This window comes from Amycolatopsis sp. cmx-8-4 (assembly GCF_046548675.1).
Lineage (GTDB): Bacteria > Actinomycetota > Actinomycetes > Mycobacteriales > Pseudonocardiaceae > Amycolatopsis.
Genome location: NZ_JAEBDZ010000014.1, coordinates 1 through 110,574 on the forward strand (window position 1 = coordinate 1; position 110,574 = coordinate 110,574).

The window sequence follows — 110,574 nt, forward strand, 5'->3', positions numbered from 1 at the left end:
CATACTGGTGAAGGCCTCGTCGGGTCGTGTTGAGTGTGGTAACCCAATCCAACCTGACGAGGCTCTTCATGTTGTGGAGACATCAACTTCGGCGAGTTACGGACACAACTTCTGGCAACCTGCTTAGCGCGGCGGGTACTGCTGCTGCATCGGCGGGTAGGCGGGCACCGGCGCGGCGGGCCGGGGAAAGCGCTGGCTGCCGATCAGGACGAAGATCGCGCCGCAGATCGCGATCCCGGCGCCGGCGACGGTCAGCGCCAGGTCGCCGGTGATCTCGGCCTGCGTCTCCGGCAGCGACCCGACGCTGTAGTCGCACCGCTGCTCGCTGTTCTGCGCCGAGCAGGTCCAGTCCGACGAACCCGAAGTGGGGTCGTCGGCCAGGTTCAACGCCGCGACCGCGCCGGTCACCAGCAACGCCATCCCGGCCACGAACAACAGCGCCCCGAACACCGCCGAGAGAATCCGCACGAGCCCCGCACCTTCCGTTCCCTGATCGATCGCGGTGATCGTAAGCACCTCCGCTCGGGCGAGGAGGCGACTTCGGGGAATCGGCCCGGATCGTGATCGGTGCTACCCGGTCGCGCGGCCCCGCGTGACGACCCCCGCGGCGAGGACGACCGTGCCGAGGACGACGTGGAACAGGTGGTCGCCCGTCATCAGGTGCAGCGGCCCGACGTGCCACATGCGGTCGGCCGCGCGGTCGCCGAGCACGAGACCGAGCGCGCCGAACACCAGGTACCCGCAGCCGAAGGCGAGGCAGAACACCTTGGCCCCGCCGCGGAATCCGGCGTAGAGGGCGACCAGTCCGGTGACGAAGTGCAGGAGCGTGTGCCAGCGGCTCGGCGTATCCGCCGAAAAGACCACGATCGGGCTGGTCGCGACGAAGAGGACACCGAGGATCCGGCAGGCCCACCGGGCGACGTTCGCGGTGCGGCGGGTCGCGGGCCGGACGATCACGACACGGCCGGCGGGACGGAAGCGAGCTCCCGGCGCCGGAACCCCTGCACGGCGGCGATGATCCCGGCGATCGCGGCGCCCCACAGGCCCACGGCCATGACCGCGGTGCCGGCCGCGAGCCCGGGGTTGCCCACGCCGAAGTTGCGCAGCACCAGTGCGAAGCCGACCCCGGCGATCCACAACGAGATCAGCGTGGCCAGCAGCGGGCTCCACCACCACTTCGCGGTCAGTACGACGAGGGCGCCGAAGACGGCGATGATGATGATCCCGGGCGGGAACGCCGGGAACCTTCCCGGATCGGCGATCCATTGGATCACCAGGCCGATGACGCCGACACCGAGCCCCGCCAGGGCGATCCGGGCGGCGGTGGTGCGGCCGAGCACGTCGAGTCCAGTCATGCGGACAACTCTGTCGGCGCCCGGCGCTCCTGCCATCCGCGCTGACGCGTAACCGCGCCGTACGTTGCCCGACGTAGGCCCGTCATCCTCGGGGCGGCAGAGCGTTAATTATTGTTCCGGGCGCGGGTTCCGGAGGCACACTGCGGGCGTGGCCACAGTGGACGAGATCGCCCCGAGCCGGGCGCGCGCGACCGGGCTGAGCCTGACCTCGTGGGTGCTGTTCGCGAGCTCCGGCCCGGTCGCCAAAGCCGTGATGGCGACGGGCTGGTCGCCGGCCGCGGTGACGGCGGTGCGGATCGGGCTGGCCGCGCTCCTGCTCGTGCCGGTGGTCGGCGTGCTGCGGCCGCGGGCGCTGCGGTTCCGCCGCGGCGACCTGTGGCTGCTGCTCGGGTACGGCGTGCTCTGCGTCGCCGGGGTGCAGCTGTTCTTCTTCGTGGCCGTGGCCCGGGTTCCGGTCGGCGTGGCGATGGTGCTGGTCAACCTGGCGCCCGCGCTGGTCGCGTTGTGGGTGCGGGTGGTGCGGCGCACCCGGCTGCCCGGGCCGGTGTGGCTGGGCATCGGGCTGGCCGTGGCCGGGCTGGCGCTGGTCGCCCAGGTCTGGCAAGGCGCCCGGCTGGATCTGCTGGGTGTCGCGGCTGGTCTCGGCGCGGCGATCTGCTCGGCCGGGTACTTCCTGCTCGGCGAGCACGGCGCGAGCCGGCATGACCCGTTCGGGCTGACGGCGGCCGGGCTGGCGATCGGCGCGGTCGTGGTGGTCGCGGTCAGCCCGCCGTGGACGCTGCCCGCGGGTCTGCTCGCCGCCCCGGCGGACCTGGGCGGCCTGCGGGTGCCGGTATGGCTCGCGCTGGTGGCGCTGGCCGTGGCCGGCACCGTGCTGCCCTACCTGGCCGGCCTGCAGTCGCTGCGCGCGCTGCCCTCGGCCGTCGCGAGCGTGCTGGCGCTGGTGGAACCGCTGGTCGCCGCCGCGCTGGCGTGGCTGCTGCTCGGTCAGGCGCTCGGCCCCGCCCAGCTGGCCGGAGCGGTCATCCTGCTCGCCGGCGCGGTGCTGGTCCAGGTGACCGGCCCGAAACCGCTGCCGGCGGCCGCCGACGTCGTCCGGACCTGAGCCGGGCCGCGGCTCAGCGCACGTGCTTGCCCAGGAACGCGGCGATCTCGCGAGTGGCTTCGGCCGCCTCGGGCGTGCCCGCCATGATCGGGTAGACGTGGGGCAGTCCCTCGCCGACCGTCAGCGTGACGTCGACGCCCGCGGCCGCCGCCGCTTCCGCCAGCCGCTCGGAGTCGCTCAGCAGCACCTCGGCCGTGCCCGCCTGCACCAGCAACGGCGGCCACCCCGTGAAGTCGCCGAACAACGGCGAGGCCAGGGGTGCGCGTGGGTCGGCCTCGCCGAGGTAGCCCGCGGCGATCCCGCGGATCATCCCCGGCGTGAAGATCGGGTCCTCGTCCGCGCGCTCGGCCATCGAAGCCCCGGACGCCGTCAGGTCGATGGCGGGGGAGAGCACCACCGCGGCCGCGGGCAGGTCCTGGCCGGCGTCGCGCAGGGACAGCAGCAACGTCAGGCTGAGCGCACCGCCGGCCGAATCGCCGGCGAGCGCCACCGAACCGGCGGGCACGCCCTGCGCGCGCACCCAGTGCCACACCGCTCGCGCGTCTTCGACCCCGGCGGGGAACGGGTGCTCCGGCACCAGCCGGTACTCCGGGAAGAGCACGCGCATCCCGGTGGCCCGGCCGAGCCGCGCGGCGAGTTCGCCGTGGCTGCGCAGGGAACCCAGCGAGAACCCGCCACCGTGGAGGAAGAGCAGGATCCGCCCGGCATCGGCGCCCGGCGCCGACAACCAGTGCGCGGGAACGCCGCCGGCGTCCACCGCCGTGACGGTCACGTCGTCCGGGATCGCCTCGGGCGGCCGTCCGGCCGGGGCGAAGCCGGCACGGAGGTCGTCCAAAGCGGGCGGGGCCTGGCCCGCGCGGGCCTGCTTCCGCAGCCGCAGCTCGTCGATCACGGCCTGCATCTCGGGGCTCGGCATGCTGACGTCTCCCGCGGTCTCGATGGTCCCGATCCTGCCACAACGGCCCGCGTCCACACCGCTCGAAGCGCTGAAGCGCCAAGGTGATCCGCTCGCGGACGCCGTCGTCGCCGACCTGGTGCCGACGGGCGCGGTGAACGAGGTGCCGCGGCCGGCCCGGCGCCGCGCGTCACTTCGCGATGCGGGCCTCGATGCCGTCGAGCAGGAAGTCGAGCCCCATCCGGAACGTCTGGTCGGCGTCCAGGTGGGCGGCGTCGCGCACCACCGTGGCCAGGGCCGGGTGCCGGCCGTCGGCGAAGGTGCGGACCAGGTATGGCCCGAGCGCGGCCTGCCAGCGTTTCTCGTCCATCCCGGTGGCTCGTTCGGCCCGTCGGGCGACGATCTCGCGGCGCACCGCGCCGGCCACGTACGCGTTGACCGCGGCGGCCGTCGGCATCACGGCGTCCAGGCCGACGGCGCCCAGCGCGGCCACCACCGTCTCGCCGTTGGCCAGCGCGTTCGGGCCGAGCTGCGGCCGGCCGCCCAGCAGGTCGGCGAACCACTCGTGCTCGTGGACTACCCGGCGGACGGCTTCGGCGTGCGACCGGAGCACCTCCCGCCAGCCGTCGCCGGCCGGCCGGATCTCGGCGTAGACGGCGTCGACCATCAGGTCGAGCAGCTCCTCCTTGCTCGCGATGTAGCCGTACAGCCGCATCGGGCCGACGTCCAGCTTCGCGGCGACCTTGCGCAGCGACACCGCGTCCAGGCCGTCCGCGTCGGCCAGCCCGATCGCCGCGCGCACGATCCGCTCCCGGCTCAACGGGGCGAGCACCGGTCGATCCGGCGGTTCCGGCCGTTCCCACACCAACATGCCGGAGACGATACATCGCATGGTGAGATACGCTGTATCTGTCAATACACTGTATCGAAGGGGGACCCGATGACCATCGCCATCGTCGGAGCCGGTCTTGGTGGCCTGGCTCTCGCCCGGGTGCTGCATGTGCACGGCATCGACGCCGTCGTCTACGAACGCGAGCCGTCACGCGACGCGCGCGGCCAGGGCGGCATGCTCGACATCCACTCCGGTCAGCGGGCGCTGCACGAGGCCGGCCTGATCGACGGGTTCCACGCGATCGCCCGCGGGGAAGGCCAGGACATGCGCCTTCTCCAGCCGGACGGCACCCTGCTGCTCCAGGAGGACACGCCCGACGACGCGCCGCTGCTGCGCCCCGAGGTCGACCGCGCCGACCTGCGCGACCTGTTCCTGGATGCCCTCCCGGAAGGCGTGGTGCGCTGGGGGCACGCGTTCGAGTCCGCCGGCAACGGCGTGCTGCGCTTCACCGACGGCCGCAGTGCGACGTACGACCTGCTGGTCGGCGCGGACGGCGCGCAGTCGCGGGTCCGCGCGCTGCTGACCGACGCCCGCCCGGCGCACATCGGCCAGAACATCGTCGAGGTCGGCATCCCCGACATCGACCGCACGCACCCCGGCCTCGCGGCGATGGTCGGGCGCGGCAACTACTGGGTGTTCGGCGACGGGCTCTCCCTGGCGGCGCAACGCAACGGCGACGGGCGGGTCCGCATCGGCCTCAGCTTCTACAACACCGGCGAGGACTGGATCGCGACCTGCGGGATCCCGTTCGACGACCCGGCCGCCGCCCGGGCGCGGCTGATCGACCTGCTCGCCGGCTGGGACCCGCGGATCACCGCGCTGATCGCGGCCTGCGACGACACGGTCGTGGCGCGCGCGATCACCACGCTCCCGGCCGGCCTGACCTGGCCGCCGGCGCCGGACGTCACGCTGATCGGCGACGCCGCGCACCTGATGCCGCCGGTGGGGGAGGGGGCGAACATGGCGCTGCTCGACGGCGCCCTGCTCGGCCTCGCGCTGGCGGCGCACCCGGACGACTTTCCGGCCGCCGTCGGAGAATACGAACGCGAGATGTACGAGCGCACCAGTGCGGCCGCCCGGATGTCCGCGGGCATGCAGGAGCTGCTGATGTCGCCGGACGCGGCCCAGCGGCTGCTCGCGTTCTTCCAGCCCGGCTGACGGAAACGGCGCCGGTCAGGCGGGCGGCCAGTTGCGCAGGGCGACGTCGGCCACCTGCTGCAGCTCGTCGTGGCCGGCGCCGCCCGCGGCTTGGACGGCGATGCCGTTCGCCACCGTCATGACGTACCGGGCTAGCAGCTCCGGATCGGCGTCCGGGGGCAGGTCGCCGTCGTCGACGGCCCGCCGGAACCGGTCGCGCAGGTGCACGCGGCCCCGGTCGCGCCAGGCGGTGAGGAGGTCGCGGGCCGTCCGCCCGGCCTCGCCGGCGGCCAGTGAGCCCTGGACGCTCAGGCAGCCGGCCGGGTCGCCGGGGTGGGTGCTCGTCGCGACCGAGCCGGCCAGGAACGTCGTGGCCACCTCCCGGGCGGTCGGCTGCCGCAGCGCGCGGGCCACGTACGCGGCCGGGCCCTGCTCGTAGCGTTCGAGGACCTTGCGGAACAGGTCTTCTTTGTTGCCGAAGGCCGCGTACATGCTCGTTTTCGTGATGCCCATGGCGCCGGTCAGGTCGGCCAGGCTCGCGCCTTCGTAGCCCTGCTCCCAGAAGACGGCCATGGCCCGCCCGAGGGCCGCGTCGGCGTCGAACCCCCGCGGTCGTCCGATCGGTGCCTTCATGGTGCCGATCATACCTCTTCGGTACCGGTCGGTTCGGAAGTGCTACGGTCGAGATCTGTACCGATCGGTGCTTAAATCTGTGGAGGTCCGGACATGGGCAAGCTGGCAGGCAAGACGGCGGTCGTCACCGGCGGCGGCACGCGGGGGATCGGCCGGGCCACGGCCGCGCGGCTGGCCGCCGAAGGAGCGCACGTGTTCATCACCGGCCGGCGCGAGACCGAGCTGGCCGAAGCCGTCGAGGTCATCGGCTCGGGGGTCACCGCGGTGCCGGGCGACATCACCGACCCGGCCGACCTGGACCGGCTCTACGACGCGGTCCGCGAGCGCGGTCGGGGCCTGGACGTGCTGTTCGCCAACGCGGCCACCGCCGCGTTCGCGACGCTCGAACAGGTCACCGCGGCGGAGTACGACCGGATCTTCGACGTCAACGTCAAGGGCACGCTGCTCACCGTGCAGAAAGCGCTGCCGCTGCTCAACGACGGCGCCTCGGTGATCCTGAACGCCTCCACGGCCGCCGACAACGGCACCCCGGCCTTCGGGTTGTACGCGGCGTCGAAGGCCGCCGTCCGGTCGTTCGCGCGGACCTGGGCCCACGAGCTGGTGGGCCGGGGCATCCGCGTCAACGCCGTCTCGCCGGGGCCGATCGACACCAACGGAATCACCGAACTGGTCGGCGCGGAGAACGCGGACGACTTCAAGGCGAAGCTGGGCGGCGACATCGCGATCGGCCGGATGGGCCGCCCGGAGGAAGCGGCCGCGGCGGTGGCGTTCCTCGCCTCCGCGGACAGCAGCTTCGTGATCGGCAGCAACCTCTACGTCGACGGCGGCGAGAACCAGATCTGAGCCGCGCTTGACTTCAAGCACTTGAGGTTCTGCAAGCTGGTCCCATGGCAGCACGAGTCGCGGGTGAACAAGTCCGGCTGACGATCCTGGAGGCGTCGCGGCGCAGCGGGCTGAGCGAGCCCACTCTGCGCTATTACGAGCAAATCGGGCTGATCGGCCCGGTGCCGCGGGACCCGAGCAGCGGGCACCGCCGGTACGACGCGGCGGCCATGGACGTCCTCGACTCGCTGGGCTGCCTGCGTTCGGCGGGCCTGCGGGTCGAGGACCTGCGGCGGTACCTGGACCTGCTGGCCCGCGGCGACGCGGCGGCCGCCGAGCAGCGTGAGCTGTTCGACCACCACGCCGATCGGCTGGAAGCCGAGATCGAGCGGCTGACGCTGCGGCTGGAGTACCTGCGCCTGAAGGCGCGGCTGTGGGACGCCCGCGACCGGGGCGACACCGCCGCGGCGCAGGGCCTGATCCCGCGGCTCGTGGGCCTGATCGAACGTTTCTGACCTCACCGCGAAGGACACCCGAATGAACGACGACATCCGGCCGGCCGACACGCTCGTGCTGGTCACCGGCGGCACCGGCCACCTCGGCGGCCACAGCATCACGCGGCTGCTGGCCGCGGGCTACCGCGTCCGCACGACCGTGCGTGATCCCGGCCGCGCGGCCGGCTCCGACGCACTCGCCGCGTCGGAGGTGGTGCAGGCCGATCTCGGTGCCGACGACGGCTGGGCGGCGGCGACCGACGGTGTCGACTACGTGCTGCACGTGGCGTCGCCGTTCCCGCCCGGCGCGCCGGAGGACGACGACGAGGTGATCCGCCCGGCCCGCGACGGCGCCGTGCGGGTCCTCGCCGCCGCCCGGGAGGCCGGCGTCCGGCGGGTGGTGCTGACGTCGTCGTTCGCCGCGGTCGGCTACAGCGCCGAGCCCCGCGAGGAGTACACCGAGGCTGACTGGACCGACCCTGCCGATCCGAACAGCGCCTACGTCCGGTCGAAGGTCATCGCCGAACGCGCGGCCTGGGACCAGGTCCGGTCGGCGGGCGGCCCGGAACTGGCCGTGATCAACCCGACGGGCATCTTCGGCCCGGTCTCCGGCGGGCGCCTGTCGTCGTCGGTCGGGCTGGTGCGGGCGGTGCTGGACGGCGCCATGCCAGTGGTGCCGCCGTTGTCGTTCGGCGTCGTCGACGTCCGCGACGTCGCCGACCTGCACGTCCGGGCGATGATCCACCCTCAGGCCGCAGGTGAGCGCTTCCTCGCCACGGCGGGCGCGTCGATCAGCTTCCTGGACCTGGCCCGCATGGTCGGCGGGCCTGGACTGTCCACTGTGGAGCTGACCGCCGAGCAGGTGCGGGCGGCCGCCGAAACCGACCCCGCCATGCGGGAAGCGGCGGCCCGCCTGGGCCGGGTCCCGGTCATCCGCACCGCGAAGGCCCGGACCGTGCTGGGCTGGCGGCCCCGCCCGGTCGAGGAGACCGTGGCCGACACCGTCCGCAGTCTCAGGGCCGCTCCGGCGTTACGCGGGTAAGCCGAGCAGCCGGGCCGCGGTACCACCGAGAATGGCCGTCTCGACGTCGGCGTCCTGCACGGTTTCGCCGATGTAGGTGACGTTCTCGCGCAGCTCGTCGCCGAGCGAGTAGGGCGAGTCGGAGCCGAGCACCAGCGTCTCGACGGCGCACTGCAGCTTTGCGTTGCGACTGAGGTGTGTTCCGGCCTGCTCGGCGCGCCAGCTTTGCTCTCGATCGGCTTCGCCGCCGACATGAGCCCTGGAAGATCGACACGGGCACGTGCTGATCACCGCCGCATCCTCGGGTCGTGCGACGGGTCGGGGTACATCGGCGGGCAGCCGTTTTCGACGGCTTCCGGGCGTAGTTCGTAGTGCCAGGGTTCGTTGCGGTAGATCTGGCACAGCCCGTAGCCCGCGCCGTGCTCGGACAGCCACCTCCTGGCTTCGGCGGGGCCGATGTCGACCGCGTCTCCCGACACGTGGGCGGACGTCGCCGGTGTGGCGACCCAGCGGGCGGCTTCCTGTTCCGAGCCGTACTTCGCGACCGCCTCCCGGCGCAGCCGTTCCTGGTACTCCGGGGAACGCCAGCCGCCGTTGACGACGAACTCGATGCCGGCTTCCTTCGCGGCTCGGCGCAGGGCGCCGCGCAGCGCGGGATCGAGGTTGGCCACGGCCGGGACGTCGTCGTCGAAGACCGTCACCGGGGCGGGGACCGCGCCGTGCGCCCGGGCTTGTTCGCTGGTGGACATGCCTTCAGCCAAGGCAAGACGGTGTTGCCGGCCCGTACGGCGTTTTCGATAGGCCGGCGATAGACGCCGGCTCGTAGCATCGGGCTCATGCGTGTGCTGATCGTCGAGGACGAGCCCTACATGGCCGTGGCCATCCGCGACGGGCTGCGGCTGGAGGCGATCGCCGCTGACATCGCCGGTGACGGCGACACCGCGCTGGAGCTGCTGGGCGTCAACTCCTACGACATCGCCGTCCTCGACCGCGACATCCCCGGGCCCTCCGGCGACGAGATCGCCGAGAGCATCGTCGCCTCCGGCAGCGGCATGCCGATCCTCATGCTCACCGCCGCGGACCGGATCGACGACAAGGCGTCCGGGTTCGAGCTCGGCGCCGACGACTACCTCACCAAGCCGTTCGACCTGCGCGAGCTCGTCCTGCGGCTGCGGGCGCTCGACCGCCGGCGCGCGCACGCCCGGCCGCCGGTGCGCGAGATCGCGGGCCTGCGGCTGGACCCCTTCCGCCGCGAGGTCTACCGCGACGACCGGTACGTCGCGCTCACCCGGAAGCAGTTCGCCGTGCTCGAGGTGCTCGTCGCGGCCGAAGGCGGGGTCGTCAGCGCCGAAGACCTGCTGGAACGGGCGTGGGACGAGAACGCCGACCCCTTCACCAACGCCGTCCGCATCACCGTCTCGGCCCTGCGCAAACGCCTCGGCGAACCCTGGATCATCGCCACCGTGGCCGGTGTCGGCTACCGCATCGACGCGGGAGGGGACCGTGGCTAGGCAGCCGGGGCTGAGCGTCCGGGTCAAGCTCACCCTCAGCTACGCCGGGGTCATCCTGCTCGCCGGTGCCCTGCTGCTCGCGGTCGTGTGGGTGTTCCTGCTGCGGTACGTCCCCGAGGTGATCGAGCCGCCGCCCGGCATGCTCGGGGCGATGGCCGTGCCCGACCGGGCCGACCTGCTGGCCGCGTTCGCGCCGAAGGCCGCCGTCGCGTTGCTGTTCCTGCTGGTCTTCGGCCTCCTGGGCGGCTGGCTCCTCGCCGGCAGCATGCTCGCGCCATTGACCCGCATCACCAACGCCACCCGCCTGGCCACGAACGGCTCGCTGTCCCACCGGGTCCAGCTGGAAGGCCGGGAAGACGAGTTCCGCGAGCTCGCCGACGCCTTCGACACCATGCTCGCGCGGCTCGAAGCGCACGACGCCGAGCAGCAGCGGTTCGCGGCCAACGCGTCCCACGAGCTGCGCACCCCGCTGGCGATCACGCAGACGCTTCTCGACGTGGCGCGCAAGGACCCGGACCGCGACGCCGGTGAGCTCGTCGAGCGCCTCCACTTCGTCAACACCCGGGCGATCGACCTCACCGAAGCGCTGCTCATGCTCAGCCGCGCCAACCGGCGGTCCTTCAGCCGCGAGCACGTCGACCTGTCGCTCGCCGCGGAAGAGGCCGCGGAAACGCTGCTGCCGCTCGCGGAGAAGCACGGCGTCACCATCGAGACCGCCGGCGACCTGGCCCGCACGACCGGCTCGCACGCGCTCCTGCTGCAGCTGACGACGAACCTGGTGCACAACGCGATCGTCCACAACGTGCCGGACCGGGGCACCGTGTCGGTCACGACCGGGGTCCGCCGCGGAACCGTCGTGCTCACCGTCGAGAACACCGGCGAGCAGCTCACCCCGCAGGTGCTCTCGACGCTGGCCGAACCGTTCCAGCGCGGCACTTCGCGCGTCCGCGGCGAGCACACCGGCGTCGGCCTCGGCCTGGCCATCGTCAAGAGCATCACCCAGGCCCACGATGGCAGCCTCACCCTCACCGCCCGTCCCGGCGGCGGGCTCCGCGTCACGGTGCAGGTCCCCGCCGCGGCACCCGGTGGATGACGGCGTCACCCGGCGATCGTCGTGAGCACGTACCGGGCCAGGGTGTCGCCCGCGTCGGGGGTGCCGGCCGCCGACGCGCGGGCCGACATCGCCGCGATCCGCGCGGGGTCGGTGAGCACCGGGATCAGCGTGGACTCGATCCAGGCCGGACGGAGGCCGGCGTCGTCGACGAGCAACGCCCCGCCGGCCGCGACGACCGGTCCGGCGTTCAGGCCCTGCTCACCGCCGCGCAGCGGCAGCGGGACGAACGCGGCGGGCAGGCCGGCCGCGGCCAGTTCGGCGCACGTCATCGCCCCCGAACGGCACAGCACGAAGTCGGCCGCGGCGTAGGCGTACCGCATCTCGTCGACGTAGGGGAGGACCACGTACGGCGGCTCGCCGGCCGGCACCTCGACCGCGTGGCGCGGCCCGGTGATGTGCAGGACCTGGACGCCGGCCGCCCGCAACGCCGGGGCCGCGCCGGCCGCCGCGGTGTTGAGCGTGCGGGCGCCCTGCGAACCGCCGGTGACCAGCAGCACCGGCCCGTCGGGGCGCAGGCCGAACCGCTGCCGGGCGGCGTCGCGCAGCGCGGGCCGGTCGAGCCCGGCGATCGCCCGCCGCAGCGGGATCCCGATGGCCGTCGCGTGGGCCAGCCGGACGCCCGGCGCGGCGGTGAACACGTGGGTCGTCAGCCGGGCGGCCAGCCGGTTGGCCACGCCGGGCCGGGTGTTCGCCTCGTGGACGACGATCGGCAGGCCCCGCCGGCGGGCGGCGAGGTAGGCCGCCATCGCGACGTAGCCGCCGAAGCCGACGACGACGTCGGCCCGGACGCGGTCGAGCACCGCCCCGGCCGCCCGCACCGAGCCGCGCAGCCGGGCCGGCGTCCGCACCAGATCCCGGTTCAGCTCGCGCGGCAGCGGCGCCGGCGGGATGAGCTCGAGCGGGTAACCGCGGGCCGGGATGAGCGTGGTGTCCAGGCCGCGGACCGTGCCCAGGGCGGTGATCCCGGCCGTGGGCTCCAGGCGGCGCAGTGCGTCGGCGAAGTTCAGCATCGGCTCGATGTGCCCGGCCGAATGACCGCCGGCGACGACGATCCGGCTAGGCGATGGGGAAGTCAAAGTACCGGTCCGGATGAGGTTCGTCCTTCAGCGTGTAGTGCCACCACTCGGACTCGTACGCGGTGAACCCGCAGGACTCCATGACGGACCGGAGGTGACGGCGGTTGGCCGCGTCGGCCGGCGTGACGCCCGGTGCGTCGTGGTGCGAGAGCACGTCCATCAGGTCGTGGCCGCCGCCCATCGCCGCGAGCTCGCCGGTGGCCAGGTGGTAGAGCGTCAGGTCGACGGTGCTGCCCCGGCTGTGGCCCGACTTGGCGGCCACGTAGCCCTTCGCGAACATCTCGGCCCGGCCGATGTTGGGGTGGTGGCGCGCCTTGGCCCGGCCGTCCTCCGGCTGGGCCGCCCAGCGCCGGAAGCAGTCCACGGCGCGTTGCGGGCGGTAACCGTCCCAGAGCAGCAGGCCGAAGCCGAGGGTCCCGGCCTTCTCCTGCGCGCTCTCCAGCGCCGCGCACAACGCCGTGGTGCCGACGATCCGGTTCGCCAGGTAGCCGTCCACGGGCTTGCCGGTGAAGTTGTCCCAGGTGGCGTACTTGGCGTCCCAGCGGATCCCGGGCACGTGCTCGTCCACGAAGACGAAATCGCCGTTCACCGGTCTTTCCCCGTCAGGGCCAGCGACACGACCCGGTCGAGCACCTCGGCGAGCGGCAACCCGGCGGCCGCCATCATCCTCGGGTACCGGCTGTAGGAGGTCAGGCCGGGCAGGGTGTTGACCTCGTTGAGGACCACGGTTCCGTCGTCGGTCAGGAACATGTCCACTCGCGACAGTCCGTTGCAGCCCAGGGCGCGGTAGATGGCCTTCGCCGTCTCCTGGACGAGCGCGCGCGTTTCCGCCGGGATGTCGGCGGGCACGGTGATCGTCGAGTTCTCGGAACCGCTTTCGGGCTCGCTCTCCTGGTGGATGCGGAAGAACCCGTGGGACAGCGAGATCCGGTCCACCTCGCCGACGGTCAGCTCGCCGTCGTTCCCCAGGACCGCGCAGCCGACCTCGCTGCCGGCGACGGCCTCCTCGATCAGCACCTTCGAGTCGTACTGCCGCGCGGTCTCCACCGCGGCCGGCAGGTCGTCCGGGCCGGACACCTTGCCGACGCCGAAGGACGACCCCGACCGGGCCGGCTTCACGAAGACGGGATAGGTGAGCCGGCCGGGGTCGGGCTGCTCGTTCGGCGGGACGACCCGGAAGCCCGGCGTCGCGATGCCGGCGGCCCCGGCGACGACGTAGGCGAGCGACTTGTCCATGCACAGCGCGGAACCGGCGACGTCACAGCCGACGTACGGGATGCCGGACAGTTCCAGCAGGCCCTGCAGCGCGCCGTCTTCGCCGTGCTTCCCGTGCAGCACGGGCAGCACGAGGTCCAGGCCGATCGTCCGGTGGTGGCCGTCTTCCAGGATGAGCAGCCCGCCGACGCTCCGGTCCGGCGACAGCACGGCCGGGCGGCAGTCGCCGTGCTCCCAGTCCGGGCCCGGGCCGTCGCAGAGCCGCCATTCGCCGGCCTTCGTGATCCCGATCCAGAACGGTTCGTACTTCGTGGTGTCGAGGTGCTTCGCGACCTCCTGCGCGGATTTGACGGAGACGAGGTGTTCTTCGGAGATACCCCCGAAGATGATTCCGGTCTTCATATCCAGTGCTGCTTTCTGCTGGCGAAGTTGAGGCAGTTGACCAGGGAGTTTTCGACGGTGTCGCGCAGGGCGTGGTCCGTGTAGTAGGCGGTGTGCGGGCTGATGACGACGTTCGGCAGGTCCCGCAGCCGCGTCAGCACACCGCTTTCGACGGGCTTGTCCCGGTGGTCTTCGTAGAAGATCCCGTCTTCGCCTTCGAGGACGTCCAATGCGGCACCGCCCAGTCCGCCGCGTTCCAGCGCCGCGACGAGGGCCTCGGTGTCGAGCAGCGCACCACGCCCGGTGTTGACGACGTACGCGCCGCGTTTCATCCGCTCGATGCGCTCACGGCCGAGGAGGTGACGGGTGTCGGCGGTGAGCGGGGTGTGCAGGGTGACGATGTCGCTGCGGCGCACCAAGTCGTCGAGCGGAACGTAGTCGGCCGGGGTCTCGTGGCGGGTGTCGTAGGCCAGCACCTGGCTGCCGAAACCCCGCAGCCGGGCCATGACCGCCGCGCCGATGCGTCCCGTGCCGATGATCCCGACGGTCAGGTCGCGTAGTTCCTTCCCGCGGGTTTCGTTCAGCCGGTAGTCGTGGACGTCCGCGCGCCGGATGGTCGATCGGGCGCCCCGCACCGCCATCAACATCAGCATCAGCGTGTAGTCGGCGACGCTGTCGGGGGAGTAGGAGACGGTCTCGACGGTGATGCCGACGCTCTGCGCGTAGGTCCCGTCGAGGTGGTTGCAGCCGATGCTTCTCGTGGAGAGGTACCGCACGCCGGCCCGGCTGAGTGCGAGCAGGGTGTCGTCGGTGATCCGGGCTTTGTGGCCCACGCTGACGCACCGGTTCCCGGACGCCAGGCCGGCAGTGGCTTCGGAGACGGCGTCTTCGGTGACGGTCAGGGTGACGCCGAAACGCGCCGCCAGCTCCCGGAACAGGACGGCCTCGTCCGGCTCGCACCCGTAGACCGTGATCCCCGTGCCCGGAACGGCGGCGAACGACCACGGCGCCCCCGGCCGGGTGCGGCGGCCGGCGGTGCGTGCCGGTTCGCTGTAGGTCATGCGCCCAGTCAACGCACAGCGCTGTTGCCGGCACGTATGCGGGAATCGATACGCCGGCGATATGCCGGGCTCAGGACCCGCTTTCCCGCAGCAGCCGGACCTTCGCCCAGGTCCCGTCGTCGAGCAGCTGCACGCGGACGACATCGCCGAGGCGGTCGCCTACATCGTCACCGGCCCGCGCCGCCGGGCGGTGGCCGGTGACGATGTGCGCCCCGCGGACCAGGTCTAGGCGCCGGCCGCGCCGGCCAGGGTTTCGGCCAGTACCAACGGGTTGAGGTAGTCGCGGTAGGAGACGACCAGGCCGTCCCGGACCCGGATCACCGCGATGATGGTCTGGTGCAGGGGTGCGCCGGTCGGGACGACGGTGCCGTGGACGTCGTACTCGACGATCACCACCTCCGGGTCCTTGGTCTCGTGGATCACCGTGTTGCGGTACTCCTCGAACCTGACGAGGCCGTTGGCCTGGGTCGTCAGGAACTCCCGGATTCGTTCGCGTCCTTCCAGGTGGTCCGGGACGCCGGGCGGGTGGTACGGCCATTCGATGCGGCCGTCCGGGGCGATCAGGCCGACGAAGGTTTCGGTGTCCATGGCGAGGCCCGCGCGCAGGACCTGCTCGACGACTTCGCGTGACGTGGCGGTCATGGGTGCTCCCAGTTCGTTGAACGCTCGTTGATTGAACGACTGTAGAACGAACTGGCCCGCCGGGTCAACGGCCGTAGAATGACCGCGTGACCGAACCGAGCGCCCGTCCGACCCGGGCGGAGCAACGCCGCCAGAGCGAGGAGCGCATCCTCGCCGCGGCCCGCCGGATCTTCGCCGAGCTGGGCTACGACCGGACCACGATCCGGGCCGTCGCGGCGGCCGCCGGGGTCGACGGTGGGCTGGTCATGCACTACTTCGGCAGCAAGGACCTGCTCTTCGCCCGCGCCTCCGAGATCCCCGCGGACGAGCTGCCCGGCGGCACGGCGGACGAGGTGGCCGAAGCGCTGCTCACGTCCCTGGGCCGGCGCCTGACCGACGAGCCGACGGCGTCCCTGGCGGTACTGCGCTCGATGCTCACGAACGCCGACGCCGCCGATCGCTACCGGGCCGCCGGGGAGCCGCAGCTCAACCAGCTCACCGAGGCGATCCCGACGCCGGACGCCGACCTGCGCGCGAGCCTGCTCAGCGCGATCGTCCACGGCGTAATCGCCGAGCGGTACCTGCTGCGCCTCACGCACCTCGCGGACGCGTCACCCGAGCAGATCGTCGACCTGCTGCGGCCGTGCTTCCAGAGCCTGGCCACGCCCCCGCCGGAGAAGCCGCATTCACTCGGACCGTGACAGCGTGAGCCGGAAGCACGCTCCTTCGCCCAGTGCGGTGTCCAGCTCGACGTCGCCGCCGTGGGCCCGGGCGAGGGAACGCGCGATGGCCAGGCCGAGCCCGGCGTCGGCGCCACCCGAGCGGGTCCGGGCCCGGTCGGCGCGGTAGAAGCGGTCGAAGACGCGGCCCGCCTGGGCGGTGCTCAGGCCCGGGCCCCGGTCCGCCACTTCGAGCACCGCCCGGCCGTCGACCGTCCCGACGCCGATGCGGACCGGCGTGCCCGGCGGGGTGTGGGCGGCGGCGTTGCCGACGAGGTTGGTGACGACCTGCCGCAACCGCGCCTCGTCGGCGTGCACCGGTGCGGGGCCGGGTAAGCCCGCGCCGCCCGGCCCGGTGAGCTCGACCGGCCGGGACGGGTCGAGGGCGCGCAGGTCGTGCCGGGCGTCGCCGGCGAGGGTGCGCAGGTCCATCGGCGCCCGGTCGAGCTGTCCTTCGGGCGCTTCGTCGAGCTGGGCGAGCAGCAGCAGGTCCTCGGTGAGGGCGGTGAGCCGGGTGGCGTCGCGGTCGATGCGGCGCATCACCTCGTCGACGTCGGCCCGCTCGGGCAGCGCCCCCATCCGGTAGAGCTCGGTGGAGCCCTTGATGCCGAACAGCGGCGTCCGCAGCTCGTGGCTGACGTCCGAGACGAAGTCGCGCATCCGGGCCTCGGACGCGGACCGGTCGGCGAAGGCCCGTTCGAGCTGGCCGAGCATGGTGTTGAGCGACGCCGCGAGGTGCCCGATCTCCGTCCCGGGCGACGCGAGGACGGGGACGCGCCGGGTGAGGTCGCCCTCGGCGATCGCGGCCGCCGTGTGCTCGATCCGGCGCAGCGGCCGCAGGCCCCGGCCGAGGGCGAACCAGCCGACCGCGGTCAGCAGGACGAGCAGCACGGCCCCGCCGACCAGGCTGCTCGACCGGAGCTGGGCGATCGTGGCGTCGGCCTCGGTGCGCGGCGCGGCCGCGAGCACCGTCCCGGCCCAGCCGACGGTCGGCCGGGCGACGGCGCGCCAGCGTCCCGAGCCGTCGGCGGCTGGCAGGTCCACCGCGGACCCGTCGGCGGGGATCGTGCGCAGCGCGCCGGGGGCGGGCAGCCCGGCGGTGTCGAGCCGGGAGGAGTGGATGCCGCCCGCCACCGAGCCGTCGGCGTTCAGGTAGACCAGGTACGGCGTGCCGAACAGGTCGAGGGCGGGGTCGAGGAGTTCGGGGCGGGCGCTCGTGTTCTGCAGCCCCGGCGGCCCGGCGGCCGGCACCCGGGAGATCAGCTCGGTCAGCGACCGCAGCTGGCCGTCGAGGCGGTCGAGCTGGTAGCGCTCGACGTGGTCGGAGACGACCGCGCCGATCAGCGCGAGCCCGGCCAGCAGCAGGCCCGCGGTGAGCAGCAACAGCCTGGCCCGCAACGAAAGCCGCTTCACCGCCGGGGCTCCCGCAGCACGTAACCCACGCCGTGCACGGTGTGGATCAGCTTGGGCTCCTCGGTGTCGACTTTCCGGCGCAGGTAGGAGATGTAGGTGTCGACGATGCTGGCGTCGCCGCCGAAGTCGTAGCGCCACACCCGGTCGAGGATCTGCGCCTTCGACACCACGCGCCCGGCGTTCTCCATCAGGTAGCGCAGCAGCCGGAACTCGGTGGCGGAGACGCGGACGGGCCGCCCGTCCCGTGTCACCTGGTGCCCTTCGGCGTCGAGCGCGAGCGTGCCCACAGTCAGCACACCGGCCTGCCGGCCGGTGGTCCGGCGGAGGATCGCGCGGATCCGCGCGATCAGCTCCGCCAGGTCGAACGGTTTCGTCACGTAGTCGTCGGCGCCGAGGGACAGGCCGGTGACCTTGTCGGCCTGGCGGTCGCGCGCGGTGAGGAACAGGACGGGGACCGAGGCGTGCCGCTCGCGCAGCCGCCGGACGACCTCGAAGCCGTCCATGTCCGGCAGCATGACGTCGAGCAGCACCAGGTCCGGCGGCTGCGCGGTGGCCGCGGCGACGGCTTCGCCCGCCGTCGCCGCGGAGGTCACCTCGAAGCCGGCGAACCGCAGCGCGGCGGAGAGCAGCTCGCGGACGGTGGCTTCGTCGTCGACCACCAGCAGCCGCCCGGGCGTCATCGCTTCCATGCCCGCGAGGATACGGAGATCGCGCCGGCGAGCAGGCCGCTCGCGAACCCCGCCGCCGCGCCGGCCGCCAAGGCGAGCAGGGGATCGGCCGACAGCCGCGCGTCGAGGACCGGGATCGACAGCCCGAACGCCGTGACGTCGAGGTCGACGGACACCCGGGACAGCAGCGTCACGACCGCCAGCACGACACCCGTCACCACGGCGAACACCCCGGCGCGGCGCAGCGAGCCGCCGGGGCCGGACCGCGTGGCGACGACGACGGCGCAGGCCGTCAGCACCACCACCGGCACCCAGATCCACGCGCCACCGGGCTCGATCCCGTTGAGGGCGCAGGAAAGCACACCGTCGGACGTCAGGGTCCACGGCACGCCGAGCCCGAGCAGGAGAACGCCGGACACCACCTGCGGCAGGACGAGCAGGACGGCCCCGGCCGCCGCCGCGCCACCGAACGCTCCCGCGACGAGTACGCCGCAGGCGATGAACACTCCGAATATCGTTGCGGCCCAACGCAATCCCGGCACGGCGGCCGGGAACCGCGCCACGAGCGCACCGGCCCCGACGGCCACGAGCGCCCAGGCCGCCGCGGCCACCAGCGTCGGCAGGACGGCCGCGGAGAACCCGGCGTCGACCGCGCCGCCGAACCGCGCGATCGCTCCCGTGCCGGGCCCGCAGGCAGACCCGCCGCCCGAGCCACCCGGCAGCCGCAGCGTCAGGTTTCCCTGTGCCAGCAACGAGATCGCGGCCAGTCCCGCCACAACGGCGACGGCCGCCGTCGCGGCGCGGACGGCCAGCCCGTCCCGGCCGTGCCGCAGCACCAGCGTGCCGAGCACCACCGCGCCCGCCAGGGAGACGCCCAGCGGCATGACGTCGACGGCGCCGTGCACGGCGATCGGCAGCGCGCCGGCCGGGGTCGCGACGACGTCCGCCGAGCCGCCGACGGCCAGGGCGACGACCGTCGCCGTCAGCGCCGTGAGGTCGCCGAACCGGCCGGCGCCGAGCAGCAGCAGAGCGGCCAGCGCGACACCGGCCATCACGAGCAGGGCGGCCGCCGCCGCGCCCAGGCCCCGGCGGACGTCGCGCATCAGACGTCCCGGCGCCGGAAGACCGCGAACGCGACGGCCAGCACGGCGGCGACGCCGAGGCACAGCCCGCCCAGGTTCAGCCACGGGTGCGGGAACCCGGGATCGGGCACCGTCTTGAGGACCTCGGCCGCGCCCAGCGTCGGCCAGTAGCGGAAGAGGCCTTGGAGCCACCCGGGGAACGCCCCCGCGATCCCGGGGATCAGGAAGACGATGCCCACGAGCGTGGCGAACGCGCCGGCCGTGGCCCGTGCGAGCACGCCGAGACCGACCGCGAGCAGCGCGATCGCCGTCAGGTAGACGCCGCCGCCCGTCACGGCGGAGAGCACGCCGGGATCGCCGAGGCTCGCGTCCGGCGCGTCCTGCAGGGCGAAAACCGCCTGTCCGACGAAGAAAGCGGCGAACATCAGTGCCTGCCCGGCCACCGCGGCGACGGCCGCGGCCACCACGACCTTGGCCGCCAGCGTCCGGTGCCGGCGCGGCGTCGCGATGAGCGACGTCTGCATCAGCCCGGTCGCGAACTCCGCGGTGACGATCAGGATGCCGAGCACCCCGAGGACCAGCTGGGCGACGACGTACGACATCAGGCTGCGCCCGGCCGGGTCCCACGCCTGCTGGTCCGCGAGCGTCGCGCTCGCGTAGCCCTTCCCGGCGGCGTTCGCGGTGAGGGCGGTGATGCCGAGCCCGACCACGAACAGGCACGCCAGCGTGAACCAGGTGGAGCGCAGGCTTCGGAGCTTGACCCATTCCGCGTGCACGGCGTGGCCGAAGGTCGTCTTCGTGGCGAGCGCGCTCATCCGGTGACTCCCTGGTACTCGACGCTGTCCTTGGTCAGTTCCATGAAGGCGTCCTCCAGCGAGGCGCGCTGCGGGGTGAGCTCGCTGAGCGCGGCGCCGTGGTAGGCGGCGAGCTTGCCGATCTCCGCGCTGGTCAGGCCGGAGACGACGAGCGAGGACTCGAGCCCGTCCCGCACGGTGGCCCCGGCGGCGGTGAGCCGGTGCGCGAAACCCGGATCGGGCGTGCGGACGAGCACGGTTCCCGCGCCGCCCGCGCGCATCAGCTCGCCGACCCCGGTGTCGGCGATGAGCCGGCCGCGGCCGATGACGACCAGGTGGTCGGCGGTCTGCGCCATCTCGCTCATGAGGTGGCTGGACACCAGCACCGCCCGCCCGTCGCGGGCCAGCGATCGCATGAAGTCCCGGATCCAGCGGATCCCCTCGGGGTCGAGGCCGTTGACCGGCTCGTCGAAGATCAGCACCCGCGGGTCGCCGAGCAGGGCCGCGGCGATGCCGAGCCGCTGTCGCATGCCGAGGGAGAACCCGCCGGCCCGCTTGCCGGCGACGTCCGCCAGCCCGGTCCGCGCGAGCACCTCGCCGACCCGGCGGCGGGAGAGACCGTTGCTGACGGCGAGGGCCAGCAGGTGGTCGTGGGCCGTCCGGCCGCCGTGGACGGCACCGGCGTCGAGCAGCGCGCCCACCTCGGTGAGCGGCGCGGGGAGGTCGGCGTAGCGGCGGCCGCCGATGGTGGCCGAGCCCCGGGTCGGCGCCGCCAGGCCCAGGATCATCTTCATGGTCGTGGACTTGCCGGCGCCGTTGGGGCCGAGGAAACCCGTCACCTGCCCGGGTTCGACGGTGAACGAGAGGTCGTCCACCACGGTGTCGGGCCCGTACCGCTTGGTCAGGCCCCGTACGTCGATCGTGGTCATGCGGCGAGCGTGCCCGGCCGGTCCGGTGAGTTCCTGTGTGCTTCTGGGAGAACTCTGTGAATCCGCCGCTCACGGCCCGGCCGGGACGGCCCGGTCACGAGGAATCGCAACTTTCCGCCCGGGTCAGCCCAGCGCGGCCGCCTTGCCCAGCAGCACCGAGCGTTCCCGCTCGTTGGTGCACAGCCGGGCCGCCAGCTCCAGCTCGGCGCGCGCCTCCGGCCGCCGGCCGAGCCGGGTCAGCAGCTCGCCGCGCACGGTCGGGACCAGGTGCGAACCCGGGAGCCGGTCGGTGACGACCAGCTCGTCCACGATGGCCAGACCCTCCGCCGGACCCGACGCCATGGCCACGGCGACGGCCCGGTTGAGCTCGACCACCGGCGAGGGCGCGACCCGGCTCAGCGCTTCGTAGAGCAGCACGATCCGGTCCCAGTCCGTCTCCGCCACCGACGGCGCCGACGCGTGGACGGCGGCGATCGCGGCCTGCAGGCCGTAGGGGCCGAGCCCGCGCGGTGCCGCCTGGGCCAGCGCGGCCAGCCCGCGGCGGATCGCCGAGAAGTCCCACCGCCGCCGGTCCTGGTCCTCGAGCAGGATCGGCGTGCCGTCCGGGGCGGTCCGGGCCGGGAAGCGCGCGGCCGTCAGCTCGAACAACGCGAGCAGGCCGTCCACCTCCGGCTCGTCCGGCTGCAGCGCGGCCAGCGTGCGGGCCAGCCGGATCGCCTCGTACGCGACGCCGGGGCGCACCAGCCGGTCATCCGAGGTGGCCGTCGACCCCTCGGAGAAGATCACGTAGAGGACGCTGAGCACGCCGCCCAGCCGGTGCTTGCGTTCGCCGGCCGGCGGCAGCTCGAACGGCACCCCGGCCGCCGCGATCGTCTTCTTGCCGCGGGTGATGCGGGCCTGCACGGTCGGCACGGACACCAGGAACGCGCGGGCGATCTCCTCGCTGGACAGGCCGCCGACCACACGCAGGGTCAGCGCCACCCGGGCCTCGGGGGAGAGCACCGGGTGGCAGCTGATGAACATCAGCTTCAGGACGTCGTCGTCGATCCGGTCGGGGTCGTCCTCGGAAACCTCGGCCACCTCGTCCTCGGTCGCGAGCAGGGCGTAGCGGTCCCGCAGGGCGGCCCGGCGGCGGATCGTGTCGATGGCCCGCCGCCGGGCCGTGGCCATCAGCCAGCCGACCGGGCTGGCCGGCGCGGCCTGGGGCCAGGACACCAGCGCCTCGGCCACCGCCTCCTGGGCGGCGTCCTCGGCGAGCCCGAAGTCGCCGGTGAACCGGGTCAGCGCGGCCACGATCCGCGCCGACTCGATCCGCCACACGGCCTCGACATCGGCCGGTCCCATCAGTCGCGACCGGTGCTCTCGACCCCGGCCTGACCCGGGACCTCGTCGTCGCCGGCGACCCGGCGGACCTCGATCTTCGACCCGGCCACCGCCGGCATCCGCGTGGCCCACTCGATGGCTTCCTCCTGGGAGGAGACGTCGAGCAGGAAGTAGCCGCCGAACAGTTCCCTGGTCTCCCCGTAGGGCCCGTCGGTGACCACCGGCTTCTCGCCGCCGAAGCCGACCACGACACCCCGGGCCGGGTCGTCGAGTCCTTCGGCCGCGAGCAGCACCCCGGCCTTGAGCAGGTCTTCGATGTACGCCCGGGTCGCGGCCATCTCCCGGTCGATGTCGGCCATCATGGCCGCGTTGGACTCGTCGGTGCCCCGCATGATCAGCATGTACTTCGACATCGTGTGCTCCTCGTTCCGGTCAGGCCGCCTGCCGGCCTCACGCCCCCTGGTCGAACGGGCGACCCGGGAATCGACACGGCCCCGGAGAAATCTTCCCCGGGCACCGTCGATCCCGCCGCGGAGCTCCCGGGTCAGACCGGCTTGACGAAAACATGAACGTGATTCACAGTTATCTTCGCTCCGACTCCGAGGTAACGAGGTGCCCATGAAGGTGTCCCGGATCGTCCTCGCCGCCGCGCTGGCGGTGGCCACGGTGACCGGCGCGGGGGTGGCGAGCGCCGCGCCGGCTCCGGCGTTCCGCCACTACGTCGCGCTGGGCGACTCCTACACCGCCGGGCCGCTGATCCCGTGGCAGTCGGCGAGCTGGTGCTTCCGGTCGAACAACAACTACCCGTCGTGGCTGGCCACCCGGCTCGGCATCTACGCCACGCCGGGCGCGTTCACCGACGTGAGCTGCTCCTCGGCGGACACGACGAACATGACGCGGCAGCAGACCGTGCCCAGCGAGGACGCGCCGATCACCTACGAACACCCGCAGTTCGACGCCCTGACCCCGGACACCGACCTGGTGACCATCGGGATCGGCGGCAACGACGCCAGTGTCTTCGGGTCGATGATCTACACCTGCCCCGGCCTGCGTGCCGCCGACCCGACCGGCTCGCCGTGCCGGGAGCACTTCACCGTCAACGGCGTCGAGACCCTCACCGCGGCGATCGCCGGCACCGAACGGAACCTGGAGAAGGTCGTCAAGGGGGCCCGCGTGCTGTCGCCCGGCGCCAAGATCGTCCTGGTCGGCTACCCGCGGCTGGTCCCGCCGAGCGGGTACTGCCCGGACCAGATCCCCTTCGCCGACGGCGACTACCGCTGGTTCGACGGCGTCGAGCGCACCCTCAACGCCGCCCTGGCCAAGGCCGCGAAGAAGACCGGTGTGACCTACGTCGACACCTACGGCCCGTCGCTGGGCCACGACGCGTGCGCGGGCAGCGCCGCCTGGGTCAACGGCCAGTACACGAACCTGGTCAAAGCCGTCGCCTACCACCCGGTCCTGGCCGGGATGCAGGCCGAGGCCGGCTTGATCTACCAAGCGCTGGACAGCGGGCTCAAGCGGTGACCGGAGTGCTACCGGAAGCGGGGGCTGGTGACGATCTCGTCGACGTAGAGCCGATCGAGGCGCTTGGCCTCGTCCAAAGTGTCCTGATCGCCGTGGGGGTCGATCCGGAACGCCAGCTGCAGCAAGGCGTCCGCCACCCGGACGGCGGCCCGGCAGGCGAGCGCGAGCGGTGGTCCGTCGACGACGTCGGAGCGCGCCAGCAGGATCCGCCGGATGCTCTCGGCCAGCAGGTCGTTGTTCGCGTCGTCGGCGCGCAGCAGCTCGGGGCTGAGGTGGCGGCCCGTCCAGATCGCGACGTATCCCGGGTTCTGCCGGTACCGCTCGACGAACCGGTCGAAGACGATGTCGACCAGGTCCGCCAGCGGCGCGCGGGACGCCGCTTCGACCGCCTCGGCCATGGTCTCGCCGAAGCTGTCCATGTAGTGCTGCGCCAGCGCCGACAACACCGCGGCCTTGTCCTCGAAGAACTGGTAGACCGTGCCGGTCGGCACGCCGGCGCCGTCGGCGATCCGGCGGATGGTCAGCGCCTCGACGCCTTCGCCGGCCAGGATCCGGTCGGCCGCGGCGACGATCGCCCGCACCCGCGCGCGGCTGCGGGCCTGCTGGGGTTCCTTGCGCAGCCCCTTGAGGGCGCGGTCCGGTCCTGGCTCGGTCACCAGCGCACAGTACCGTCCGGAGCGAGGCGGGCGACCGCGCAGCCACCGGGAGGGGACAGCCGTTGACGGACAGGGACTTCCTGGTCGGCCGCGGGATCGCCGACATCACCGGCGAGGCCGCCGGCTGCGAACTGATGGGCTACGGCAAGTCCTGGCAGCGCAGCGCGGGCCTCCACACGCGACTGCGCGCGCGAGCCTTCGTCATCGACGACGGCGTGCGCCGGGTGCTGCTGATCGTCTGCGACCTGCCGTTGATGTTCCCCAGCGTGCACCGCGCGGTGCTGGCCCGCCTGGACGGCCGGTACACCGAGTCCAACGTCATGATCACCGTAACGCACACGCATTGCGGCCCCGGCGGCTACGGGCACCACCACCTCTACAACCTGTCCAACCGCTTCCACCCCCGGACGTTCACCGCGATCGTCGACGGCATCACCGAGGCGGTCGAGCGGGCGCACGCCGACCTCGCGCCCGCCGAGCTGACGCTGGCGCACGGGGAACTGCGCGACGCCAGCACCAACCGGTCGCGGGTGGCGTTCGACCGCAACCCGCGGGCGGACCGGGAGTTCTTCCCCGACGGCGTCGACCCGCAGACGACGGTGCTGCGCGTCGAGCGCGAAGGCCGGGTCGTCGGGGTGATCAACTGGTTCGCCACCCACGGCACCAGCATGACCAACCGGAACCTGCTGATCAGCTCGGACAACAAGGGATACGCGGCGCTGCACTGGGAACGCGAGGTCGAGGGCGGCGACTACCTCGCGCCGGAGCCGCTGGGCTTCGTCGCCGCGTTCGCGCAGACCAACGCCGGGGACATGTCACCCAACGTCGGCGGGCGGCCCGGCAGCGGCCCGACCGGCGACGAGTTCGAGAACACCCGGATCATCGGCCTGCGCCAGTACGCGGCCGCGGCCAAGCTGCTCGACGAACCGGGTGTCCCGGTGCGCGGCGGGGTCGACCACCGGCTGACCCACGTGGACCTGTCCGCGATGGCCGTCTCAGCGGAGTTCTGCGGCGACGGCCGCGCCCACCGGACCCGCGGCCCGATCGGCGGCGCCGCGGCGCTGGCCGGCACCGACGAAGGCAAGGGCTTCACCGGGTTCCGCCAGCAGCGCAACCCCTTCTGGGACGCGCTGTCCGCGGTGCTGTACCGGCTCGCCCCCGGACTGCGGGATGCCCAGGCGCCCAAGGGCATGGCGCTGCCGGGCCGCCTGCTCAACCGGCTGCGCCCGTTCATCGCCACCCGGTTCCCGGTGCAGCTGCTGCGCGTCGGCCCGCTGTACCTGATCGGGATTCCCGGCGAGGTCACGATCGTGGCCGGCCTGCGGTTGCGCCGCACGGTCGCCGAGCTCGTGGGCGCCGAGCTCGAGAACGTGCTGGTCGCCGGCTACAGCAACGGCTACTTCCACTACGTGACCACGCCGGAGGAGTACGAGGCCCAGCGGTACGAGGGCGGCAGCACGCTGTTCGGGCGCTGGCAGCTCGACGCCCTGCGACAGACCGCGGCGAGGCTGGCCGTCGCCCTGCGCGACGGGACGCCGGTGGAGCGGGGCACGGCGGAACCCGACCACTCCGGCCGGATCCGGCCCGCCGAGGACGAGACCGCGGACGGCCCGTCGCCCGGCCGGGTCCTGATCCAGCCCGCGCCGAGCTATCACCCCGGCGAGCGGGCCGCCGTCAGTTTCGTGGCCGCGCACCCGAACAACGACCTCCGCCGCGGCCGCACCTACCTGACCGTCGAGTCCGAAGTGGACGGAGCGTGGCACACGATCGCCGACGACGGCGACTGGTCCACGAAGTTCCACTGGTCGCGCGGCAAGAGCACCGGCCCGGTCGTGCGGATCACCTGGGACATCCCACCCGGCGCGGCAGGCCCGCACCGCATCCGCTACCACGGCGACGCCAAGGACCCGGCCGGCCGCATCGAGCCGTTCACCGCGGTGTCCGACGTCTTCGTGATCGGCTGACGGCGGACGGGAGGCCCGGTAGGGGACCGTTTTCGGCGCCATGGTGACCGTGCTCGGTCCCGGTGTCGGGTTCGTCTCCGCCGTGCAGGACCAGTTCCAGCCGTTCACGGGGCAGGGCCCGGCGACCTGGTTGGTCACCTCGGCCGTCCTGGCGGCCGGCACCAGCCCGCGAGGCGAACCAGCTGGAAAGCACGCCCGGCAATCTGCCCTCCGAGGTGCACGGCACCGGTCTCACCAGCCTGCTCGTCGTCCGCGACGCGGCGAAGAACGACCGCTGACGCCAATCCGGTGCGGGCCTCGCCCCGAACGATCAGCGGTGCTCGCGGTGTTTGAGGCAGATCAGTTGCGGGCATTCGAATTGTGGACGAGGTAATTTCAACCGTCGGGAGGACAGATGCCCAGCGTGACCGTCGGCCACGAGAACTCCGCGCCGATCGACCTGTACTACGAGGACCACGGCGCCGGGAAACCGGTCGTGCTGATCCACGGCTGGCCGCTGAGCGGCCGCTCCTGGGAAGCGCAGGTGCCGGTGCTCGTCGACGCGGGCTACCGCGTCATCACCTACGATCGGCGCGGTTTCGGCCGGTCCTCACAGCCGTGGGGCGGCTACGACTACGACACCTTCGCCGCCGACCTCGAAACCCTGCTCACCCACCTGGACCTGCGTGAGGTCACGCTGGTCGGTTTCTCGATGGGCGGCGGCGAGGTCGTCCGCCACATCGCCACGCACGGTGCCGGCCGGGTCGCCAAGGCCGTGCTCGCGGCGGCCGTCCCGCCGTACCTGTACCAGAGCGACGACAACCCGGACGGCGGTCTCGACGACGCGACGATCGGCCAGTTCGAAGCCGGCGTCCGCGGTGATCGCCTGGCGTTCCTCAAGCAGTTCACGACGAACTTCTTCAGCGCCGACGGCAAGCTCCTGGTGAGCGAGGACCAGCGGGCGTACGCCCAGGAGATCGCGGCGTTCGCGTCGCCGAAGGGCACCCTCGACTGCATCGCGGCGTTCGGCCGGACGGACTTCCGCGCCGACATCGCCAAGATCGGCGTCCCCACCCTGGTGATCCACGGTGACGCGGACGCGATCGTGCCTTTCGAGGTCAGCGGCAAGCGCTCGGCGGAGTCCCTCCAGGACAGCGAACTGGTCGTGATCAAGGGCGGTCCGCACGCGATCAACGCCTCCCACGCCCAGGAGTTCAACGACGCGCTGCTGGCGTTCCTGGCCCGGGGCGCCGCATGACGGCGGCGGCCGGCGCGGTCCACCACATCCGGCTGACCGTCACCGACGTGGCCCGCGCGCGGGAGTTCTACACCCGCGTGCTGGGCTTCTCGGTGGCCGTGGACACGGTGCCGCCCCAGGACGATCCGGACCACTGGCTGATGGTCTACAACCTGCAGGGCGGGATCGTGCTGACCAACGGGCAGCTGCAGCTCGGGCTCCGGCCCTGCGACGACCCGCGCCGCCGGGCCGGCGACCGGTTCGACCCGCGGCGTGTCGGCCTCGACCACGTCAGCTTCTCGGTCGGTGGCCGTGCCGAGCTCGCCGAGATCCGCGACCGCTGCGCCGCCGGAGGGCACGAGCACGGCGAACTCGCCGAGCTGGCGCCGTTCGGCATCGCGGTGCTGTCGATCACCGACCCCGACGGCATCCAGCTCGAACTCACGGCCCCGCTGGAGCAGGACGCTCGCTGAGCTTCACCGGCTCGCCGGGGACGTCGGAGGCGGCCGGTAGCCGCCGGCGACGTCGGCCGCGGTCAGGACCCGGTTCCACACCGTGACGTCGTCGACGCTGCCCGGCCACAGGTCGCTGTGCTGCCCGCCGGAGACGGCGCGGCCGATGGCCAGCGGGCCGGGTGACGCGTCTCCGGCCGCCTGGCTCCAGGTCTTGGCCTGCGCCACGCCGTCGACGTAGAGCACGTAGGTGCCCGCGTCGGCGTCGTGCACGCCGACCAGCCGGTACCAGCGGCCCGGCTGCGGGGCGACGTCCGCCAGCGCCCGGCCCGCGCTGGTCGAGAAGGCCAGCCGGTCGTCGGCCGCGGAGTACTGGAGGTAGAAACCGCTGCTCGGGTCGCCGTCCTGGCTGACCGCGGTGGCCCACGAACCCGTGCGGTCCAGCCGGACCCACGCGCTGACCGAGTAGTTCCCGGTGGTGTCCAGCACCGGCCCGCTCGTCTGCCCATACTGGCTCGAACCGTCGAGCCGCAGCGCGGTGCCGGTCACGCCGGGGACCCACCCGGGCGCGCCGGTCAAGGCGGCGTCGTGGGCGCCCGCGCTGTCGTGGGCGACGGTGCCGCTGCCCTCGTCGAGGCTCCACGCGCCGACCGGGTCGTGCTGCCCGGCCGGGTGGGGGATCTGGAGATTCTGGCGCTGGTGCGTGGTTTCCGTCCGGCCGCCGGGCCCGCGGTAGGACGCGGTCGCGGTCAGCGTCGCCGCACTGCCCGGTTCCGCGTCCGGTGGCGTCGTCAGGGTGAACGTCGACGTCCGGGACTGCCCGGGCGGGATCGCGCCGGCGGGCCGTCCGGTCGGCGTGACCGACCAGCCGTCCGGCACGGCGAGGCTCACCCGCGGCGAGACCAGCGGGCTCGACGTCGTGTTGCGCACCGTGACGCTCAGCGGGGTGCTCCGGTCGACGAGGACGACGCCGTTGGCGTTGGCGGGCCCGACGGCGATCCGGGCGTCCGGGCTCGACGGCGTCCAGGACTGCAGCTCCGTGACGCCGACGAACGCGCCCGGCGGGTTGGTGAACACCAGCCGGACCTTGCTCGTGGTGAGCGTGGGGAAGGTGACGCGGTTGACGCCGTTGCCCACCGGGCTCGCCGGCGCGCGGACCTGGCCAGGGACGTCCTGCCAGGCCGAGCCGGTCCAGTACTGCAGGCTGTAGGCCGCGGCCGGCCTGACCCCGCCGCCGTCGTCGTAACCGCTCCAGCGGATGTCGCCGACCGGCGTGGGCGCACCGAAGTCGACGCCGTAGAAGTCGCTCGGGTTCGGTGAACCGTAGTTGGTCCACCGCGTGTTTTCGGGCACCTCGCTGTAGAAGACCTTGCCGTCGAGCGCGTTCCACGCGTTGTCGCCGGGCCAGGTGTAGGAGGTGATCGGCCGCGGGTAGCCGGTGCGGAGCGGGTTGGCGGCGTCGTTGACGAGGTCGTTCCGCTGGGGCACCAGCGTGCGCCCGACGTCGATGGTGGTGTTGCGCAGCGTCGCGGAGCGCTGCACGAGCTTTCCGTCGACGTAGAGGCGCATCCCGGCGCCCTGGCCGTAGTGCTGGCCGTCGCGGTCCCACAGGACGGTGACGTTGTGCCCGTGGTAGGGCACGTTCTCGGCGGCGAAGTGGTCCCAGGCGGCCGGGGTGAGCGGCTTGACCTCGAGGGTGTCGCCGGACTGCGGGCGCAGGCCGAGCAGCCCGGACAGGACCAGGTCGGTGTAGGTGGAGTGGTTGTAGTCCTCGCTGTGGTTCTGCCCGTCGTAGATCCACGCGTCCCGGTCCGGGTCGTGCGCCTCGGCGACGTAGGGCTTGCCGTTCCTGGTCTGGGTCCGGGCGTAGGTGGCCAGCGCGGCGGCGTAGTCCTCTTTGGACACCGTGCGCTGCGCCGGGTGGTCGTCCAGCAGGTTCGCGAGGCCGGTCAGGGTCTGGGAGGTGGCGAAGGGCCAGCTCGGTCCGTCCCAGCGGCAGCACGAACCGGCGTCCTTCATGAAGAACGGGCTGCGGCGCTCGGCCGTGGTCGGGCCGTAGGCGCTCGCGAACCCCTGGGGGTCGAGCAGCTGGGACCAGGCCGTGGTGTCGGCCGGGCCGGCGGCACCGAACGTCCAGGGGAGGTAACCGATCTGCTCGCGGCTGCCGGACAGCCGGTGGCCCGGGTTGTCGTCGCGGGCCATGGCGTAGTAGAAGCCGCGTTCCGGGTCCCACAGCCACTTCTGCATCGCGGCCTGCACCCGCGTGGCGCGCTGGGCGTATTCGGCGGCGAGCTTGTGGTCACCGACCGAGTCCGCGATGCGGCTGATCGCGACGGCGTCGCCGTACTGGTAGGAGTTGAGCGTCGGCCGGTACCCGGCGCCGCCGTGGTAGGGCTCGGCGGATTCGTAGGAGGAGGCGGAGAACTCCATGGCGTCCCAGACGGGCACCGACCAGTACAGGCCGAGGCCGGCGTCGAACTGCTTGTCCCAGCCGCGGTACTGGCGCACGAGCGCCGGGAGCAGCTGACGCAACGGCGCGAAGTCCCCGGTCACCTGGGCCTGGCCGTAAGCCGAGGTGGCCAGCCAGACGCTGTACTCGTGCGCCCAGTCGGTCGTGTCGGCGTTGACGTCTTCGGTGGCCGGCTTGGGGCCCGCGCCGGGGCCGGTGAGCCAGAACTTGAGGTAGTCCTGGCCGTAGCCCGGATCGCGCAGCCAGCGTCCCTCGGTCAGCTGGTGCCCGGCGGCGGCGTTGATCGCCTGGTAGGGCGCGGCGTACCCGCAGCAGTCGAGGAACTCCGTCGAGATCCAGCCGTCGGTGGGGTTCGTGTACCGCAGGTGCTCCTGGTAGACGCGCCAGCGGTAGTAGTAGACGCTCTGCATGGTGGCGTCGGGCAGGTCCACGAACGGGATGTTCGCCTCGTACCAGGCGGGATCCGAGTAGCCGGCGAGAGCGGCGGCGTGGTCGAGGAAGTGGGTCCCCGCGCCGGGCGCCGGGCGCGCCGAGGTGTCGCCGGCCGCTCCCGCGACGCCGCTGACGCCGCTGAGGGCGAGCTGCGCGGCCAAGCTCAGCGCGGCCACCCAGGTCATCGCCGACCGGGTGCGTTTCCAGGACAGCCGCCCGCGCATCGGACCTCCACGAGAGGGTTTACAACGTTGTAAAAAACAGCTTCGACCACTATCGCCCAAGAGCGCGCAAAAGGGAACACCTCTCACGACGTCTGCTCCCCGGTTACCCGATGTGGTCGATCGACCACATCGACGAGTTCGACGGCCGGCTTGCCCGAACAGGAGGCGCTGCGTGATCGGACGGGCAACCGATCCGGAGGTCGCGGCGCCGGTTCCCGGGAAGTTGGTAGCTTGAAAAGATCTCGGGCCGGTCAGGGTGAGCCGGCGAGCGGTTCGGTACTGAGGATGGTTCCACCACATGAGCAACCCGCTGATCGCGCCGACGCAGGATTCGACGAAGGCGTACTCGGGGATCTCCCTGCTGGAGACGGCGAACGACCTGAAGTCCGCGATCGAGAGCGGGGACTGGGCCTCGGTCGCGATGGGCGCGGTCGGCACCGCCCTCGACGCGCTGTCGATGGCCATGGACCCCTTCGGCGCGATCCTCGCCGCCGGGGTGGGCTGGCTGATCGAGCACGTCGGGCCGCTGAAGGAAGCGCTCAACGGCCTCACCGGCAACGCCGACGAGATCGCCGCCCAGTCGGAGACGTGGAAGAACATCGCGGGCGAGCTGCAGAGCGTCGGCACCGACTTCGGCGACATGGTCAAGGCCGACCTGCAGTCGTGGACGGGTCCGGCGTCCGACGCCTACCGGCAGCAGTCGCAGGACCTCGTCGCCCTGCTGGGGAGCGCGCAGAAGGGCTGCGAAGGCGCTTCCAGCGGCGTGAAGACCGCCGGTGAAGTGGTCGGTGCGGTCCGGTCCCTGGTGCGCGACATCATCGCCGAGCTGGTCGGGCACCTGATCAGCTGGGCGCTGCAGGTCGTGTTCACCCTCGGTATCGGCCTGACCTGGGTCGTGCCGCAGGTGATCGGCGCGGTCGCGAAGACGGCGTCCAAGATCGCCGACCTCGTCACCCGCCTCGTCAAGGCCCTCAAAGCGCTCATCCCGCTGCTGAAGCGGGCCGGCTCGCTGTTCGGCGACGCCGCGAAGGCGCTGAAGAACATCAAGCCCGGCAAGGTGGCCGCGCCGAAGAAGCCCCCGAAGATCGACGGCACGCCGAAGGCGCCGGAGCCCAAGCCCAAGGGCGGCGACAGCACCACGACCTCCGGTGCGAACGGTAATCCGCCGAAGCACGACGGCCCGCCGCCGCCCAAGAACGACAGCACGTCGCCGTCCGGTAACGGGACCAACGGCGACACCCCACCCGGCGGCCACGGCGGTGGCAACGGGAACGGCGGCGGCGGGAAGGGCTCGTCCGGGGGCGGCGGCACCAGCCCGTCGTCGAACAAGCCGAACAACCCGCGCGACACCGCTCCCGACCCCGACAACCGCGTCTGCAAGGACGATCCCGTCGACATCGCGAGCGGCGAGGTGATCCTCGAACAGCTCGACCTCGAGCTCGGTTCGCTGGTGCTGGCGCGCACGCACGTGTCGACCTACCGGGCGGGCCACTGGTTCGGCGTCTCGTGGTCGTCCACTGTGGACCAGCGGCTCGAGGTGGACGACGAGCATGTCTGCTACTTCTCTCCCGCCGGCACGATCCTCGTCTACCCGCGCGGCGACGGCGAGCAACTGCCGCTGGAGGGCGCGCGCTGGCCGCTCACACGCGACGGCGACACGTTCACCCTCACCACCGACGACGCCGTGCTGGAGTTCTCCGGCTCCGGGCGGGTGGTGCCGCTGCGCGCCTTCGAGGGCGAGCAGCGGGTCGAGGTCTTCTACGACGACTTCGGCACCCCGACCCTGCTGCGCCGCGAGGACGGCGTCCGCGTCGCCCTGCGGACCCGGCGTGGCCGGGTGAGCGAGGTCGTCGTCCTGGGCGACGGCCTGCCGGACGTCACGGCGCTGCGCTTCGAGTACTCCCCGCAGGGCCACCTGTCCGCGGTGACCAACTCCTCCGGGCAGGCGCAGCGGTTCGGCTACGACGAGGCCGGGCGCCTCACGTCGTGGCAGGACCGCAACGACGTCCATTACGCCTACACCTACGACGAGCGGGGCCGGTGCGTCCGCACCACCGGCGACGGCGGCTTCCTCGACGGCACGTTCGCCTACGACGACCACCTCACGCGCCACACCGACTCGTTCGGGCACGTCACCGAGTTCCACCTCAACGACGCGCGCCAGGTCGTGCGCGAGGTCGACCCGATCGGCGGCGTGACGCTGTCCGAATGGGACCGCTACGACCGCCTGCTCTCCCGCACCGACCCGCTGGGCCGCACCACCCGCTACGGCTACGACGAGAACGGCACCCTGACCCAGGTGCACCGGCCGGACGGCTCCGTGGTGCTCATCGAGGGTGACGCGGGCGGGCCCGCCGCGATCACCGTCCACAGTGGAGGCACGACCTGGCACCGCCGGTACGAAGACGACGCGCCGGATCCGCGCACCACTCCGATGGGCGTCGCCACGTCCATCTCGCTCGGCGGTGACGAGCCGCCCGCGCCCGAAGGCGTGGAGCCCGACCAGTTCGGCCGGCCGCGGGCGCTGCCGACCGCGACCGGGACGGTCGCGCTCAGCTGGACCGTCGAGGGCCGCTCGGCCGCCCGGGTCGGACCGCGGCAGGAACGCGCGTCCTGGCGCTACGACGGGGAAGGCAACGAGACCGAGCACGTCGACGAGCTGGGCCGCGTCACCCGCCGCGAGTACGGCCCGTTCGACGTGCTGACGGCGCTCATCGACCCGGCGGGCGCGCGCACGGTGTACGGCTACGACACCGAGCTGCGGCTGACGTCGGTGACCAACCCGCAGGGCCGCACCTGGGTCTACCGCTACGACGAGCTGGGGCGGCTGCAGGCGCAGACCGACTTCGCCGGGCGCACCCGCACCTACGCCTACGACGCGGCCGGGCAGCTGGTCCGCTCCACCGACCCGGCGGGGCTGGTGACCACCTACCGCCACGACGTCATCGGCAACCTCGTCGAGGTGCGGGCGCCGGAGCGCACCACCACCTACCGGTACGACCCCGTCGGCCACCTGGCGCACGCCGCGAACGGCGAGTCCACAGTGGAGTTCGAGCGGGACGAGCTGGGCCGCGTCGTGCGCGAGACCGTCGACGGGCGCAGCGTGAGCTTCGAGTACGACGAGTCGGGCTACATCCACCGCCGCACCCCAGGTGACGCCGAGAGCACCTGGTTCTTCGACGACCTCGCCCGGCCGATCGGGCTGCTGGCCGGCCCGCACGCGATCGTCTACCGCCACGACACCGCGTCCCGCGTGATCGGCCGCCACGACGGGGCCGCCCAGCTCGGCCAGACCTTCGGCGGCCACGGCGAGCTCGCCACGCAGGCCGTCGCCGCCGGGAGCGTCCCGGTGCAGCGGCGGGCGTTCGGCTACCAGGCCAACGGGACGCTCGCGACGCTGCACGACGACGTCACCGGCACCACCGCGCTGACCCGCGACGCCGCCGGGCGCGTCGTCGGCGTCACCTCGGCCCAGGGCCGCGAGGAGTACCGCTACGACAACGGCGGCACGTTGCTCCCGCCCTCGGACCTCGCGGTGACCGAGGACGGCTACGGCCGGCGGGTCACCCAGGGCGCGGTGACGTTCACGTGGTCCGGGGACCGCCTCACGGCGGCGGCCACGCCGGACGGCACGGTGTGGCGCTACCACTACGACCCGCTCGGCCGCCGCGTCGGCAAGACCCGCCACGGCGCCGACGGCAGCACCGCCACCACGATCTACACCTGGGACGGCACCACGCTCATCGAGGAGGCCGGGCCCGGCCGGATCGTCACGTGGGACCACCTGCCGGGCACCGTCACCCCGGTCGTGCAGCGTGAGCGCGACGCCCAGGGCGCGCGGGTGCGCACGTTCGTCACCGACGCCGTCGGCACGCCGACCGACCTGCTCGACGAGCGGGGCGGGCTGGTGTGGACCAGCCGCCGCACCGCGCACGGCCGGGAGCTGACGGCCGCGCCGACGCCGCTGCGGTTCCCCGGCCAGTACGCCGACGCCGAAACGGGCTTGCACTACAACGTCTTCCGCTACTACGACCCGGCGACGGCGCGTTACCTGAGCCAGGACCCGCTGGGTCTGGAACCGGGACCGGACCCGTACGCCTACGTGCCCGACCCGTACGCGGAGTTCGACGCGCTGGGCCTGATGAACTGCGGCACCACCTCGCAGTCCGCGGGTGGTGGCAATGGTGCCCCGCAGACTCCGAGGGGCGGGCACGACGCCGGCAACACGGGCGGCAGCTCGTCGAAGCCCACGCCGCCCCCGGTGCCGCCGAGGAGCTCGAAGCCGAAGATCCCGCCGAAGCTCGGGCCGAACGGCAAGCCCGTCGTGCCGCCCAAACCGAAACCGAAGCCGGACACCACGACGCCGTCGGGCAGCAAGCCGCCCCCGCCGCCGGTGCCGCCGAAGAGCTCGAAGCCGAACCTCGAGCCGAAGCCCGACACTCCCGGGCCGTCGAACCCGAAGCCGGACGCGGGCGGCGCGCCGGGCACCACGGGCAACCCGGCGTCGAAGCCGCCGCCGGGCAAGGACGACTTCCACCAGCCGCCGCCGGGCGCGAACGGCAAGCTGCAGGGGGAGTACACGTTCAAGCCGGAGCCGCAGAAGATCAGCGGCAGCAACTACGGCGACGTGACCCCGATGCAGGAGCACGTCTTCCAGGGTGTGATCGACGACAAGATCGCGAAGTGGAAGGCGGACGGCCTGATGGACAAGCCCTTGGACGTCAAGGTCTACTACCCGCCGGGCTCCAACCAGCTCAAGCTCGCCGGCGACGGCCACCACAGCTTCGCCGCGGCGATGGAGAGCGGCCGCCCGATCAACCTCCAGCTGTGGAAGCAGCCCGGCGGCGGCCTGGCCAACCCGCAGACCAGCTGGAACAACACCACCGCGCTGCCGGGGGTGCCGAAACCGGGGCAGTGGCAGAAGTAGCCGTCACCCCACTGGGGGCCGTCGTCCCCGGGCCGCGGGCCGCGTTCGGTGCTTTACTCGGGTCCCGGACGAGGAAGGCGGGGACGCTGATGGCGAGCGCGACAGACCTGGTGGTCGGAGTCGACGGGTCGGAGCCGGCGTTGACGGCGGTCCGCTGGGCGGCGCGGGCCGCCGCGACGCGCTGCCGCGGGCTCCGGCTCGTGCACGCCACGGAAGAGCTGCCGGTGGCCTATCCGCACGCCGGCGGGAACTTCGACGAGCTCTACGAACTCGTCGGCGCGCGGGGGCAGCGGCTGCTCGACGCGGCCCGGGCCGCCGTGGCCGAGGTCGCGCCGGACCTGACCCCCGAAGTCGTGCTCCGCCCGGAACAGCCCGCGGAGGGGCTGATCGCCGAGTCGGCGTCCGCGGCGATGATCGTGCTCGGCACGCCGGGGCTCTCGACGGCCGCGCGGGTGCTGCTCGGCTCGGCGTCGCTGGCGCTGGCCGCGCACGCGGAGTGCCCGGTCGCGCTGATCCGCCCCCATATCGCCGAGGACGAAGCGCCCACCGAAGGCCCGGTGGTCGTCGGCGTCGACGGCACCCCGGCGAGCGAAGACGCGATCGCGGTGGCGTTCGACGAAGCGTCCTGGCGCGGCGCACCGCTGGTCGCGGTCCACGCCTGGCACGACACGTTCCTGGCCGGCGTCTTCGAAGAAGGCCGCCGCACGATGGACGGCGACGCGATCGAGCAGTCGGCGAACGAACTGCTCGACGAGCGGCTGGGGGGCTGGCAGGAGCGGTACCCGGACGTCCGGGTGGAGCGGCTGGTCCAGCGCGGCCGCCCGGCGCAGGCCCTGCTCGACCTGGCCGACCGGGCGCAGCTGCTCGTGGTGGGCAGCCGCGGCCGCAGCGGCCTGGCGGCGCTGGCCCTGGGCTCGACGAGCCAGGCGATGATGTCCTACGCACTCTGCCCGGTGGTGGTAGCCCGCGGCGGCACCCACCCGGCGGCGGAGTAACCGCCCGTACCGTCGAAGCGCACCGCGATCACCTGGGGCGCACAACCACTCGGTCGCATTTCTTGTTCGCGCTGTGCGCTGAGCCGAACACCCGGTAAAGCCGTGTCGCCCGATTCCGCTGGTTCCTTCCCCAACGGGTCATGGGGCAGCGCGTCGCCGGCCGCTTGCGGTTGCGCAGGGTGGTGATCACCGTTCTCGGCCGGGGTGGGTGACCCCTGATTACCGTGACGCGCCGCAAGGTTTCTCCGACGAAAGGGCCTCCGTGTCCCAGGATCTCCTCGAGCGCAAGTGGTCGAACTTCTTCCGGCACTTCGACGCCGACGGCAACGGTTTCATCGAGCACGAAGACTTCGTGCAGCGTGGTGCGCAGGTGGCCGCCGCGTTCGGGTACGCGACCGAGACGGCCGCCGCGCAGGCCGTCACCGCGGGCTTCCAGCGGGTCTGGGAGTCCTTGGTGGGCAACCTCGACGCCGACGGTGACGGCCGGGTGTCGCGTGCGGAGTTCACCGGCGGCATGACGGTGTTCGCCGGCGAGGACCGGTACCAGGACCTGTTCCAGCCGGCGATCGACGCGCTGCTGGCGATGGGCGACGCCGACGGCGACGGGCAGCTGAGCCGGTCGGAGTGGGTGCGCCTGCAGGTCGGCTACGGCACCCCGGAGACCGACGCGGAGTACACGTTCGGCCTGCTCGACACCGACGGCAGCGGCTACCTCTCGCACGACGAGATCTCGGCCGCCACCCGGCAGTACTTCACCGGCACCGACGCCGACGCGCCGGGCAACAGCCTGTACGGCCCGCTCGCCTGACGGCCCGGGTGCCGCCGGCCGTCCACAGTGGCCGGCGGCACCGCGGTGGTGACACATCGGGGGACAGAGGTGCATCGATCGGGTAAGCGGGCGCTGCCTAATGTGGGGCGCTCAGCGAAACCGATTTCGGAGGTCTGTCCCCGTGCCGGAGAAACCCGACACCGCGGTCGCGCTCACCCATCGGGCGATCGGGCTCCGGGCATCGGACCCGGCGCGGGCCCGGGAACTGCTGGGTGTCGCGCTGGCGAAGGACGACGGCTACGAGCCGGCGTGGCGGTGGCTCGCCGAACTGGTGGCGACCGAGGGCGAACGGCGGTTCTGCCTCGAACGGGCCTACGAGATCAAAGCCGATCCCGAGACCGGCCGCTCAAGGCCGTGCGCACCACGCTGCCGAGCACGCCCGCCGACGTCGCCGACCTGGTGGAACCGGCGCAGCAGGCTCCCGCGGGAGACGCCGGCGCGTTCCTGGATGCGCGAAGTCGTCGTCGCGGCGTAGCCGTCCTCGGCGAGACAGGCGACCGCGGCGGCCAGGATGCGCTCACGCGTGTCCCAGGCCCGCTTCTGCACGGGCAGCGGCGCGGGCTGCGAGGTGGCCATGGCCCGAGATTAACGGGCTCAGCGTTGTTCCTGGATGCGGACCAGGTTGCCGGCGGGATCGCGGAAGGCGCTGTCGCGGACGCCGTAGGGCTGCTCGATCGGCTCCTGGACGACCTCGGCCCCCGCGGCCTGCACCTTCTCGAAGGTGGCGTCGAGGTCGGGGGTGGCGAGCATGATCCAGCCGTAGGTGCCCTTGGCCATCATCTCGGTGATGGTGCGGCGCTCGGCGTCGGTGATGCCGGGGTCGGCGCCGGGGGGTGCCAGGAGGAGGGACGTGCCGGGCTGACCGGGCGGGCCGACCGCGATCCAGCGCATCTTGCCCTTCCCGACGTCGCTGCGGACCTCGAAGCCGAGCACGTCGCGGTAGAACGCCAGCGAGGCGTCCGGGTCGTCGTGGGGGAGGACGGTCGTGTGGATGGTGATGTCCATGGCGCTCACGCTAGCCCGCGGTTCCGCGACCCGGACGGCGACGGGCCGCCGGCTCCCGAGGGGGGAACCGGCGGCCCGGTGCTCGGCTCAGCCGATCCGGTAGTGGTAGGGCAGGGTCGTGATGACCTCGCCGGTGCCCTCCTCCGGCAGGCCGGTCGAGCCGGTGGGCAGGGTCGGGACGGTCACCAGGTTGAGGTGGCCGGTGACGTCGGTGCCGCGGGCCCCGGACGGGGTGATGGTCACCTGGACGGTGGCCGTCCGGCCCGGCTGGATGATCACCGGTGTGCCGCCGGTGCCCGCCGGGTCGATCGCCTGGTCGTACGGGTCTCCGGTGGACGAGGTCACGGCGTGGTCGAAGCCCGCGGTCACCAGGGACGAGGTGTAGCTCGCGTGCCCGGCGGGGGCGCCGGCCGGCCCGAACGGGCCGAGCTCCTGCACGTCGGCGAACCAGATGCCCTTGGTGACGTAGCCCTTCTTCTCCCCGATCGTGGCGACCGAGACGGTGCTGCCGGCCTGGGCCTGCTTCAGGTCGCCGAGCACGTCGATCCCGGCGGCCGAGCTCTGCAGCTCCACCTGGGCCGGCCTGGTCGACGAGGTGGCCACCGTCAGCTTGCTCGTGTCCGGCGGCACTTCGTAGACCGGCGCGATCGAGCCCGGCTCGGGCAGGTCGACCTCGGTCTGGCCGCCGACCGGGACCGGCTGCAGCGTCTGCGCGGTGTTGGTGCGGGCGTCGACGCCGATCGCGATCGGCTCGATGCCGGTGTTGTGCACGGTCACCGGCACCGTGACCGCCTGGCCCGCGGCCAGCTTGCCGCCGCTCGGCAGCGCCGGCGCGGACACCGAGACCCGGTCGAAGGCGACCGTGCCGGTGAACGGCTGCTGCAGTTGCTTGCCCGTCACCGGGTTCTGCACCACCAGCACCAGGTGCCAGCGCCCGGGCAGCGGGTTCGCGTCGGTCAGCTGCAGCCCGGTGCCCTGCGACACGGTCGTCGGCGAGGCGAGGGAGATGTTGCTGTTCACGTCGCCGAGCTCGCCGTTCGGGTCGACCAGGACGCCGTCGAGGACCGTACCCGGATCGGACAGGTGCACGGCGACGTCGAGGTCCTTCTTGCCCCGCGGCACGTCGAACTCGTAGCTGAACGTCTGCGCGGGGGAGAACGCGCGGGCGTTGCCGCCGGTGATGGTGCCGCTGAAGGCCCCCGGGCCGTTGCCGGTCGGGATGAGCGAGCGCAGCACCGCCGAGACGGACGTCTGGTGGCCGTCGGAGCTGCCGAAGGTCACCGAGTAGTCCGCGTCGCCGCCCGAGGCCGGGGTCGGCAGGGCGACCTTGACCGGCTTGGTCTGGCCCGGCGCCAGGTTCAGGATCTGGGGCGAGACCTGGCCGTAGGGCACGGCGCGCTGCGCGTCCGCGGCCAGCTGGATGTCACCGGTATACCCGGACGCGCCCGCGACCGAGTACAGCACCGCCGTCCAGGTGCCCGCGACCGGGTGCCGGACGTCCACGTTGGCGTAGTTCGCCGTCGCCGCGCCACCCTGCGGCCGGCTGTTCGCGACGAACGTGCCGTCCGGCGCGAGCAGCGTCAACCGTACGACCGGGGTGACCGGGGCGCCGTTGACCGTCTTGGGGCTGCCCTGCCACGCCATCCTCGTCAGCAGCCGGTCGGTGGCCGGCGGGACGCTGAACTTCACCGTCTTCTGCGCCCACTGCGCGCCGTTGTAGTAGGTGAACATCGGCAGCTTGGCCGCGTCGAACGGCACGGTCTGGGTCTGCGTCGACGCCGTCGCGAACCCGCGCGTGCCGGTGGACACGGTGAGCGGCTTGGTGCCGATGTTCGACACCTTGACCGTCGCGGTCTGCGTGCTGCCGGGCGCGCCGTCCAGGGTCAGCTGGTCGGTCGAGAGCGCGATGTTCGACGACACCCCGGCCGGGGCGCCGGTGGTGCCGGGTGCGGTCGAGGCCGCCTCGACGGCCGCGCGCGCGTCCAGCAGGCCGGCGCCCTGCTCGTCGGCCGGCAAGCCGAGGTCGCGCGTGGTGCCGGTGATCAGCTGCTTGATCAGGGCCGGCGTCGGCGACGCGCCGTGGTGCGTGCCGCGGTAGGCCTGGATGACCAGCGCCGCGACGCCCGCGGTCAGCGGCGCCGACTCGCTGGTGCCACCGAAGGATTCCAGGTCCGCGCCCTGCGGCGGCGACTGGAACGTCTGGCACTCCGCGTAGCCCGGTTCGCAGTCGGCCCAGTTGCCCTCACCGGGTGCGACCAGGTCGATCGTGCGGCCGTTCTGCGTGATGCCGGAGGAGGACAGCGCGGAGATGTTGTCGCTGACCCACTTTCCGTTGGAGAACGGGAAAGCCGCGTACGTGGTCTGCGCGTAGAGCCGGTTGTCCGTGGTCGCGCCGGCGGAGATGACCAGCGGGTCGGTGGCCGGGCTGCCGATGGTGGACGTCGTGCCCGCGTCGCCGCTGGAGGTGGTGACCGTGACGCCGGCGGCGACGGCCTCGTCGTTGAACACCTGGAACAGCTCGCGCGAGCTGGTGTCCGGGTACTGGTTGAGGCCGAGCGACTCGTTGATGACGTCGACGTGGTCGACGGTCACCGCGTAGTCGATGGCCTGCAGCACCGCGGAGTTCGTCGCGGTCGAGCCGAAGACGTTGAGCCCGACCAGGCTCGCGCCCGGCGCGACGCCCTTCACCACGATGTTGCAGCCCGGCGGCAGCGGGTGCGCCTGGTTCACGAACTTCGACAGGTCGTGCACCACGGTGCCCTGCGCGGCGATCGACGACGCGTCACCGAACGCCTCGGCACCCGAGTCCGTGGTCGCCGGGCCGTCCCCGGAGAAGTCCTGGTAGTCCGCGAACACCTTGGACCCGTCGGGCCGGATGAAGTCGGCGTAGTTCGGGTCCATGTTGTCGGCGAGGAAAGCGACCTTCACGCCCGAGCCGTCGGCGAGATCGGCCGCGCTCTTCGAGCCGTCGGTGCTGTAGGCGTGAATCGAGGTGAGCGCTTCCGGCTCCAGCAGCGGCTTCGCGGGGTCGGCCGGGCAGATCGCGCCGGGCGCCGTCGACGTCCGGGGCTGCGCGCTCGGCGCCACTCCGCTCGCCGCCGCCGGCGGTGTGCTCGGCGTGGGCAGCGTGACCTTGCTGTCGGGCAGCACGGACGCCACGGCGGGGTCCTGCGCGAGCGCGGCGGCCTGCGCGGGGCTGACGGTCGCGGAGAAGGCGTTGCCGACCGCGAAGTGCTTGACGTTCGCCGGCGCCGGGCCGGTGAGCTTGCCCAGCACCGCGTTCTGCGCTCTGGTCGCTTGGTCGCGTCTGCTCCCGGACGCCGCTTTCGTCGGTGGCGCTGACGCGATCTGGTCGCCCAGCACCACGATCACCGCCTGCGACGCGGTCCCGGCGCTCGCCGCGGGCGCGGCCGCACCGGCCGGCTGAATGGATCCGGCCAGCACCAAGCCACCGACGGCGGCCAGAATCGCCGGCCGGAGTATGAGCGACGAACGCCGCATATGCAGCTCCCTGGTCGTAGGGGTCAAATCCAGCAGATCCGACTAAATCGGACTCCCTTTTCGAGACTCGATTTCGTCGCCTGGCGACTATTGCGGTTCCCCGTCCCGTCCACAAGCGACAATGGTCGGCGATTCCACGCAATTCCGTGCCGCAACGGGCGTTACATCCGCATTGACCGATGCCACGAGTGGCTGTGGGCGAGTTGGAAAGTTCCTGACACCCCGTCGGCGGGGCGTCCTCCTGATCGGCGTCCGTTTCCCGCTCGCCTGACGGAATTCCCCGCACTCGTCCGGCGCTACCTGAGGGATGTCGCGCTGGGTATCGTCCCTGTGTCGTACAGAGGAACCACCAGTTCCGGAGGTAACCCATGCGCAAGAGTGCGGCCCTGGTTTCGACCGTCATGCTGGCGGCGGGCATCGGTGTGCTGACCGCCGGACCCGCAGCGGCCCTGGGTGGCGAGACCTACGGGTGCCAGGTCTCACCGGGTCCGGTGGGCTCCTACACCGGGAACTGCCACAACAGCGCGAAGTTCCACGGCCCCTACTCGGCCGGGTTCGCCGTCGGCGGCGCGGCCGCCGGCACGACCTACACCTGGCACGTCCCGGCCGGCTACCAGACCGCACCCGGCCTGTGCACCACCACGGCCGGCTGCCGGGTCGACGGACTGACCGGCGACGACGAAGTCACCGTCTCGGTCACCCTGACCCAGAACGGCGCCACCGAAACCCTGTCCGCCACCGCGTTCATCCTGGCGGTCTGCGGCAACGTCTACTGCTGACCGGCCGGCCGCGGCGGTCGCCGTCACCTGCTTCCCGAGCGCGTGGTCGAACCGGTGCCGACCCGGCCGAACAACTGCTGGGCGACGGACTCGCACGCTCCGAGAATGACACCCACCAAGACGACGAGCACGAAAGCACGCATCGAAACTCCCTCGGCTGGGCCATGGATCGATGGTGCGGACGCGCGGCAATAATCGTGGTGGAGAACGGCAATTCGAGCGCTTTCCGGAAACCGCCGAACCGATCAGGGACGCGGATTCTCATCGATTGAGGGTGTTGGTTCGGGCTAGCTGGTCAACGTGCCGATCTGCTGTCCGTCGGGGACCTGTATCGACTGGGTCGTCACCGGTTTCGTGGTCGTAGCCCGGATCCAGCGGACCGGTCCGTCCTTCCACCTGGCCGACTGCGGGTGCGGGATCCGGCCGGCGGCCGAGGGTTTCGCGGTGCCGCCACGGACGTCGATCGTGAACGCTTGGCCGTGGCCCTGGTCAACGCATGAATTCGTGAAGCGACATTGATCACCCCCGGCTCCGGCCGCCCGCGCCGGTCGCGCATGATGGCCGGAGATGGTTGAAGACTTTCGCCTGCGCTCGGTCGCCGCGGCGGCGTACGGGCCGGCGGTCCTGTTCGGGCTGTCCGAGGGAGCCGTGCTGCCGGTCGTCGTGCTGAGCGCGATCGACCGCGGGGCGAGCACGTCGACGGCCGCGCTGATCGCCGCGTTGCTCGGCGTCGGGTCGCTGGTCGCGAACATCCCGGCCGGGATGCTGGCGACCCGGATCGGTGAGCGCCGGTCGATGCTCCTGGCGGCGGCCGTCATGGTCGCGGGCGTCCTGACCTGCCTGGTCGATCTGGGCCGCGGGCCGGCGTCGCTGCTGCTCTACGGCTGCGGGATCCTGCTGATCGGGGCGGCGAGCGCGGTCTACAGCCTGGCCCGCCAGTCGTACCTGACCGAGATCGTCCCGGCGCACATGCGCGCCAGGGCGTTGTCGACGCTGGGCGGGAGCATCCGCGTGGGTGTGTTCCTCGGGCCGTTCGCCGGGGCCGGGGCGATGCAGGTCGCCGGGCTGCCGGGCGCGTACTACGTGAGCCTGGCCGCGATCGTCGCGGCGGCCGTCCTGGTGTTCCGGGTGCCCGACCTGGAGGTCACCGCCGGCGACGGGGTGAACGCGTCCGCCGTCACGACGCGGGGGATGCTCCGGCAGCGGTGGCGGGTGTACGCGACGCTGGGTGTCGGGATCCTGCTGCTGTCGGCGATCCGGCAGACCCGCCAGACGGTGGTGCCGCTGTGGGCGGCGCACATCGGGCTGTCGCCGACCGCCAGCTCGATCGTCTACGGCGTCGCCGGCGCCATCGACGCGCTGACGTTCTACCCGGCCGGCAAGGTGATGGACCGCCACGGGCGGCGGTGGGTGGCCGTGCCGGCGACGCTCGTGCTGGGCGTTTCCTTCGTCGTCATGCCGTTCGCGGGCGGCGTGGTGTCGCTGATGGTGGTGGCCATGGTGATGGGCTTCGGCAACGGCATCGGGTCGGGCATCGTGATGACGCTCGGCGCCGACGTGTCGCCGCGGGTGGGACGGCCGACGCACATCGGTATCTGGAACGAGCTCGCGGACATCGGCGCCGGCGCCGGTCCCCTGATCCTGTCCGTGGTGACCGCGTTGGCCGGCCTCGGCGCCGGAATCGTGGCGAGCGGCCTGGTCGGCTTCGCGGCGGCGGGCGCGTTGTGGCGGTGGATACCCCGGCCCCCACGCGCCGGCCCGGACCGCTGAGGCCGGGCACTCGGCGACGCGCTGCGGCCCGGTGACGGTCCGGCCCGCGCGGGCCGGACGCGGGGGCTCATTTCTCCTTGCCCTCCGTGATCTTCACGGACTGCCAGTTCCCCGGCGAGTAGATGGCGAGGACCTTGTCGTCGCCCTGGGGGTCCTTGCCGCCGTACACGTAGAGGATTCCTTCCGGACGCGAGGCTTCGAAGTGCTCGCCGTTCGGATACTTGTCTTCGTAGCTGCGGCTGGTACTTACCTCGACGGCCATCGATCACTCCTCGCTGAGTTGGTCTTCGTAGGTCGCGAACGGTGTCGAGGCCGTTACAGGTGGTGAGCTCCCGACGGGCGCCAGCGGGGGTGCGGCGCGGGGAGACCAGCTGCGGCCAGGGCGTCCCAGACGGGTTTCGCGTCGTACCGGTGGAAGCCCGGCCCTTCGACGAACTGGCAGCCGAACCCGGCGGCGGCGACCTTCTAGCCGGGGGAGCACAGTGCCGCCACACGGTTGCACGCCGACACTTCGAGGAGGGACCGCACGGCTGCCGAAGGAACGCACAGTCAGCGGAAGAGACGGAAGAACCCGCGCACCTGCTCGACCAGCGACTCCGGCTGCTCCAGTGCGGCGAAGTGGCCACCTCGCGGCAGTTCCTCGAACCAGCGCAGGTCGGTGAACCGCCGCTCGGCCTCCCGGCGCGACGGGACCGTGATGTCGCGCGGGTAGACCGACAGCCCGGACGGCGCGGTGACCGTGTCCCGGAATTCGGCGAAGCTCTCCCAATACAGGCGCGCCGACGACGTGGCCGAGGCGGTGAACCAGTAGACCGAGATCTCGTCGAGGAGCTGCTGCCGCGACACCGCGTCCTCGGCGTGGCCGTCGTTGTCCGTCCAGGCCCGGAACTTCTCGGCGATCCAGGCGGCCTGGCCCGCGGGGGAGTCGGTGAGGCCGTAGCCGAGCGTCTGCGGCCGGGTCGCCTGCTGTCCCGAATATCCCCGGCCGGTGCGCTGGAACTCCTTCGCGGCCTCGAGGTTCACGCGCTCCGCGGGCGTCGGGTCGGCGAACGTGCCCAGCGCGACGGACCCGAGGTTCACGTGCACGCCGGCGACCCGCTCGGGCGCCACCTCGCCCAGCGCGCCGGACACCGCCGAACCCCAGTCACCGCCCTGCGCGCCGTACCGCTCGTACCCCAGCGACACCATCAACGTGTCCCAGGCGCGCGCGATGCGCTTGACGCCCCAGCCGGTCGTCGACGGCTTGTCGCTCCAGCCGTAGCCGGGCAGCGACGGCGCGACGACGTGGAACGCGTCCGCCGGGTCCCCGCCGTGCGCGCGCGGGTCGGTCAGCGGGCCGAGGATGTCCAGGAACTCGAGCACCGAACCCGGCCACCCGTGCGTGAGCACCAGCGGGAACGCGGCCGGCTCCGGCGAGCGGACGTGCAGGAAGTGGACGCCCAGCCCGTCGACGGTGTCGCGGTACTGCGGGAAGACGTTCAGCCGCTGGGCGAACCCGAAGTCGTAGTCCTCGGCCCAGCTGCGGCACAGCTCCTGCGCGTAGGCCAGCGGCAACCCCTGCGACCAGTCGTCCACCGGCTCGGGATCGGGCCACCGCGTCCGGCGCAACCGGTCACGCAGATCCGCGATCTCGGCTTCGGTGACGCTGACTTCGAACGGTTCGGCGGCCACAGCGGGCCCCTTTCTCGGTACGGATGCGGGTCAGGCGCCGGGGCGCCGGGTCAGGCTGAGGACGAGTCCGGCCAGCGGCAGGGCCGCGAGCACGGCGAGGGCCACCGGCACCGGCACGACGCCGGACAGGCCCGCGACCGCGGCCGGGCCGATCCCGCCGCCCAGGAAGATCAGGAACGTGAGCAGGCCCTGTGCGGTGTCGCGGTCGCGCGTAGCGACCAGTTCCGGTGCGAGGCCCACCAGCACGGCCTGCGCGCCGGCGAACCCGCACACGGTCAGCGCCGTGCCGACGACGACCGGAACCGGCCCGGTGAAGACGGCGACCACGAGCACGCCGACGACGGTGAGGGCCGCCAGCCCGGCCGAGATCCGCCAGCCGGGGAACCGGCCGGTCAGGGTGCCGACCAGCCGTCCGGCCAGTACCGAGCAGGCGGCGGCCGGGACCAGGAGCGCGCCGGCTTCCAGGGCGCCGCCGCCCGTGGCCTGCTCGATCAGGGACGGGGCGAGGAACAGCACCCCGTAGTAGCCGGCGAAGACCGTCCCGCCGATGACCCCGGCGGGCAGGAAGCCGCGGGCCGCGATCACCCGGCGGGGCACGAACCCGTCGGGCGTGCGCCGCACGCGCCACCACAGTCCTGCGGCGGCGAGCGCCCCGGCGGCGGCCACGACGAGCGTCACCGCTGCCGGGAGACCGACCGAGTGCGCCTGCAGCAGCGTGATCACCGCGCCGGCGAGCACCGACAGCACGGCCGCGCCGACGACGTCGAACCGACCGGCCGGCTCACCGCCACCGGTAGGCGCGAACGAGCGCCTGCTCGCCCACGCGGCCGGCAGGAGCGGTAGCGCGACGACGGGGATCGCGAGCACGGCACGCCACCCCAGCCAGGCGGTGACCGCCCCGCCCAGCAGGGTCCCGCACGCCGATGCCGTCGCGCTGGCGGCGGCGATGATCCCCAGCGCCCGGATCCGTTCCCGCCCCGGAAGGGCGGTGACCGCGGCGAAGACGGCGATCACGGTCGCGCCCGCCCCGGCGCCCCCGAGCAGCCGGCCGGCGATGACGACCGGCAGCGTCGGGCCGGCTCCCGCGAGCGCCGAGCCCGCGGCGAGGGTCACGACCCCGGCGACGAGGACCCGGAAGGGGCTCCACCGGCCCATCAGCCGGCCCGCGACCGGCATCGCGAGTGCGGACGTCAGCGACCACGCGGCGAGGATCCAGGCCGTGGCCCCGAACGGCACCGCGAGCCCGCGGCCGATGGCCGGCAGCGCCACCGACGGCGCGCCCAGGGCGACGTACTGCGGCAGCACCAGCAACCCCAGGACCAGCCCCAGCCGGCGCCCGTCCGGGGAGTGGTCCGTTTCGCCGCTGAGGGCCCCGTCCGCTCGGATCGTCGTCTCCTCTCGGTATGGTGTGACACGTGACAGCTGCTTTGGATGTCACGTTACGGAACGGTGAGGAGACACGTCAAATGCTCGATGCGTGTTACACCGACGCGGCGGTCCGGACGGCCGTCGATCTCGCCAACACCTGGAAGCCGATCAAGGGAGAGGACGCGCTCGAGACCGTGGCGCAGCTCCGGGACTTCCTCGACGCCCATTCCCCAGCAGGCCTGGCCGGGGAGCAGGGGACCGGTCCGCGGCGGCTCACCGGCGCCGACCTGGCGGAGGTCCGCGCGGTGCGCGAGACGGTGCGTGCCGTGCTCGAACGAGCCACCACCGACGCGGCCGGAACCGCGGCCCTGATCAACGACGGCCTGCGTCGCAGCCGCGCCACCCCGGCGCTGCGCCACGATCACGACCGCTGGTGGACCGAGGTCACCGCCGACACCGACCGCTGCTCGGCGCACCTGGCCGCGACCACGCTCAGCGCGCTGGCCGCCGTGATCGCCACGCTCGGCCCGGCTCGGCTCGGCGTGTGCGCCGGGTCGAACTGCCGGGGCACTTTCGTGGACCTCTCGCGCAACGGCTCGAAGCAGTACTGCACCCGGACCTGCGCGCACCGGGCCAGCGTCACGGCCTACCGGAGCCGGAACGCCCAGGGCGACGAGCCGTCCTGACCGGGTACGCGGACCAGGCCGCCGAGCACCAGCTGACCCTCCACTGTGTACTGACCGCGCGGACGGTGCCGGGTCGGCTCGCGTGACCGGCTACTCGAACACCCCGTAACCCGCGACGGCGTGGGCCCGGACGCCGTCCATGTCGAGCTCCACGCCGATGCCGGGAGTGTCGGGAAGCGTGATGTAGCCGTCCTTGACGATCGAGCCGCTCCCGTCGGGGGCGTGGACGTAGCTGTCCCACACCGCGCGCTCCTCGAGGGCGTGCCATTCCTGGACCAGGAAGTTGGGGATCGCGCCGCACTGGTGCGACGTGGCCATCGTGCCCAGCGGCGTCGACACCAGGTGCGGTGCGAACGGGATGTAGTGCAGCTCCGCGAGGTTGGCGATCTTCTTGGCCTCGGCGAGGCCACCGCACTTCGGCACGTCCGGCTCGATGACGTCCACGGCGCCGCGTTCGAGCAGCTCGCGGAATCCCCACCGCAGGTAGAGGTTCTCGCCCGCGCAGATCGGCGTGCGGGTCTGCTCCCGCACGCGCACCAGCGCGTCGACGTTCTCCGCCGGCAGCGGTTCCTCAAGCCACATCAGGCGGAACGGCTCGAGCTCCCACGAAATCCGGCACGCGCTCGGCACGTCGTAGCGCGCGTGGAGGTCGATGGCCAGATCGACGTCCGGTCCGATCGCTTCCCGGACGGCGGCCACGCGCTCGACCATCGAGCGCAGCTCGGCGGCGTTGATCGTGTGGTTGAAATCGTCGAACTTGGCCGGGTGACGCAGGTTGTCGATGTCGAACTTGATGGCGGTGAAGCCTTCGGCGACCATCCGCTGGGCCCGGTCGACGCACCCGGCGATCGAGCCCGCCGGGTCGTCGCCGTCGCCGCAGTCGGCGTAGAGGCGGATGCGGTCGCGGAACTTCCCGCCGAGCAACCGGTAGACCGGCTGGCCCGCGGCCTTGCCCGCGATGTCCCACAGCGCGAGCTCGATCCCGGACAGCGCGATCACGGACACTCCGCCCTGGACACCCGCGAAAACCTTGCCGCGCCGCAGTTTCTCCCAGCACCGCTCGACGTTGCGCGGGTCCTCGCCGATCAGGAGGGGGGCCAGGAAGCCGATCATCCCGACGACGGCGCCCGCGCCGGCGTCGGGATTGGCCTCGCCGAACCCGCTGATGCCCTCGTCGGTGTCGATCCGCACCAGCGTGGCCTGACCGTGGTAGGCCACCACCGCCGTCGTGACGTTCACGATCCGCATTGTTCTCCCGCCGCCGGGTAGTGCGTACGAATGGACTGTCGCGAGGTCCAACTTGTCCGATAAGCTGATGACATGCAAAGGAGACAAGAGTCACAGGATGCTGTCAAGGTCCGGACTCTGCCGGTGCAGGTGGCGGCCCACCTGACCCGGCGCATCGTCAGCGGCGAGTTCAAGGAGGGCCGGGCCCCGTCGGAGCTCGACATCTCCCAGGAGTTCGGGGTGTCCCGTGTAGTGGCGCGGGAGACGCTCAAGATCCTCGCCTCGCTCGATATCGTCGATGTCGCGCAGGGCCGCCGCGTCGTCGTGCGTCCCCGCGCGGAATGGGACTACCTGAGCCCGTTGCTGATCGAGTGGCTGCCCGCGGAGATCGTCGGCGAGCTGCTGCAGGAGCTGCACCAGCTGCGCGTGCTGCTCGAACCGGAACTCGCCGCGATGGCCGCGGCGACCGTCACGGACGAGACGCTGGCCCGGCTCCGGGCCGAGATCGACCGGATGTCGGTGCTGGAGGCGGATCCCGAGGCCTACCTCGAGGTCGACCACGAGTTCCACATGGAGATCTGCCGGGCGGCCGACAACCGCATCCTGGACCGGATCATGTACTCCGCCCGCTGGCTCGGCACGGCCAGCCGGCGCATCACCAACGAGGGGCCGGCCGCGCTGCGCTGCGCCACCACCGACCACACGGAGATCTACGAGGCGCTCGTGGCGCGCGACCCGGAACGGGCCCGCGCGGCGATGCGCAAGCACCTGAGCAACAACTCCACGCTCATCGCGCAGACGCAGCGAACCAAGCGGGCCACCCGGCGGCGCTAGCACACCGCACGACCGGGATCCGGAACCGACGACGAGGACGGACGAGGCATGGCAGCACCCGCGATCCCGCCGATCCGGCCGGGACCGACCGGCCCCGGACCGGGCGTCGCGCGTGCGGGCCGCCGGCCGCCGGCCCGTGACGTCGAGCCCCGTCGTCCGCTCGCCCGCGAACACGTCGACGCGCCCTTCCTCGCAGCGGCGGCCGGACATCCGGACCGAACCTTGTTACTGGGCGAGAACTTCTTCCACCGCGACGCCCGCGCGCACCTCGACTTCGGTGTTATCCACACCGCATGCACCAGTTCGGCGTCCTTCGCCGCATGAACGACCCGCAGCGGGGCGCTCGCCTCGCTGTCCCGCCGGTTGCACCGTCGCCCCGTCGGTACGCGTCCGCTCGATCGGACGCGAGAGGAGTTGTCATGGAAGAGAAAACGGACCTGTCGAGACGCACGTTCCTCGGGATGAGCGCGGGAGTGAGCGCGCTGGGCGTGCTCGGTCTCGCCGGGTGCGGGAGCGGCCCCGCACCCGCACCGCAGGTCGACGTCCAGGTCCCCAAGGCACTGCTCGATCAGGCCGCCGCGCTGCGCGGCGGGTCGGCGGGGATGCTCTCGCAGAAGCTGTACTCCGAGGCCGCGAACAAGGCATTGGACAAGTCGTTGCAGGTGTTCGCGCAGGCCACCGGCACCACGGTCCGCAACGACCTGGTCTCCGGCGACGCCGGTGACATGGTCGCGAAGATGGACGCCGAGGTGAAGGCGGGCACCAACCGCGACCTGGCCTTCATGAGCGACCGGCGGTTCGTCGGCCAGCTCCACAACCTCGGCGCCCTCACCGACGTCACCGACGTGGTCACCGAGATGAAAGCGCTTTACGGGGAACCCGCGACGGAGGCGGCCAACTACTGCGTGTTCGACGGGCGCTGGTTCGCGATCCCGTACCACTTCATCGCGACCGGGATGTACCTGCGCAAGGACTGGTACCAGGAAAAGGGTCTCCCGCTCAAGCCCTACTACTCGTGGGAAGAGCTGCGCGACAACGCGCTGGCCGTCTCCGACCCGGCGAAGCGGCGTTTCGGCTGGGGGCTCACGGTGAACCGCTCCGGCGACGCCAACGGCTTCATCGCGAACGTCATCAACACCTACGGCGGGGCGATCGCGGACAACACCGGCACGAAGGTGACGTTCAACTCGCCGGAGACCGTCGAAGCCGTCACGTTCATCGGCGACATCTACACGAACCCGAAGTACAAGCCGATGCTGCCGCCCGGAATCGGGAGCTGGACCGACTCGAGCAACAACGAGAACTGGCTGGCCCAGATCCTGGGGCTCACGCTCAACCAGTTCAGCGTCTACGCCGACTCGAAGACCAAGAAGAACCCGGTCTACGCCAACACCCACCCGTTCAACGGGGCCACCGGACCGGCGCTCGACCGGCCGCTCGCGTACGGCGAGTCCAACTCGTTCGTCGTGTTCAAGGGGGCGAAGAACCCCGACCTCGCCAAGCTGGTGGCGAAGTTCATGGTCGGCGGGAGCGCCCTGCTCGGTGTCGCGAAGGAAGCGCCGTGCCTGGTGAATCCCTCGTGGGACAAGGTGTGGGACTCCGACCCGTACTACACCACCGGTGACCCGGCCTTCGCCGCGCTGCGCGAGCAGACCCGCGCGGCGCTCCCGATCAAGACCAAGACCGGGTACGCCTTCCCGCAGGCGCCGAGCCCCGGCGAGCAAGCCGCCACCGCCGCTTACCTGCTGACCGACATGATGCAGTCGGTCATCCAGGGCACCCGGCCGGCCGACGCCGTGGCCTCGACCCACACCCGGATCGTCCAGATCTTCGAGCAACAGGGCTACCGGCAGTGACCGTCCTGCGTCCGAAGAGGACACACCCGGCGCCGGCCCGTCCGGCGCCGGGCGCGTCGTCCTCGCTCACCCCGGCCCAGCGGCGGCTCGGGCGCGACTGGCGTCTCGCGGCGGTGTTCATCGGGCCGACGCTGGTGCTGGTCGCCGGCCTGATCCTGGTCCCGATCATCAGCTCGGTCGTCACCAGCGCCACCGAGCGCCACGGTGCGGACACCGTCTTCGTCGGGTTGGACAACTACACCGCCCTCATCGACGACGCGGTGTTCCACAAGGGCGTGCTCAACTCGTTCGTCTTCACCGCCTACGCCGAGATCTTCAAGGTGGTCTTCGGGCTCATCGCGGCGTTGATGCTGCACCACATGCGCCGCGGCCGGGCGATCATCGCCGGGGTGATCCTGCTGCCGTGGGTGATCCCGACGGTCGTCACGGCCTTCACCTGGCGGTCGCTGCTCGACCCGATCTTCGGCAGCGTCAACGTCCTGCTCACCGACTCCGGGATCGGGCCCGCCCTCGCCGCGATCGGGCTCGTCGACAAGTGGCCCGCGGAGTGGCTGTCCGATCCCGCGCTCGCGCTGCCGGCGGTCATCCTGGTCAACGTCTGGAAGGGCGTCCCGTTCTTCACGGTGACGCTCCTCGCCGGGCTCAAGGCCATCGACAGCGGTCTGCACGAGGCGGCGATGGTGGACGGCGCCTCGTCGTGGCAGCGTTTCGTGCACATCACGCTGCCGGGGCTGCGCCCGGTCATGATCGTGACGGTGCTGCTGTCCTCGATCTGGACGTTCAACAACTTCGACCTGATCTGGCTGATGACCCAGGGCGGACCGGGCGACGCCACCGCCCCGTACGTGATGGTGGCCTACTCGAAGGCGATCCAGCAGCTGCAGCTGGGCGCGGGCGCCGCGGTCACGCTGGTCATGCTGCCGATCATCGCCGTCCTCGTGGTGATCCTCGTGCGGATGATGCGCCGCAGCGACCAGCCGGGCGCGGCCGATATGGGGCGGGGTAGGTCACTGAGTCCCGTCCAGCGCCGGGCGCTGCCGTGGGTGATCGTCGCGGGCTCGGTGCTCGTGCTGGTCTGGGCGTCGCCGCAGATCGTCTGGAAGGCCGCGCTCGTGCTGGGCGTGTTCGTGGTGCTCGCGGCCGCCGTCGGCCGGGTCGTCTCCACGCTCGCCGCGCGCGGCAACCGGCTGGCCGCTCGCCTGGTCGCCGGCGGCGGCTCGGGGGTCGCGCTCGCAGGCCTGCTGGGCTTCGTGCTCGCCCCGATCTACTGGATGACGGTCACGGCCTTCAAGTCCGACGACCAGATCGTCGCGCGCGGCGACGACCTCTGGCCGACACCGTGGAGCACCGAGCAGTTCACCAACCTGTTCTCGGGCCGGGCGTTCGGCACCTGGTACCTCAACACGATCCTGGTGTCGGTGGCGTCCACCGTGATCGCCCTGGTCTGCGCGGCGCTGGCCGGCTATGCGCTGGCCCGGCTGAAGTTCCGGGGTTCGGAGAGCTTCACGGTGACGATCCTGCTCACCTACGTGATGCCGGGCGCGCTGCTGTTCATCCCGCTGTACCAGCTGATGAGCGGGATCGGGCTCAACGACTCGTTGTGGTCGCTCGTGCTCGCCTACCCCACGTTCACCCTGCCGTTCGCGACGTGGCTGCTCGTCGGCTACTTCAAGTCGATCCCGGCCGAGCTCGAGGAGGCCGCGCTGGTCGACGGCTGCACGCGGTTCGGGGCGTTCCGCCGGATCGTGCTGCCGCTGGCCAAACCGGGCCTGCTCGCGGTCGCGCTGTTCACGCTCACCAACGCGTGGAACGAGTTCCTGTTCGCTTTCGTGTTCATCACCAAGGACGACTACAAGACGCTGCCCGTAGGCATGCAGTCGATGATCTTCGGCGACGTCGTCCCGCAGGGGCAGCTGGCCGCGGCCTCGTTGCTGGTCAGCATCCCGGTCGTGCTCATGTACGGCTTCGGGCAGCGGTTCCTGACCGAGGGCCTCACCGCGGGAGCGGTGAAGGGATGAGCGAGATCACGGAGGAGCACGTCGCGACGGCGTCCCGGCCGAGCAAGCTGCGCATCACCGACCTGCGGGTGGCCAATGTGGCCGGGGTGCCGTTCCGCTCGTCGATCATCCGGATCGACACCAACCAGGGCCTGTCCGGCTACGGGGAGGTGCGCGACGGGGCCGGTGCCACCTACGCGCTGATGCTCAAGAGCAGGCTCGTCGGGGATAATCCCTGCGACGTCGACAAGATCTTCCGCAAGATCAAGCAGTTCGGGTTCCACGGCCGGCAGGGCGGCGGGGTCTCCGGCGTCGAGATGGCGGTGATGGACCTGGCGGGCAAGGCGTATGGCGTGCCCGCGTACGCGCTGATCGGGGGCCGGTTCCGGGACGAGATCCGCTGCTACGCGGACACGCCGTCACTGCCGGACCCGCGCGCGATGGGCGTCCGGCTGCTGGACCGCAAGCAGCGCGGGTTCACGATGCTGAAGATGGACGTGGGCATCGACCTGCTGTGGGACGTGCCGGGGGCGCTGATCGCGCCGCCGGGTGCCCGCGCGGACGCCACGACGATGCACCCGTTCACCGGCATCCAGGTCACCGCGAAGGGCGTCGACCACCTGGTGTCCTATGTGGACATCGTCCGCTCCGTCGTCGGCTACGACATCGCGCTCGCCGCCGACCACTTCGGTCACATCGCCCTCGACTCCGGCATCCGGATCGCCCGGGCGCTGGAGCCGTTCACCCTGGCGTGGATCGAGGACCTGATCCCGTGGCAGCTGACCGACCAGTGGCGGCAGCTCACCACCGCCGTCGACGTCCCGACGTGCACGGGGGAGGACATCTACCTGCTCGACGGCTTCCGGCCGCTGCTGGACGCGGGCGCCATCCGCGTCGCGCACCCCGACCCGGCGACGGCTGGCGGCATCGCGGAGACCAAGCGGATCGGCGACTACGCGCAGGAACGCGGGATCGCGATGGCGCTGCACCTGGCGGCGTCGCCGATCGCGACGATGGCGTGCGTGCACCTGGCCGCCGCCACCGAGAACTTCCTCGCCCTCGAACACCACGCCGCCGAGGTGGAGTTCTGGAGCGACCTCGTCACCGGCCTGCCCCGCCCGCTGATCCGGAACGGCCACATCACGGTGCCGGACACGCCGGGCCTGGGGTTCGGCGACGTCGACGAGGAGCTGCTGCGCCGCCACCTCGACCCCCGTGATCCGGTGTTCTTCGCCGAGACGACGCACTGGGACGGGGAGTCGAGCCACGACCGGTTGTGGAGCTAGTGTCGTGCGTCTGAGGTTCGTTGACGGGGTCCGGGCGATGCGCCCCAATGTGGCGTTGGGTGCGTTGGACGCACCCAACGCCACATTGGGGCGTTTGGGGCCGGGACGCTCCCGGAAGCATCGCGGCCCGGCTGGGGACGTGAGCTTCGGGGGCGACCCTGGTCTGGCCTCCTGGCCGTCAGGGGACTTGCGACGCGCGACACTAGGCGCGGCCCTGTTCGGCGCGCCACTGTTCGTACTCCGGCCGGGCCTCGTCCGACAGCGGGTAGTACCGCCGCAGGTCGCCGCCCTCGGCCAGCCGGATCCGGGAGAACTCCTCCCATTCCGCGTGTTCCTGAGCGTGGGCCACCAGGGCGGGGGCGAGCTTGACCGGCACGACGACCGCCCCGTCGTCGTCGGCGACGACGATGTCGCCCGGCTCGACGAGCGTGCCACCGCACGCCACCGGCACGTTGACGGCGGCCGGGACGATGCCGGTCTGGGTGTGGAAGTTCGGTGTGGCGCCCCGGATCCACAGCCCGAGGCCGAGCTGCTTGGCTTCGCCGGTGTCGCGCAGGCAGCCGTCGACCACGACGCCGGCGCCGCCGCGGCCCTTGAAGTAGGTCAGCATCATCTCGCCGAACACCCCGCTGCTCATGTCGCCGCGCGCGTCGACGACGATCATGTCGCCGGGCTGGGCGTGGTACATGACGTGCCGGTGCAGCTGCTTCTCCGGTTCTTCGTATTCCTCGACGGGATAGAGGTCTTCCCGTTTCGGCAGGAACTGCAGTGTCAGCGCCGGGCCGGCCACGCGCACGCCGGGGGTCACCGAGACCGGGCCGCGGATGAACGCGCTGCGGATGCCCATGCGGCTGAGCTCGCCGCTGGCCGTCGCGCTGCCGATGGCCGCGAGGGCCGCGCTGAGCTCGGCGGGCGGGCGAACGATGTCGTGCGTCTCGACCACGTCGATGGCTCCCTCGGGTCCGCGTTCACCGTGACTGTCGAAGAGTTTCACTGAGACTCCGGATCCGAGCCTAGTCCGGCGGACCTGCTTCCGCGACGTCATCCGGGTGGCGGTTCTGCCCTCCTCGCCACCAAAACACCGACCCGCGGTCCACGGTTTCCGCCGGCCATGCCCGGGCCCAGTGATGCCGGGCCCTTCCCGTTGCGGCGCCCGGGAAAGAGGCGGTGCGACGGACCTCGGCCGCCCGCGAGCGCGTGAATCAGCTGCGGCGGCGGCACTTCGGTCCGGATTCCGCTGATCAACGCAGAGCGGCGGCCAGCCACTCGCGCAGCGCCGCCGCCTTGCCCGGGTCCGGGCCCGGCTGGGGCGTGCCGTTGATCGTCGCCACCAGGGAGTGGTACCTGGTCAGCAGTTTCAGGCCGGTCGACTTGGCCAGCCACTGTGCGCCCTGGCCGTTCCGGTCGAATTCGGTGATGCTGCGGCGGGCCCGTTCGACGTCGTGCTTCCCGGTCACGGTGGCGGTGAACTCGGCCGAGTCGGCGGCCACCCGTTCGGCGATGTCCCGGGCCCGCGCCGAATCCGCGGGCACCCCGGACTGCTGTGCGGCCCGTGCTTCGATGAGGAGCTGCCGATGCTTCTCGGCGCGGGCCATCATCTCCGGCGTCGCCATCAGCTTGCCCCGCGCGGTACCGAAGGTGCGGTGGTAGAACTCCCGCACCGCCGTGCGGAACTCTTCGTCCTGCACGATTTCGGCGAGGGTGATCCACGCTTCGAGCTGCTCGGTGGAGGGCTCCTCGGGCAGGTGCGGGCGCCGGCTGCGCAGCCCGTCGACGTAGGTGGGATGGACGTCCAAGCCGTCGGTGACGAAGTCCCAGAACCGGGTGATGAGCGCGTCCCGGTCGTCGTCGGACATCGACACGAGCTTGTGCAGCAGGCTCACCTGGTCCGTCGTGGTCTGTTGCCGCACGACGGTCCGCAGCACGGCGCGGCGGGCCCGGAACTGCCGCAGCTGGTCCTCGACCAGCCGCAGGTGCGTGCGAGCCAGGTCGGGCAGGGTGGTCTCCGCGGTCAGCACCCGGCGGATGTCGTCCAGCCCGGCGCCCAGGTCGCGCAGGGTGCGGACAAGTTCGAGCCGGGCGATGGCGTGCACGTCGTACTGCCGGAAGCCGCCCTCGGTGAGAGCGGTGGGCGTGACGACGCCTTCGTCGGCGTAGAACCTGATCGCGCTCACGCTCAGGCCGGTGCGGCGGGCGACGACTCCGATGGCGTAAAGCTCTTTCATGCCGCCACTATGGGATCTCGAGTGGGTCGAGAGTCAAGGGCACGGGCGGCCTCCGTCCAGGCAGGCCGCCCGCGCCGGGCCGATCACTGCGTCGTGACGTCGGTGCAGTCGAGGTCCTTCTCCGGCAGCCGGCCGGTGTCGAGGAAGGCCGCGGTGGCGGCGTCCGCGCAGGCCGAGCCTTCGTGGTAGACGTAGTGCCCGCCGCTCCCGACGCCGACGAAGGCGGCGCGGTTGCCCAGTGCGTGGCGCAGCCCGAGTCCGGAGTCCCACGGTGTGGCGTGGTCGCGGCGGTTCTGCAGGATCAGGGTGTTGCGCGGGCCCTGTCCGGTCACGGTGACCGGCTTCTCGACCGGTTGCGGCCAGAACGCGCACGGCCAGATGTTCGCCGGCATGCCCGCGGTCAGGGGCCAGGCCGAGCGGTCGGCGGCGGTGGCCCGGGCGTAGGTGCCGATGTCGTGGGACCACTCGGCGTCGCCGCAGGTGAGGGCCAGGAACATGGTCGCCTGGTTGTCCGCGGGGACGCCCGGGGTGGCCGGGCCGTCGGCGAACACCTGCTTGAGCACCGCGCCGTCGGCGTCGGTGACCCGCCCGTCGGCCAGGTCGCCGGCGGCCTTCCAGACCTGGGCGAGCACCGGCAGGGTGTTGTTGTGGATGAGCAGCGCGTAGGTGACGCCGCGCAGCATCGCCCCGCTCAACGACTGTGGCGTGCCCGGGACCGGCGCCGGCCGGTGGTCGAGCCGGTCGGCGAGCGCGAGGTAGGTCCGGGTGACCTCGGCGGGGGTGGCGCCGAGCCCGAGGGCGCCGTTCTGCGCGGCGGCGACGGCGGCCGCGTCGGGGAACCGCTCGGCCATGCCCTTGCTCCAGCTCGCCGCTTCGCCGGCCCACACGTGGGCGGGATCGACGTTGCCTTCGAGGATCACGCGGTCGGTGCGGTCCGGGAACAGTGCACTGTAGACGGTGCCGAGGTAGGTGCCGTAGGACTGGCCCCAGTACGAGATCTTGGCTTCGCCCAGGGCTTCCCGGACGCGGTCGAGGTCGCGGGCGGTGTTGGCGGTGGTGAAGTAACGCAGGTTCTCCCCGGCCGTGGCAGCACACTTGGCGGCCGTGGCCCGGGCGGCTTGGACGTTCGCGTCGATCGAGCCGTCGGCGGCGGGGTAGGGGAAGAGGGCGGCGACGCTGGGGTTCTCGAGGCCGCAGCTCTGCGGGGTGCTGGTCCCGACGCCGCGCGGGTCGAAGCCGATCAGGTCGTAGCCGTCCAGGACCGGTTTCGGCAGCGTCGGGGCCATCGCGCCGGGTGTGTCGAGCCCTGGCAGCGCCGGACCACCCGGGTTCAGCAGCAGGACGCCGTGGCGCTTGGCGGGATCGGCGGCACCCAGCCGGGAGATGACGACCTCGATCGACGCGCGGTCCGGCCGGCTGTAATCCAGCGGCACCTGCACTTTCGCGCAGGTGAGCCGGGGATCCCGGGTCGTGCCCGGCGCCGGCGCCGGGCACGCTCCCCACGCGAGCGCCGCGGGCGGCCCCGGGCTGTCTTCGTCGTCCGCGCTGTCGCACGCCGCCACGCCGAGAACGGTCAGCGTGGTCACCGCCAAAGCCGCCGCGAACCGTGACCCGCGTGTCTTCCTCATGGTGCTCGCCCTCCGCGTTCAATGGATTTGACGGCGCTGAAGGTAGCGAGGGCAGGACCGCGCGAACGTCACCCCGGAGTGGGCCAGCTCTAGTAGCTCTCCCGGGGGACAACGGCCTGGATGGACACGCCGTGGGCGAGCGGCGTTGGCTGTGCTACTCGGCCGGTACCGCTGCCGCGGGGATGGCGTTGTCGACGAGGACGGCCGCGACGGCGGCGGCGGTGGTGAACGCCTCGGCGTCGAGGACCCGGCTGCGGGCCGAGGCGCCGTCCAGGAGCAGTGCCAGTTGCTCGCCGAGCTGTTCCGGGCTGGACGCGCCGGCCTCGCGGGCGGCCTCGGTGAGCCGGGCGGCGAAGCCCAGTTTGTAGTCGCGGGCGTGGACGCGTGCCGGGTGACCCGGGTCGGGGATTTCGACGGCCGCCGCGATGAAGGGGCACAGGGGCGAGTGCACGTCGAACACGGCGAGGAGCCGTTCGCGAGGTGTGAGGTCGGTGCGGTCGAACACTTCGGGCAGGATCTCGGGGTCGAATCGGCGCAGGCCTTCGGCGATCAGCTCGTCCTTGCCGGCGAAGTGCTGGTACAGCGTGCGTTTGGACACCTCGGCCACCGCGCAGAGCTGGTCCATGCCGGTGCCGTTGATGCCCTGGTCGCGGAACAGCTGCTGTGACGCGCTGAGGATGCGCTCCCGCGCGCCCCGGCCGCGCCGCAGGCCTCGCGGTCCCTTCTCCACCTCTGTCACATCCCCAGCTTAGCGCACTTGGGTACCGCTCGGTGTGCATAGCTTGCGTCCGGCCCGCCGGCTCGCTACGTTAGGTACTCAGATCGGTGTACTTAACATCGGCACAGCGAGTGGATGGAGCAGTCGTGGGAAAGCTCGATGGCAAGGTTGCGGTGATCACCGGCGGGACGAGCGGGATGGCGCTGGCCGGTGCGAAGCTGTTCGTGGACGAAGGGGCGCACGTCTTCATTTCGGGCCGGCGGAAGGACGCGCTGGACGACGCCGTCAAGCTGATCGGCCGGAACGTCACCGGCGTCCAGGGTGATTCGGCCGACCTCGACGACCTGGACCGGTTGTTCGAGACGGTCAAGCGGGAGAAGGGTTCGGTCGACGTGGTGTGGGCGAGCGCCGGGACGGGCGAGCAGGGCAAGCTCGGCGAGATCACCCCGGAGCAGTTCGACGCCGCCTTCTCGCTGAACGCGCGCGGCACGCTGTTCACGATCCAGAAAGCGCTTCCGCTGCTCAACGACGGCGGCTCGATCGTCATGACCGGGTCGAACGCGTCGCTGCGGGGCTATCCCGAGTGGAGTGTGTACGCGGCGAGCAAGGCCGTGCTGCCCGCCTACGCCCGGGTGTGGGTGGCCGAGCTGCGGGACCGGAAGATCCGGGTGAACGTGCTGACCCCCGGCCAGGTCGCCACGCCGATCCTGGCGGACGTGATGGACGAGGAGGCGAAGGCGCAGTTCGAGTCCGTGATCCCGCGGCGGGAGATGGGCCGCCCCGAAGAGATCGCGTCGGTCGCGTTGTTCCTCGCCTCGGACGACTCGAGCTACGTCAACGGCATGGAGCTGGTCGTCGACGGCGGCACCACGGTGATCTGAGCGCGTCGTCAGCCGGCGAAGTGGTTCTGGCTCAGTGCAAGGAGTTTCCGCTGGGTGGCGGGGTCATGGGACACCGGGGGAGTGCTCGTTTCCGTGTCACGGCTGAAGTATCGGCCGGTGACACCGGCCATGGTGGGGTCGGTCGCGATGCGCGTGGCGCTTTGCGCTCCTTCGGCGGGGGTGAGCAGGCTGCGGCGGATCAGGGTGCGCACGGGGCGTAACAACGGGGGCACGAGGTCGTCGATGATGTCGGTGGCGACGATGCCCGGGTGCAGGGCGTTGACGGCCACTCCGTCGGCGGCGAGGTCGCGGGCGAGGGCGTAGCCGGCGGTGACGGTCATCAGCTTGGCGCGTGCGTAGGCCTCGAACGGCGCGAACCCGGCTGCGGGATTGAGTTCCGCGAGGTCGTCGACGCCGGTCAGGTCGAGGGTCGCCGGACGCGGCTTGCCGGCGAGCTTGATCTGCCGGGTGTCGTTGAGGGTGTCGCTGGCGACGTTCACCACGCGGGCCCGGCCGCGGCGCAGCGGCGCGTCCAGCAGGGTGGTGAGGCCGTAGGCGGCGAGGTAGTCGAGGGCGATGTGCAGCTCGACGCCGTCGGCCGAGACGCGGTGTTCGGAGAAGTGCGCGCCGGCGTTGTTGACGAGGAGGTGGATCCGGTCGTGGCGGTCCAGGATGGTCTTCGCCGCGGTCACGACGTCCGCGCGCCGGGACAGGTCGCCGGGGATGACGTCGAGCCGGTTCGCCGCCTGGGCACCGATGAGTGCGCGCAAAGCGTGGGCACGGGCGGGATCGCGGGCGACGGTGAGCACGTGCGCACCCGCGCGGACGAGGTCGGCGGCGATGATCCGGCCCATGCCGCCGGTCGCCCCGGTGACGACGGCGACTTTCCCGGTCAGGTCGGGGATGGCGGCGGTCACCGGCTGATCCGCGGGTAGGCGTGGGCGTACCGCGGGGTTTCGGCCTCGTCGAGGAGGAATGCGGCGAGATCGGCGCGGCCGATGGAACTCCACAGCCGGATCCGCAGGTCGGTGCCGGCCCGGTACTTCCCGATCTCGTCGTGGTCCGCCAGCTTCGGCGGCCGCACGATCGTCCAGTCCAGGCCGGAGGCGGTGATGAGCGGCTCCATCGCCTCCTTGTCGCGCATGCGCTCGGCGACGTTCGCCCAGACGGCCAGGGAGTACGGCGACTTGTCGTGTGTCTCCAGCACGCCGTGCGCGCTGAGGGCGATCAGGCGGTCCACTCCCGCCGCCTTCATCGCGGTGACCGCGGAACGGACGCCCTCGGTGCACACCGTCGTCGGCCCGGTGCCGGCGCCGCCCAGTGCGCTGATCACCACGCTCGTGCCCGGCAGGGCACGCGTGAGGGCCGGGACGTCGGTGACCTCGGGCCAGCTCACTTCGTCAAGCCCTTCGTGTGGCGCGAACGTTCCCGCCCGGCGGACCGGCGCGACCACGTGGTGCCCGCGCCGAAGCGCCGTGGACACCACGTGGCGTCCGGTGGCCCCGGTCGCGCCGAGCACCGCCACGGTCATCTGTGATACAGGATGTCTCATATCACCATCATGCACACTCGTCGTGCTACGAGTCAAGTTGTCTCATAGGATCGGCTCGTGACCAGTGAGACAGACCCGCGATCCGTGCGAAGCCGTGAAGCGATCTTGAACGCCGCCCGTGAGCTGCTGCTGGAAAGCGGCCCGACGGCGGTGACGCACGTGCAGGTCGCCGACCGCGCGGGAGTGGGCCGCGCCACGGTCTACCGCCACTGGCCGCAGGCCGAACCCCTGCTCCTCGAGGCCATGGCCACCGTCCCGATGCCGTTCCTCGACAAGCCCACCGCGCCCACCCGGGAATGGCTGCGACGGGAGCTGACCGCGATCGCCCGCCAGCTCGAGCTGGACGACGTCCGCGCCGTGTCCACGACCCTGGCCAACACCGCCCTGTGGGACGAGACCATGGACGCCCGCCGCGCACAGTTCGCCGCCATCCTCACCGACCGGCTCGCAACCGCCCTCGACGACGCCCAAGCACGCGGCGAGATCACCCTGGCGCTGGCCAGCCGAAACGCCGCCGCCCTGACCATCGGGCCGCTGTACTACCGCAGCACCATCGAGCGCGCCCCGATCGACGCCGCCCTTGTCGACGCCGCCGTCGCCGCCCTGGGCACCTGGTCCGCCGACTGATGAGCACGCCGAACGACCGGTCAGCGGCGGGTGAGGGCGCCAAGGAGGAAACTCGCGAAGTGCCGAGCAGCGAACGAAGGAACCGGGAAGCCATGCGCCGCGCCGCGCTCGAAGGCGTCGCGGCCTACTCGCCGACGAGGACGCGGATGTCCACAACATCATCGCCGCCGCCGTCCGCGAGAACGCGGTGGTGGCGGCGTTGAACCTGACCGCGCTGGCGGCAGCTGCGGTCATGGCCCTCGCCGAAGCGACGGACCGTACGCCCGCCGATGCCCTGCGCTCGATCGAGCAGACATCGGTCGGCTGGGGTAGGCCCGATCACGGCCGCTGACCGGGACTTCGGCAAGGCCGGCCTGATCACCAGGTGGATTTCCGGAATCCGTCGTCGTCTTCCGGGTCGTTCTCCGGCTCGGAAAGGTCGAGCGCCGCCAGGGCCGCGATCTCCTCCCGGACCCCGGCTTCCGCGCCGTCGAGGGCCGCTTGCCGCTCGGCCTCGGGCAGGGCGTGCCATTCGTCGATGCCCGCGTAGGCCGCCTCTAGCGTCTCCTCGGACAGGTACGAGCGGTACAGCAGGTCTTCCGGCTTCGCGTGGCCCGCCAGGACGTCGCGGGCGAAGTCGGCCAAGTCGCCCTCGCCGCGAGCCAGCAGCACCAGCTGGTTGTGCCGCGCGAGCCGGCCCCGTTCCGTTCGCCACGGTGAGATCTCCACGTCACGTCCCCGGGTGCTTGTACGGTTCGCCGGGCCAGGCCTTCGCGGCGATTTCGCCGTTGCCCGCCACCAGTTCGGAGATCGACGCGATCGTGTGCGCCAGGGTGTTCAGCGCGTCGATGGCGGTGCGCAGCGGGGTCACCTCGGTCATGATCCCGGCGATCGCCTGGCGCACGGACTCGCCGTCGCTCAGACCGGCGATGCCCAGCAGGAACAGCTCCAGGGCCTTGCCGAGCTTGAGGACCTTGCCGAGCAACGCGTCGAGCAGCCCTTCGAGCGCGATGTCGAGTGCCTGCATGGCGTCGTAGGCCGCGCGGGCGAAGTTCTTGATCTTCTGGCCGGCCTCCGTGCAGAACTTGGCGTGTTCCGCGCAGGCGTGGGAGTAGTCGGTCAGCCAGGCGCGCGCGGCTTCGCCGGCGTGCCCGGTCCAGCGCTCCTGGATGCCGAAACGCCCGCGGTCGACGTTCTGCTTGATCTTGGCGAACGCGAGCCCGGTGTCCTCGAACACCATGCCCTGCCGCAGCAGCGCGTCCCAGTCGCCGGCCACCAGCTTCTCGACGACGGTCAGCAGGTCGATCCCGACCAGCTTCGTCAGCAGCCCCCGCGCCGCCCCGGAGATCGACGCCCCGCCCGCGATCTCGTCGGCGATGCGCTGGACCTCGATGTTCCAGCCGCCGAACGCGTCCTCGCCCGCGTTGTCCGGCCCGGTGTACTCGAGCTCGGGGTGGCGCGGGTCGCGGGACGCGTTGTCGAAGTCGGTGAAGGACGCCGCGGTTTCGGGGGAGGCGACGTCGTCGGGCGCGACCCGTTCGGACAGCGAGTCCGGATAGGCCGCGTCGGCCTTCGTCGCGGCCTCGTGGTCGGTCTCGCGGTACAGCTTCGCCACGGCGACGAGCGTGGTGTCGCAGGAGTCCGCGAGGGACTCGGCCTTGCCCCCGTTGGCGACGGCGAGCTCCTGCCACCGGTCGAGCGGCGCGGCGAGCTGGCCGAGCAGCCCCTCACCCCACTCGTTCGGCCCGGCGGTGGCGGCCGCCCGGTAGAGCCCGGCCGCGGCGCCGGCCCGCCCGGCCAGCGCGCCGAGCTTCTTGATCGCCTCGGGGTCGGCCTGGAAATCGCTGCTGATGGTCGTGCCTCCGGGTCCGGTCGTGCTGACGACCGGTGCACGCGCGCCGGGGTGATCCGGTTTAGTGCCGGTCCATCAAGTGGAACGCGGCTCGGCTCACCGGTAGTCAGTGGAGGTGGCCAGTTCGCGCCACTGGCCGAGTTCGCCGGCGACCGTGGCCAGCTTGTCCTCCACGAGCCGGACGCAGTCGCGGCCCAGCTGCAGCCGCAGCGAGGGCTCCGTGGTCGGCGGCCATTCGCGCGGCGCTCGCCGAGGAGCCGGATCAGGCGACGGCGAAGCGGGTCAGCACCGCGGCCGGCCGGACCTCGGGCAGGGCCCGGCGGAACGCGCGGTAGTAGGCGAGTTCCTCTTTGGACCGCACCGGGGTGGCCGGGTCGCGTCGCTTGGTCAGCTCGGCGTCGCCGATGTGCCGGTTCCAGTACGGGGTCAGCAGGTCCGCGGCGCCGCTGCCGGTGCCGAACTCCAGCTTGGGGCGCCAGAGCAGCCGGTCGGGGAGCCAGCCGGTGAACGCGCGGCGCAGGTGGCCCTTCTCGAGGCCGTCGGCTTCGAGGGATTTCACGTTGTCCGGCAAGGACATCGCGTGGTCGACCACGCGGGCGTCGAGGAAGGGCACGCGCGCTTCCAGGCCGTGCGCCATCGTGACGCGGTCGCAGCGCTGGAGGTTGAGCCCGTGGAGCTGCTCGATGGTGCGCCGCAGCTCGCGGTGCAGCGCCGCCGGGTCGCGGTGACGTTCGTGGTAGTAGCTGTAGCCGGCGAAGAGCTCGTCCGCGCCTTCGCCGGTCAGTACCGCCTTGACGTGCTGTGCGGCCAGTCCGGCGAGGAACCAGTTCGGCACCGCGCTGCGGATGAGGCCCGCGTCGAACGACTCGACGGACGCGACGACGTCGTCGAGGGCCGCCACGGCCTGCGCGGCGTCGAAGACGGTTTCGCGGTGCTCCGTGCCGAGGAATTCCGCGACCTCCCGGGCGGCGAGCAGGTCGGAGGACCCTTCGACGCCGACGGCGAACGTCTTCAGCCGCCGCCCTTCGCGGGCGTACTCGGCCGCGGCGACGGCGGCGACGATGCTGGAATCGAGCCCGCCGGAGAGGAAGACGCCGACCTCGACGTCGGCCATCAGGTGCCGGCGGACCGAGTCGACGAGCACGGCGCGCGTCCGGCTCTCCAGTTCCACTGCCGTGAGGCCGTCCTGGACGGGCGCGAAGGTGACGGCCGTGGCGAACCGGACCAGGCCGTCCTCCGGCGTCCACCAGCAGCCGGGCGGGAACATTGCCACCGCGTGCTGGACGGTGACCGGGAAAGCGCGCATCTCGGACGCGAAGTAGTACCGGCCGCCGGCCCGCGCCCAGTAGAGGGGCTTGATGCCGAGGCGATCACGGGCCGCGACGAACCGGCCGTCCGGGGTCGCCGCGCACAGCGCCCACATCCCCTCCAGCCGGTCGAGCGCGCGCGGCCCTTCGGCAGTCAGCAACGCGAGCGCCGACTCGCTGTCCGAAGCCGTGGTGAAGTGGTGGCCGGGCAGGCTTTCGCGCAGTTCGGCGTCGTTGTAGATCTCCCCGTTGCAGACCAGCGACCACGGCCCGGCTTCGCCGAGCGGTTGCCGTCCGTTGGCGGGCCCCACGATCGACAGCCGGTTGTGGCCGAGCCAGCCGCGCTCGCCGACCCGGGCCTGGCCGGTGTCGTCGGGGCCGCGGTGCGCCAGCCGGGTGAGCATGGCCCGGCCGGTGGCCACGACGTCGGAGGTGATCGCTTCGGACGAAGGGGCGTACCACGCGACTATTCCGCACATGGAGGTCACGCTAGGTCGGCCCGTGCGTCGGTGACAACAGCAGTTGCGCTCCGCGCACGGCCGTCGGACACTGGGCCGATGGCGAACGACAGTCTGACCAGCGTGCACCGGGCCCTCGACGTGCTGCGGATGCTCGGTGCGGGCCCGCTCGGGGTCCAGGCGGTCGCCGAAGCCCTGGCGGCCGAGAAGACCCAGATCTCGCGGACGCTGAAGGTGCTGCTCGAGGAGGGTTTCGCCGAGCGCGACCCGAAGACCCTGGAGTACCGCCTCGGCTGGCAGCTCTACGCGCTCGCCGGCGCGGCCGGAGACGGCCGGCTCCGGCAGGACGCGCCCCAGGCGCTGCGCACGCTGGTCCAGGAGCTGGGCGAGGCGGCGTACCTGACCGTCCGGGAGGGTGACGCGGCCCTGACCGTGCTGAGCGAGCAGGCCGGACGCAGTGTCCAGGCGCGCGAGTGGATCGGCCGCGGTACGCCGCTGAGCTGCACGTCCAGCGGGCGGGCGCTGCTGTTCGGCCTGGCCGACGCCGAGATCACCGCCCTGCTCGCGGCCCGGCCGGGCGCGCTGCCCGGCACCCGCCGGGCCCCGCGGACCGTCGCCGCCGTGCTGAAGCGGCTGCGCGAGGAGCGGGTGGCGGGCCACGTCGTCGCGGCGGAGGAGTACGAGATCGGCCTCACCGCGGTCGCGGCCCCCGTGCTCGACTTCCGCGGCACCCCGCTGGCGGCGGTGAACGTGTCGGTGCCCAGCTTCCGGCTCACCGAGGACGGCCTGGCGCGGATCGTGGCGGCGGTGACCGCCACGGCCGCGGACCTGTCGCCCGGCGCCCGGGCGTGAGCCGGGCCGTCACCCGACGAGCAGGCCGACCGCGGTGGTGAGGCGTGCGAGGTACGCCTCCCGCGTCTCGACCTGGTGCTTCAACCCGATCGACACGCTGATCAGCGTTTGCGCGACCGGGACCGCGGCCGCCCGCCCCGCCGTCTCGGCGATCGCGTCGGTGACGAGTTCCGCGAAGCGGACCGGGGCGGTCTCGACGATCTCGCCGAGCAGGTCCGGGTTCTGCTCGATGACGCTCGTGACGTCCCGGCCCAGCGGCCCGACGTAGCGGCCGGCCCAGCGGTCGAACGCGCCGGCCAGCCGCTCGCGCAGCGGCCGGTCCGTGGCGGCGAGGAGTGCCTCCGCCGCGGCGAGGTCCTGGTCCAGTGCCCGGGTGAACGCGGCCCGGAACAGCGTTTCCTTCGACTCGAACAAGAAGTACAGGCCTGGCCGGGAGATCCGGGCCGTGCGCGCCAGCTCCTCCATGGAGGTCTTGCGGTAGCCGTGGCGGGCGAAGGTGAGCAGCGCCGACTCGAGCACCGCGTCCCGACGTCCTGCGGTACCGACGTTCGACGTCTCGGGCGCGACCATGCGCCGATCCTACGACTCGCGAACGAACTATACAATAACTGTCTAGTACGTATAGTGGCGCCATGACCACACGCGAACTCATCACCACTCCGTTCTCCGCCTCGAGCACCGCGGACGAGGTGCTGGCGGGCGTCGACCTCGCCGGGATCCGCGCGATCGTGACCGGGGCGTCCTCGGGCATCGGTGCCGAAACGGCCCGCGCGCTCGCGGCCGCCGGCGCCGAGGTGACCCTCGCCGTCCGGAACACGGTCGCCGGCCACGCCGTCGCCGACGCCATCACCGGCACGACGCGCGTCGCGGCGCTCGATCTCGCCGATCAGGCGGCGGTCAGGCGTTTCGCCGGCGGCTGGGACGGGCCGTTGCACCTGCTCGTCGCCAATGCCGGTGTCGTCACCGGCGGCCTGGAGCGGACGCCGGAAGGGTGGGAGCTGCAGTTCGCGACGAACCACCTCGGCCACTTCGCGCTGGCCACCGGCCTGCACGACGCGCTCGCCCGCGGCGCCGCCGGCCGTGGCGAAGCGCGCGTCGTCTCGCTCAGCTCGACCGCGCACATGCGCGCGAACGTCGATTTCGGCGACCCGCACTTCGCGCACCGGGCCTACGACCCGCAGCTCGCGTACGCCCGCTCGAAGACCGCGAACTCGCTGTTCGCCGTCGAAGCGACCCGCCGCTGGGCCGCCGAAGGCATCTTCGCGAACGCCGTCAACCCCGGCGGCATCGCGACCGGGCTGCAGCGGAACTTCACCCCGGCGCAGAAGGCGTCCCTCGACGCGGCCGAAGCCGCCGGCACCTTCACCTACAAGACCCTCGGCCAGGGCGCCGCGACCACCATCGTCGCCGCCGTCGCGCCGCAGTTCGCCCGCACGGGCGGGCACTACCTCGACGACGCCCAAGAGGCGTACACCGTGCCCGACGACGCCACCCTCGCCGACCACCCGCACGGCGTGAAGGAATGGGCGCTCGACCCCGCCGCCGCGAAGCGCCTGTGGACCGTCTCCACCGAGCTGATCCGCGGCTGAGCACGATCGGCGAGCCCGTGCGCCGGCGAGGCGTGGAATCATCGTCCTTGCTGTCGTGTCAGCCGTGGCTGTACTGTCCGATGCATGCTGACGTGTGAGACGCGGGGAGCGGCGCTGGCCCGGCTGGGGCGCGCGCTGGCCGACCCGACGCGGTGCAAGATCCTCGTTTCCCTGCTGGACGGGGCGAACTACCCCGGTCAGCTCGCCAAGGAGCTGGGCCTGAGCCGCTCCAACGTCTCGAACCACCTGGCCTGCTTGCGCGGGTGCGGCCTGGTCGTCGCGACCTACCAGGGGCGTCAGGTCCACTACGGACTGGCGGACGAGCACCTGGCTCGCGCGCTCCGCGAGCTGGTTCAGCTGGTGCTCGCGGTCGATCCCGAGCAGCCCTGCGTGGACGACCACGAGCCGGTGAAGGCATGAGCGGCGACGCCGAACCGCGCGTCGAGCTGCTGCCGATCGAACAAGGCGGCTGCACCGACGGATGCTGCGCCGCCGAACCCGCGCCGCAGGTGGACGCGGACCGCCGGGCGGTGCTGTCACGCCGGGTGCGGCTGCTGGTGGCCGCCACGATCGGCTACAACGTGGCCGAGGCGGTCATCGCGATCTCGGCCGGCTCGGTGGCGTCGTCGACGGCGCTGATCGGGTTCGGGCTCGATTCGGTCATCGAGGTCGCCTCCGCCTCGGCCGTGGCCTGGCAGTTCTCCGGCGCGGATCCGCAGGCGCGCGAACGGACGGCGTTGAAGGTGATCGCGGCGTCGTTCTTCGCATTGGCCGCGTACGTCACGGTCGAGTCGGTGCGCTCCTTGTTCGGCGCGGAGCCGGCCGGGCATTCCACGGCGGGGATCGTGCTGGCGGCGGTGTCGTTGCTGGTGATGCCGTTCCTGTCCCACGCGCAACGCCGGGCCGGGCGGGAGCTGGGTTCGGCGAGCGCGGTCGCGGACTCGAAGCAGACGCTGCTGTGCACCTACCTCTCCGGCGTCCTGCTGCTCGGACTGCTGGTGAACGCGCTGTTCGGCTGGTCGTGGGCCGATCCGGTCGTGGCCTTGGTGATCGCCGCCGTCGCGGTGCGGGAAGGTCGCGAGGCTTGGCGCGGCGAGCACTGCTGCTGAAACCGCGGTGAAACCGTCGTGAATCCCGCTGCCCGCATCCTCCTCGTGTCGTGGCCGATCCGGCCACGCCGACGGAAGGGGGCGCATGGACAGCGCTGCATCCGCGATCGCGGTGACCGGGCTGCGCAAGTCGTTCGGTGACCAGGTCGTGCTCGGCGGTATCGATCTGGACGTGCCGGCGGGGACGACGTTCGCCCTGCTGGGGCCCAACGGGGCGGGGAAGACCACCGCGGTGCGGATCCTCTCCACGCTCATCCGGGCCGACGGCGGGCAGGCGCGGATCGCCGGGCACGACCTCGCCGCGAAGCCGGACGCGGTGCGGGCCGCGATCGGCGTCACCGGCCAGTTCTCGGCCGTGGACGACCTGCTGACCGGCGAGGAGAACCTCGTCCTGATGGCCGACCTGCGCCACCTCGACCGCGTCGAAGGGCGGCGTCGGGTCGCCGAACTGCTCGACCGCTTCGACCTCGCCGATGCGGCGAGGCGGCCGGCGTCGACGTACTCCGGGGGCATGCGGCGTCGCCTCGATCTGGCCATGACGCTGGTGGGCGACCCGCGCGTGATCTTCCTCGACGAGCCGACGACCGGGCTCGACCCGCGCAGCCGCCGCACGATGTGGCAGATCATCCGGGAGCTGGTCGCCGGCGGCGTCACGATCTTCCTCACCACGCAGTACCTGGACGAGGCCGACGAGCTGGCCGACCGGATCGCGGTCCTCGACCACGGCGAGATCGTCGCGGCCGGGACCGCGAAGGAGCTCAAGCGGAGCGTTCCCGGCGGCCACGTGCGCCTGCAGTTCCGCGACGTCGCCGACCTCGACGCGGCCGCGCGGGCGTTCGGCGAAGGGCGCCGCGACGACGAAACCGTCGCCCTCCAGGTGCCGGGCGACGGCGGGGTCCGCGCGCTGCGGGCCGTGCTGGACCGCCTGGAAGACGCCGGGATCGAACCGGAAGAGCTGTCCGTGCACACCCCCGACCTCGACGACGTCTTCTTCGCCCTCACCGGCCACACCACCACCGCGAAGGAATCGGCCCGATGAGCGACGCGACGACCATGGTGCGGCGCAACTTCCGCCACACGCTCCGCAACCCGGGCGCGATGATCATGACGATCGCGCTGCCGGTCGTGCTCCTGCTGCTGTTCGTCGGCGTGTTCGGCGGCGCGCTGACCGCGGGTCTCGGGACGGGGGCACCGGGCCGCGGCTACCTCGACTACCTCGTCGCCGGGATCCTCCTGATGACCGTGGGCTACGGCGCCACGACGACGGCGATGGCGGTCAACCGGGACATGACCGCGGGCATCATCGCCCGCTTCCGCACGATGGCGATCTCCCGCGCGTCCGTGCTGACCGGCCACGTCGTCGGCTCGACCGTCCGCACGCTGGTCAGCGCCGTCCTGGTGGTCGCGGTCGCGCTGCTGCTGGGTTTCCGGCCGGGCGGCGACCCGCTGCGCTGGCTCGGTGCCTTCGGGATCCTCACCCTGCTCACGCTCGCCCTCACGTGGCTCGGCGTCGCGGTCGGGCTGGCCGCCAAGACCGCCGAGGGCACCGCGCCGTTCACGTTCGCGGTCCAGCTGCTGCCGTTCCTCAGCAGTGCGTTCGTGGCCCCGGACGCGATGTCGGGCGCGGTGCGCTGGTTCGCGGCGCACGAGCCGTTCACCCCGATCATCGACGCCCTGCGCGGCCTGCTGCTCGGTACTCCCGTTGCCGGACACGGCTTCCTCGCCGTCGGCTGGTGCGTGGGGCTCGCGCTGGCGGGTTACTTCTGGGCGCGGGCGCTGTTCAGGCGGGATCCGAGCTGATCCCGGGCGTGCAGCTCGGCCGATGCCGCGGCGCGCAGCCCGTCGTGGTCCAGGTCGGCGTACGTCGAGACGGCCTCGGCGTACGCCACCGGGTCGGCCTGGCCGGCGACGTCCCGCAGCCGCGCGATCGACATCGTCGGCTGGAACGACCGCTGCAGTCCGAACCGCCCGGCGAGCGCGACCAGCCGCGCACCCGATGCCGTGTCCCCGCGGCCGAGGTCGGACACGGCCAGCGCCACCAGAAGCGAGCCACAGGCCGGAAACTCCACGACGGGCGCGGAAGTGACCATTGTGGACAGTGGTTCGGCCAGGCCCGCGACGACGTCCGCGATGAGGTCCAGGCGGTCGTACCGGGCGTGGGTGACCACCGCGACGGCCTGGACCTCCCACTTCCAGAGCCCGGTGCCGGGGGTCGTCCGCAGGTGGCCGGCGGCCTGCCGCCACAGGCGCAGCCCGTCGTCGACGTCGCCGCGGCTGAGCAGGATCTCGGCGCGGGAGCAGACGTCGAACATCGGCAACCCGATCGGCTCGTCGTCCCCGGCGCCCGGCTGCAGGCCCTGCTCGGCTTCGTCGAACGCGCCGCGTTGCAGGTTGGCCAGCACCTTCGCCCAGCGCGCCCGGGTGGAGGTGGAGCGCGCGCCGAGGTCTTCGAGCAGCGACAGCGCGACGTCGATGTGCCGGAGGGCCTCGTCGCCGGGATCGACCTGCAGGCAGAGCTCGCCGACGCGGGCGTGCGCGAGTGCCACCGGCAGCGGCGTGCCGTCGTGCTCGAGCCGCGCGAGCATCCGGCGAGCCGCCCGCAGCGCGCCTTCGAGGTCGTTGACGCCTTCCCGGACGTAGCTGGCGATGTAGTTCGCCATGCCCGCGAGCACCGGCTGTTCGCTGTCGCACAGTCGTTGCCGTGCCGCATCATCCGGGGCGCACAACGCCGCCTGGATGGCCCGGACGGGGTCGTCCGGCGGCGCGGAGGGCAGCCGTCGCAGGGTGACCAGGGTGCGGCGGGCCGACGTGGTGCGCATGAGCAGGCTGATCAGCGCACCCAGGACGGTCGCGGTGCGGGTGGCTTCGAGGAGGTCCGGGGCCGGGCGGTAGTGCGACAGCGGCCACGCCGTCTCCTCGGCCAGCGCGGTGAGCCGCGTGAAGTTCGACTCGGTGACCCACAGGCTCCCGAGGACCGCGGCGATCGCGGCGACGGCCGGCCCGTCTCCGCGCTCGAGCCCGTGGTGCAGGGCCGAGGCGAGGTTGTCCTCTTCGACGCGGATCCGGCCGACGGCCTGGACGAGGTCGGGACCGACGACCGCATCGTGGTGCGTCAGCCCGAAATCCCGGGCCCAGGCCAGAAAAGCCCCGATGACTCGCTCGGATTCGCCGTCGATCTCCTCGCGACGCGCGCCGCTGAACTCGCGCACGGTCTCCAGCATCCGGAACCGGGTGCCCGCCGTGTCGTCGGCCGGTTTGAGCAACGACTGGTCGACCAGCTGCTCCAGTACGGCATCGTCGCCGAGCACGTGGCGGGCGGCGTCGGCGGTGAAGCCACCGGGGAACACCGAGAGCGCGCGCATGGCGGCTTGCCCGGTGCCGTCGAGCAGGTGCCAGCTCCAGTCGATGACGGCGTGCAGCGTCCGGTGCCGGTCGGGGGCGTCCCGGGAGGTCCCGCGCAGCACGGCGAACCGGTCCGCCAGCCGGCCGGTGATCTCGGCGACGGACATGACCCGGATCCGGGCCGCGGCCAGCTCGACCGCCAGCGGCAGCCCGTCCAAGCGCTCGCAGAGCGCCCGGACGGCGTCCGGCGGCAGGTCGGCGCCGGGCCGGGCCGCGCGGGCGCGCTGGGTGAACAGCTCGGCGGCGGTCGGGACGTCCAGTTCGGGCAGGGGGTAGACCGATTCGGCCGACAGGCCGAGCGGGGCGCGGCTGGTGGTGAGCACCCGCAAGGTGCCGCTCAGCGACACCAGGCCGTGCACCAGGTCCGCCGCGCCGCGCACGACGTGCTCGCAGTTGTCCAGCACCAGCAGTACGGGGTCGGTCCCGAGCGCTTCGACGACGCCGGCGAGCACCGCGGCGCCGCTCACGCCGAACCCGGCCGCGACCGCTCCCGCGACGTCGTCGTCCGCGGTGAGGGCGGCCAGTTCGATGAAGTGCACGACTCGCCGGCCGGGCTGCCGGCCGATGGCGTGCGCGAGCCGGGTCTTGCCCAGGCCGCCGGGGCCGGTGATCGACACGACCCGGGAGGCGCGCAGCAGCGCGGTCACCGCGGCGATGTCCTGGTCGCGGCCCAGCAGCGGGTTCGGTTCGTGGCGGACGCCGTGCCGCTGCGCGGGAGCGTCGCCGAGCAGCAGCTCGCGGTACAGCGCCTGGAGTGCGGGTCCGGGGTCGCTGCCCAGGTCGTCGCGCAGGGTCCGCCGGTAGTCCTCGTACCGGTTCAGGGCCGCGGCCGGGCTGGTGGTCACGGCGTCGCAGCGCAGCAGCTCCAGCAGGACTTCCTCGTCCGCCGGCCGGTCCTGCCGGACGTCGCCGAGGGGGCCGGCGGCCTCGGCGTACCGGCCGAGCCGGGCCAGGGCGAGCGCCCGCGAGCGGGTCAGGCTCCGGTACGTCGTGGCGCCGGCGGCCCGCAGGGTGGACAGCGGGTCGTCGAGGGCGGTGTCCGCAGGCCCGTCGTACCACGCGAGCCCGGCTTCGGCGTGTCCGAGGGAACCCGCGTGGTCGCCCTCGCGGGCGGCCTGCGTGCTCGCCGCCGCGTGGAGCTGCACGGCCGAGACGTCGACCTGTTCTTCGCGCAGGGAGAGGCGGTAACCGGTGGGAGTGGTGACGATGACGTCCGGGCCGAGCCGCGCCCGGGTCCGCGACACCAGGATCTGCAACGCCTTGGCCGGGTGCTCGGGCCGCTCGCCCGGCCACAGCTCGGCCACCAGCCGGTCCGCACCGCACCCGCCGCGCAGGCTGCCGGCGAGCAGCGCCAGCAGCGCGCCCGGCCGGGCGCCGGTGAGCTCCCGGCCGCGGAAGGAGACCCGGGACAGCAGGGTCAGCTCGACGGTCACGGACGTCAGGCTAGCCGCACCGGGAACCGGCCGGGGGAGCGTGCACGGCAACCGGATCGTCCACATCGGACCGGAATCCGCACTTCGCCGGCGACGCGTCCTCCGGTGGTGACCGCGGCGGCCGGTGGATCACGTGGTGAGGAACTCGTCCAGCCGCAGCGCGCGGCCGACGATCCGGACGTCGCCGATCCAGCCGTGGAACACGTTGTCGAGCGCGCCGCCGTATTCGTGACCACCGAGGAGCCACGCGAGGCCGAGGGAGGCGATGCCGACGGAGTCGGTGAAGGGGTTGTCGGCCACGGGGGAGCTTTCGACGTAGACCTTGGTGCGGTGCCCGTCGTTGACGACCGCGATGTGCCACCACTGGTCTTCGGCCAGGCCGTGGCTCCAGTTGGTGGTCGGGTAGGTCTGGCTGAGCGGGTAGCAGTTGAACTGCACCTCACGACCGTTGTTCGTGGTCATGAGCTGGGCCACCGGCTCCTTCGGGTCGGTGTTCTTCCCGTGCTTGCCCGCGTCGCCGGACGCACCGCGGCGGACCAGGACGGGCATGTTGCCGTTGGTGCCGCCGTCCCAGTCACGCGGGATCTTCACGAACGTCTCGATGGTGTAGCCGCGCTTGAACGTCTCGGTGTTCAGCGGCGCGCCCGGGCCCGTGGTCAGGTACGCGCCGTGCAGCGGGCTCCGGCCGCCGGCGAACCGGAGGCTGGCGTGGCCCGGCTGGTCGGGGTGGTGGTCGTCGGTCCAGGTCAGGGCGTCGGGGGCGGTGCCGGCGACGGACTGCAGCGTGAGGTCGTTGCCGTGGCCCGACAGATCGCGCACCTGCTGACCGGCGGTGACGGCGCTGCCGTTCGCGCCGACGTTGTCGAAGCGCCAGTACGCGAGCGTGCCCGGCACGAGCACCTTGCCGGCCGGCCGCGCCGGGCGGACCGGCACGGGGCTGAAGCCGGCGAAGCGCCGCTCGAAGTCGAACGGCATCGAGAAGCGGTCGACGGCCGTGGTGAGCCGCGACTCCAGCACCTCCATGCGGTTGCGCTTCGCGGGGTCCTTCTCGAGGATCCACGGCGAGACCGTCTCGACGTCGATCGTGTCGCGCTCGAGGTCGAAGTGGTACAGGCGCAGCATGCCGCCGCCGCTCATGTACCGGTTCTGGTAGTTCGTGATGTGCAGGTGCACGTCGTGGCCGGCGGCGTTCTTCTTCGTCGTGCGGCCCGAGGGCCAGTAGTGGCCGTTGAGCGTGAGGAAGATCTGGTCGTTGTCCTTGATCAGCGCGTCCCACACCGTCTGGCCGTAGTCGGTGATCTCGGCGTTGTTCTCGGCGTCGCCCGACTCGTACGGGTAGACCTCGTCGCCGTAGGTCGGCGCGACGATCTCGTGGCAGGTGAGGATCACCGGCAGCTTCGGGTTCTTCTTGATCACGTCGTTGGCCCACGCGAAGCCGGCGGCCGACGTGCGCCAGTCCATGGCCAGCAGCAGCCACTCGCGCCCGGCGGCCCGGAAGACGTGCGCGGTGTTGTAGCCGCTCGCGTCGGAGCCGAGGAACGACTTCTGCCGGCGGAACCGCTGCGGGCCCATCGTCTGCAGGTACGGCGTGGTGCCGCGGGTGTCGTCACCGGACACGTCGTGGTTGCCGGCGAGGACGCTGTAGGCGACGCCGGCCGAGTCGGCCGGCTTGAACGTCTTGTCCACGGCCTGGAACGACGTGACGTCGGCGTCCTGCGTCAGGTCGCCGAGGTGGGCCAGGAAGACGATGTTGTGGTCCGGTGTGCCGCTGTTGGCGATCACGTACCGCAGCGACGCTTCCTGCGGCTCCGGGTTGATGCTGTTCTGGCTGCCCCAGTAGAGGTACTGGGTGTCCGGCATCACGGCGACGGTGAACTGGCGGCTCTCGCCGTCCGGGTGCCACCTGCCGCTGCCTCTGTTCGCATTGTCGGTGCTGCTCACGGTTTCGGCTTCGGCCGGTGCGGCGCCGAGCGCGCCCAGCGCCGTCGCGCCGACGCCGGCCAGCCCCGCGGTGCGCAGGAAGGACCGCCGGTTCGGGCCCGCCGGGATTTCGCGCATGATCTGCCTCATTCGGTATTCCAGGGAGAATCCTTCAGCGACCCGGACGCTATTCCCGTCTGCTTGAGCCGACGCGAACACCAGGTGGCCTGCTCACGTCGGCTCCCTTACGGCGCGGCCCCGGAGGTGGTGACAATTCCTGTCCTGCTCGGGGATTCACCCGGATTCGGGCCGCAGACTGTCCATCAGCAGGCCGAGGGCGAACTCGAAGCGGTCGTGTCCGGTGCCGGAGATCAGCTCGGCGGCGTGGCGGCGAGTCTGCGGGAATTCCTCGGCGGGCAATGCGGTGAAGCGGTCCAACAGTTCCTCGCGGCCGAGCACCCATTCCTGATCCTGGTGCCGGCGTCGTTGCCGGACCAGTGACTGCTCCAGCGCATAGGCGCTGACGTAGAGGGACATCGCGTCGCGGGCCCAGCCGGCCGCTCTCGGTGCGACGCCGCCCGCGAGCAGGATCGCCAGGATCCCTTCGCCGACCCGCAGCGTTTCCCGGTTGGTCGGCACCGTGGCCAGCGCGGCGCGTGAGACTCCGGGGTAGTCCAGGTACAGGTCGCGGATCCGCGAGTACACCCCGAGCAGTTGCCCGCGCCAGGCCGCCGGGTCCGGCTCGGGGAGCACCACCTCGGCGTAGAGCCTGCCGATCAGCAGATCGTCGATGTCGTCCTTGGTGACGATGTGCGCGTACAGCGACGACGGACCGGTGCCGAGCACGGCGGCGACCCGGCGGATGGTCAGCGCGTCGTACCCCTCGGTGGCGACGACTTCCAGGGCGGCGTCGGTGATCCGGTCGACGGTGATCGGCTTCTTGCGTGGTGCCGCCGCCGCTGGTCGGGCGTGGCGCCGGCGGGGATCGGCGGGCATGCCGGTCACTATAACTTGACACGAACTAAGTTCGCTAGGTACAACTCGGATCGTCGACGAACTAAGTTCGTCCCGAGTTCCGGAGGTGTGTGATGCGAGTTTCCGTGGTCGGAGCCGGTCTGGGAGGTCTGGCTCTCGCACAGGGTCTGCGCGGTGCCGGGATCGAGGCCGACGTGTTCGAGCGCGACCCGGGGATCGTCGCGCGGTTCCAGGGCTACCGGCTCGTGCTGAACCCGATCGGGTTCCAGGCGGTGCGCGACTGCCTGCCGGCGCGCTGGCACCCGCTGCTGGACGAGATCGTCATGGAGGCCTCGGCCGAGCAGCTGGTCCTGGACCCGCGGCTGAACGAGATCGGCAGGCTCGGCGCGGGCCGGACCGGCATCGTGGTCGACCGGCAGGTGCTGCGGCACCTGTTGCTGACCGGCCTCACCGTGCACGCCGATGCCGCGCTGACCGGCTACGACGTGCTGGCCGGCGGCCAGGTCCGAGCCCGGTTCGCCCGCCGCGACCCGGCCACCGCCGACCTGCTCGTCGGCGCCGACGGCGTCACCTCCGCGGTCCGCGGGGTGCTGTCGCCGCAGACCACCCCGACCGACACCGGCGTCCGGTTCGTCATCGGCCGCACTCCGCTGACCGACGAGTTCGCCGGCCTGTCCAAGGCCTACGGCTCGAAGATCGCGGGTGACGGCGTCAGCCTCCTGCTCGGCGCGATGCGGTTCCGCACCCCGCCGAAGCAGGCCGCCGAGCGGCTGGCCCCCGAAGTCACGCTGCCCGACATCGGCGATTACGTGCGCTGGGCCATGATCCTGCCGCCGGACGGCTCGCTGGCGGACCTGACCGCACAGGACGCCGTGCTGTCCAGGATGGACGGTTGGCACCCGCAGCTGCGCGCGCTGATCGAGCAGGCCGACCCGGACAACAGCACGCTGCTGTCCATCCGGGTGGTCAAGCCCGGTGCGCGCTGGGCGCCCGGCCCGGTCACCCTGCTCGGCGACGCGATCCACGCCACCTCCCCGACGGGCGGCAACGGCGCGAACACCGCCCTGCGCGACGCCGACCTGCTGCGCCGCGGCCTGATCGAGGCCGGCGAAGGCCGCCAGGACCTGCTCGACGCGATCGACGGCTACGAGCGGCAGATGTTCCAGTACGGCGCCGAGGCCGTGCAGAGCAGTCTCGAGAAGCTGCCCGCCTTCGCCCCCGGAGCGAAACTGTCCTGAGGCCGGAAGTCACCGGGCCGATCCGCCCGGTGAGCGGCACCGAATCCCCGGAGACGGGCGACGATGGCAGGTGCGGATGAGCGAAGGGCAGGCGGAACCCGGTGACCCGGCGTGGTCGCTGGCCGCCAGCGTGCTGGACGGGCTCGACGAGCTGACCGACGTGCTCGTGTCCGTGATCGGTGACCAGAATCCGGGCTACCGGCTGGTCGACGTCGTCCCTCGCGATGACCTGTGGCACTCCTGTCACGACAACCTCCGACGCGTCCTCCAGCTCATCGGCCACCGCGACACCGGGGACATAGGAGATACCGAGGACTTCTACGACGCGGCCCGGGACACCGGGCGGCGGCGAGCCGAGCAGCAGCTCCCGGTCGACGACGTGCTGCGGTCCTTCCGGCTCGGCGGGCGGCTGGTCTGGCAGGCCCTGACCGAGCAGGCCCGGGCCGGCGGGAAGGTGGACAACGAGGCCATGCTGGATCTCGCGACCCGGGTCTGGGAGGTCGTGGACGCGATCTCGGCCCAGGTCGCGCAGGCCTATCACGCCACCGAGCGCGGCATGGTCCGCGCGGACGAGCAGCGCCGCGCCTCCCTGTGGGAGGGCCTGCTGCAGGGCCGGGCCGCCGACACCGGGTTCGCCTACGAGGCGGCCCGCACACTCCGCCTGCCGATCTCCGGGCGCTACGTCGTCGTCGCGGCGGCCGGACCCGGCGACGCCGATGCCGACTTCGCCGAACCCCTGGGAAGCGCGCTGGAGAGTCTCGGGTCACCGTCGGCCTGGCAGTCGCGCGCCGACGTCCTTGTCGGCCTGGTGGCGCTACCCGGTCGCGACGTCGCCGGCGTGGTCGCGGCCGTCGGCTCGGTGCTGGCCGTGCCGGCCGGGGTGTCCCTGGTCGTCGACGGCCTGGCCGCGGTGCACGCGGCCTACCGCCAGGCGGTCCTGGCGATGCGGACCGTGCCACCGGGCCGGTCCGAGGTCGTCTGCCTGGCCGAACGGCTGCCCGAGGCGCTGCTGCTCAGCTCGCCCGAGCTGACCGATTCGCTGCTGCAGAACTGGCTGCGGGGCCTGCTCGACCTGGGCGGCGACGAACGCGGCCTGCTCCTGGAGACACTGTCGACGTGGGTGCGCACCGGTGGGTCGGCGACCCGGTCGGCGCAGGTCCTGCATTGCCACCGCAACACGGTGCTCAACCGGATCCACCGGATCGAAGGGCTGATCGAACAGCGCCTGACCGGCGGTGATCTTTCCTTGGAGCTGGCTCTCGTGGTCCGCGCGCTGCCGTTCCTGCCGCCACCGCGCGTGCCCTGACGAGCACTCGTTGTGCACAGTGCACAACGACACTGGGCCAAACGTAGGCAGTCAGCTCCTTCTTTCGGCGGCGTGATCTGTGCAACACTCCGGCCCGGCGGTGCTCCGGCCCGCGCTTCTCCGACACCGTCGTTCGAGAGGAACCAGCCGCTCATGCCCCACCACGTCCCCGCCGAGCAGCCGCCCGAACCACGCACTCTCGGTCGCCGCCGCTTCCTGGGTTTCGTCCTCGCCGCGCCGACGCTCGCCGTCGCCGCGCAGATCGGGGTCGCGGAACTGACCCCGGGCCAGGCCGAGGCGTCGATCCCGTCGCTGCCGCAGCCCGAGGACATCTTCGACCTCGGCGACCTGCAGAACGTCGCCGCGCTCCCGACGTCGGGGCTGATCACCGTCGGCGTCGGCACTGACGGGCGCGCGTCGTTCGCGGTGCCGCGGGCCGAGGTCGGCCAGGGCATGACCACCGCCGTGGCGATGATGATCGCCGAGGAGCTCGACCTGCCGCTGGACCAGATCGACGTCACCCTCGCCGACGCCCGGCCCGAGCTGCTGATGAACCAGCTCACCGGCGGTTCGAACTCGATGCGCAGCATCTACACCCCGGTGCGCACGGCCGCGGCGATCGCCCGGCAGCGGCTGCTCGCCGCCGCGGCCGCACAGTGGGGTGTCCCGGTGTCGCAGCTGACGACGTCCGCCGGAACGGTCCGGCACTCCAGCGGCCGTCAGGCGGGTTACGGCTCGTTGTCGAAGGCCGCGGCGTCCGCGACGACGATCAGTGTGGTCGCCACCTTGAAGGCGCGCTCGGAGTTCAAGGTCCTCGGCACCCCGCAGAACCGGCTCGACGCCCACGCCTCGGTCACCGGGACCAAGCAGTTCACCCTCGACATCGACGTCCCGGACGCGCTGCCGACGATGGTGGCCCGGCCGCCGACGATCAACGGCACGCCGCGGTCGATCCTCAACGCGGCCGCGGTCAAGGCGATGCCCGGGATCACCGACGTCGCCGCGATCGCGCACGGCGTCGCGGTGCGCGGGCGGACCTTCGGTCACTGCATCGACGCGATCCGCGCGCTGAAGGTCACCTGGGGACCGGGCACGGTGGACGGCGAGTCCGACGCGACCGTGCTCAAGAAGCTCAAGGCCGCCCAGCTGCCGATGGCCGTGCCCGGCCTGCTCGACCAGTACGTCGACGCGGAGTTCACCTTCGCGGCCGCGAGCAACAGCCCGCTCGAAACCGGCGCCGCGATCGCCGACGTCCGGGCGGACCGCGCGGAGATCTGGTCGTGCCTGAAGGTGCCGATCGTCGCGCAGGAGGACATCGCCAAGCAGCTGGGGCTGCCGCTGGACGCGGTGAAGGTGCACGTCACCCAGGGCGGCGGGTCGTTCGGCCGGCACCTGTTCCACGACGCGGCCGCCGAAGCGGCGGAGGCGTCGCAGAAGATGGGCAAGCCGGTCAAGCTGATGTGGTCGCGCACCGACGACTTCCGCCAGGGCCGCGTCCACCCGATGTGTGTGACGCGGGTACGCGCGACGTACCTGCTGGGCAACGTGCTCAGCTTCGAGCAGCGGCACACCAGCGTGCAGACCGAGTTCAGCCACGGGCTGGGGGAGATGCTGACGGCGTTCGCGTCGCGGCTGCCCATCGCCGGGAACCTCAGCTTCGCCGAGTCGATCTTCCTGCTGAGCCAGTCCTCGCCCTACAACTTCGGCGTGACCACCCAGCTGCTCAACGAGATCCCGCTGAAGTTCAACACCGGCAGCATGCGCAACATCTACTCGCCCAACGTCGTCACGGCCGAGGAACTGGTCGTCGACCAGCTGGCGAAGAAGTTCGGCAAGGATCCCGTCGCGTTCCGCCGCGAGTTCCTCAAGGACGACCGGCTGCGCGCGGTCCTCGACAAGGCCGCGCAGGCCGGCAACTGGGGCCGCGCGATGCCGGCCGGCACCGCCCAGGGCATCGCGCTGCACGCCGAGTACCGCGGCGCGATCGCCGTGCTGGTCGAGATCGACTGCCGGCCCGAGACCGTCAACCGCAAGATCCCCGACGCGGTCACCGGGCCGCGCGTGACGAAGGCGCTCGTCGTGGTCGACCCGGGGTTCGCGATCAACCCGCGTGGCCTCGAGGCCCAGATGATCGGCGGCCTCAACGACGGCATCGCGATGTGCCTGACCTCGAGCGTGCACATGAAGGACGGCATCCCGCTGGAAGGCAGCTGGGACAACTACTTCTACACCCGGGAGTGGAACACCCCGCCGGAGACCGAAGTGATCGTCATGCCGAACACGTCGGCCAATCCGAGCGGCGCCGGCGAACTGGCGGTGGCCCCCTCCTTCGCCGCGGTCGCGTGCGCCTACGGCCGGGCTGTCGGCAAGATGCCGACCTCGTTCCCGATCAACCACGGCACGCTGAGCTTCGAGCCGCTGCCGCTGCAGCCGTCCACACCGCCCTCGCCGACCAACGGCCTCGACCACGCCTTCTAGGAGCCAGCCGTGCCGCAACACACGTTCAAGGTCAACGGCCAGCAGGTCACCGTCGACGCCGAGGACGACCTCCGGCTCCTCTGGGTGCTGCGCGACCTGCTCGGGATCACCGGACCCAAGTACGGCTGCGGGCTCGACGTCTGCAAGGCCTGCACCAGCCACATCAACGGGAAAGCCTTCAACCCGTGCTCGGTGCGGGTCGCGGACATCAAGACCACCGACGAGATCACGACGATCGAAGGCCTGCCCGCGACCGTCGGGAAAGACCTGCACCCGATGCAGGAGGCGTGGCTGCAGCTGGACGTCGCCCAGTGCGGCTACTGCCAGCCGGGCCAGATCATGGCCGCGGTCGCGAAGGTGAAGCAGGCGACCGCCGCCGGCCGGGAGATCACCGACGCCGATCTCGACGAGATCCGCAACATCTGCCGCTGCGGTACCTACGCCCGGATCCGGGAGGCCATCAAGGCCGGCGCCGAGAACATGTGACGGCCGTCGTGGGTGCGGTGCGGGTGTGGCCGGCGGACCGCGAGCGACCGGCACGCTCGTCCGCAGGTCAAGGATGTGCGGTGGGCGTGCCGTTTCGCCAGACGCACGGCGTGGTGTTGCCGATCGCCAGCCGGTTGTCGACGTTGGCCTGAAGGCTCATGAGGTAGCCGTCGCGTCGGGCGTTCATGAACATGTCGCCCGGCCTGTTGTCGGCGTCGAGCACCCAGCCGTGGCTCGACCACCAGGCCTTGAGCGTGTCGAAGTACGTGCCGTTCTGCGCGGCCGGGATTCCGTTGACCCAGAAGCCGACGCCGAGCTGGACTTGACCGGTGGGCTTGCCGGAGCTGTCCGTGCAGTTCAACGGCTGGGGTGGCAGCGCCTCCAGCGTGAAGCCCGCGGGGAAGACCGCGGCTGCGGCCTCGCGAACCTGGTCGGTGGCGGACGTTTGCGCCTGGGCGAGGGAGGTGGTGGGTTCCACGTGATCGTCTCCGCATGCGGCAGTGGTGATGGCCAACAGGACTACGAGGACCAGGAGCCGCCGAAGGTTCTTCGGCGTCCCCAGGGGGCCTCGAGGCGAAGGGGTCACGGCGCAGCCGCACCTGCTATCACGTTGGCCATTCCCCGTAGCGACTTCGAGTTCGGATCCCAGTAGTCGGAGTGGCCGCCGGTGAGGTTCGAGTCGAACGGGTGCCCACCGAACTACCCGGTCGTCGGGTCCGGGCCCAGGGGATCGACTCGGTCGAGCGCCGGGTTGTCGAAGTTCGTCAAGGCGGGGACCGGGTCCATCGCCGACTTCGTGGCGTACAGGTGGTGGCTCATCTGGTCGGGCGGGACGCCGTCGAGACGCAGGTCTGTGGCGTGCTGCACGCCGACGCCCGGGCTGGCGACCATGACGAGGTTGTCGGCGGGCAGGCCGAGGTCACGGGCGGTCTGGCCGACCACGGTGGTGCCGTAGCTGTGACCGATCACGGTGGAGTTGACGGTGATCGGGTCGTGGCTGGCGCCGAGGCCGTCCTGGAAGCGCCGGAGGCCGGGCTCGGCGTGATCGGCGAAGCTCGTGCCGGCCGCGTCCGGGAGGATGCTCTGCGGCGCGTCGTAGCCGGCCCAGGTGATCACCGAGGTCGGTACCGGGTTGATCATGCTCGCGCTGTGGCTCATGATGTCGGCCCGCTGGATGTCGGTGGCGAATCCGTCGAGGCCGGCGTAGGTGCCGGGGACGTAGGTGGCCAGGTTCTGCGCGTGATCCGGGTTGCCGACGGCGATGATGGCGTGCCCGGCGCCGTCGGTGTCGACGCCCAGCAGGAACGCGGGCGGCTGGCCGGGCAGGGGCTGCGTCAGGCGTTCGTTGATCGCGTCCAGCCCTTGGAGCTTCTTGTCCACGGGAGCCAGTTCCCGCTCGAGGTCGAAGTACTCGCTCTGATCGGTCGGGTCGGATTGGTCCAGCGCAGCCATCCGGTGCCGCAGGTCGTCACGGTGATTCCGCAGGTCGGAGTACCGCTGGCCGAAGACGGCCCGGTTGGCCTTGTCGCGTACCTCGGCGGGCAGGCCGTCCATGTCGCCGAGGGCCGCGGGGCGGTCGTGGAGCAGGATCGCCCGGCCGGCGGGGGAGAGGCCGGCCCACCAGGCCGCGGTCTGCGACGGGGTGGCGCCGGCGGGTGGTTCCGGCAACGTGAGACCGGGATCGAGCGCTCCGGCCGCGGCCGCGGCGGCCGCGGTCGCCTCGTCACCGGTACCGAACTCGCCGGTTTCGGCGCGCTCGAGCACGGACGCGAGATCGCTGTCGATGTCCTCGGCCGTGCGCAACGCTTGGGTGAGGTCGTCGACGACCTGCCGGCAGGCGCGTTCCCGATCTTGCGGGTGCAGATCCGGCGGTGGCTCACGGTCACGAAAAGTGTCGGTCACAGTCCCGGAATCGGTGATCCGGTAGCCGTACTTGAGGGCCAATTCTTCCGCGTTCGTGATTGCGTTCTGCACCCCGGTGATCGCATCAGCCGCTTGGGTGATGGCCTTGCCGACGATGCTCGCGCCGGCCGCGAGCTTGTCGATGCGGGACATCAGCGCTCGGTGCGCCGAGCCGGCGGTGTCGGCGGCGGGACCTGTCCAGTCGTTTACCGGAACGGCCTTCCCGAAATCATCACCCGAATGGATCAGGACGTCGAGCTGACGCCGGATCGCCGTGTAGATCTCGTCGAGCTGGGCGGTGTTCCACCGCTTCACATCGGAGAGCGAGACCATCAGCGTGGGCCTCGCGGGGATCCGGCGCTCGTCAGCTCGTCACCGCCGGTCTGGTCCGCGCGCTGGTAGCTGTCCGCCGCCTTTTCGAGGTTCTCGGCGTGCGCGTCGGCGTCGATGCACCAGGCTTTGAAGGCTGTTGTCCACGACCGGCCCGATGTCGGCGCGATGCCGGCGGTCGTGCCGCCGGGCATCGCCGCGGCCAACGTGCCCACCGGTTCCCCGCAGTCGACGGCCCGCAGTTCGCCCACCGCGTCCGCGGCGGATCTTCGTGCGGCGCGCAACGCCTCCGGGACAGTGCGAAACCCCATGTCGTCCCTCCCCGTAGCAGCCCAGTCACACTAAGCCAGTCAAATGGAGGGTGCAATATGCAGAGTGCACGGTAGTGACAACCGTCCAGCTTTTGTCCAGTCGGTTTTTGGAACATGTGTCAATGGATGCGGTGGCCCGGGCGGAGCACACCGCCATTCGGGTTCTCCGAACTGTCGGTGGACGTTTGGCGTGGCGATCTTGAATGCGCGTTGCGCTGCGCACCGAGGTGGAATCGCTGCGGCGGAACGCAATCGCGGTGCTCGCGCGGAAAGGGCGTGCACCGTCCGATCGACCGCGACCACCGCCGTGTTCGCCGTCGGCGCCGTGGCGGTGGTCGCGGTCGACTCTGTTTCATCGCAACGGTTTCAGAGGCCCATGCTGGTGCCGAGGCTGTCCAGGGCCTTCTGGACCAAGGCCTGGGCGTTGGCGTTCAGGTTGGAGTTCGTGCCGTTCACGACCCAGGACGAGCCGGAGAAGATCACCACGGTCACGCCGTTGTCGACGCCGCCGGTGGTGCCGCTGCTGGGGATGCCGAGCGATGAGGCCGCTTTCACCGACGCCTCACCCAGTTCGCGGGAGTCGTTGTCCGAAGTGGTCTGGTCGTTCCCCGTCTGCGTGTCGCCGAAGATCGCGCCGATCACCTTGCTCTTGTAGAACATCAGCGCGAACTGGCGCCCCTTGATGCCGTGCTCCTTGTAGAAGAAGTGCGGGCACGGGCTCTTGCGGTCGTAGCAGTCGTCTCCCAGCACGTAGAACGGTACGTGGTGCGCGGCCAGCTGTGAGCCGTTGCTGTCCTGGAAAGTCGTCTCGCCCTGGTGGTCCGGGTCGGGATCGGGGTCGCTGCCGTCGTCGTCGACGGCCAAGGAGGAACTGTAGGCGTAGACGCCCGACGACACCTGGAACACGTTCACGTTCTGCGACCGCGTCATGGTGTTGATGTGGGGCTTGGAGTTGATCTTGTTCGCGGTCGTGCTCTTCTTCTGGACGCCGGCCAGCACCTCGGCGGCCGTGTACGTTTTGTCTGCCGAAGCCGGGGAAGCCGTGGCGGCGTCGGCGATCTTGGCGCCGAGCGGCGGCGCGATGAGCGTCAGAGCTGCGGCGGCTACCACGGCGAAGCGCTTGCGGGATGACATGAGCGGGGACCCTCCGTTGTTCGTTAGGAAAGTTACCTAACAGAGGAAACCATCGGTGACCCCGATCCCGTGAAAGTTTTACCAACATTTTGGAGAAATGTCCCGGTCTTCGGGGCATACCCGGCCGAGAACCCTTTGTGTGGCCGGAAACCGGCCGGCCGTCGGCGGTCGGCTCGAGCGCGAGCCCGCCGACGGCGAGCATCCCGGAAGTCCGCGGCACGGGCCTGACGAATCTCGACATCGAAGTGACGCCCGGTTTCCTGGTCTCAGCCGCAAGATCCGGAGGCCGTCACCCCAGCCGTGCGGCGCGGGTCAGGAGGTGCCGCCGCTCGGGTTCGCTGGTGGTGCGCCGGGCCGCCTCGTGGTAGCCGGCGCGGGCCGCGTCGTGGTCGCCGGCCAGCTCCAGCAGGTGGGCCCGCACGGACACGAGGTGGTGGGACGCGGAGATGCGCTCGTCGGCCGAGACGGCGTCGAGCAGGGCCAGCCCGGCCGCGGGTCCGTGCACCTCGGCGACCGCCACCGCCCGGTTGAGGGTCACCGCCGGGTTGGGGGCCACGCGCTCGAGAACCGTGTAGAGGGCCAGGATCTGCGGCCAGTCGGTGGCCGCGGCGGTGGGGGCCTCGTCGTGGACGGCGGCGATGGCGGCCTGCAGCTGGTACGGGCCGATCGGGCCCCGCGACAGGGCGCCGGTCACCAGCGCCACGCCCTCGGCGATGGCGCCGGTGTTCCAGAGCGTCCGGTCCTGCTCGCTCAGCGGCACCAGCGACCCGTCCGGGGCCGTGCGGGCCCGGCGCCGGGCGTCGGTCAGCAGCAGCAGGCCCAGCAGCCCGGCCACTTCGCCGTCGCCGGGGACCAGCCGGTGCAGCTCGCGGGCCAGCCGGATGGCCTCGGCCGTCAGCTCGGCCCGCACCAGCCGCGCTCCCGACGTGGCCGTGTAGCCCTCGTTGAAGACGAGGTAGACCACGTGGAGCACGACGCCGAGCCGCTGCGCCTGCTCGGCCGGCGGCGGCAGGGCGAAGCCGGCGCCGGCGGCCTTGATGCGTTGCTTAGCCCGGCTGATGCGCTGCCCCATGGTCGCCTCGGGCACGAGGAAAGCCCGGGCGATCTCGGCGGTCGACAGACCGCCGACGGCCCGCAGGGTCAGCGCGATCTGCGACGGGGGAGTCAGCACCGGGTGGCAGCACAGGAACAGCAGCGTGAGGGTGTCGTCGCCGGCGTGCACCTCGCCGCCGGCGGGTGGCGGCGGAGTGCGGATCGCGTCGGCCTCCTCCCGCCGGCGCCGGGCGGCGTCGCTGCGCACCTGGTCGGCGAGGCGCCGCGTCGCCACCGTCGTCAGCCACGCCCGGGGACTCTCCGGCCACCCCTCGACCGGCCACTGGGTCGTCGCCGCCACCAGGGCCTCCTGGACGGCGTCCTCGCAGGCGTCGAACAGGCCGTAGCGGCGCACCAGCGCACCGAGCACCTCCGGGACCAGCCGCCGGACGGCCTGCCAATCGGTCACGGCGAGACGTCGGCCTCGTGCATGAGCGGCCGGACCTCGACACCCCAGTGGCGCGCCGAGGGGTTGCGGGCCGCGATCTCCAGGGCCCGGTCCAGGCTGTCGCAGTCGAGGATCGTGAAGCTGCCCAGGTACTCCTTGGCCTCGGCGAAGGGGCCGTCGGTCACCACCGGCGTCCCGCCGCTGACCCGGACCATCTTGGAGTTCATCTGGTCGGCCATCCCGTAGGCGCCGACCAGCTCGCCGGACTCGAACAGCTCCTGGTTGAGGGCGTCGGTCTCGCGGATGAGCTCGGCGAGGGCCTCCGCGCCGATCGAGGTGAAAGCTTCCTCGTTGCCGTAGATCAGCAGCATGTACTTCACAGCGCGCTCCTCTGCTCCGGCCGGCCCGGTCCGACCAGCTCGCCGCTGGCCCCGCGGTCGTCCAGCACCAGCTTCGACCGCCCGGTGACGGTATAGCGAATATGGGTGACCCCCGGCGTCGCGGCAACCCGGGTCGGGACCAGCTCGATGCCGTCGTCCGCACCGAGACCGAGACCGGGGCCGAACAGGTGCTGGCCGTCGCCCAGCAGCACCGGGGCGATGTGCAGCTCGAGCTGGTCGAGCAGCCCGGCGCGCAGCACCTGCTGCAGGAGCTCCCCGCCGCCGGCCACCGCGACGTCCTTGCCGCCGGCGGCGGCGCGGGCCAGCTCGACGGCCCGCTCGAGCCCGTCGGTGACGAAGGTGAAGGAGGTGCCGCCCTCGCGTTCGAGCACTTCCCGGGGGCGGTGGGTGACGACGAACACCGGCGCGTGGAACGGCGGCTCCTCGCCCCAGGGGAACTCACCGGCGTCGAACATGCGCCGGCCCATGACGTAGGCCCCGGCCGCGGCGAACGTCTCCTCGATGATCTCCGAGTCGACCGACCGCTCGCCGCCGGTGAAGCCCTGGCGCTCGCGCCAGGCCGCGGCGTCGACGACCCAGCGGGTGACCCGGAAGAACCCGGGCGCTTCGGGGCCCCGCATCCAGCCGCTCATGTCGAGGGGGTGCTGCGTGTCGCGCGGTCCGGTGTAGAAGCCGTCGAGGGATATCGACATCTGCGCGGTCACCTTGGTCATCGTTCGTGCTCCTGCCGTGGTGGCGGCCCTGTTCGGCCGCCGGTGCCCACTGGTCGGAGCCGACCGTCCGTTCTCGACACGCGCCGGGGAGAAACTTTGGGGGAGAAGTGCCCGCCGGTCGGATCGCGTGCGGGCTCAGCGCGTCGTCAGGTAGCTGACGAGCATGTCGGCGACCATGCGCCGGTGATGCTCGCGGTGCGCGGGGTCCAGCATGTCGCGGTCGAAGATGGCGTTGAACGTGTAGCGGTTCGCGGTGCGGAACACGCAGAATGCGCTGATGGCCATGTGTACGTCGAGCGCGTCGACGTCGTCGCGGAACTGCCCGGCTTCGCGGCCGCGCGCGAGGATGCGGGTGAGCACGTCGAGGGCCGGGTTGGCCAGGTTGGACAGTGCGGTCGAGCGGGCGATGTGCTCGGCGCGGTGGATGTTCTCGATGCTGACCAGCCGCACGAAGTCCGGGTGGGACTCGTGGTGGTCGAAGGTGAGCCCGGCGAGCTGCCGGATGGCCTCGGCCGGGTCGAGGTGGTCGACGTCGAGGTTCCGCTCGAGGGAGCGGATGACGGTGTAGGCCCGTTCGAGGACCTCGACGAACAGCTGGTCCTTGTTGGTGAAGTAGTAGTAGATCATCCGCTTGGTGGTGCGGGTCTTCGCGGCGATCTCGTCCACCCGCGCGCCGTCGAAGCCCTTTTCGGCGAACTCGCGGGCGGCCGTGTCGAGGATCTCGGCGCGGGTCCGGTCCGCGTCGCGAACGCGTTCGGGCCCGCCTTTCGCCACCTCGTCCTGTGCTGGTGCGGCCACGGACGTCCTTCCTCGCTTCGGCTGGTGTACCCACTCTAGGACGTCGCGGGGGACCGAAGCCCCTTCACGGCACCGGTGCCATGAGGTACAAATAACGTACTAGTTCGTACATTACGGGAGTGGTCGTGTCGTTGTCTTCGGCTGTCGAGGCGATCCGCGCCACCGCGTCGCGGGCGAGGCCGGGCACGGTGCTGACGGGGCTGATCGGCGCGGGCATCGGGCCCTCGCTGAGCCCGCCGCTGCACGAGACCGAGGCCCGCCGGCTCGGGCTGGAGCTGGTCTACGCGCGGTTCGACCTGGACGACCACGCGGTGCCGGCCACCGCCGTCGGCCCGCTGCTGGCCGCGGCCCGCGACGCCGGCTACCGCGGGCTCAACATCACCCACCCCTGCAAGCAGCTGGTGCTCGAGCACCTGGACGAGCTGTCCGCCGACGCCGCGGCCCTGGCCGCGGTCAACACCGTCGTCTTCCGGGACGGCCGGGCGACCGGGCACAACACCGACTGGTCCGGCTTCGCCCGCGCGCTCCGGACCGGGCTGCCGGACGTCGACCTCGGCACCGTCGTGGCGCTCGGCGCGGGCGGTGCCGGTGCCGCGGTGACCCACGGTCTGCTGACCGCCGGGGCGGGGCACGTCCGGGTCTTCGACGTCGACACCGGCCGGGCCGAAGCGCTCGCCGCCGCCCTCGCCGGCCGCTTCGGGGCCGATCGCGCGTCGGCGGGCACGGACCTCGCGACGGACGTCGCGGCCGCGGACGGCCTCGTGCACGCCACGCCGACCGGGATGGCCGCCCACCCCGGCCTGCCGCTTCCCGCCGGCCTGCTGCGTTCCGGCCTGTGGGTCGCGGAAGTGGTCTACCGCCCGCTCGAAACGGAGCTGGTCCGCACCGCCCGCGCGCTCGGCGCGCCGGTGCTCGAGGGCGGCCGGATGGCCGTGTTCCAGGCGGCGGCGGCGTTCACCCTGTTCACCGGCGCCGAACCCGACGCCGGGCGGATGCTGCGTCACCTCGGCGTGCTGACCGGAGACACCCCACGTGAAAGGCAGCCCGCCGATGTCCTCGACTGACTCCCGCCGTTCGATCGCCACCGTCTGTCTCTCCGGGACGCTCGAAGACAAGCTGACCGCGGCCGCCCGGGCCGGGTTCGACGGCGTGGAGATCTTCGAGAACGACCTCGTCGCCTCGCCGTGGTCGGCGAAGGAGGTCGGCGAGCACTGCGCCGAGCTGGGCCTGTCGATCGACCTGTACCAGCCGTTCCGGGACTTCGAGGCGGTGCCGCCGGCCGTGCTCGCGCGGAACCTCCGGCGCGCGGAGCTGAAGTTCGACGTCATGGAGCAGCTGGGCACCGACACGATGCTGGTCTGCTCGACCGTCTCGCCGGACGCGGTCGACGACGACGATCTCGCCGCCGAGCAGCTGCACCTGCTGGCCGAGCGCGCCGCCGCGCGGGGCCTGCGGATCGCCTACGAAGCGCTGGCGTGGGGCCGGTTCGTCAACACCTACGAGCACTCCTGGCGGATCGTGCGCCGGGCCGCCCACCCCGCCTTGGGGTTGTGCCTCGACAGCTTCCACATCCTCTCGCGCGGCAGCGACCCGGCCGCGATCCGCACGATCCCCGGCGAGAAGCTGTTCTTCCTGCAGCTGGCCGACGCGCCGCGGCTGCAGATGGACGTGCTGCAGTGGAGCAGGCACCACCGGCTCTTCCCCGGCCAGGGCTCGTTCGACCTGACCGCGTTCACCGGGCACGTGCTCGCGGCCGGATACCGCGGGCCGTTGTCGCTCGAGGTGTTCAACGACGTCTTCCGCCAGGCCGACCCGGCACCGGCCGCCGTCGACGCGATGCGGTCCCTGCTGGCCCTGCAGGAGAACCTCGGGGTCGCGGAGCTGCCGCCCGCCCCGGCGCTGGCCGGGCACACGTTCGTCGAGCTGGCCGTCGACGACGTGTCGGCGCCGCGGGTGGCGGATGCGTTGCGCGGACTGGGTTTCGCCGAGACGGGCCGGCACCGGTCCAAGCCCGTCCGGTTGTGGCAGCAGGGCGACGCGCGGATCCTGCTCAACACCGACGGTGCGGGCCCCACCGGGAGCGCGTCGGTCGGCGCGGTCGCCGTCGAGAGCGCGGACCCGGTCGCCTCGGCCCGGCGCGCCCAGCGGCTGCTCGCCCCGATCCTGCCGCGCGACCACCGCGCGGACGAAGCGGACCTCTCGGCGATCGCCGCGCCGGACGGGACGTCGGTCTTCTTCTGCCGCACCGGCGCGGAAACCGGCGACAGCTGGCTCGGCGACTTCACGCTGTCCGACGCTCCCGGCCCGGGCGCCGGGGTGACCGGGATCGGCTACCTGGGCCTCACCCAGCCGTTCGACCACTTCGACGAGGCGACGTTGTTCTACCGCGCGGTGCTCGGCCTCGAGCCGGAGCCGGTGACGGAGTTCGCGGCGCCGTTCGGTCTCGTGCGCAGCCGCACGGTGGCGGATACCTCGGGCCGGGTCCGCATCGCCCTGGAGTCGGCGCTGCTGCGGCGAGGGGAGTGGGCACCGAGCGTGCGGGAGCCCCAGCGAATCGCCCTGACCAGCGACGACGCGCTGGCGAGTGCGCGCCGGATGCGGGACCTCGGCGCGCCGCTGCTCGACATCCCCGGCAACTACTACGACGACCTCGACGCCCGCCTGGCCCCGGATCCCGAGCTGCTCACGGCCCTGCGGCGGCAGTCGGTGCTCTACGACCGCGACGAACGTGGAGAACTGCTGCACTTCTTCACACTCGTGCTCGGTGGCCGGGTCTTCTTCGAGGTGGTGCAACGAATCGGTGGCTACGCCGGTGACGGCGCGGCGAACTCCCCGGTCCGGGCCGCGCACCGCGGGCAGCGGGACACGAAGGACGGCGAAGCGTCCACAGAGGACTGATACGGCTTCATCACGTCGAACGTGGTCGGACTGCTCAACCGTGCTTTGCCGCGGCAGCGCCACCACGCTGCCACATTTCGTAGTTCCCGCATTCCGCCGTGATCTCGGCCGCCTCCTGGGCCGCGGCGAAGAAGTCGTCGACCACCGGCGAGGTGCGCGATGCCGCCACCGCGAGGCACACCTGTTCGGGCGCCAGATCCGGGATGGACACGTAGCTGATGTCCGGGTGGGAGTAGAACACGGTCGCCGACCGGGCCAGGAACGAGATGCCCCGGCCGGCCGCGACGTGCTCGAGCGTTTCGTCCACCCCGCGCACCACGTATCCGGCGTTGGGGTGGGGGCGTCCGGTGGGCTGCGTGCTGGTGTCGGCGGGCCAGATCAGCGGCTCGCCGGCCAGATCGGCTTCGGTGACTTCCTCTTTGCCGGCCAATCGATGGCCGGCGGGCAGTACCGCCACCCGGGGTTCGGTGTAGAGCGGGGCGACCCGCAAGCCGGCTTCGTCGATGGGCAGCCGCACGTAGCCGATGTCGATGCGGCCGTCGAGCAGCATCGGGGCCTGGTCGTCGCTTTCGATCCGTTGCACGTCAACGGGAACGTCCGGGTGCCGAGCGGCGAACAGGTTCACCGCCGGGGCGGTCGCCACACCGGCCCGGAAGCCGACCATCAGCCGCCGGCTGCCCCGTGCGGCCACGGTCACCCGGTGGCGGGCCGCCTGCGCGGAGGCGAGCAGCGGGCCGGCGTCGGCCAGCAGCTGCCGGCCGGCGTCGGTCAGCGTGACGCCGTGGCTGTCCCGGGTCAGCAGCGCGGCGCCGAGATCCTTTTCCAGTGCGCGGATCTGCCGGCTGAGCACCGGCTGGGCGATGTGCAGCTCATCGGCGGCGCGGCCGAAGTGCGACTTGTCTGCGACGGCGACGAAGTAGCGCAGCTTGCGCAGGTCCAGATCCATGGAGCCTCCCGGTCCGGCGATGCCTCCAGGGTATCGCAGCAGCTGAAAGAGGTCTTGGACACGCACCCGGGCCGCTGGCAGCCTCGGGAACAGGACGCCGTTCGGGCACGTCATCCGGCGGCGTCGACGGCTCGACAGTGGACGACGACGGGGCAGCGCGTCCTGTCCGGCTCCGGGAAGCAGCACATCATGAGCAACATCAGCATCATCGGCTTGGGCGGCATGGCCCGCGCGATCGGCGCCCGCGCGGTCGAAGGCGGCCACGCCGTCGAGGTCATCGGCCGCGACGCGGTCAAGGCCAAGGAGGTGGCCGCGGCCCTCGGCGCCTCGGCCGGGACGTTCGGCGCCACCCCGGCCGGCGACCTCGTCATCCTCGCCGTGCCGCACGCCGGTGGCGTACCCGTGGTCACCCAGTACGGGGAAGCGCTGGCCGGCAAGGTCATCGTCGACATCTCCAACACGTTCGCCGGCCCCGACGACACCGCGCTGGTCACCCCGGAGGGCAGTTCCGGCGCGCAGGAGATCGCCGAGGCCGCCCCGGCGAGCGCGCACGTGGTCAAGGCGTTCAACACCGTCTTCGGTCACGTCCTGGCCCGGGGCGGCCCGCTGGACGTGGTCGTCGCCGGCGACGACGCGGGGGCCAAGGCGAGCGTGGCGGCGTTCGTCGAGAGCCTCGGGCTGCGCCCGCTGGATGCCGGTGGCCTGGCGATGGCGCACTGGCTGGAGGGGGCCGGCCTGCTGCTGACGGGCCTGGCCCGCAGCGGCGCGGGGTTCGACGTCGCGCTCGGCGTCACGATCCTCGAGTGAGCGTCCCGCAAGTCGGTCCACGGTACATATTCTCGTAAGGAGCACCAGGAACATGCGCGTTTTCGTCACGGGCGCGACCGGCCACGCCGGCTCGTACCTCGTCCCGGACCTCATCGCCGCCGGGCACGAGGTCACCGGCCTGGCCCGGTCGGACGCCGCCGCGGCGGCGTTGTCCGCACTCGGCGCGAAGGTGCGTCGCGGCAGCCTCGAGGATCTCGACGGGCTCAAGGAGGCGGCCGCCGGCTCCGACGGCGTCATCCACGTCGCGCACCGGCAGGACCTGCTTCCGGCCGGCGGGATGGACGCCGTGGCCGCCGCGGAGCTGCCGATCGTGCTCGCGTACGGCGAAGCCCTCGCGGGAACCGGAAAGCCGCTGGTCACGGCCGGGAGCATCGGCTCGCCAGGGAACGGGAGGACCCTGGACCGGCCGGCCACCGAGGACGACCCGGCCCTTCCGGCCGGCGACGAGCACAAGGGCACCCTGCGGGCTTCTAACGTCGTGGAAGCCGCCGTAGCCGGCCTCGCCGAGCGGGGAGTGCGGTCTTCGGTCGTGCGGCTTCCCACCATCATGCACAGCACGACCGACGCGGGCTTCCTCACCACGCTGATCGCCGTCGCGAAGGAAAAGGGCTTCGCCGGCTACCCCGGAGACGGCGCGAACCGGTGGAACGCGGTGCACGTCCGCGACGCCGCGTCCGTGTTCCGTCTGGCGCTGGAGAAGGGCGCGGCCGGCCGGTACTGGCACGCCGTCGAGAGCGACGGCATCCCGTTCCGCGCGGTCGCGGAGGCCATCGGCAGCCGTCTGGGTGTGCCCGCCGTGAGCATTCCGCTGGACGAGCTGATGCTGCCGGGATACTTCGGGTTCCTCGCGGCCGTGGTCACGCTGGACCTTCCGGTGTCCAGCCGCATCACCCGCCGGACCCTCGGCTGGGAGCCCGGTGAGCCCGACCTGCTCGCCGATCTGGACAACGGCCACTACTTCCCCGCCAGCTGACGGAAGGCGCCGACCATGACGACGGTGGGGTTTATCGGAAGTGGCAACATCGGCCGTGCCGTCGCGCGGCTCGCGGTCGAGGCCGGGCACCAGGTCGTGCTCGGCAACTCACGCGGTCCCGAAACGCTCACGGACGCGGTCGCGGAGCTGGGGCCGCGGGCGTCCGCGGCGACGAGCGAGCAGGCCGCGGCGGCCGGTGACATCGTGGTGGTCACGGTGCCGGTCACGGCGTTCCCCGACTTGCCCGCTACGGCACTGGCCGGGAAGACGGTCATCGACACGGGCAACTACGGCCCCGAGCGTGACGGGCACATCGCCGAGCTCGACAGCGGATCGCTGACCTCGAGCGAACTGTTGCTGCGGTACCTCCCGGACGCCCTGCTCGTGAAGGCGTTCAACAACATCTTCCACAAACACCTGCCGGCACTCGCCCGCCCGGTGGGGGCGGCCGACCGCTCGTACCTGCCGATCGCCGGGGACTCCGCGAAAGCGAAGGCGGCGGTGACCGAATTCCTCGAATCCATCGGGTACGGCGTGGTGGACGCGGGGTCGCTGGCCGACGGCTGGCGGCAGGCGACAGGCACGCCGGTGTGGGGAACCCCGTACGGGCCGTTCTCCGACGAGAAGGGCCGGCCGGCCGGCGAGAACGTCATCCGTGCGGCACTGGCCGCCGCGAGGCGGTGACCCGGCAACTCTCGGGACGGGGGAAGTCATTACCGACAATCAGGCAAGCTGCAGGCCAGAAGTCCTTGCAGGGAGCTTTTCCCCACGAGTTCGACGACCGCGGTCGCGCGCGCGGATTCGCGGGACGCGTTTCCAGGGCACTGCTGTGGGGCCACCGGTACTTGATCCGAGGGTGTGACGCGGTCCGCTTCGGCGTACGGGGCCGGGAACAGAAGCTCCCGGCCCCGCATGAGTGCATGCCGGACGCGGACCGCCGCCCTCACCGGGGGATCCGCTCAGTACCAGTGCCCGCGGCCGCCGATCTTGCGTCCGGTTCCACCCAGGACGGCCAGGATGACACCGGCGACGGCCAAGACGATGCCGATCGTGTACAGCACGGGAATGCCGATGACGAAGCCGAGGATGATCAGGATGACGCCGAGGATGATCACGGTCGGGAAGCTCCTTCTGCTCACGGAGGGCCGGGCACCGGGAAGTGGTGGCCGCTCGCCCGGGCCCGGAATGCCCAGAGATCTCCGCGGCCAAACACACGTTTTCATCCCATCGGTCCGCGGGGGACAGGCCGCCGAGACGCCGGACGGCACGGGGACGTCACCGAGGTCCACGACCGCCGAAGTAGGTGTAGACGAGGCCCACGCTGCACTGGGCCCGGCCGGCGAGCCGGTCTACCGTCGCGCCGGCGATGCCGTGTTCGGCGAACTCGGCCAGCGCGGCCTCCAGCAGCGCGCGGCGCTTCGCCTCGGGATCTCGGGGTGCCATGTGCCCACGTTGTTGAGTGAACGTTCATTTGACAGGCCGGGACGGACCGTGCTTACCTGGAGGGTCAAATTGAATGAACGTTCACTTAGGAGTTGGGATGGACATCCCTTCGCAGGTCGGCCAGAGCCCGGCTGACGCGGCCCGGCCTTCCCTCCACGCCGCGACCGACCCCGGCGTCACGGCGGGCGACTTCGTCGTGCCGGCGGGGCGGACCGAGCTTCGCGGGGCCCCGCACGTCGCCGCGATGCCCCCGGCCGCCACCGATCCCGCCGTCGGACGTCGGTTGTGGGAACTGTCGGAAGAGCTGACGCACGTCACCTACTCCTTCCAGTGAAAGGGGTTCCGTCATGACCTTCCGGTTCGAGTCCGTTCCCGAGCCCACTTCGGACCGGATGCGGGGATCGACGCGCGGGCTCGCCGCCGCCGAACTCCAGCCGCTCCGTGGTCCGGGAATGACTGACCGCGCCCGCGCCGGGAAGCACCGATCGGTCGAGAGTCAGGCCGGCGGCGAACCGGTAACGTCGGTGACCGGTTCGTCGTCGAGGGAGGGGCTTGTCCCGTGCCGTACACCCATTTCCGGTACATCGCCTACGAAGTGCCGACGGCGACCAACCGCACCGACATCGCCGGGCCGACGCTCGCGGGACTGCCGCCCGGCGGCCTGTGCGACGCGATCCCCGACATCCCGGTGGCGGGTCCGCGCGGGACGACGGCCGACTGGTTCGTCCGGCTCCGGCGGCTGGCCGCGGTGGTGCACATCGCGCAGATGAACGTCCGCGACACCGACGATCCCTCGACGCTGAAGGTGTTCGTGGCGCCGGAGTTCTACTTCCGGCCGGCCAACCCGGCCACCCACCACACCTACTCCACCGAGGAGTACCTGGCCACGTGGGACGCCCTGGACCGGATGTTCCACGCCGTGCGCCTCAAGAACTGGCTGATCGTGCCGGGCTCGGTGCTGTGGCACTCCGACACGATGGTCCAGGGCCGGCGCACCTTTTACAACTCCGTGTGGCACGTGCGTGGCGGCGTCGGCACCGGCGAGGCGAAGCGCATCGAGAAGCGGTTGCCCTCGGGGCTCGACGGCATCCCGATGGCCTTCGCGGTGGGGAAGACCGCCGAGCTGCAGGCGGCCTACGACGAGAAGGAGCTGGTCCGGGAGCGGTTGTTCGAGGTCGACGCCGGCACCACCGTGGGCGTCGAGATCTGCCTCGACCACGCGGCCTCGGTCCAGGTGCTCAAGAAGACGCTGGCCGAGCGCCAGGGCGACCCCACCGACAGCTGGAAGCGCGGCGGCCCCTCGCTGCACGTGCTCACCGCGGGCGGCATGCCGATCGTGCCGGGCTCGGTTGTCGCCCGTCCCGGCGGTTATCTCCTGCGCAACGACGGTTACGCCAACCCGCCGCTGTCGGAGCTGCGCAAGGTGACCGGCTACCGGCTCCCGAGCGGCGCGCCGGCCCAAGCCTGGACGGACAAGTCGATCGCCACCCTGGAGCCCGATCCCGCCGACGCCTTCGAACTCCCGCTGCGGGGCGACGCGCTGCTGGTCCCCGGCCTGCCGGGGCCGGGAACGTACGACATGCCGGCCCAGCGGCTGCGGATCTACCCCGCGAAGCCGTTGCCCTGAGCCCGCGCGGCCGGTGGGGGACGACCCAGCTGGTGGCTGTCCATAAAGGATCGACGACCTTGTCCACGAGTGTGGGCGCCTGCGGGTCAGCCGAGCAGACGGATGTCCGACCGTCCGTAGTGGAACTCGCGGACGGCGATGACGAGTTCGTCGACGGTGAGGCGGCCGTCGCCTTCGAGGTCGATGCGGTCGGACGTGGCGTCGGAGCCGGCGTCGCTCAACCCGGCCGCCGGGCGAGCCAGTTGCGCAGTTCCCGGGTGGCGGCGAGGTACTGCTCCTGGTTCGTGGCGCCGTTCGGGCCGACGCCCGCGGCTTCGGCCTGGCGTTGGTACATCGCGAGCAGAGCGTCGCGGACGGCCCGGCCGCGGTCGCCGGTCGTGGTCTCGCCGAGGCCTCGACGATGCGGCGAGCCTCCGCGTCGTAGCCGGTGCGATCGATGACGCCGTCTCCGTTGGCGTCCCATTTCTCTTGTTCACGGAGCTCGCGCCGGGCGCGGCGCGGACGAACGGAACCCCGGCTCCTGCAACCGGACAGGACTGTCTTTCAGTGTGCCGGGGGAGCGGGAGTAGTGGGCCCCGAACCGGACGCCCTGGCTGCGCTACTGCCACTGGTCCATCTCGGCGGTCCGGAAGGCCTGACGGCTCAGCGGGGGTTTCCCACGGCCGCACCGCGCGGTCGTACAGCTCGGCGAGGTCGGCGAGGTCGGCGGCGCCGTCGGACTTCGCCCAGATCTGGCCGGCCACGTCCAGGCAGGCCATGGCGCTGGCGACGATCGCGTCCGCCGCCGGGTCGGTCGCGTCGTCGGCGCCCAGCCGTTGCCGGATGTTCGGGACGAGCTGCTCCTGCCACTGGAGGTGCTTCTCGATGCTTCGCGCCCTCAGCGACGGGGTCTCGTACATCACCTTGCCACCCGGCGCCGTTTCCGCCGACTTCACCGCAACCTCAAACCTCGCCGGCCAGTGAAGCGGCCGCGGTCGCAACGGTCCCCGACCGGTCGGGGACCGGGTGAGGGCCCCGAAACGACCCTCACCCGGCCTCCGGCTCAGTGGACCTGGACGCCTGCGACATGCGCGGTACCGCGCCCGGCGGGGCACTGGGCGTAGCTCCAGTCATCGACCCGAGTCCATGTCGGCGCGTAGTACGTCGACCCGTTCGTGCACTGCACGTAGGCCCGGTACTCGCCGAATCCGCCGTAGCAGACCGCGTAGGTCCGGACGGAGCTCAGAAAGTCGGTGTCGCAGTCGTACGGGTCCGCGGCCGCCGGCGACGCACCCACCACGAGTGCCAGCCCGGTTCCCAAGACCAGAACGGAAAGTGCCGACAGACATCGTTTCACCATGATCGGATTTCTCCTCTGCTTCGACGGCGCGCCGGGCGGATCGGCACGGATTCGCCGAGTACACGCGCCAGCCGGTCGAGCGGTTTATCCGATTCGTGCCCAGCCGGGCTCGTACTGGGCTGCCCGCGGAGATCACGCTGCTCAGAAGTGCGGTTCCAGCCGAGGCCGTTCCTGGTGTAGAGGGCGTCGCCGGCCGCGGCCGCGTTCGCACAGTTCGTCGAAGCTGCCCGCGAGGACCCTCGCCTTCCGTTTGTCTCAATCCGGCTGCTTCCTGACGCGGCGGCCTGATCGGCACCGGCAATCCATGGGTGGAGCCGAAGCCGGGGTTGCTGATCGAGGGCACCCTGGTGATGGGAGCGACCCAGGACCGGCTTCCGCGCGCCGCGCGCGACCTGGCAGCCTTCGTCCTGGGATGGGGAGGTGTGTCATGGCGGTTGTCGGGGATGTTCTCGCCCTGGGCTCGGAGCTCGAGCGTTCCTATCCGGTGTACGTGCGCGGCCGGTTGAAGTTTCGGGTCAAGCAGATCGTCTATGTCGCGTTCTCGCTCGACGAGGTGGTGATGGGGTTCGCGTTCCCGAAGGACGAGCGCGCCGCGCTCGTCGCCGGTGAGCCGGGGAAGTTCCGGCTGCCGTCGGAGTCGGAGATGCGGTTCAACTGGGTCCACGCCGAGCTCGCTGCGCTGGACCCGACCGAGGCTCGCGAGTTCGTGGTGGACGCGTGGCGGATGGTGGTTCCCCAGAAGGTCTCCCGCGCCTACGACCTTGCCCATCCCGATGGTCCGGGATGACTGCTCCGGCCGCACCGCGTTGTCCGAGAGGTTGCGCAGCAGGCGTTCCCGCTGCCCGGCTTCACCGGGTACCGGCGCCGGACCGTCCACTGCGGACCGCGCCGCCGGGCCGCCGGTGCCGAGCGCGTGTCCGGCGACCTGCTCCGCCACGACGTCCACAAGGTCGACGACCCCGGACGGCGGCGCGGCCTCGGCCGGGTCGGCGGCGAGCTGGAGCAGGTCCGCCGTGATGCGCTGCCGGCGGCGCACGTCGTCCAGTGACCGGTGCGCGACCGCCGGCCAGTCGGCCCGGTCCGGGTGGGTGAGCGCGACTTCGAGGGCCGCGCGCACGTTGACCAGCGGGCTGCGCAGTTCGTGGTTCGCGTCGGCGACGACCCGTTCCTGCTGGTCGGGTGCCTGCTGCAGTCGTTCCAGGGGCTCGCTGGTGGTCCGCGCCGGCCGTTCGATCTCGTCGCGCGAGCGGGGGACCGGGACGCGCCGGTCAAGCCGGCTGCCGCTGACCCCGGCCGGCTCCGCCGGATCGCCTCGACCGGCCGCAGCGCACGCCACGCCGCGTACCACGCGACCAGCGTCGCGAGCAGCCGTTGCGACCTGGTGCGTCTCGCCCCGGGCGTGAGCGGAGACCACGCCCGCCCGCTCTGGAACAGGCCCTCGGCGGCGCTACTGCGGGGCACGCTGGACCTGTTGTGGACCGAACAGTGAGTGGTCAGCCTGACCAGGCTGTTGCGTCGCCTGGACTGATCACGACTCGTGATTGGTCTCGGAGCGGAAAGCTCATTGGTCACTCGGTCGGGAAGCTGTGAAATCTGTGTCGGTAAAACACTGTGAACCGAGGAGAGGCCGATGCCCACCGTTACCGTGCTATAGGGGCCGCGCACCGTCGAGGTGAAGCGCGAGCTGGTCAAGAAGATCACGGAGGCCTTCGTCGAGGCTTACGGCCTGCCGGCCGAGGCCGTGGACGTCTGGATCCAGGAGGTCTCCGCCGACAGCTGGGGCCGCGGCGGCAAGCTCACTGCGGACAAGTAGGCCGGCGCTCCGATCCGGCCGATTCAGCCTTGGATGAGCGTCTGACGACGGTGACGAGTCTGATGCTGTTTCCCAGCGGTATGGATGGGTCCGACGACCGCTTGATACAGCTCCGGCTTGCTCGTCGGCGGCAGGCGAAGGAGGATCTTCATCTTGGATCATGGGCGGCCGGCCCAACCCTTCTGATCGGGCCGGCGGGTAAGTATCGTCGGGGGATGGACCAGCCAGATGACGACCTGGCGAGGTTTCGGTCTCCGAACCAGCGTGAGGCTGCGGCTGACGCCCTCGACAGCGAGTCCGATGTGTGTGATCGGCTTGCTGATGAGCGTGATCGGGCTGCGGATTGGCGGGACGAGGCGGCTGGTGCCGGGCATCGAGCTCATGAACTGGGAATCAAGCTTGATGAGCAGATCCGCCGGCGCGTCGAGCTGGTGGCTCGGTCACGGGAGGCGCTGGATCGTATGCTGCGACGGCTCGACCGAGCCGAAGCAGCGCTTGACGCACACATCAGGCGAGCGCGGCGGGAGGCTGAGGTCCTGCCGGCCGAGGCGCGCGATGATCACAGTCGGCGTGAGCGGTAGGAGGCAGGCGATGAACTTCACGATGAACGTCCGCCGGAACAGCAGTGTGAACATCGAGCTGGACCTGATGGGCGAGGTATTGGTGGCCGCGTCCGAGCCGCTCCGATCACGGCTCTTCGACCTGATCGTCGTCGAGGGCCCTGAGGTGCTGCTGATCAACCTGGCGCAGGTGACCGCGATGAGCAGCGCCGGAATACACGCACTGATGTTCGGTTACACCACCGCTGTCGACCACGGCACGTCCTACCGGGTTCGCCACGCTCGTGGCGGAGTCCGCCGTGTCTTGCAGCTCGCCGGTGTCCTCGACGTGCTGGCGGACAGCGAAGATCTCGGCGCGCTTCTGCTGGCCGAGGTGGCGTTCAACGCGCCCCGTTCCAGCACCGAGTAGCCGCGGGTTCGGACCTGGCGGTGGCTGTGGTCGGGCTGACTGGGAGGTCCCGGTCCCGCATCGACGGGTCCACGGGCGGGGAGAGGGGTCTATTATGGCAGCTGCATCCGATCGGCCGCTGTGCTTCGGCCGCGCCGATCGTGGCGCATCAAGTTTCGCCCTGGACCTCGGCGTACGCACTCGAACCGCACGTCCAAGGGAGCCGCCGTGAACGTCATCGCCGAGAATGTGTCGTTCGGCGCCCGGTAGCCGGGGTGCACCTCGGAATCGAGGTCTCCAAGGGATTCCGCGCCTCCACGATCCGGCTCACCGCCGGCGCCTGCCTTCCACTCATGGGTCTTCAAGCCCGGCGTACCGCCGAAAGGTTGCGCCGGGCTTGTCGCGTACGGCTTCTCCTCCGGAGAACCGGCTCATGCCGTCGGAGGAGGCGTCCGATGAGAGTTCGGAATCCGAGGAATTCGGCGCTGAACGTCGGCCCGGGCGAGATGACCCGTCTCCGGCTTCCCCCCGCCGACCCTCTGAACGCTTCAGGAGCCGGGATGTGCAGATTGTTCGGGCTGTCGGCCAGTCCACACCGCGTCGCCGCCACCTTCTGGCTCCTCGACGCCGTCGACAGCCTCGCCGAGCAGAGCCGCGCCGAACCGGACGGAGTGGGCCTGGGCGTCTTCACTCCCGAGGGCACCGCGCTGGTCCACAAGCGGCCGATCGCCGCGTACCGCGACGCGGAGTTCGCCCGGGAGGCGAAGCAGACCACCAGCGAAACCTTCCTCGCCCACATCCGCTACGCCAGCACCGGTGGCTTGCGCACCGAGAACACCCACCCGTTCCTGCAGGACGGCAGGCTGTTCGCGCACAACGGGGTCGTCACCGGCCTGGATCGCCTGCGCGCCGCGGTGGCCGGAGCGCTCGGCGGCTCGGTCGCGGACCTCGTGCACGGTGACACCGATTCCGAACTGGTGTTCGCGCTGATCACCGCCCACGCACGCCGCCACGGCGACCTCGGTCGGGCGATCGTGGCGGCGGTCGACTGGATCGGGACGTCCATCCCGGTCTACGCGCTCAACCTGATCATCACCACGCCTACGGACCTGTGGGCGTTGCGCTACCCCGATACGCACCCCCTGTACGTTCTGGCCCGGCCGGCAGGCGGACACCAGGGCCACCGCCATCTCGAACACGCCAGCGCGTCGGGTCGGGTGCGGGTCCGCTCCGGCGATCTGGCCGCTGTGCCCGCGACCGTCGTCGCCAGTGAACCGATGGACGAGGATCCGCTCTGGCGTCTGCTCGATCCCGGCGAGCTGCTGCACGTCGGCGCCGGCCAGCGCCTCACCGGCCGGATCGCCGTACCCGAGGCGCCCCGCTTCCGGCTGCGTTCCACCGACCTGGACCAGCAGGCAGCCCGGTCCCAGCTGCCCGGCGCCGGCACACCGTAGAGGAGTGAGCCGGTGCCGGGGCCGCCCCCTACGCGGCCCCGGCACCGCCGGAGGCTTTCGGCCGGCCGGGTCCGGCTCGCCACGCCGAACGGCCGGCTCTCCCCGGAAGTGGCCTCAACGGTGGGAGCCGGCCGTCCTACGGCGCGGTGGGCTTCTGGGTGGGGCCCACCGCGGTCTGTGTGCCGCTCTGTCGTACACAGCTGTGTGGTGCTTGCCGGAAGGGGTTCGACCTCACCCTGGCCACGGCCTCGAGCGTGGGCCCTTCGGGACCCATTCGAGGTGGTGTGTTCCGGTATCGACCTCGAACCAGGCATCGCCGGCGACGCGTGCTCCGGCGTGCCTCTCCGCCGCCGCGTGGACGTCACTGCTTTCGCTGCCCGAGGCGGCGGATGCCGTCCGTGCTTCGTCTTCCGGGCCGTTGGTCGTTGTCGCCGCCGGGAAAGCTGATTCGTGCAGGACCACCGCGCGTTCGGCGACCGTCAGGCCGCCCCAGACGCCGTAGGGTTCCCGGACGATCAGTGCGTGACGGCGGCACGCCTCGAGCACCGGGCAGCCGGCGCAGATCGCTTTGGCGAGCCGGTCGCGGTCGTCCTTGGCCAGGCCGCGCTCGTGGTCGGGGTGGAAGAACGTCGTGCTGTCGATGTCGCGGCACGCGGCGTCCAGCTGCCAGTCCCAGACCGCGGTCCGCGGAGGCGGCAGGCGGCTCACGTCGGCCATGACGACCCGTGTGCCCTGACGGACATCGCAGCGCGAGCCGGGATGACCGGTGCGTGGCTCCGCGGCGACCCGCGGTCGGGCGGCGTCGAGTCCGGTCCCCGTCGGCCGGGGGCTCGTTGTGCGCGAGGAATTGTGATCACCCACATCTCTGGTGCACCGCGTGTATCCGTGCGAGCGCCGCCAGGGGCCGGGGCGGTGGTGCGGACACCGCGGTCGCCGGGAGCACCGCCTGTCCGTCCGCACCTCGAGAAGTACCCAGGGTTGCACGAACGATGCGTGGCGGCAAGGGGGAGATGAAGGCGTCGAGTAGCTGCCTTGCCGCGCGCACAGGGCACGGCTGATCGAGCCTGCAGCCGGCGCGAGGCGGTGGGCCTGCGATCCGGTGGCAGGCGCGATCACCGGTGCCCGTGAACGGCCCGAACCACTCATTGACGTCGGCCACCTGGTTTCGCGGTCATGCTGTCGGGCTCAATGGCGGCTTCGGCTGGGTCCGAGCGACCGGCTGGGATTGGGAGAAATCGTATCCACAGGCCTTGCAGCTCAGTTTCCCGCGCTTGACGGCGCGGCCGCACGCCGGGCAGTCGCGGGTCTTGGGCTTCGTGATCAGCCACAGAATTCCGAGGATCACGTCCGCGGCGACCCAGAGCCCGATGATGAGCCCGACGCCGATGGCTGTGCCGACGTCGCTTGCTGCCTGGCAGGTCTGGACATCGAGGCTGTTGCATGTTGTGTTCGTGGCAGCGGGGCGGGTTGCGGTGGCGACGATGATCCACATGAGGAACAGGGCGTTGATCGCGAGAATTATCCACGTGAAGATGCGAAATCGTGGGAAATGCATCGGCGGTGTGCTCCCTAGGGGAAGACCGCTCTCACTCTTGGCTGGGTAAGAGTTAGCCCATTCGGACCATAGTCTTCCTTGTGTTCCGTTAGCAAGGTGGTTGTCGGGTGATGGGTAAAATCGAACTGTCAAAAAGTCATCGGCTCTGATCTGCTCAAATGAAAGTTCTTTACTGGGGGCCGGTTTCTGATGAGTGTTGGCCCGTGGTCGCCACAAGGCGGTCGTCGTCACGGACGCAGGAATGCAGGGCAGGCCGATTCGGCCGGTCCAGGGCGGCGGGCAGTCCATGGGATGACCTTGCCCTCGTGCTCCTGGCCGGTTCGGTCGGGCGGAAGCACCACGTCTTCCCAGCGCTGCAGCACCAGCGCCGCGGCCATCATCCCGCCTGACCGTTGACCTGCCGATCCAGCCACAACATCGCCCATTACGGCCCTCCGGATCATGGGCCACCTGCCGGTGGCGCCGCCGGGGGCCGGGGCGCGTGTTGTGAACTACTCGACTCGCCGACGATAGACCGAGTCGCCTGGGAAGGGATCGACCTGTTCGGGTCTTGCCTGTCACACGATCGTGGATGTCGCCGTGCCTGAGCGTCTGCGCAGCGGCCCCTGATCGCCATGAGCGACCAGTTCGCTCACGACGGAGGGATTGCCGTGGCTATCCGGTTACTGCGTGGTTGTTGTCCTCGCCCACTGGGCTGCGGTGTGACCGGGTGGGAGATCCCTTTCTTGCGCGGCTTCGCGCACGATCTGCGGGAGCTGGCCGATGACCAGCCGGTCGAGGGCCACGCGATTGTGGGCCTCGGCGGCCGCTCGGTGACGATCTCCTCCACCGTCATCGAACCGATGATCGAGCGCGGGTGCCGGCGAAGATCCGCCCGGTCAGGATCGACATCTGCCCCTGGTCGGACAGGAACCGCCGACCCGCGTCGACGATGTCTCGGTGTCGTTGCCGACCTTGAACACGATGACCGCGCGGACGTTGAGCGTGATGGCCTGCCTGGTCACGCGCGGAACGGCGGTTCGCCCACACCGCTCCTCTTGCCGCCGGGAATGAGCATCGCCTCGTCGGGCGCGGGTACTCGGTAACCGAACATGATCGTTCTCCCAGCTGTCGTTGAAGGGGCCGGACCAGACGACGAGGATCGGGATCAGGCTGCTCGGCTCGACCGGCAACGCCCTGGCTTCGCACGCGGCCTGTCCGGTCGCGGTGGTGCACCGAAAGAGGAGTACCAGGCCGGGACCTCGGTGACTTTCGGCAAGGCCCAAGGGACATTGGCCCCTAAACCGGGAGCCGCCCCCGCGTGAGGCTGGAACCATGAAAATCCTCGTGACGGTGGCCAGCCGACATGGCGCCACCCGGGAAATCGCCGAGAACATCGCCACCGCGGCCGGCTCCGCGCTGACCGACGCCGGGGTGGGGTCCCGGATCGAGGTGTGTGACGCGAGCCTGGTGACTTCGGTCGAAGGCTACGACGCCGTGGTCCTCGGTTCGGCCGTCTACATGGGACACTGGCTCGAGCCGGCCGTCAAGTTCGCCGAGACCTTCGTCGACGAACTCCGCGGGCTGCCGGTCTGGGTGTTCTCCAGCGGGCCCGTGGGCGAACGCGACCAGCAAGCCGACGAGCCGGCCGGTGCCGCCGACGTGGTGATGCGGCTCGGGGCCCGCGCGCACCGGCTGTTCGGCGGGAAGCTCGACCGCCACGCGCTGCACCTTCCGGAGCGGGCGATGGTCGCCGCGCTGCGGGTCCAGGACGGCGACCACCGCGACTGGCCGTCGATCCGGGCCTGGGGCCGCGAGATCGGCGCGACCCTCGCGGTGACCGAGGTTGCCGGGAGCCGGTCATGACGGCGCCACGCGGCTACCCGGTCCGGGTCGAAGCCACCCTGGACGAACCGCTGTCGCGCGGGCTGTGGCTGGTCAAGTGGCTCCTCGCGGTCCCGCACTACGTCGTGCTGGCCTTCCTGTGGTTCGCCTACCCGTTCGTCACCATCGCGGCGTTCTTCGCGATCCTGGTGACCGGCCGCTACCCGCGCTCGCTGTTCGCGTTCACCTCGGGTGTGCTGCGCTGGAGCTGGCGGGTGCAGTACTACTCCTACGCCGGGCTGGGCACCGACCGCTACCCGCCGTTCACCTTCGCTGACGTCCCGGACTACCCGGCCCGGCTCGAAATCGCCTACCCCGAAAAGCTTTCGCGCGGCCTGGTGCTCGTGAAGTGGTGGCTGCTGGCCCTCCCGCACTTCGTGATCATCGGCCTGTTCGCCGGCGGTGGCAGCTGGCTGGCCTTCGGCAACGGCAGCGACGACGACGGCTTCGACTGGGCCGCCGGTGGTCTCGTCGGCGTGCTGGTGCTGGTCGCCGGGGTGGTGCTGCTGTTCACCGGTCGCTACCCGCGGCCGATCTTCGACTTCGTGCTCGGCATGGACCGCTGGGTGTTGCGTGTCGCGGCCTACGTGTCGCTGATGACCGACGAGTACCCGCCGTTCCGGCTGGACATGGGCGGCTCCGAGGCCGCCTTCGAACCGCCGCACCCGCAACCTCGGCCGGCGCACGCGTCCACCTGGACCGGCGGGCGGATCGTCGCCGCCGTCTCCGGTGCGGTGCTGCTGCTCGGCGCGATGGGGCTGCTGACCGGTGGCGGCGCACTGTTGTGGGCCGACCGGACGCAGCGCGACGCCGACGGCTACCTCACCGGTTCCACGACGCTGGCGTCGGACAGCTACGCGGTCCTGACCGACCCGGTGCAGATTTCCGGCGCGCCGGACGTCGTCACCGCCGTCGGGGATGTCCGGATCCGCGCGACCGCCATCGACGGCCACCCGCTCTTCGTGGGTATCGGCCGCTCCGAAGACGTCGCCGGCTACCTGGCCGCGACCGAGTTCACCACCTTGGGCAGCGTGGCCGACAACCGCTCCGGTGATCGAGTGCACCCCGGCGGAGCGCCGGGCACCGCGCCCGGTGGTGCCGGGGTGTGGACGGCGACCGCGTCCGGCTCAGGCACTCAGACCGTCTCCTGGCCGGTCGGTGACGGGCAGTGGACCGCCGTCGTGATGAACACCGACGGCTCGCGCGGGATCTCCGTGCGCGCCGAAGCCGGAGCCACCGCGCCCGCCCTCGGGTGGATCGCCCTCGGCTTGCTGCTCGCCGGCGCGGTACTGCTGGCCGGTGGCGCTCTGCTCATCGGGTTCGCCGCGCACCGAGCACACCGTGCCGGCCCGCCGGTCACCCCGGTTCCGCCCGATCTGCCGAGTCACGTCTGATCCGTCCACTGTGGCCGTTGAAGGAAGGAAACCCATGCACGGATTCATCGACGGCGCGATCGTCGCCGGGATCGACGGTTCGTCCTCGGCGGTGCAGGCAGCCGTGTGGGCCGGCACCGAGGCCCGCCGCCGGGGCCGCCCGCTGCGGCTGGTGCAGGTCTACACCCTGCCGAATGTGCGCTCCCCGATCGCGTTCGGATCGCTGGACCAGGTGCGGGAAGGCTTGGCGGAAGGGGCCGAAGAGTGGCTCGCCGACGCGCGGGCCGTCGTACTCGCCGAACACCCTGGCCTCGAGATCACCACGGCCGCCCGGGAATGGAGTCCCGTCGCCGCGCTGATCCAGGAGTCGCGGCACGCCGAGCTGGTGGTGCTGGGCTCGCGCGGGCTCGGCGGCTTCACCGGCCTGCTCGTCGGGTCGACCGCCGTGTCGGTGGTGGCGCACGCGCACTGCCCGATCGTCGTGGTTCACGGCCGGACAC

Annotated in this window: 107 protein-coding genes and 4 pseudogenes (1 of these 111 only partly in view); 52 read left to right on the top strand and 59 right to left on the bottom strand. The window is 71.8% G+C overall.

Going from position 1 to position 110,574, the window contains the following annotated elements:
* Positions 1–123: 123 nt before the first annotated feature.
* The 3 genes from ACLJQZ_RS27565 to ACLJQZ_RS27575 all read right to left on the bottom strand — a co-directional run bounded on the left by ACLJQZ_RS27565 (position 124) and on the right by ACLJQZ_RS27575 (position 1,355).
* Positions 124–468, bottom strand: a complete 345-nt coding sequence (locus ACLJQZ_RS27565; RefSeq protein WP_410622775.1) for a hypothetical protein — start codon at positions 466–468, stop codon at positions 124–126.
* Between the two features lie 102 nt (positions 469–570).
* Positions 571–957 carry a DUF4383 domain-containing protein gene (locus ACLJQZ_RS27570; protein WP_410622776.1) on the bottom strand — a complete coding sequence of 129 codons (387 nt, stop codon included), beginning with the start codon at positions 955–957 and terminating at the stop codon, positions 571–573.
* Positions 954–1,355 (bottom strand): hypothetical protein, encoded by a 402-nt coding sequence (locus ACLJQZ_RS27575; protein WP_410622777.1) that lies wholly within the window; start codon positions 1,353–1,355, stop codon positions 954–956. The genes ACLJQZ_RS27570 and ACLJQZ_RS27575 overlap by 4 nt, the downstream gene beginning before the upstream one ends.
* 148 nt (positions 1,356–1,503) lie before the next feature.
* Here ACLJQZ_RS27575 and ACLJQZ_RS27580 point away from each other — a divergent pair, with 148 nt between their 5' ends.
* On the top strand, positions 1,504–2,460 hold the full coding sequence (locus ACLJQZ_RS27580) for an EamA family transporter (protein WP_410622778.1): 957 nt from the start codon (positions 1,504–1,506) through the stop codon (positions 2,458–2,460).
* 13 nt (positions 2,461–2,473) lie between these two features.
* On the opposite strand, the gene ACLJQZ_RS27585 is transcribed toward ACLJQZ_RS27580, so the two are convergent.
* Together ACLJQZ_RS27585 and ACLJQZ_RS27590 are read right to left on the bottom strand one after the other, a co-directional pair.
* Complete coding sequence (locus ACLJQZ_RS27585; RefSeq protein WP_410622779.1) at positions 2,474–3,376, bottom strand: alpha/beta hydrolase; 903 nt, start codon at positions 3,374–3,376, stop codon at positions 2,474–2,476.
* A 169-nt stretch (positions 3,377–3,545) separates the two neighbouring features.
* Positions 3,546–4,226 (bottom strand): TetR/AcrR family transcriptional regulator, encoded by a 681-nt coding sequence (locus ACLJQZ_RS27590; RefSeq protein WP_410622780.1) that lies wholly within the window; start codon positions 4,224–4,226, stop codon positions 3,546–3,548.
* A 69-nt stretch (positions 4,227–4,295) separates the two neighbouring features.
* On the opposite strand from ACLJQZ_RS27590, the gene ACLJQZ_RS27595 reads away from it, so the two are divergent.
* Positions 4,296–5,405, top strand: coding sequence for an FAD-dependent oxidoreductase (locus tag ACLJQZ_RS27595; protein WP_410622781.1), 1,110 nt, complete (start codon positions 4,296–4,298; stop codon positions 5,403–5,405).
* Positions 5,406–5,420: 15 nt separating this feature from the next.
* Here the strand turns inward: ACLJQZ_RS27595 and ACLJQZ_RS27600 are convergent, their stop codons facing one another.
* The gene (locus ACLJQZ_RS27600; RefSeq protein ID WP_410622782.1) at positions 5,421–6,017 is read right to left on the bottom strand and encodes a TetR/AcrR family transcriptional regulator; all 597 of its coding nucleotides are present in this window, start codon (positions 6,015–6,017) and stop codon (positions 5,421–5,423) included.
* Positions 6,018–6,110: 93 nt separating this feature from the next.
* On the opposite strand from ACLJQZ_RS27600, the gene ACLJQZ_RS27605 reads away from it, so the two are divergent.
* From ACLJQZ_RS27605 to ACLJQZ_RS27615, 3 genes are read left to right on the top strand one after another with little or no spacing between them, the layout of a single operon-like run.
* The gene (locus tag ACLJQZ_RS27605) at positions 6,111–6,860 is read left to right on the top strand and encodes an SDR family NAD(P)-dependent oxidoreductase (RefSeq protein WP_410622783.1); all 750 of its coding nucleotides are present in this window, start codon (positions 6,111–6,113) and stop codon (positions 6,858–6,860) included.
* A gap of 44 nt (positions 6,861–6,904) precedes the next feature.
* Complete coding sequence (locus ACLJQZ_RS27610) at positions 6,905–7,354, top strand: MerR family transcriptional regulator (RefSeq protein ID WP_410622784.1); 450 nt, start codon at positions 6,905–6,907, stop codon at positions 7,352–7,354.
* Positions 7,355–7,376: 22 nt separating this feature from the next.
* The gene (locus ACLJQZ_RS27615; RefSeq protein WP_410622785.1) at positions 7,377–8,375 is read left to right on the top strand and encodes an NAD-dependent epimerase/dehydratase family protein; all 999 of its coding nucleotides are present in this window, start codon (positions 7,377–7,379) and stop codon (positions 8,373–8,375) included.
* Here the strand turns inward: ACLJQZ_RS27615 and ACLJQZ_RS27620 are convergent.
* Together ACLJQZ_RS27620 and ACLJQZ_RS27625 are read right to left on the bottom strand one after the other, a co-directional pair.
* Positions 8,364–8,507 (bottom strand): hypothetical protein, encoded by a 144-nt coding sequence (locus ACLJQZ_RS27620; protein WP_410622786.1) that lies wholly within the window; start codon positions 8,505–8,507, stop codon positions 8,364–8,366. The genes ACLJQZ_RS27615 and ACLJQZ_RS27620 overlap by 12 nt on opposite strands.
* Positions 8,508–8,641: 134 nt before the next feature.
* Positions 8,642–9,103 (bottom strand): M15 family metallopeptidase, encoded by a 462-nt coding sequence (locus ACLJQZ_RS27625; protein ID WP_410622787.1) that lies wholly within the window; start codon positions 9,101–9,103, stop codon positions 8,642–8,644.
* 87 nt (positions 9,104–9,190) lie between these two features.
* Here ACLJQZ_RS27625 and ACLJQZ_RS27630 point away from each other — a divergent pair, with 87 nt between their 5' ends.
* A complete protein-coding gene (locus ACLJQZ_RS27630; RefSeq protein ID WP_410622788.1) occupies positions 9,191–9,865 on the top strand; it encodes a response regulator transcription factor in 675 nt (224 codons plus the stop codon).
* Entirely contained in the window at positions 9,858–10,958 is a 1,101-nt protein-coding gene (locus ACLJQZ_RS27635; RefSeq protein ID WP_410622789.1) for a sensor histidine kinase, read from the top strand. Before ACLJQZ_RS27630 ends, ACLJQZ_RS27635 begins: the two co-directional genes overlap by 8 nt.
* 5 nt (positions 10,959–10,963) lie before the next feature.
* Here the strand turns inward: ACLJQZ_RS27635 and ACLJQZ_RS27640 are convergent, their stop codons facing one another.
* The 4 genes from ACLJQZ_RS27640 to ACLJQZ_RS27655 are packed head-to-tail and all read right to left on the bottom strand — an operon-like array spanning position 10,964 to position 14,712.
* Positions 10,964–12,055 carry a UDP-N-acetylglucosamine--N-acetylmuramyl-(pentapeptide) pyrophosphoryl-undecaprenol N-acetylglucosamine transferase gene (locus ACLJQZ_RS27640; protein WP_410622790.1) on the bottom strand — a complete coding sequence of 364 codons (1,092 nt, stop codon included), beginning with the start codon at positions 12,053–12,055 and terminating at the stop codon, positions 10,964–10,966.
* Positions 12,036–12,644: a D-Ala-D-Ala dipeptidase VanX gene (gene vanX, locus ACLJQZ_RS27645; protein ID WP_410622791.1), complete on the bottom strand. Its 609-nt coding sequence runs from the start codon at positions 12,642–12,644 to the stop codon at positions 12,036–12,038. The genes ACLJQZ_RS27640 and vanX overlap by 20 nt, the downstream gene beginning before the upstream one ends.
* Entirely contained in the window at positions 12,641–13,672 is a 1,032-nt protein-coding gene (gene vanA / locus ACLJQZ_RS27650; protein WP_410622792.1) for a D-alanine--(R)-lactate ligase, read from the bottom strand. Before vanA ends, vanX begins: the two co-directional genes overlap by 4 nt.
* Positions 13,669–14,712, bottom strand: coding sequence for a D-isomer specific 2-hydroxyacid dehydrogenase family protein (locus tag ACLJQZ_RS27655; protein ID WP_410622793.1), 1,044 nt, complete (start codon positions 14,710–14,712; stop codon positions 13,669–13,671). Before ACLJQZ_RS27655 ends, vanA begins: the two co-directional genes overlap by 4 nt.
* Positions 14,713–14,773: 61 nt before the next feature.
* Between ACLJQZ_RS27655 and ACLJQZ_RS27660 the strand changes: the two genes are divergently transcribed.
* Complete coding sequence (locus ACLJQZ_RS27660; RefSeq protein ID WP_410622794.1) at positions 14,774–14,941, top strand: hypothetical protein; 168 nt, start codon at positions 14,774–14,776, stop codon at positions 14,939–14,941.
* On the opposite strand, the gene ACLJQZ_RS27665 is transcribed toward ACLJQZ_RS27660, so the two are convergent.
* Positions 14,938–15,354 (bottom strand): nuclear transport factor 2 family protein, encoded by a 417-nt coding sequence (locus ACLJQZ_RS27665; protein ID WP_410622795.1) that lies wholly within the window; start codon positions 15,352–15,354, stop codon positions 14,938–14,940. The genes ACLJQZ_RS27660 and ACLJQZ_RS27665 overlap by 4 nt on opposite strands.
* 86 nt (positions 15,355–15,440) lie before the next feature.
* Here ACLJQZ_RS27665 and ACLJQZ_RS27670 point away from each other — a divergent pair, with 86 nt between their 5' ends.
* Complete coding sequence (locus ACLJQZ_RS27670; protein ID WP_410622796.1) at positions 15,441–16,034, top strand: TetR family transcriptional regulator; 594 nt, start codon at positions 15,441–15,443, stop codon at positions 16,032–16,034.
* Here the strand turns inward: ACLJQZ_RS27670 and ACLJQZ_RS27675 are convergent.
* The 7 genes from ACLJQZ_RS27675 to ACLJQZ_RS27705 form a co-directional block, all read right to left on the bottom strand.
* Positions 16,020–17,465, bottom strand: a complete 1,446-nt coding sequence (locus tag ACLJQZ_RS27675) for a sensor histidine kinase (RefSeq protein ID WP_410622797.1) — start codon at positions 17,463–17,465, stop codon at positions 16,020–16,022. The two genes, ACLJQZ_RS27670 and ACLJQZ_RS27675, sit on opposite strands and share 15 nt — an antisense overlap.
* Positions 17,462–18,145 carry a response regulator transcription factor gene (locus ACLJQZ_RS27680; RefSeq protein WP_410622979.1) on the bottom strand — a complete coding sequence of 228 codons (684 nt, stop codon included), beginning with the start codon at positions 18,143–18,145 and terminating at the stop codon, positions 17,462–17,464. The genes ACLJQZ_RS27675 and ACLJQZ_RS27680 overlap by 4 nt, the downstream gene beginning before the upstream one ends.
* A complete protein-coding gene (locus ACLJQZ_RS27685; RefSeq protein ID WP_410622798.1) occupies positions 18,142–19,236 on the bottom strand; it encodes a streptophobe family protein in 1,095 nt (364 codons plus the stop codon). Before ACLJQZ_RS27685 ends, ACLJQZ_RS27680 begins: the two co-directional genes overlap by 4 nt.
* Complete coding sequence (locus ACLJQZ_RS27690; protein ID WP_410622799.1) at positions 19,236–20,030, bottom strand: ABC transporter permease; 795 nt, start codon at positions 20,028–20,030, stop codon at positions 19,236–19,238. The genes ACLJQZ_RS27685 and ACLJQZ_RS27690 overlap by 1 nt, the downstream gene beginning before the upstream one ends.
* Positions 20,027–20,938 (bottom strand): ABC transporter ATP-binding protein, encoded by a 912-nt coding sequence (locus tag ACLJQZ_RS27695; RefSeq protein WP_410622800.1) that lies wholly within the window; start codon positions 20,936–20,938, stop codon positions 20,027–20,029. Before ACLJQZ_RS27695 ends, ACLJQZ_RS27690 begins: the two co-directional genes overlap by 4 nt.
* Positions 20,939–21,061: 123 nt before the next feature.
* Positions 21,062–22,282 (bottom strand): RNA polymerase sigma factor, encoded by a 1,221-nt coding sequence (locus ACLJQZ_RS27700; RefSeq protein ID WP_410622801.1) that lies wholly within the window; start codon positions 22,280–22,282, stop codon positions 21,062–21,064.
* Positions 22,282–22,674 (bottom strand): YciI family protein, encoded by a 393-nt coding sequence (locus ACLJQZ_RS27705; protein ID WP_410622802.1) that lies wholly within the window; start codon positions 22,672–22,674, stop codon positions 22,282–22,284. Before ACLJQZ_RS27705 ends, ACLJQZ_RS27700 begins: the two co-directional genes overlap by 1 nt.
* Positions 22,675–22,879: 205 nt before the next feature.
* Here ACLJQZ_RS27705 and ACLJQZ_RS27710 point away from each other — a divergent pair, with 205 nt between their 5' ends.
* A complete protein-coding gene (locus ACLJQZ_RS27710; RefSeq protein WP_410622803.1) occupies positions 22,880–23,785 on the top strand; it encodes an SGNH/GDSL hydrolase family protein in 906 nt (301 codons plus the stop codon).
* Positions 23,786–23,793: 8 nt separating this feature from the next.
* On the opposite strand, the gene ACLJQZ_RS27715 is transcribed toward ACLJQZ_RS27710, so the two are convergent.
* On the bottom strand, positions 23,794–24,441 hold the full coding sequence (locus tag ACLJQZ_RS27715) for a TetR/AcrR family transcriptional regulator (RefSeq protein ID WP_247051414.1): 648 nt from the start codon (positions 24,439–24,441) through the stop codon (positions 23,794–23,796).
* Between the two features lie 62 nt (positions 24,442–24,503).
* On the opposite strand from ACLJQZ_RS27715, the gene ACLJQZ_RS27720 reads away from it, so the two are divergent.
* From ACLJQZ_RS27720 to ACLJQZ_RS27730, 3 genes are all read left to right on the top strand, one after another.
* Positions 24,504–26,405 carry a neutral/alkaline non-lysosomal ceramidase N-terminal domain-containing protein gene (locus tag ACLJQZ_RS27720; RefSeq protein ID WP_410622804.1) on the top strand — a complete coding sequence of 634 codons (1,902 nt, stop codon included), beginning with the start codon at positions 24,504–24,506 and terminating at the stop codon, positions 26,403–26,405.
* Between the two features lie 394 nt (positions 26,406–26,799).
* Positions 26,800–27,642, top strand: a complete 843-nt coding sequence (locus ACLJQZ_RS27725) for an alpha/beta fold hydrolase (RefSeq protein WP_410622805.1) — start codon at positions 26,800–26,802, stop codon at positions 27,640–27,642.
* A complete protein-coding gene (locus ACLJQZ_RS27730) occupies positions 27,639–28,094 on the top strand; it encodes a VOC family protein (protein ID WP_410622806.1) in 456 nt (151 codons plus the stop codon). The genes ACLJQZ_RS27725 and ACLJQZ_RS27730 overlap by 4 nt, the downstream gene beginning before the upstream one ends.
* 3 nt (positions 28,095–28,097) lie before the next feature.
* On the opposite strand, the gene ACLJQZ_RS27735 is transcribed toward ACLJQZ_RS27730, so the two are convergent.
* Complete coding sequence (locus ACLJQZ_RS27735) at positions 28,098–31,199, bottom strand: MGH1-like glycoside hydrolase domain-containing protein (RefSeq protein WP_410622807.1); 3,102 nt, start codon at positions 31,197–31,199, stop codon at positions 28,098–28,100.
* Positions 31,200–31,497: 298 nt separating this feature from the next.
* Here ACLJQZ_RS27735 and ACLJQZ_RS27740 point away from each other — a divergent pair, with 298 nt between their 5' ends.
* From ACLJQZ_RS27740 to ACLJQZ_RS27750, 3 genes are all read left to right on the top strand, one after another.
* Complete coding sequence (locus ACLJQZ_RS27740) at positions 31,498–36,126, top strand: RHS repeat-associated core domain-containing protein (RefSeq protein WP_410622808.1); 4,629 nt, start codon at positions 31,498–31,500, stop codon at positions 36,124–36,126.
* Positions 36,127–36,215: 89 nt separating this feature from the next.
* Complete coding sequence (locus ACLJQZ_RS27745) at positions 36,216–37,121, top strand: universal stress protein (protein ID WP_410622809.1); 906 nt, start codon at positions 36,216–36,218, stop codon at positions 37,119–37,121.
* 262 nt (positions 37,122–37,383) lie between these two features.
* Entirely contained in the window at positions 37,384–37,929 is a 546-nt protein-coding gene (locus ACLJQZ_RS27750; protein ID WP_410622810.1) for an EF-hand domain-containing protein, read from the top strand.
* A gap of 333 nt (positions 37,930–38,262) precedes the next feature.
* Here the strand turns inward: ACLJQZ_RS27750 and ACLJQZ_RS27755 are convergent, their stop codons facing one another.
* From ACLJQZ_RS27755 to ACLJQZ_RS27765, 3 genes are all read right to left on the bottom strand, one after another.
* A complete protein-coding gene (locus tag ACLJQZ_RS27755) occupies positions 38,263–38,526 on the bottom strand; it encodes a helix-turn-helix domain-containing protein (RefSeq protein WP_410622811.1) in 264 nt (87 codons plus the stop codon).
* 18 nt (positions 38,527–38,544) lie between these two features.
* The gene (locus ACLJQZ_RS27760) at positions 38,545–38,955 is read right to left on the bottom strand and encodes a VOC family protein (RefSeq protein ID WP_410622812.1); all 411 of its coding nucleotides are present in this window, start codon (positions 38,953–38,955) and stop codon (positions 38,545–38,547) included.
* A gap of 87 nt (positions 38,956–39,042) precedes the next feature.
* A complete protein-coding gene (locus ACLJQZ_RS27765; RefSeq protein WP_410622813.1) occupies positions 39,043–42,456 on the bottom strand; it encodes a S8 family serine peptidase in 3,414 nt (1,137 codons plus the stop codon).
* Positions 42,457–42,824: 368 nt separating this feature from the next.
* Between ACLJQZ_RS27765 and ACLJQZ_RS27770 the strand changes: the two genes are divergently transcribed.
* Together ACLJQZ_RS27770 and ACLJQZ_RS27775 are read left to right on the top strand one after the other, a co-directional pair.
* Complete coding sequence (locus ACLJQZ_RS27770) at positions 42,825–43,235, top strand: hypothetical protein (protein WP_410622814.1); 411 nt, start codon at positions 42,825–42,827, stop codon at positions 43,233–43,235.
* Positions 43,236–43,802: 567 nt separating this feature from the next.
* Complete coding sequence (locus tag ACLJQZ_RS27775) at positions 43,803–45,005, top strand: MFS transporter (RefSeq protein WP_410622815.1); 1,203 nt, start codon at positions 43,803–43,805, stop codon at positions 45,003–45,005.
* Positions 45,006–45,072: 67 nt separating this feature from the next.
* Here ACLJQZ_RS27775 and ACLJQZ_RS27780 read toward each other — a convergent pair whose 3' ends face one another.
* The 3 genes from ACLJQZ_RS27780 to ACLJQZ_RS27790 form a co-directional block, all read right to left on the bottom strand.
* Complete coding sequence (locus ACLJQZ_RS27780) at positions 45,073–45,267, bottom strand: hypothetical protein (RefSeq protein WP_410622816.1); 195 nt, start codon at positions 45,265–45,267, stop codon at positions 45,073–45,075.
* Between the two features lie 287 nt (positions 45,268–45,554).
* Positions 45,555–46,676 carry an epoxide hydrolase family protein gene (locus ACLJQZ_RS27785; RefSeq protein WP_410622817.1) on the bottom strand — a complete coding sequence of 374 codons (1,122 nt, stop codon included), beginning with the start codon at positions 46,674–46,676 and terminating at the stop codon, positions 45,555–45,557.
* Between the two features lie 30 nt (positions 46,677–46,706).
* Entirely contained in the window at positions 46,707–47,981 is a 1,275-nt protein-coding gene (locus ACLJQZ_RS27790) for an MFS transporter (protein WP_410622980.1), read from the bottom strand.
* 161 nt (positions 47,982–48,142) lie between these two features.
* On the opposite strand from ACLJQZ_RS27790, the gene ACLJQZ_RS27795 reads away from it, so the two are divergent.
* Positions 48,143–48,730 (top strand): CGNR zinc finger domain-containing protein, encoded by a 588-nt coding sequence (locus ACLJQZ_RS27795; RefSeq protein ID WP_410622818.1) that lies wholly within the window; start codon positions 48,143–48,145, stop codon positions 48,728–48,730.
* A 90-nt stretch (positions 48,731–48,820) separates the two neighbouring features.
* Here the strand turns inward: ACLJQZ_RS27795 and ACLJQZ_RS27800 are convergent, their stop codons facing one another.
* Positions 48,821–49,978 (bottom strand): mandelate racemase/muconate lactonizing enzyme family protein, encoded by a 1,158-nt coding sequence (locus tag ACLJQZ_RS27800; RefSeq protein WP_410622819.1) that lies wholly within the window; start codon positions 49,976–49,978, stop codon positions 48,821–48,823.
* Positions 49,979–50,101: 123 nt separating this feature from the next.
* On the opposite strand from ACLJQZ_RS27800, the gene ACLJQZ_RS27805 reads away from it, so the two are divergent.
* From ACLJQZ_RS27805 to ACLJQZ_RS27825, 5 genes are all read left to right on the top strand, one after another.
* A complete protein-coding gene (locus tag ACLJQZ_RS27805; RefSeq protein ID WP_410622820.1) occupies positions 50,102–50,791 on the top strand; it encodes a FadR/GntR family transcriptional regulator in 690 nt (229 codons plus the stop codon).
* 48 nt (positions 50,792–50,839) lie between these two features.
* Positions 50,840–51,115, top strand: a complete 276-nt coding sequence (locus tag ACLJQZ_RS27810; protein ID WP_410622821.1) for a hypothetical protein — start codon at positions 50,840–50,842, stop codon at positions 51,113–51,115.
* 95 nt (positions 51,116–51,210) lie between these two features.
* Positions 51,211–52,647 (top strand): extracellular solute-binding protein, encoded by a 1,437-nt coding sequence (locus ACLJQZ_RS27815; protein WP_410622822.1) that lies wholly within the window; start codon positions 51,211–51,213, stop codon positions 52,645–52,647.
* Entirely contained in the window at positions 52,644–54,665 is a 2,022-nt protein-coding gene (locus ACLJQZ_RS27820; RefSeq protein ID WP_410622823.1) for an ABC transporter permease subunit, read from the top strand. The genes ACLJQZ_RS27815 and ACLJQZ_RS27820 overlap by 4 nt, the downstream gene beginning before the upstream one ends.
* Positions 54,662–55,930, top strand: a complete 1,269-nt coding sequence (locus ACLJQZ_RS27825; RefSeq protein ID WP_410622824.1) for a mandelate racemase/muconate lactonizing enzyme family protein — start codon at positions 54,662–54,664, stop codon at positions 55,928–55,930. Before ACLJQZ_RS27820 ends, ACLJQZ_RS27825 begins: the two co-directional genes overlap by 4 nt.
* Before the next feature lie 202 nt (positions 55,931–56,132).
* On the opposite strand, the gene ACLJQZ_RS27830 is transcribed toward ACLJQZ_RS27825, so the two are convergent.
* From ACLJQZ_RS27830 to ACLJQZ_RS27845, 4 genes are all read right to left on the bottom strand, one after another.
* Positions 56,133–56,873 carry a ribonuclease activity regulator RraA gene (locus ACLJQZ_RS27830; protein ID WP_410622825.1) on the bottom strand — a complete coding sequence of 247 codons (741 nt, stop codon included), beginning with the start codon at positions 56,871–56,873 and terminating at the stop codon, positions 56,133–56,135.
* A 298-nt stretch (positions 56,874–57,171) separates the two neighbouring features.
* The gene (locus ACLJQZ_RS27835; protein ID WP_410622826.1) at positions 57,172–58,155 is read right to left on the bottom strand and encodes a MerR family transcriptional regulator; all 984 of its coding nucleotides are present in this window, start codon (positions 58,153–58,155) and stop codon (positions 57,172–57,174) included.
* 83 nt (positions 58,156–58,238) lie between these two features.
* Entirely contained in the window at positions 58,239–59,783 is a 1,545-nt protein-coding gene (locus ACLJQZ_RS27840) for an alpha/beta fold hydrolase (RefSeq protein WP_410622827.1), read from the bottom strand.
* A 154-nt stretch (positions 59,784–59,937) separates the two neighbouring features.
* The gene (locus ACLJQZ_RS27845) at positions 59,938–60,522 is read right to left on the bottom strand and encodes a TetR/AcrR family transcriptional regulator (protein ID WP_410622828.1); all 585 of its coding nucleotides are present in this window, start codon (positions 60,520–60,522) and stop codon (positions 59,938–59,940) included.
* 125 nt (positions 60,523–60,647) lie between these two features.
* Between ACLJQZ_RS27845 and ACLJQZ_RS27850 the strand changes: the two genes are divergently transcribed.
* Positions 60,648–61,382: an SDR family NAD(P)-dependent oxidoreductase gene (locus ACLJQZ_RS27850; protein WP_410622829.1), complete on the top strand. Its 735-nt coding sequence runs from the start codon at positions 60,648–60,650 to the stop codon at positions 61,380–61,382.
* Positions 61,383–61,390: 8 nt separating this feature from the next.
* Here the strand turns inward: ACLJQZ_RS27850 and ACLJQZ_RS27855 are convergent, their stop codons facing one another.
* On the bottom strand, positions 61,391–62,299 hold the full coding sequence (locus ACLJQZ_RS27855) for an SDR family NAD(P)-dependent oxidoreductase (RefSeq protein ID WP_410622830.1): 909 nt from the start codon (positions 62,297–62,299) through the stop codon (positions 61,391–61,393).
* A complete protein-coding gene (locus ACLJQZ_RS27860) occupies positions 62,296–62,913 on the bottom strand; it encodes an NAD(P)-dependent oxidoreductase (RefSeq protein WP_410622831.1) in 618 nt (205 codons plus the stop codon). The genes ACLJQZ_RS27855 and ACLJQZ_RS27860 overlap by 4 nt, the downstream gene beginning before the upstream one ends.
* Positions 62,914–62,991: 78 nt before the next feature.
* Between ACLJQZ_RS27860 and ACLJQZ_RS27865 the strand changes: the two genes are divergently transcribed.
* Entirely contained in the window at positions 62,992–63,561 is a 570-nt protein-coding gene (locus tag ACLJQZ_RS27865; RefSeq protein WP_410622832.1) for a TetR/AcrR family transcriptional regulator, read from the top strand.
* 199 nt (positions 63,562–63,760) lie between these two features.
* Complete coding sequence (locus tag ACLJQZ_RS27870) at positions 63,761–63,892, top strand: hypothetical protein (protein ID WP_410622833.1); 132 nt, start codon at positions 63,761–63,763, stop codon at positions 63,890–63,892.
* 26 nt (positions 63,893–63,918) lie between these two features.
* Here the strand turns inward: ACLJQZ_RS27870 and ACLJQZ_RS27875 are convergent, their stop codons facing one another.
* The 3 genes from ACLJQZ_RS27875 to asnB form a co-directional block, all read right to left on the bottom strand.
* Positions 63,919–64,269: a hypothetical protein gene (locus ACLJQZ_RS27875; RefSeq protein ID WP_410622834.1), complete on the bottom strand. Its 351-nt coding sequence runs from the start codon at positions 64,267–64,269 to the stop codon at positions 63,919–63,921.
* Position 64,270: 1 nt separating this feature from the next.
* Positions 64,271–65,155 (bottom strand): hypothetical protein, encoded by an 885-nt coding sequence (locus tag ACLJQZ_RS27880; protein WP_410622835.1) that lies wholly within the window; start codon positions 65,153–65,155, stop codon positions 64,271–64,273.
* 499 nt (positions 65,156–65,654) lie between these two features.
* Complete coding sequence (gene asnB / locus ACLJQZ_RS27885) at positions 65,655–67,178, bottom strand: asparagine synthase (glutamine-hydrolyzing) (protein WP_410622836.1); 1,524 nt, start codon at positions 67,176–67,178, stop codon at positions 65,655–65,657.
* 78 nt (positions 67,179–67,256) lie between these two features.
* Between asnB and ACLJQZ_RS27890 the strand changes: the two genes are divergently transcribed.
* Positions 67,257–68,009: an IclR family transcriptional regulator gene (locus ACLJQZ_RS27890; protein WP_410622837.1), complete on the top strand. Its 753-nt coding sequence runs from the start codon at positions 67,257–67,259 to the stop codon at positions 68,007–68,009.
* A 9-nt stretch (positions 68,010–68,018) separates the two neighbouring features.
* Here ACLJQZ_RS27890 and ACLJQZ_RS27895 read toward each other — a convergent pair whose 3' ends face one another.
* Positions 68,019–68,579 carry a TetR/AcrR family transcriptional regulator gene (locus tag ACLJQZ_RS27895; RefSeq protein ID WP_410622838.1) on the bottom strand — a complete coding sequence of 187 codons (561 nt, stop codon included), beginning with the start codon at positions 68,577–68,579 and terminating at the stop codon, positions 68,019–68,021.
* 62 nt (positions 68,580–68,641) lie between these two features.
* Here ACLJQZ_RS27895 and ACLJQZ_RS27900 point away from each other — a divergent pair, with 62 nt between their 5' ends.
* The 5 genes from ACLJQZ_RS27900 to ACLJQZ_RS27920 all read left to right on the top strand — a co-directional run bounded on the left by ACLJQZ_RS27900 (position 68,642) and on the right by ACLJQZ_RS27920 (position 72,507).
* Positions 68,642–69,598 carry an SDR family NAD(P)-dependent oxidoreductase gene (locus tag ACLJQZ_RS27900; RefSeq protein WP_410622839.1) on the top strand — a complete coding sequence of 319 codons (957 nt, stop codon included), beginning with the start codon at positions 68,642–68,644 and terminating at the stop codon, positions 69,596–69,598.
* A gap of 84 nt (positions 69,599–69,682) precedes the next feature.
* Complete coding sequence (locus ACLJQZ_RS27905) at positions 69,683–70,018, top strand: metalloregulator ArsR/SmtB family transcription factor (RefSeq protein ID WP_326953565.1); 336 nt, start codon at positions 69,683–69,685, stop codon at positions 70,016–70,018.
* The gene (locus tag ACLJQZ_RS27910) at positions 70,015–70,707 is read left to right on the top strand and encodes a cation transporter (protein WP_410622840.1); all 693 of its coding nucleotides are present in this window, start codon (positions 70,015–70,017) and stop codon (positions 70,705–70,707) included. The genes ACLJQZ_RS27905 and ACLJQZ_RS27910 overlap by 4 nt, the downstream gene beginning before the upstream one ends.
* Before the next feature lie 85 nt (positions 70,708–70,792).
* Positions 70,793–71,746, top strand: coding sequence for an ATP-binding cassette domain-containing protein (locus tag ACLJQZ_RS27915; RefSeq protein ID WP_410622841.1), 954 nt, complete (start codon positions 70,793–70,795; stop codon positions 71,744–71,746).
* Positions 71,743–72,507 carry an ABC transporter permease gene (locus ACLJQZ_RS27920; RefSeq protein WP_410622842.1) on the top strand — a complete coding sequence of 255 codons (765 nt, stop codon included), beginning with the start codon at positions 71,743–71,745 and terminating at the stop codon, positions 72,505–72,507. The genes ACLJQZ_RS27915 and ACLJQZ_RS27920 overlap by 4 nt, the downstream gene beginning before the upstream one ends.
* On the opposite strand, the gene ACLJQZ_RS27925 is transcribed toward ACLJQZ_RS27920, so the two are convergent.
* From ACLJQZ_RS27925 to ACLJQZ_RS27935, 3 genes are all read right to left on the bottom strand, one after another.
* Positions 72,465–75,542: an ATP-binding protein gene (locus ACLJQZ_RS27925; protein ID WP_410622843.1), complete on the bottom strand. Its 3,078-nt coding sequence runs from the start codon at positions 75,540–75,542 to the stop codon at positions 72,465–72,467. The genes ACLJQZ_RS27920 and ACLJQZ_RS27925 overlap by 43 nt on opposite strands.
* A gap of 129 nt (positions 75,543–75,671) precedes the next feature.
* A complete protein-coding gene (locus ACLJQZ_RS27930) occupies positions 75,672–77,600 on the bottom strand; it encodes a LamG-like jellyroll fold domain-containing protein (RefSeq protein WP_410622844.1) in 1,929 nt (642 codons plus the stop codon).
* A 156-nt stretch (positions 77,601–77,756) separates the two neighbouring features.
* Positions 77,757–78,458 carry a TetR/AcrR family transcriptional regulator gene (locus ACLJQZ_RS27935; protein WP_410622845.1) on the bottom strand — a complete coding sequence of 234 codons (702 nt, stop codon included), beginning with the start codon at positions 78,456–78,458 and terminating at the stop codon, positions 77,757–77,759.
* Between the two features lie 92 nt (positions 78,459–78,550).
* Between ACLJQZ_RS27935 and ACLJQZ_RS27940 the strand changes: the two genes are divergently transcribed.
* The 4 genes from ACLJQZ_RS27940 to ACLJQZ_RS27955 all read left to right on the top strand — a co-directional run bounded on the left by ACLJQZ_RS27940 (position 78,551) and on the right by ACLJQZ_RS27955 (position 83,945).
* The gene (locus ACLJQZ_RS27940) at positions 78,551–79,675 is read left to right on the top strand and encodes an FAD-dependent oxidoreductase (protein ID WP_410622846.1); all 1,125 of its coding nucleotides are present in this window, start codon (positions 78,551–78,553) and stop codon (positions 79,673–79,675) included.
* 76 nt (positions 79,676–79,751) lie between these two features.
* Positions 79,752–80,981, top strand: a complete 1,230-nt coding sequence (locus tag ACLJQZ_RS27945) for a PucR family transcriptional regulator (RefSeq protein ID WP_410622847.1) — start codon at positions 79,752–79,754, stop codon at positions 80,979–80,981.
* A 153-nt stretch (positions 80,982–81,134) separates the two neighbouring features.
* The gene (locus tag ACLJQZ_RS27950; protein ID WP_410622848.1) at positions 81,135–83,459 is read left to right on the top strand and encodes a molybdopterin cofactor-binding domain-containing protein; all 2,325 of its coding nucleotides are present in this window, start codon (positions 81,135–81,137) and stop codon (positions 83,457–83,459) included.
* Positions 83,460–83,468: 9 nt separating this feature from the next.
* Positions 83,469–83,945 carry a (2Fe-2S)-binding protein gene (locus ACLJQZ_RS27955; protein WP_410622849.1) on the top strand — a complete coding sequence of 159 codons (477 nt, stop codon included), beginning with the start codon at positions 83,469–83,471 and terminating at the stop codon, positions 83,943–83,945.
* Positions 83,946–84,012: 67 nt separating this feature from the next.
* Here ACLJQZ_RS27955 and ACLJQZ_RS27960 read toward each other — a convergent pair whose 3' ends face one another.
* The 8 genes from ACLJQZ_RS27960 to ACLJQZ_RS27995 form a co-directional block, all read right to left on the bottom strand.
* Positions 84,013–84,423, bottom strand: a complete 411-nt coding sequence (locus tag ACLJQZ_RS27960; RefSeq protein WP_410622850.1) for a hypothetical protein — start codon at positions 84,421–84,423, stop codon at positions 84,013–84,015.
* A gap of 221 nt (positions 84,424–84,644) precedes the next feature.
* Entirely contained in the window at positions 84,645–86,180 is a 1,536-nt protein-coding gene (locus tag ACLJQZ_RS27965; RefSeq protein ID WP_410622851.1) for an alpha/beta hydrolase, read from the bottom strand.
* A complete protein-coding gene (locus tag ACLJQZ_RS27970; RefSeq protein ID WP_410622852.1) occupies positions 86,180–86,488 on the bottom strand; it encodes a hypothetical protein in 309 nt (102 codons plus the stop codon). Before ACLJQZ_RS27970 ends, ACLJQZ_RS27965 begins: the two co-directional genes overlap by 1 nt.
* A 366-nt stretch (positions 86,489–86,854) precedes the next feature.
* Entirely contained in the window at positions 86,855–87,622 is a 768-nt protein-coding gene (locus ACLJQZ_RS27975; protein ID WP_410622853.1) for a glycoside hydrolase family 75 protein, read from the bottom strand.
* A 289-nt stretch (positions 87,623–87,911) separates the two neighbouring features.
* Entirely contained in the window at positions 87,912–89,123 is a 1,212-nt protein-coding gene (locus ACLJQZ_RS27980) for an RNA polymerase sigma factor (RefSeq protein WP_410622854.1), read from the bottom strand.
* Positions 89,120–89,473, bottom strand: a complete 354-nt coding sequence (locus ACLJQZ_RS27985; protein WP_410622981.1) for a YciI family protein — start codon at positions 89,471–89,473, stop codon at positions 89,120–89,122. Before ACLJQZ_RS27985 ends, ACLJQZ_RS27980 begins: the two co-directional genes overlap by 4 nt.
* Before the next feature lie 5 nt (positions 89,474–89,478).
* On the bottom strand, positions 89,479–90,216 hold the full coding sequence (locus tag ACLJQZ_RS27990; protein ID WP_410622855.1) for a dihydrofolate reductase family protein: 738 nt from the start codon (positions 90,214–90,216) through the stop codon (positions 89,479–89,481).
* Positions 90,217–90,351: 135 nt separating this feature from the next.
* On the bottom strand, positions 90,352–91,014 hold the full coding sequence (locus ACLJQZ_RS27995) for a TetR/AcrR family transcriptional regulator (RefSeq protein WP_410622856.1): 663 nt from the start codon (positions 91,012–91,014) through the stop codon (positions 90,352–90,354).
* A 131-nt stretch (positions 91,015–91,145) separates the two neighbouring features.
* On the opposite strand from ACLJQZ_RS27995, the gene ACLJQZ_RS28000 reads away from it, so the two are divergent.
* Together ACLJQZ_RS28000 and ACLJQZ_RS28005 are read left to right on the top strand one after the other, a co-directional pair.
* Positions 91,146–92,078: a shikimate dehydrogenase gene (locus ACLJQZ_RS28000; protein ID WP_410622982.1), complete on the top strand. Its 933-nt coding sequence runs from the start codon at positions 91,146–91,148 to the stop codon at positions 92,076–92,078.
* Positions 92,065–93,912 (top strand): bifunctional sugar phosphate isomerase/epimerase/4-hydroxyphenylpyruvate dioxygenase family protein, encoded by a 1,848-nt coding sequence (locus ACLJQZ_RS28005; protein ID WP_410622857.1) that lies wholly within the window; start codon positions 92,065–92,067, stop codon positions 93,910–93,912. Before ACLJQZ_RS28000 ends, ACLJQZ_RS28005 begins: the two co-directional genes overlap by 14 nt.
* 34 nt (positions 93,913–93,946) lie before the next feature.
* Here the strand turns inward: ACLJQZ_RS28005 and ACLJQZ_RS28010 are convergent, their stop codons facing one another.
* Positions 93,947–94,858, bottom strand: a complete 912-nt coding sequence (locus ACLJQZ_RS28010; protein WP_410622858.1) for a LysR family transcriptional regulator — start codon at positions 94,856–94,858, stop codon at positions 93,947–93,949.
* Positions 94,859–95,047: 189 nt separating this feature from the next.
* On the opposite strand from ACLJQZ_RS28010, the gene ACLJQZ_RS28015 reads away from it, so the two are divergent.
* Genes ACLJQZ_RS28015 through ACLJQZ_RS28025 form a run of 3 tightly spaced genes read left to right on the top strand, consistent with a single transcriptional unit; the run spans position 95,048 to position 97,343 of the window.
* A complete protein-coding gene (locus tag ACLJQZ_RS28015) occupies positions 95,048–95,665 on the top strand; it encodes an NADPH-dependent F420 reductase (protein ID WP_410622859.1) in 618 nt (205 codons plus the stop codon).
* Positions 95,666–95,717: 52 nt separating this feature from the next.
* The gene (locus tag ACLJQZ_RS28020) at positions 95,718–96,659 is read left to right on the top strand and encodes an SDR family oxidoreductase (protein WP_410622860.1); all 942 of its coding nucleotides are present in this window, start codon (positions 95,718–95,720) and stop codon (positions 96,657–96,659) included.
* 15 nt (positions 96,660–96,674) lie between these two features.
* Positions 96,675–97,343 (top strand): NADPH-dependent F420 reductase, encoded by a 669-nt coding sequence (locus ACLJQZ_RS28025; protein WP_410622861.1) that lies wholly within the window; start codon positions 96,675–96,677, stop codon positions 97,341–97,343.
* Between the two features lie 275 nt (positions 97,344–97,618).
* Here the strand turns inward: ACLJQZ_RS28025 and ACLJQZ_RS28030 are convergent, their stop codons facing one another.
* Together ACLJQZ_RS28030 and ACLJQZ_RS28035 are read right to left on the bottom strand one after the other, a co-directional pair.
* A complete protein-coding gene (locus ACLJQZ_RS28030; protein ID WP_410622986.1) occupies positions 97,619–97,798 on the bottom strand; it encodes a hypothetical protein in 180 nt (59 codons plus the stop codon).
* 136 nt (positions 97,799–97,934) lie between these two features.
* Entirely contained in the window at positions 97,935–98,102 is a 168-nt protein-coding gene (locus ACLJQZ_RS28035) for a TetR/AcrR family transcriptional regulator (protein ID WP_410622862.1), read from the bottom strand.
* A gap of 97 nt (positions 98,103–98,199) precedes the next feature.
* Here ACLJQZ_RS28035 and ACLJQZ_RS28040 point away from each other — a divergent pair, with 97 nt between their 5' ends.
* Together ACLJQZ_RS28040 and ACLJQZ_RS28045 are read left to right on the top strand one after the other, a co-directional pair.
* A complete protein-coding gene (locus tag ACLJQZ_RS28040) occupies positions 98,200–98,436 on the top strand; it encodes a hypothetical protein (RefSeq protein ID WP_410622863.1) in 237 nt (78 codons plus the stop codon).
* 225 nt (positions 98,437–98,661) lie between these two features.
* Complete coding sequence (locus tag ACLJQZ_RS28045; protein WP_410622864.1) at positions 98,662–99,729, top strand: hypothetical protein; 1,068 nt, start codon at positions 98,662–98,664, stop codon at positions 99,727–99,729.
* Positions 99,730–99,815: 86 nt separating this feature from the next.
* Here ACLJQZ_RS28045 and ACLJQZ_RS28050 read toward each other — a convergent pair whose 3' ends face one another.
* The 3 genes and pseudogenes from ACLJQZ_RS28050 to ACLJQZ_RS28060 form a co-directional block, all read right to left on the bottom strand.
* On the bottom strand, positions 99,816–99,950 hold the full coding sequence (locus ACLJQZ_RS28050) for a hypothetical protein (protein WP_410622987.1): 135 nt from the start codon (positions 99,948–99,950) through the stop codon (positions 99,816–99,818).
* Positions 99,951–100,430: 480 nt separating this feature from the next.
* Positions 100,431–100,628 (bottom strand): annotated as a pseudogene (locus ACLJQZ_RS28055) (TetR/AcrR family transcriptional regulator); the annotation flags it as partial.
* A gap of 143 nt (positions 100,629–100,771) precedes the next feature.
* Positions 100,772–101,068: a hypothetical protein gene (locus ACLJQZ_RS28060; RefSeq protein WP_410622865.1), complete on the bottom strand. Its 297-nt coding sequence runs from the start codon at positions 101,066–101,068 to the stop codon at positions 100,772–100,774.
* Between the two features lie 427 nt (positions 101,069–101,495).
* On the opposite strand from ACLJQZ_RS28060, the gene ACLJQZ_RS28065 reads away from it, so the two are divergent.
* Both ACLJQZ_RS28065 and ACLJQZ_RS28070 read left to right on the top strand, forming a co-directional pair.
* Positions 101,496–101,855, top strand: a complete 360-nt coding sequence (locus ACLJQZ_RS28065; protein ID WP_410622866.1) for a hypothetical protein — start codon at positions 101,496–101,498, stop codon at positions 101,853–101,855.
* Positions 101,856–101,981: 126 nt separating this feature from the next.
* Positions 101,982–102,116: a hypothetical protein gene (locus ACLJQZ_RS28070; RefSeq protein ID WP_410622867.1), complete on the top strand. Its 135-nt coding sequence runs from the start codon at positions 101,982–101,984 to the stop codon at positions 102,114–102,116.
* Between the two features lie 3 nt (positions 102,117–102,119).
* Here ACLJQZ_RS28070 and ACLJQZ_RS28075 read toward each other — a convergent pair.
* Positions 102,120–102,482: pseudogene (locus tag ACLJQZ_RS28075) on the bottom strand (hypothetical protein); the annotation flags it as partial.
* A gap of 255 nt (positions 102,483–102,737) precedes the next feature.
* Between ACLJQZ_RS28075 and ACLJQZ_RS28080 the strand changes: the two are divergent.
* The 3 genes and pseudogenes from ACLJQZ_RS28080 to ACLJQZ_RS28090 form a co-directional block, all read left to right on the top strand.
* Positions 102,738–102,881: pseudogene (locus tag ACLJQZ_RS28080) on the top strand (tautomerase family protein); the annotation flags it as partial.
* A gap of 306 nt (positions 102,882–103,187) precedes the next feature.
* Positions 103,188–103,850 (top strand): STAS domain-containing protein, encoded by a 663-nt coding sequence (locus tag ACLJQZ_RS28085; RefSeq protein WP_410622868.1) that lies wholly within the window; start codon positions 103,188–103,190, stop codon positions 103,848–103,850.
* A gap of 539 nt (positions 103,851–104,389) precedes the next feature.
* Positions 104,390–105,283, top strand: a complete 894-nt coding sequence (locus tag ACLJQZ_RS28090) for a class II glutamine amidotransferase (protein ID WP_410622869.1) — start codon at positions 104,390–104,392, stop codon at positions 105,281–105,283.
* 453 nt (positions 105,284–105,736) lie between these two features.
* On the opposite strand, the pseudogene ACLJQZ_RS28095 reads toward ACLJQZ_RS28090, so the two are convergent.
* Positions 105,737–106,000: pseudogene (locus tag ACLJQZ_RS28095) on the bottom strand (WhiB family transcriptional regulator); the annotation flags it as partial.
* Positions 106,001–106,454: 454 nt separating this feature from the next.
* A complete protein-coding gene (locus ACLJQZ_RS28100) occupies positions 106,455–106,838 on the bottom strand; it encodes a hypothetical protein (RefSeq protein ID WP_410622870.1) in 384 nt (127 codons plus the stop codon).
* 1,314 nt (positions 106,839–108,152) lie between these two features.
* Here ACLJQZ_RS28100 and ACLJQZ_RS28105 point away from each other — a divergent pair.
* The 3 genes in view from ACLJQZ_RS28105 to ACLJQZ_RS28115 are tightly spaced (at most 34 nt apart) and all read left to right on the top strand, a layout consistent with a single transcriptional unit that may run on beyond the window.
* Positions 108,153–108,683: a flavodoxin domain-containing protein gene (locus tag ACLJQZ_RS28105; protein WP_410622871.1), complete on the top strand. Its 531-nt coding sequence runs from the start codon at positions 108,153–108,155 to the stop codon at positions 108,681–108,683.
* Positions 108,680–110,095, top strand: coding sequence for a DUF4389 domain-containing protein (locus tag ACLJQZ_RS28110; protein ID WP_410622872.1), 1,416 nt, complete (start codon positions 108,680–108,682; stop codon positions 110,093–110,095). The genes ACLJQZ_RS28105 and ACLJQZ_RS28110 overlap by 4 nt, the downstream gene beginning before the upstream one ends.
* Before the next feature lie 34 nt (positions 110,096–110,129).
* On the top strand, positions 110,130–110,574 hold the 5' end (the start) of the coding sequence (locus tag ACLJQZ_RS28115; RefSeq protein ID WP_410622873.1) for a universal stress protein. It continues 467 nt past the right edge of the window; 445 of the gene's 912 nt are visible here — the first part of the coding sequence; its start codon is at positions 110,130–110,132; its stop codon lies off the right edge, out of view.

Bases quoted from the DNA above. Each gene is read 5' to 3' on its own strand.
- ACLJQZ_RS27575 (WP_410622777.1), bottom strand. From the start codon at position 1,355: ATGACTGGACTCGACGTGCTCGGCCGCACCACCGCCGCCCGGATCGCC.
- ACLJQZ_RS27585 (WP_410622779.1), bottom strand. From the start codon at position 3,376: ATGCCGAGCCCCGAGATGCAGGCCGTGATCGACGAGCTGCGGCTGCGG.
- ACLJQZ_RS27590 (WP_410622780.1), bottom strand. From the start codon at position 4,226: ATGTTGGTGTGGGAACGGCCGGAACCGCCGGATCGACCGGTGCTCGCC.
- ACLJQZ_RS27595 (WP_410622781.1), top strand. From the start codon at position 4,296: ATGACCATCGCCATCGTCGGAGCCGGTCTTGGTGGCCTGGCTCTCGCC.
- ACLJQZ_RS27600 (WP_410622782.1), bottom strand. From the start codon at position 6,017: ATGAAGGCACCGATCGGACGACCGCGGGGGTTCGACGCCGACGCGGCC.
- ACLJQZ_RS27605 (WP_410622783.1), top strand. From the start codon at position 6,111: ATGGGCAAGCTGGCAGGCAAGACGGCGGTCGTCACCGGCGGCGGCACG.
- ACLJQZ_RS27610 (WP_410622784.1), top strand. From the start codon at position 6,905: ATGGCAGCACGAGTCGCGGGTGAACAAGTCCGGCTGACGATCCTGGAG.
- ACLJQZ_RS27615 (WP_410622785.1), top strand. From the start codon at position 7,377: ATGAACGACGACATCCGGCCGGCCGACACGCTCGTGCTGGTCACCGGC.
- ACLJQZ_RS27625 (WP_410622787.1), bottom strand. From the start codon at position 9,103: ATGTCCACCAGCGAACAAGCCCGGGCGCACGGCGCGGTCCCCGCCCCG.
- ACLJQZ_RS27630 (WP_410622788.1), top strand. From the start codon at position 9,191: ATGCGTGTGCTGATCGTCGAGGACGAGCCCTACATGGCCGTGGCCATC.
- vanA (WP_410622792.1), bottom strand. From the start codon at position 13,672: ATGAAGACCGGAATCATCTTCGGGGGTATCTCCGAAGAACACCTCGTC.
- ACLJQZ_RS27655 (WP_410622793.1), bottom strand. From the start codon at position 14,712: ATGACCTACAGCGAACCGGCACGCACCGCCGGCCGCCGCACCCGGCCG.
- ACLJQZ_RS27660 (WP_410622794.1), top strand. From the start codon at position 14,774: ATGCCGGGCTCAGGACCCGCTTTCCCGCAGCAGCCGGACCTTCGCCCA.
- ACLJQZ_RS27665 (WP_410622795.1), bottom strand. From the start codon at position 15,354: ATGACCGCCACGTCACGCGAAGTCGTCGAGCAGGTCCTGCGCGCGGGC.
- ACLJQZ_RS27680 (WP_410622979.1), bottom strand. From the start codon at position 18,145: ATGACGCCCGGGCGGCTGCTGGTGGTCGACGACGAAGCCACCGTCCGC.
- ACLJQZ_RS27685 (WP_410622798.1), bottom strand. From the start codon at position 19,236: ATGCGCGACGTCCGCCGGGGCCTGGGCGCGGCGGCGGCCGCCCTGCTC.
- ACLJQZ_RS27690 (WP_410622799.1), bottom strand. From the start codon at position 20,030: ATGAGCGCGCTCGCCACGAAGACGACCTTCGGCCACGCCGTGCACGCG.
- ACLJQZ_RS27695 (WP_410622800.1), bottom strand. From the start codon at position 20,938: ATGACCACGATCGACGTACGGGGCCTGACCAAGCGGTACGGGCCCGAC.
- ACLJQZ_RS27700 (WP_410622801.1), bottom strand. From the start codon at position 22,282: ATGGGACCGGCCGATGTCGAGGCCGTGTGGCGGATCGAGTCGGCGCGG.
- ACLJQZ_RS27705 (WP_410622802.1), bottom strand. From the start codon at position 22,674: ATGTCGAAGTACATGCTGATCATGCGGGGCACCGACGAGTCCAACGCG.
- ACLJQZ_RS27710 (WP_410622803.1), top strand. From the start codon at position 22,880: ATGAAGGTGTCCCGGATCGTCCTCGCCGCCGCGCTGGCGGTGGCCACG.
- ACLJQZ_RS27725 (WP_410622805.1), top strand. From the start codon at position 26,800: ATGCCCAGCGTGACCGTCGGCCACGAGAACTCCGCGCCGATCGACCTG.
- ACLJQZ_RS27730 (WP_410622806.1), top strand. From the start codon at position 27,639: ATGACGGCGGCGGCCGGCGCGGTCCACCACATCCGGCTGACCGTCACC.
- ACLJQZ_RS27735 (WP_410622807.1), bottom strand. From the start codon at position 31,199: ATGCGCGGGCGGCTGTCCTGGAAACGCACCCGGTCGGCGATGACCTGG.
- ACLJQZ_RS27740 (WP_410622808.1), top strand. From the start codon at position 31,498: ATGAGCAACCCGCTGATCGCGCCGACGCAGGATTCGACGAAGGCGTAC.
- ACLJQZ_RS27745 (WP_410622809.1), top strand. From the start codon at position 36,216: ATGGCGAGCGCGACAGACCTGGTGGTCGGAGTCGACGGGTCGGAGCCG.
- ACLJQZ_RS27755 (WP_410622811.1), bottom strand. From the start codon at position 38,526: ATGGCCACCTCGCAGCCCGCGCCGCTGCCCGTGCAGAAGCGGGCCTGG.
- ACLJQZ_RS27760 (WP_410622812.1), bottom strand. From the start codon at position 38,955: ATGGACATCACCATCCACACGACCGTCCTCCCCCACGACGACCCGGAC.
- ACLJQZ_RS27765 (WP_410622813.1), bottom strand. From the start codon at position 42,456: ATGCGGCGTTCGTCGCTCATACTCCGGCCGGCGATTCTGGCCGCCGTC.
- ACLJQZ_RS27770 (WP_410622814.1), top strand. From the start codon at position 42,825: ATGCGCAAGAGTGCGGCCCTGGTTTCGACCGTCATGCTGGCGGCGGGC.
- ACLJQZ_RS27775 (WP_410622815.1), top strand. From the start codon at position 43,803: ATGGTTGAAGACTTTCGCCTGCGCTCGGTCGCCGCGGCGGCGTACGGG.
- ACLJQZ_RS27780 (WP_410622816.1), bottom strand. From the start codon at position 45,267: ATGGCCGTCGAGGTAAGTACCAGCCGCAGCTACGAAGACAAGTATCCG.
- ACLJQZ_RS27795 (WP_410622818.1), top strand. From the start codon at position 48,143: ATGCTCGATGCGTGTTACACCGACGCGGCGGTCCGGACGGCCGTCGAT.
- ACLJQZ_RS27800 (WP_410622819.1), bottom strand. From the start codon at position 49,978: ATGCGGATCGTGAACGTCACGACGGCGGTGGTGGCCTACCACGGTCAG.
- ACLJQZ_RS27810 (WP_410622821.1), top strand. From the start codon at position 50,840: ATGGCAGCACCCGCGATCCCGCCGATCCGGCCGGGACCGACCGGCCCC.
- ACLJQZ_RS27815 (WP_410622822.1), top strand. From the start codon at position 51,211: ATGGAAGAGAAAACGGACCTGTCGAGACGCACGTTCCTCGGGATGAGC.
- ACLJQZ_RS27825 (WP_410622824.1), top strand. From the start codon at position 54,662: ATGAGCGAGATCACGGAGGAGCACGTCGCGACGGCGTCCCGGCCGAGC.
- ACLJQZ_RS27835 (WP_410622826.1), bottom strand. From the start codon at position 58,155: ATGAAAGAGCTTTACGCCATCGGAGTCGTCGCCCGCCGCACCGGCCTG.
- ACLJQZ_RS27840 (WP_410622827.1), bottom strand. From the start codon at position 59,783: ATGAGGAAGACACGCGGGTCACGGTTCGCGGCGGCTTTGGCGGTGACC.
- ACLJQZ_RS27860 (WP_410622831.1), bottom strand. From the start codon at position 62,913: ATGACCGTGGCGGTGCTCGGCGCGACCGGGGCCACCGGACGCCACGTG.
- asnB (WP_410622836.1), bottom strand. From the start codon at position 67,178: ATGTGCGGAATAGTCGCGTGGTACGCCCCTTCGTCCGAAGCGATCACC.
- ACLJQZ_RS27890 (WP_410622837.1), top strand. From the start codon at position 67,257: ATGGCGAACGACAGTCTGACCAGCGTGCACCGGGCCCTCGACGTGCTG.
- ACLJQZ_RS27895 (WP_410622838.1), bottom strand. From the start codon at position 68,579: ATGGTCGCGCCCGAGACGTCGAACGTCGGTACCGCAGGACGTCGGGAC.
- ACLJQZ_RS27900 (WP_410622839.1), top strand. From the start codon at position 68,642: ATGACCACACGCGAACTCATCACCACTCCGTTCTCCGCCTCGAGCACC.
- ACLJQZ_RS27905 (WP_326953565.1), top strand. From the start codon at position 69,683: ATGCTGACGTGTGAGACGCGGGGAGCGGCGCTGGCCCGGCTGGGGCGC.
- ACLJQZ_RS27910 (WP_410622840.1), top strand. From the start codon at position 70,015: ATGAGCGGCGACGCCGAACCGCGCGTCGAGCTGCTGCCGATCGAACAA.
- ACLJQZ_RS27915 (WP_410622841.1), top strand. From the start codon at position 70,793: ATGGACAGCGCTGCATCCGCGATCGCGGTGACCGGGCTGCGCAAGTCG.
- ACLJQZ_RS27920 (WP_410622842.1), top strand. From the start codon at position 71,743: ATGAGCGACGCGACGACCATGGTGCGGCGCAACTTCCGCCACACGCTC.
- ACLJQZ_RS27930 (WP_410622844.1), bottom strand. From the start codon at position 77,600: ATGCGCGAAATCCCGGCGGGCCCGAACCGGCGGTCCTTCCTGCGCACC.
- ACLJQZ_RS27935 (WP_410622845.1), bottom strand. From the start codon at position 78,458: ATGCCCGCCGATCCCCGCCGGCGCCACGCCCGACCAGCGGCGGCGGCA.
- ACLJQZ_RS27940 (WP_410622846.1), top strand. From the start codon at position 78,551: ATGCGAGTTTCCGTGGTCGGAGCCGGTCTGGGAGGTCTGGCTCTCGCA.
- ACLJQZ_RS27945 (WP_410622847.1), top strand. From the start codon at position 79,752: ATGAGCGAAGGGCAGGCGGAACCCGGTGACCCGGCGTGGTCGCTGGCC.
- ACLJQZ_RS27950 (WP_410622848.1), top strand. From the start codon at position 81,135: ATGCCCCACCACGTCCCCGCCGAGCAGCCGCCCGAACCACGCACTCTC.
- ACLJQZ_RS27965 (WP_410622851.1), bottom strand. From the start codon at position 86,180: ATGGTCTCGCTCTCCGATGTGAAGCGGTGGAACACCGCCCAGCTCGAC.
- ACLJQZ_RS27970 (WP_410622852.1), bottom strand. From the start codon at position 86,488: ATGGGGTTTCGCACTGTCCCGGAGGCGTTGCGCGCCGCACGAAGATCC.
- ACLJQZ_RS27975 (WP_410622853.1), bottom strand. From the start codon at position 87,622: ATGTCATCCCGCAAGCGCTTCGCCGTGGTAGCCGCCGCAGCTCTGACG.
- ACLJQZ_RS27985 (WP_410622981.1), bottom strand. From the start codon at position 89,473: ATGCTGCTGATCTACGGCAACGAGGAAGCTTTCACCTCGATCGGCGCG.
- ACLJQZ_RS27990 (WP_410622855.1), bottom strand. From the start codon at position 90,216: ATGACCAAGGTGACCGCGCAGATGTCGATATCCCTCGACGGCTTCTAC.
- ACLJQZ_RS28005 (WP_410622857.1), top strand. From the start codon at position 92,065: ATGTCCTCGACTGACTCCCGCCGTTCGATCGCCACCGTCTGTCTCTCC.
- ACLJQZ_RS28010 (WP_410622858.1), bottom strand. From the start codon at position 94,858: ATGGATCTGGACCTGCGCAAGCTGCGCTACTTCGTCGCCGTCGCAGAC.
- ACLJQZ_RS28015 (WP_410622859.1), top strand. From the start codon at position 95,048: ATGAGCAACATCAGCATCATCGGCTTGGGCGGCATGGCCCGCGCGATC.
- ACLJQZ_RS28020 (WP_410622860.1), top strand. From the start codon at position 95,718: ATGCGCGTTTTCGTCACGGGCGCGACCGGCCACGCCGGCTCGTACCTC.
- ACLJQZ_RS28025 (WP_410622861.1), top strand. From the start codon at position 96,675: ATGACGACGGTGGGGTTTATCGGAAGTGGCAACATCGGCCGTGCCGTC.
- ACLJQZ_RS28035 (WP_410622862.1), bottom strand. From the start codon at position 98,102: ATGGCACCCCGAGATCCCGAGGCGAAGCGCCGCGCGCTGCTGGAGGCC.
- ACLJQZ_RS28040 (WP_410622863.1), top strand. From the start codon at position 98,200: ATGGACATCCCTTCGCAGGTCGGCCAGAGCCCGGCTGACGCGGCCCGG.
- ACLJQZ_RS28060 (WP_410622865.1), bottom strand. From the start codon at position 101,068: ATGGTGAAACGATGTCTGTCGGCACTTTCCGTTCTGGTCTTGGGAACC.
- ACLJQZ_RS28065 (WP_410622866.1), top strand. From the start codon at position 101,496: ATGGCGGTTGTCGGGGATGTTCTCGCCCTGGGCTCGGAGCTCGAGCGT.
- ACLJQZ_RS28090 (WP_410622869.1), top strand. From the start codon at position 104,390: ATGTGCAGATTGTTCGGGCTGTCGGCCAGTCCACACCGCGTCGCCGCC.
- ACLJQZ_RS28100 (WP_410622870.1), bottom strand. From the start codon at position 106,838: ATGCATTTCCCACGATTTCGCATCTTCACGTGGATAATTCTCGCGATC.
- ACLJQZ_RS28105 (WP_410622871.1), top strand. From the start codon at position 108,153: ATGAAAATCCTCGTGACGGTGGCCAGCCGACATGGCGCCACCCGGGAA.
- ACLJQZ_RS28110 (WP_410622872.1), top strand. From the start codon at position 108,680: ATGACGGCGCCACGCGGCTACCCGGTCCGGGTCGAAGCCACCCTGGAC.